Genomic DNA, 115,343 nt, shown 5'->3' with positions numbered 1-115,343 from the left:
CAATATCCGATGTGGTTGGAAGGCTTCTTGGCAGTCCGAGTGAACTCGAAGTTGGAATTGTGACTGCCTTTATAGGGGCGCCAATTTTAATATTAATTACGATGAAAGCGAAAATGCGTGCAATATGATGAATGAAACGATGAATATGATTAAAACATCAAGAATAAAAAGAAAACGTCGCTTTATGATGATGACTTCCATACTGGCCATTATATCGTTAGTACTTTGCGGTTTAATGCTCATGCTAGGCAATACCATTTATCCAGTCCAGGATGTCGTAAAGGTATTATTAGGCGAACAAGTGAAAGGAGCATCTTTTGCGGTAAATACGATTCGTTTTCCGCGAATGGTGGCAGGCTTATTTGCAGGGTTTGCATTTGGTGTAGGGGGCTATATTTTCCAAACGATGCTGCGTAACCCGCTGGCAAACCCAAATGTCATTGGGATTACAACAGGTTCAAGTGCTGCAGCTGTTTTTTGTATCATTGTCCTGAGTACAAGCACCACGTTTGTATCTATTGCAGCTGTAATAGGAGGGCTTGCAACAGCTATTTTTATTTATCTGCTGGCAAAGGGTTCTTCCTTTTCAATTGGTAGACTTATTCTGATCGGTATCGGCATTCAGGCGATGCTTACGGCCTTTATCAATTATTTAATGTTAATCGGAAATACACATGATATTCCGGCAGCTATGAGATGGCTGAGCGGGAGTTTAAATGGTGCCAAATTGATTAATTTATATCCATTAATTTTAATAGTATGTATTTGTACACCGATCTTAATGTATTTTGCGAAGCGCTTGGAAATGCTTGAGTTAGGTGAACAGGCAGCTACTTCTTTAGGGATCAATACGAACAAAACGAGACTTATTCTTATTATTACATCCGTTCTCATGATTGCATTAGCGACTGCTGCTACTGGTCCGATTGCATTTGTTTCCTTTTTAGCAGGTCCGATTGCAAAGAAAATTGTAGGTGTTGGGTTTTCAGCACTCATTCCGGCAGGTTTAATTGGGGTCATTTTAGTATTGGCAGCAGATCTTATTGGTCAGTTTGCTTTTGAAACACGTTATCCGGTTGGAGTCATAACAGGGATTCTCGGTGCACCGTACTTAATTTATTTATTAATCCGTATTAATCGAAAGGGAGATTTATGATGAAAACAATGCATTCATTCCAAACGCATAATCTTGTTGCCGGCTATGACAACAAAACGATTTTACACGGTATAAGTCTAGCTATTCCAAGCAACAAAGTCAGCATAATTATCGGTGCGAATGGTTGTGGGAAATCAACACTTTTAAAAACGATGGCGCGATTAATAAAGCCGATTTACGGTCAAGTTATGCTGGATGAGCAATCGATAAACAAAATCCCTCCGAAGCAGCTTGCACGTGTTTTAGGTTTGTTGCCACAGTCACCGATCGTACCTGAAGGAATTACGGTAGCGGATTTAGTAGGACGAGGGCGATTTCCACATCATAGTTTCTTAAAGGGCTGGTCAACTGCAGACTACGAAGCAGTGGCGGAAGCGATGGAAATAATGAACATTACCGAATTTGCCGATAGTCATATTGATGAGCTTTCTGGTGGGCAAAGACAGCGTGTATGGATCGCCATGGCACTTGCACAGCAAACTGATATTTTATTTTTAGATGAACCGACAACGTATTTAGATATTACGTATCAAGTAGAAATTTTGGATTTGCTGACAGATTTGAATCGTAAGCGCGGCACTACGATTGTAATGGTCCTGCATGATATTAACTTATCAGCACGATACGCAGACCATATATTTGCATTGCATGAAGGTAAGCTCATTTCTGAAGGAGCCCCTTCTAAAGTTATTACAAGTGAATTAATAAAACGTATTTTCGACTTGAATTGTATCGTGACACAAGATCCAGTTTCGGATTCCCCATCCGTTGTACCAATAGGGAGACATCATACGAAATCCGAAATGCTCGTTTAACTTTTTACAGAATCCGGAAGCAACTAAGCCAAGGCGAAATGAATTAAGCTAACTTTTTTTAGAAACGAAAAGAATGGAGTGTTTCGAATGAACGATATTTATGATGTAACGATTATCGGTGGAGGTCCAAGTGGATTATATAGTGCGTTCTATGCAGGGTTAAGGGAATTAAAAACGAAGATTATCGAATTTCAACCGACGTTAGGTGGAAAGCTGCACGTATATCCGGAAAAGATTATTTGGGATATTGGCGGCTTACCTGCGACACCTGCTCAAAAAGTAATTGAAAACTTAATTGAACAAGGACTAACGTTCAAGCCAACTGTATGCCTTAATACGAAAGTCGAATTCATAACAAAAAAGGACAATCTATTTGTTATTGAAACGAATACAGGGGAAAAGCATTATACAAAGAAAGTAATAGTGGCAGTTGGTGGCGGCATCATCAGTCCAATTAAATTGCATATTGAAGGTGCAGAAAAATATGAGGTGTCGAATTTACATTATACGATTCGAGGCATTCAAAGCTTTAAAGATAAGTCGCTCCTAATTTCAGGAGGTGGCAATTCCGCAATAGACTGGGCAAAGGATTTAATCGGTATTGCAAAGCAGATGATGGTCATTTACCGAGGAGATAAGTTGTCAGCTCATGAAGCGCAAATTCGTTATTTGCAGGAAAATGGTGTCCCGATTATTACGAACACACAAATTAAAACACTCGTAGCAAATGACGCCAAGACGAAAATCGAAGAAGTTGTTTTGGAAAATGTTAAAACAAATGAGCTCTCTAAAATAGTAGTAGATGACGTCCTTGTAAATCACGGCTATGATCGTGACCATTCTTTTACATTTGATACTAGCTTGGCTCCAGAAAAGGATATTGACTATGATTATTATTATGTGACAGATGGTAAAGGACTAACATCCGTTGACGGAATTTATGCGGTCGGTGATATTTCTAAATATGAGAATAAAGTGTATTTAATAACAGGTGCTTTCCAGGATGCGGTCAATGCGATTAATTCGATAAAAGTCAGTTTAGAACCGACTGCAGATCAATATGCAAAGGTTTCCTCCCATAATGAAATGTTCGAAAAACGTAATCGCGAAGTAATGAAGGGAATTTTGGTAAAGGGTTAATCTGCAATAAAATAAAGAGATTTGACGTAAAAGTTACTAATAGCTTTTGCGTTTTTTTATTACTGAAAAAATGCAACAAATCCCCTATAATGAAGGTGAGAGAAATTTAGTAATATTAGGAAATTAAAAAGGGGTGCTAACTATGGTTTTACAAAGAATCTATAATTACAAGTGGCTTCTCATTGCCCTTGTTATTTTAACAGGAAATTTAATCGTATATCAGCTTTCATTCATTGATACCCTTCCAATTGAACAGATAAATGGGATGGTTTTAGGTTCTCTAATAGATTGTGCGATCATTGCACCAGCCCTTCTTCTATTGCAAAAAGGAAAATGGTCTATTAAAAATTTTATAGCCTTTGTTGCAATGGGTATTATATTTGCAAGACTTGTTATTCCAACAGCATTTATAGAGCCTTTTCGTTATATTATGTGGTCAGCAATTGCAGTTGAAGTAGCATTGATTATTTTGGAGCTGACTATTCTTTTTATTTTTATAAAATACTTACCGAGCATTATCCGTGCAGTCAAATTAGAGCGGGAGCAGCTTATTTTTGCATTTCCTCGAATTGTAGCGGAGAAAGTAAAAGACAACTTACTTATAAAAATACTTTGCTCGGAGATACTTGTGTTTTATTACGCGTTTTGTAGCTGGAAGAAAAAAAAGCCAAGTGGATTTACACTATATAAAAATACGATGTACATCGCTTTTTTAATTATGATTTTTCATGCGGCTTTATTTGAAGCAGTCGCATTTCACTGGTTTTTTCATGATCGAGTACCATTTTTAGCTTGGGGACATACAATTCTCTCAATTTATGGTCTTTTATTTTTACTGGCTGATTTTCGTGCATTAGCGCTAAATCCAGTACAAATTGAAGATGGTAAACTATATATTTCCAATGGATTAATGAAACGAGCAAAAATTAACCTGACGAATATTGTGCAACTTCATGCAGCTGTTCAAGATGAAAATATATTTCATTTTAAAGTATTAGGAAATATAGATGAACAACCTGCATTTGTCATTGAGACAAAGGAATTGCAAATAATACATGGAATCGGCGGTTTTGAAAAAAAGGCGAAATATATTGGGATCTATGCAGATGACCCGTCAATCTTACGTATGGAAATTGAATCCGCGATGAAGTAGTGTAAAAAAATTACGTCGGGGGTATATACAAGGGAAAGTAATTATACGAGGTGAAAAGATGAATATACGAATTCTAGGTTATAAAGATGCAACGAAATACAAAGAGCTAAGATTAAAAGCTTTAAACGACTCCCCGACATCATTTTGCTCATCGTACGCACAGGAACAAATCTATACTCTGCAGGAAACCGAACATAATATTCGCCCGCAGACAGATCAATTTACGCTTGGGGCATTTGAAGGTGACCAACTAATCGGTATGGTTACATTTAAACGCGAAACAAATGCCAACCTGAATCATAAAGGGCGTTTAATGGAAATGTATGTTACCCCTGATATGAGAAATAAGGGAATTGGTAGGGCAATGGTGGAAGAGCTGTTACGTTTATTAAAAGAAAATGAAGGACTTGAGCAACTATATGTGACAATCGAAGAAACAAACATACAGGTGCTTGAACTTTGTAAATCTCTTGACTTCAATCAGTATGCGATAGAAAAACGTGCATTGAAAATGGATGGGAATTACTATGATGAATTGTGGATGGTAAAAAATTTATAACAGTAAAAAACGTAAAAGCAAATTTAATTGCTTTTACGTTTTTTCTATTATATTGACTTCCAGCAGATCTTTTTAATTGATTTCCATACTTTTACAACTATTTTTCATATAAAGTAATTTTGTTTATTTACATGTATTAAGGGAATTATAACTGTATAGCACGACAGCGTTTAAATAATCAGCAAAACCTTAATTACGTTAGTATGTGCATCTCATCTTATAATTGATGAAATTATTATAATACTGAAGGAGTGAAACCATGAAAAGCAATAAAGACATTGCATTACAAATTTTAAATGAAAACAGTATCGGTGTTATGGCAACGAATAATAACGGTGTACCGAATTCGCGCTATATGACTTTTCACTATGTAGAGTCAAAACTTTATACGGTAGCTGAAAAAAACTCGACAGTAGCGCGTGAAATTTCAGAGGATGGTGGCACACATATTTTATTAGGATATGAAAGTGAAGGGATTCTCGAAACCTTTTTGGAAATTGAAGGTAATGCTGCAACAACATTAAATGATGCGGTAAAGCAACAGTTACTTGAAAAATACCCTTCACATGCAGATGGAGATTTTGTGTTAATTCAAATAACGCCTACACGAATGAGAATTATGAATAAAAACGGTAAAAATCAAGAAGAAGTTCATTTAATCTAAGGGGGGGCCAAGTAATGGATACATTAAAAGATAAAATTCTTTCAATTATTAATAACAACAATATCGGGACAATGGCAACATTAAACGGACGTCAACCTTATGTTCGCTATATGACGTTTACGAATGAAGACTTTGTACTATATGCTACTACAACAGAGGATTCACAAAAAGTAATGGATTTAAATGAAAATCCATATACGCATATTTTATTGGGCTATACGAAAGAAGATCTGGATGCTCCATATGTAGAGATCACGGCTAAACTAAGTGAAATTAAAGATGATACACTTAAGTTGAAAATTACAAACTTTTTCAAAGATATCTTCACATCTGATGAAGGTGAAATGGTTACAATCCAATTGGATCCGATTTCAATCAAATTAATGAATGACGGAGAACCGCAAGAACTGAACTTTTAATGAAAGTATCTTGCACTAATTAAATATACAATAAAGAAGCAATGACATTAAATTGTCGTTGCTTTTTTTCTTGTTTTAAATGGTTTATTTACTAAAAGAAAAGCTGATTTATACAAAGTATGAAAGATTAAGAAAACAACAATAATTTGTAAATATTTCAGGAAACTATTTTGACATTAGTATGATAAGATTTGAAAGAATTAAATATATTATATGGGGGATTATTTATGAAACTGGGTACTAAATTAAATTTAGCCTTTTACTCAATTATTGCAATTATGATTATTACCGCTGTTGTTGTATTCATCAACTTAAACATGATTGATGAAAAACAAACAGAGGCGTTAGATAATCGTGTAGAGCAAATTCGATTAGTTGATGATATTCGGGCAAACCTTGCTTTTCAAGGATTATATGGAAGAGCACTTATATTGGAAAACACCAATAAGAACCAGGAAAATTTGCTTACATATGCAAGTAGCTTAGATGAAAATATTAACCAGCTCAAAGATTTAGCTACAACGAATACAATGAAATCTTACATAGAGGAAATCACAGTATTTAATAATCAATTTAACGAAAGTGTCGAAAAATTGCTTGCTATGCTTAAGACTGGCAATATACAAGCGAGTACAAATATCGTAAATAATGATTTGCAAAATGCGAACGTGGGGATTTTAAATGTAGCGAATGATATGATTACATTCCAGAAATCTCAGTTGGATGAAATTAAGATCGAAACCGAACAAACAATGACAACTTCAAAAATAATTGCAATGGTTTCCGTTGTGATAAGTCTTATAGTTGGCTTCCTTATGGTTTTATTTGTAAAAAGATCTATCGTAAAACCTTTGGCGACTTTAATGAACGCAGCAGAACATATTTCAGAAGGGGATTTAACACATCCTCCAATAAAAATTCAATCAAAAGATGAAATAGGTCAGCTAGGCACAATTTTTAATAAGATGAAGCTAAATCTGCAAAGCCTAATCCAATCTGTTCAAAATAATTCACAGCAGTTAACTGCTGCTGCTGAGGAGCTCTCAGCAAGTGCGGAGGAAATTACTGCAACGACAGAAGATGTGACACAGCAAATTGAGGTTACTGCAGATGCGGCACAAAATTCAGCAGTTGCTTCAAATGAAAGTGCTCGTGCAATGGAAGAAACTGCCCACGGTGTTCAGCGCATCGCGGAAGCTTCTCAAGTACTTCACAATTCATCTTTGGATGCAAGTTCGACTGCTACAAAAGGTGCTCAAATTATTGAAAGTGCTCAAGAGCAGATGGCAACAATCAATTACTCTACTTCTACTGTGAACGAACTTGTACAAAAACTATCGGCACAAACGGTTGAAATTGAAAATATGACAAAGGTTATTACGGACATTACAGATCAGACAAATCTATTATCCTTGAATGCAGCAATTGAGGCAGCACGTGCGGGAGAGCATGGGAAAGGCTTTGCAGTGGTTGCTGATGAAGTTCGTAAACTTGCAGAAAGCTCGAAGCAATCGGCAAATTCCATTGTTGGGTTAACAATGGAAATTCAGCGCGATACTTTCAATGTAGAGCAAGCTGTTTCAAGCGCACTTAACTCAGTAAATGACGGGGTGAAAATTATTGGTCACGCAGGTGAATCATTCAATGAAATTGTTGGAGCAGTTGATTTAATGACAACACAAATCGAAGAAATCTCGGCAACAGCAGAGCAACTTTCAGCAAGTTCTGAGGAAGTGACAGCTTCTGTAAATGAAATTGCAAGTGGAGCAGGTAGTGCTTCACAAAGTATGATTTCCGTTGCCGCAGCGATGGAAGAACAATCGGCAACGATGCAGGAAGTAAGTGGCATAGCTGTTTCTTTAGTAGATAGTGCAGCTGAATTACAAAATGAAATCGGGAAATTTAAAGTATAAAATATATTCCCTAGAGTAAATGAAAATAAAAAAGCTCTTATGAAGCAGGACTTTCACTGCATCATAAGAGCTTTTATTTAATTTTTTAAAAACACTGGAATGTAAGGATAGAATTACGATTTACAGTGCTGTATACCCAACCGAAACGTCCCCAACGGAATCCTAAAATTATATTAGAAGTAACGAAAGTCGGGAAAAACCAGAAGCTATTACCATTTCTTTGCCAAATAAACGTATTCCGATAAATACAGCGTCTTATCCCGCTCGAACCTTGCTGCGATTGAGTTGCAGTCAATTGCATTTGTGGTGTAATAGCAGGAGGTGGACCCATAGGCATAGGCGTGTTTCCTCCTGGTTGAGGCGGGCTACCTGGGAATGGTGTGTTTCCTCCTGGTTGAGGTGGGCCGCCTGGGAATGGTGTATTACCCCCTCCTGGTGGTGGAGGCGGACCAATCGGGAATTGACTATTACCACCTGGCTGAGGTGGTCCTCCAGGGCGAGGAGGATTCATCGGAAAAGGACTTGATGGGTTAAACGATGGCGGGAAAAATGGGCTGAATGGTTGTTGATTAGGGCTATCGTCAAATGGGTTAAATGGATTTTGAGTCAAAAATTTACCTTCCTTCTTATAGTATTCATTGCTAATCTATGTGAGAAAATGCACTACTTTCTAGGGATTTGCCTATATAATTGTTATAATTTTACAGATTGGCATTGAAAATTTGATTAATGCGAGGAATTTTAATAAAATCACGAAGAATAGGTTTTAAAGAAGGGAATTAGAAAATGAAAAAATATTTGCTCGCTCTATTTTTATTATTGCTAGCCGGCTGCAGTGATGGAGAAGGGAAACAACATACTAAATTTACAGAACAGCAGGCGGTACCATTCGAATTAGTTCATTATGAAGAGAAAATTGCTCCAATTTATGAATCACTAGTTCCTTATATTGCATATGCCAATACGCCGTCACAATTTGAAGCGCTTCAAGGACGATTTAATGTAGAAAATTTTTCAATTGATATGGACAAATATATGGCTGTATTTATCGTTACTTATTCAGATGGCTGTGGGACTTCCGTCGATGGAGTATATAATCAAAATGACTTTTTATCTGTTCAACTAATCGACGCTAAAGGTGAGTCGTGCGATGTAGAGGGAGTTCCTCACACATTTGTTTTACAAGTAGAAAAAAATGATTATAAAAAAGTACAGTTGTTTAATGGTGAAATAATCAAATCTTCAGTAGATGTAGAATAGAAAACAAAAAGGAATTTTCGGCTTTGTAAAAAAAGGCTGAAAATTCCTTTCCTTTTTAGAGGAGATAATTTGCTATCACAAAAAAAAGAATATATAATCTTCTTAAACTATAACGTGATGGTTTTGGTTGCTAGTTTAATCATACTCATCATATTCTTTCTTATATTGAGCATGCTATTGCTCAATTTGGGTACATAAAAATAGAAGAATAAAAAATTATAGCAATTCATTTTGGAGGTGAATCCCTCATCTAGAGGGAAGTAATTGGACGTAAACACCATATTAAACATCATTTTATTAATTATCTTTTTAGGTTTAACAGCTTTCTTCGTTGCAGCAGAATTCGCTGTCGTGAAAATCCGTAAGTCGCGTATTGATCAATTGATTTTAGAAGGTAATAAAAAGGCAGTCATAGCAAAAAAAGTAGCAGGTGACCTTGATTATTATTTATCTGCTTGCCAGCTTGGTATTACTATTACAGCAATCGGCTTAGGTGCTTTTACAAAGCCGTACGTAAAGGAATTAATGTATCCTATATTTAATTGGTTAAATGTTTCGGATATTGTAGCTTCTGCTGCATCTTATGTTATTGCATTGGCGATTGTAAGTTATCTGCATGTAGTAATCGGTGAAATGGCGCCAAAAACATTGGCAATTCAGTTCTCGGAGAAAGTGACATTAATGCTTGCGGGACCACTTTATTGGTTCGGTAAAGTGATGTATCCATTTATACAGGCTTTAAATGGAACGTCGCGCCTGCTTTTACGTGCAGTTGGTGTCAAATCATCAAGTGAAGATCAGGCATACTCGGAAGAAGAGCTTAAAATTATAATGGCACAAAGCTTTCAAGGCGGCCAAATTGATCAGCAAGAGCTGAAATATTTGGAAAATGTGTTTGCATTTGATGAGCGTGATGCAAAGGATATTATGGTACCACGTACAGATTTAATAACAATCGATAAAGATATGAGTGCGGAGGAAATCGTTCAAATATTAGATGAACATAACTACACACGTTATCCTGTCGTTGAAAATAATGATAAAGACCGTATTATCGGTGTCGTCAATGCCAATAAGCTTCTCAGTCATATCGTTTCTAACCGAGAAGTTCAGTTGGATCAATTTGTAAGAAAAGTTCCGTTTGTTTTAGGTGTAACAAGCATTCAGGATGCTTTATTGAAAATGCAAATGGCAAAAGTACATATGACAGTTGTCATTGATGAATATGGTGGCACATCCGGTGTACTGACTATGGAAGACGTATTGGAAGAGCTAGTAGGCGAAATCCGTGATGAGTTTGATGAAGATGAAGTAGATGAAATCCGTAAATCCGGTGAAAATGAATATACGATAAGCGGACGCGTATTACTAGTTGAACTGGAAGATCGTTTCGGCTTTGAATTTGAGGACAGTGAAGAAATCGATACGATTGGTGGATGGATTCAACATACGAGCATTGACTCGGTAAAAAATGGGGAAGAACTCCAAATTGGTGATGAAATTAAATTCGATGACCATAGCTGGACAATTTCGGATATGGACAATCTTCAAATTAAAGAAGTCATTTTAAAACAGTATAAGTTTCAACAGTAAATAAACGATATTTATTTGTCTTGGAGGTGAATCCCTCAATTTTCGGGGGAATTAATTGGACAGTATTATAATAATAAATTTAATTTTAGTTGCGATTTTTATTTTATTAACCGCCTTTTTCGTAGGTGCTGAATTCTCAATTTTAAAAGTGCGTATGTCACGTATTGATCAGCTAATTGCAGAAGGTAATAAAAAGGCGATTACAGCCAAAAAAGTTACACAGGATTTGGACTATTATTTATCCGCCTGTCAGCTTGGTATAACAATTACAGCTTTAATACTCGGTGCATTAGGTGAACCAACAGTTGAGAAAATGCTTCAGCCGGTTTTTGACCAGTTCAACATTCCGGCAGCGATTGCGACTGCACTTTCTTATGCAATTGCCTTATCGGTTGTAACATTCCTACACGTAGTACTAGGTGAATTAATGCCAAAAACGCTGGCGATTCAATATGCAGAAAAGATGACGTTAATATTGGCGCCACCACTTTATTGGTTTGGTAAAATAACAGCTCCATTTATAAAAGTACTAAATGGTTCTGCTCAGGGATTATTGAAAATATTCGGTGTGAAACCAGCTGGTCATGATACGGTATACTCAGAAGAAGAGTTGAAAATGATTGTGACACAAAGTTATGAAGGCGGAGAAATCAATAAAACCGAGCTTGCCTATTTAGAAAATATTTTCGCCTTTGATTCCCGTAAATTGCGTGAAGTTATGATTCCGCGCAGTGAAATTGTAACACTGGAAAAAAACTTTACGCTGGAGCAAATGCTAGCTGTTATCGAGGAATTTGAATTTACACGTTATCCGGTTATTGACCGAAGTAAAAATACATCGGCTTTTATCGGCTTTGTGAATTCGAAAGAAATGCTGACGGATATTGCTGCAGGACGTATTAATGATATGACTTCATATATTCGTGAAATCCCTCGCTATAAAGAAACCGTTGCGATAAAAGATGTGTTTTTAAAAATGCAGCAAACACGCAATCATATGGCGATTGTTACCGATGGAAAAGGGGTTACAATTGGGCTTGTTACGATGGAAGATATATTATCAGAAATCGTTGGAGAGATTGAAGACGAAGATGATGGTAATATAGTCTATACAAACTAAATCCCGCAACCTTAAAAACGATCATTTTGCCACTGAGCATAGTGATCGTTTTTTACATTACGGCTTTTTATATGCCATCTTTACAAACCGTTCCATCAGCCTTTTTAAACTAAACCTTTTATAATGAAAGAAAGGAGTAGATAAAAATGCAATGTGGTGCAAAATGTTTTGTAGTGGAAGTGGAGCATAATGGTGAAAAAAAGCGAATACCGGTAAAAGCCAGGTCTGCGATAAACGCTAGAAAAACGATCCGCCTTAAATATGAAGAAGCTGTAAAAATTATTTCCGTAAGGGAAGAAAAATAAATTCCACTAAAAAAAATCGATGCCCTTTTTTAAAAGAGGGTATCGATTTTGTGTTAAAGACGATTCTGTTTTTCTAGTTTAATTTGCTTCACTAAATGAATGATGAGCATTAAAATACCTACCGCACATAAAACGATGCTAATGATAAACAAGATGAGCCAGGCTTCCATACTCCAGTTTGTCGTAAAAAATATCGATCCTACTAATAACAGGACCCCTAAAAATAATATAAGGTATCCACCTTTAGACAATGACATGCCAAAAACCTCCTTCCACTACTACATCATAAAAATAACATAAATCTCGTAAAGTTATCTAATTAAAATGATAGAAATTATTTTAAGTAATTATCTAATTCTACTGTGCTAACTTGTATTTTTGAATATGATACAATTTATAAATTAAAGAAGTAGGGGGAGTAACGCAATGATCGTACAACAACTGAATCAATTTATTCAAAAGTGGATCCCCGTATTAACCCCCCTAAGCTTAATAATCGGCGTTTTTTTAGAAAATATTGGTGCGCATTTATTATTTATAGTACCCATTTTATTTGCATTAATGACGTTAATTAGCAGTTTAAGTTTGAAGTTTCGGGATATTAAGGTATTTAGACAATATCCGAAAACGATTTTATTTATGATTGGATTTTTACATATAATAATGCCTTTGTGGGCTTTCCTTTTAGCAGAACTAATTTTTGATGATCGATTATTAACGATAGGTTTTTTAATATCTGTAGCAGTACCAACAGGTGTGACGAGTGTGATTTGGGTGACGATCAGTAAAGGGAATTTGCCGCTTTGTTTAGCAATTATTTTAATCGATACTTTAATCGCACCACTTCTAATGCCACTAGTTTTATTCTTTGTGGTAGGTGAGACAATACAGCTTAATATGCTGTCACTAGTTTTTGATTTAATCTGGATGATTGTTTTACCATCATTATTAGGAATTTTTATAAATGAATGGACAAAAGGGGTATTACTCGAAAAATACGGCAGCCCTTTATCGCTCATTTCAAAGCTCTGTTTATTTGCGATTATTATGGTGAATAGCAGTGCAATTGCTCCTTATGTTAAGAATATAAATTTAGAGTTGGCGAAAGTAATAGGGATTGTGTTGTTATTGGCGGTATCCGGATATGTTTTTTCGCTCATACTCAGTCGGCTATTCTGGAAGTCTAAAGAGGATCAAGTTGCGATAGTTTTTAATGGAGGAATGAGGAACATCGCAGTAGGAGTAGTCCTAGCAACGACATACTTTCCATCAAAAGTTGCCATGCCGGTCGTGTTTGGCATGTTATTTCAACAAATACTCGCATCTATTTTCTATAAAATAATTCGAAAATAGCGGATAAAAATATCCTTATGTATATAATGTTCTTGAAATTTAGTTATTTAATAATTTTATTCGAGTTTTTTAAAGGGAAAAGCAAGTTATAGTAGTAATTTGCTGTAATTTAAGAACTTTTATCGATGTACTTCCAGAAAATACAGTTGTGTTAATTAGGGGGACAATGTATTATTGAAATATATTAAATTAACATAATAAGTGTTTTAGAAGGAGAATCTTTAGAGGATGTTTTTACTCATCACAGATAATCCTACACTCGCTTCAACATCACGAAGTAAGTTAACAACTTAGAATAGCGGAGGGAATTATGAAAAGAATGTTAGGTAAATGGAACAGCATTAACTTAGTTAGCCGTATTATCGTAGGGATAATCGTTGGGGTTGTACTAGCATTGACAATTCCAGAGGCTGTAAGTGGAATTACTATTTTAGGGACTTTATTTATTTTAGCTTTAAAAGCAGTTGCACCAATTTTAGTGTTTATCTTAGTTATTAATGCAATTGCTTCACATGTCGGTGGCAAATCAACAAATATGAAGACAGTACTTGCTTTATATGGGGTTGCTACATTAGCTGCCGGATTTGTCGCGGTTGTTGTAAGTTTTATTTTCCCGACGACATTAACATTAAAAACAGTAGCACAGGATGTAGCACCGCCAAGCGGGATTATGGAAGTGTTCGAAAAATTATTATTTAATATCGTATCAAACCCAGTTAGTGCGATTATGGAAGCAAACTACCTTGGTATCCTGGCGTGGGCTGTTATTTTAGGGGTCGCGTTGAAAGCGGCGAATGACTCAACAAAAGGTGTTATTGCTAATTTTTCGGAGGCGATTACAAAAGTCGTACAATGGATTATTAGTTTAGCTCCATTAGGGATTATGGGGATTGTGTTTGAAGCGGTCTATACGACTGGTCTTTCAGCTTTAAGCGAGTATTTCCGTTTAATTATCATATTGGTTGGAACAATGTTTTTCGTCGCACTTGTTGTGAATCCACTCATTGTATTTGCAGTGGCAAGAAGAAATCCATACCCATTAGTATTAACATCATTAAAAGAAAGTGGAATCACTGCCTTTTTCACACGTAGTTCGGCAGCGAATATTCCGGTTAATATGGCATTGGCAGAAAAACTGAATTTGGACAAAGATACTTATGCCGTATCCATACCTTTAGGCGCAACGATCAATATGGGCGGAGCAGCCATTACGATTTCAGTTTTAACGATGGCAACAGCTCATACGTTAGGAATTGAAGTAGATCTTTTCACTGCAGTCATTTTAATGGTAATGGCAGCTCTTTCTGCATCAGGTGCATCGGGTGTAGCCGGGGGATCTTTATTATTAATACCTTTAGCTTGTAGTTTACTTGGCATTTCAGATGATATTGCGATGCAAGTAGTAGCAATAGGATTTATTATTGGGGTTATTCAGGATTCGTGTGAAACAGCTCTTAATTCTTCAACAGATATCGTATTTACAGCAGCTGCTGAATATGCGAAGGAACGTAAACAAAATTAACAAAAATAAAACTATGCTGAACGGTAAAAATTGCCGTCCAGTATAGTTTTTTGTTTTAGAAGGTTAATCTCCGCCACCGCCACCACCGTCACTCACGCCATCAGAAGAGCTTGATTCAACTGCAGAGAAAATAATATCAGAGTAATACGATTCATTCGACGGTATGTCACCGATTGCTTCATTCGAAGTATAGATTTGTGTAGTGATAAGTAAGGTGTTGCATTGATTTCGATTTAGTTTCAATGTGCGGCATATTTCATTGTGGATATCATAAAGTGCCGGAAACTGATGTACTTCAAATTTTGCTAGCGCCAGCAGGGCAATTGTTGCATAGTGGCAGGATTTCAGTTTTGTTTCCGTATTTTTTATAAATAAAGTTAACTCCTTCAGCCTTGAAAATGTAAACTCGTCAAATGTACCTGTTCCAATCGTTAAAATAAGAGCGGCATTTTTAGTGGCGTCTTTCCGTTCATAACCGATAGACACGAGTTCCTTATAGTAGTGCTCAATAGTATTAGCCAAAATCCCTGTATCTTCTGGTCGCCTAGCCAGCATTGCGCAAGTGGCTGGTTTTATTGGATAATATTTCATGCTCGGTTGCTTCAGTAGATCAGCTGACAGTTTCTGAATGCGTTCCATATCATCTTCTGATGTTAAATAGGCAGACGTGATATAGCTATGTTCGCCACGTGAAAACTGCTTCGCCAAACTTTTATAAAGGTTAAGCGCTTCACCGATTTTTTCGGGCTGCTTTGCAAAGTGGACATAATATGTATTAATAACTTGTTGATTGACCCGTGCCGTATGATACCATTTCGTATGATTCTTAATTTCCTGCCGAACCGCTTCGTAATCTTCATAATGAAAGACGATATTACGAACAGTGAGCTTTAAAGCTAAATCAATGTAAAAAGATTTGGCATCAGAGCCAAAGTATAAATTAATTTTATCGATATTAGTAAAAAACAATTGTAATTGAGCATTCATAGCGATCACCTCTTACTTAATACGTACGTTTTAAAAGAAGAGAAGTTTCAAAATCAGCAACATTGTTTGACAAAATTCGTTTGCAAAATACAGCATAAATCGAAAGAGTATTGTATGATAAATAAGTGAAAAATGAAATGAAAGACCGTGAACAAATTGAGAGGAAGTAAGTTATGACCCAACAACGTTTTTTACCTATTATTGTAGGAACTGATATTAATGCATATAACATGGCGATTTCGTTCCATGAAGAATATAAAATACGTCCAATTCTAGTAGGAAAGGGTGTATTACCCTTTACCAATTTAAGTAATATACCGCGTGCGATTGAATATGATCAAAAGCTGGGCGACCCGACACAATTTGCGAAAATTTTAATTAGTGTTGCAAAAAAATATGAAAAAGAAGCAGATAAGTTAATTTTAGTCGGTACGAATGATTTATATGTTCGCTTAATTATTGAAAATCGGACTATTTTACAGGATTATTTTGTATTCAACTACATCAACGAAGATTTAATGAATGACTTGCAAATAAAGTCCAACTTCTACAAACTGTGTGAGCAGTTTGACATCGATATTCCAACAACAGTATTTTATGATTGCCAGAAGGACGGGGCTTTTGAGCAGGAAATGATGTATCCTGTTATCATCAAACCGAGCAATGGGATTGAATATAGCCGCCATCCGTTTGAAGGACAGGCAAAAGTATTTAAAGTGGAAAATAAAGAAGAAGTACAAAATGTAATCGACATGATTAAAAATAGTGGTTATAACGATGAGCTTATTATTCAGGATTATATTCCTGGTGATGATACTGCAATGTGGGATTCTGTTATTTATGTAAATACGAAAGGCGAAACACAGCTAGTGTCCTTTGCTCAAGTTGTTCTGCAGGAGCATACAAAAACTGCAATTGGAAATTATACTGCATTAATTTCCCGTTTCAATGAAGAAGTGATGAAAAAACTGCGTGGATTTTTAGAAGCAGTGGGTTATCGTGGGTACGGTAACTTTGATTTGAAATACGATGAGCGCGATGGAAAGTTTAAGGTGTTTGAAGTTAACATTCGTCAAGGTCGATCAAGCTACTATATTAATGCAATGGGTCATAATATGGCCCGCTATTTTGTAGAAGATTTAATTTACGATATACCAAAGCCATGCAGCTATTTAAAAGGGGACGTGCTCTTTTCTGTCGTACCTAAAATCGTATTGAAAAATTTTGTCCATGATGAAGAAGTGAAAAAGGATATCGAGCGCCTAATTCAGGAAAATAAACTAGTCAATCCACTATTCTACAAGCAAGACAAGCATTTAAAACGTAAATTTTACATGTTCATACGTCAAGTGAACTACTATAAAAAATATAAAGAAAACGTTTGGTAAAGTCGAAGCCCATCAACGAGCACTCTTGTTGATGGGCTTTTTTATCGGGAATTAATTACAAATAATGTTATAGTAAAAGAAAATGAAAAGAGTGAATATTCATGACAATACATACATTTACATTACATATAGATTGGCCGGGGGGGCGCAATTCAGTCGGAGAGCTTTCAACAGAGCGTCTACAAACTAAAGTTTCCATTCCTCCAGAAATGAATGGACCTGGTATTGGTACAAATCCGGATGAGATGTTGCTTGGAGCAGCGGCAACTTGCTATTTGATTACGCTTGCGGCAATGCTTGAACGAAGTCAAATAGAGGCCGAACTAACATTGGAGTCAAAGGGACTTGTTGATGTGACAAACGGCGTCTTTTCTTATAAGTCAATTCATCATTATGTATCTATAATACTGAAAAACAAAGAAGATGATCGTGGGCGGCGTATTGCAGAACGCTATGCATATAAAGCGGAGGAAACATGTATGATTAGTAAGGCGTTAAAAGGGAATGTAGATATAGAAGTACATTTAACTTTGAAATAAAGGGGCGATTATGATGGATATCGTTTCAGCAGTCATCCAACTTTTAGTTGCAGCGGTAATTATTTTTTTCATCAGCGGCCGATTAATTGGTTCGCAAGTGAGTTTAACGAAAAGAATTCTATCGGTAATAATTAGTGTTGTTTTTACAACCTTTGTATTTTGGTATACGTACTTACGGGGTTCAGACTACTACGACCAAGGTATTGTTTCCAATGTTGTTAATATCGCGACACTTTTATGGTTAGGAAGTATGCTCCTTATCTCCATGCTCTTTTATTTGCTTTTTGAGCTCTTTGATCCAATTGAATTAAATGAAAAAGGGACACCTGTTGGGAGGCGTTCGTATTTTAGAACGTTCATTACGTATTGGAGACGACAAAAACGTTTGCGCCAAGTTGTTAGTATTGCTGTGAAAAACGGGGTTACACGAACGATGAAATATGCTCGTGCCCGTGAAGATGAACGTGAGCTGGCAAAGGCATTACGAGAGACTCTTGAACAATGCGGTGGAGTATTTATAAAGTTTGGACAAGTTCTATCAACCCGAAAAGAGCTATTGTCCCCAGTTTTCATTGATGAACTTGAAAAGCTACAGCAAACCGTAAAACCTCTCTCAGAGCAGCAAGTGGACCAAATAATAAAGGAAAACTTCAATGCAGATACAACTAAAATATTTTCCTATTTCAGCAAAACGCCTTTAGCATCTGCTTCAATTGGTCAAGTACATAAAGCAATTCTAAAGGAAACAAATGAGCCGGTCGTTGTTAAATTTTTGCGTCCAGATGTAAAAAACATTATGCATGAAGATTTGTCTATCTTAATGGAGTTTGCAAGCTGGATAACATCTAAATCACAATGGGCTGAAAGTCTTGGCTTTTATGATTTAGCAAAAAGCTTTAGCTTGGCATTGAGTGAAGAAACCGATTTTAATATTGAAGCCCGCAATATGGAACAAGTCGCAAAAATTGTAGAGCGCGGAAGCATCGATGTAAAAATCCCGAAAGTATACCCGGAATGCAGTAACTCAAATGTAGTAGTGATGGAGCATGTTAAAGGGAAGTCGGTAACCGTCGCGCATAATATATTTGCTGATTTACAAATTGATCGACATGAATTTGCTCAAACGTTACTCAAAATATTTTTGGAACAGGCACTTATTTCAGGAGTTTTCCATGCAGACCCACATCCAGGCAATATTTATGTGGAGGAAACGAGTGGACGTGTAGCGATACTAGACTATGGGGCAGTAGGACGATTAGCGGCACATCAGCAGGAAGGTTTGAAGTACTTCCTCGTTGGCATACATCAAAATGATGCGGCCATTGTAGTTGATGGTATTAGTCAACTAGTTGAAAATGCTGATAGGATAAAACATCATGAGATGGAGCAGGCAATTAGTCAAATTCTATTGAAAATTAATTATGTATCGAATGTACCGACAGACGAGTTAATGTATTCAATTTTCTCGGTCGTTCGCGAATTCGGCCTACATTTCTACCCTTCTGTTAACGTGGCATTACGTGCAATTATAACTTTAGATGGTACACTTTCAATTATTTGCCCAGGTTTTAAAATATTTAGTGAAGTTAAAGACTTCTCAAATGATTATTTAAAAATGAATTTATTAAAGCCATTTAAGAAGCCGCTTGAAACAAAAGAGTACCTTGAAGAAGAACTGGCATTGTTAATACCTAATTTACGAAAAGTTCCGCGCCGTATTGATCAGTTGTTTAAAAAGGTCGAGAGTGGCAAAATCATATTACATCATGATATTTTTTCTGATAAAGCCAATTCAATGTTTGTCACACAGTTATTTTCCAGATTTGTATTACTCCTTGTCGGAATTACGTTCGGTATTATTTCTGTCGCACTTCTCGCAATCTCGCAATTTATTCATAATGCATATGCGATTTATTTAAACACAGCTGCATATTTAGGATTATTTTTATGTGCGATTTTACTCGTACGTTTATCAATTCAGGCAATCCGGGATATGAAGCGAACAAATAAAATGTAGGGACCCCTAGTGGGTCTCTTTTTTTTTTTTGAAAAAGTAGCAGTACGGGGCAATATTGTAATTTAATAAACGATTCACTTTAACGCTTTACTATAATGAAATACTAATTAGCTAGACAATCAACATGATAGCACGGAAAAATATTTTTAGAGAAAATACGTATTAAAGCTCATAAATATTGATTTGTGTACGAAAAAATGTAATTTATTTTATAAATAAGTAGAAATAAACTGTTGTTTGTACAATAATAAATTAAGAGTAATAGGATAATGAAGAAGGAAGTGGGCAAATGATTCAACTGAACGGTCAGAATTTATCGATGAAGCAATTAGCACAGATTTTATATAGTGGGAAAAAAGTTGAGATTGCTGAAGAAGCGAAAGTACGTGTTGTAAAAAGCCGTGAAGCAGTGGAACGAATTGTACAACAGGATAAAACAGTGTACGGAATCAATACTGGATTTGGTAAATTCAGCGATGTAAAAATTGCAGAGCAAGAGGTAAGCAAGCTACAGGTAAATTTAATTCGTTCACATGCATGTGGATTTGGTGAGCCTTTTTCGGAGAAGGTAGCTAAAGCAATGATGGTACTTCGGCTAAATGCTTTATTAAAAGGATTATCAGGTATTCGATTAGAAGTTTTAGAACGATTATCATATATGATTAATGAAGATGTAATACCGGTAATTCCGCAACAAGGTTCGCTTGGGGCATCGGGAGATTTAGCACCGCTTTCTCATCTAGTATTGGCCCTAATTGGTGAAGGGGATGTTTTTGTAAATGGTATATCCCAATCTTCACATGAAGTGTTTGAACAGCGGGGACTATCTAAAATTGAATTACAGGCAAAAGAAGGTCTTGCTTTAATTAACGGTACACAGGCAATGACTGCACAAGGTGTAGTCAACTATATAGAGGCAGAAAAGTTAGCCTATGCCAGTGAATGGATTGCCGCAATGACAATGGAAAGTTTGTACGGTATTATCGATGCATTTCACCCTGCTGTTCATGAAGCGCGCGGTATGAAAGAGCAAATGGATGTTGCAGCTCGTATGCGTGATTGGTTGCAAGACAGCAAGCTTATTTCACATCAAGGTGAAAAGCGTGTACAGGATCCTTATTCATTGCGGTGTATTCCACAAATTCATGGTGCAAGCTGGCAGGTGTTAAATTATGTAAAAGAAAAGTTGGAAATCGAAATGAACGCAGCAACAGACAATCCGCTCATTTTTGAGGATGGAGACGTTGTCATCTCAGGTGGTAATTTCCATGGGCAGCCGATTGCATTTGCCATGGACTTTTTAAAAATCGGTATGGCGGAATTGGCAAATGTATCGGAACGTCGAATTGAACGGTTAGTAAATCCACAATTAAACGAAGGGTTACCACCGTTTTTAAGTGCAAATCCAGGGTTGGAATCTGGAGCAATGATTTTACAGTATAGTGCGGCCAGTCTAGTTTCTGAAAATAAAACACTGGCACATCCAGCTTCTGTTGATTCTATTCCTTCATCAGCAAATCAGGAAGATCATGTATCGATGGGCACAACCGGATCCCGCCATGCACGTATGATTATTGCCAATGTACGCAATGTGCTGGCAATTGAAGCTTTTTGTGCAGCACAAGCAGTTGAATATCGCGGAGTGGATAAGATGTCTCCGAAACTGTTGGAAAAGTGGAACGAGATACGGGAAATTGCACCTGCTATGACAGAAGACCGCATTTTTAGTCGTGATATTAACCGTATTATCGAATACTTAAAACCTAATATGTAAGTTATTGTGAACGATTAACATTCTGAAGTTTGTTATAATATATTTCTACTAGCAAAAGAGGAGATTACTATGACAAAACCACATTTACTAATTATTGATGGTATGGCGCTATTGTTCCGATCGTTTTTTGCGTCGGCTGCTATGAATCAATTTATTCGACTTGATGACGGCACACCTTCTAATGGGGTACAAGGATTTGTACGTCATGTATTAACAGCACAAAATATAATGAAACCTACACATTTAGCTGTATGTTGGGATATGGGTGCACATACATTCCGCAACGACTTGTATGAAGGGTATAAAGCAAATCGTCCGGCTCCGCCTGAAGAAATGCTACCCCAATTTGATATGGCAAAAGAAGTATCGGCTATGATTGGCTGGCAAAACTTTGGTACACATGGTCTTGAAGCAGATGATTTAATTGGCTCTATGATTGAAAAATGGAAAGACGAAGCACAAATTACCGTAATCAGCGGTGATAAAGATTTACTGCAATTATTAAATCCTTCCACAACTATTGCCTTTACGAAAAAAGGCTATACTGAGTACGATGTGTATACGGAAAGCCGTTTTGTAGAGGAATATGGTATTTTACCGAAACAATTTGCTGAGGTAAAGGCATTTATGGGTGATTCAAGTGATGGCTACCCAGGTGTAAAAGGTATCGGTCCAAAAACAGCACTTCAGCTCATACAAAACCACGGCTCTATTGATGGAGTGTTAGCTGCATTACCGATATTAAAGCCAGGACAGCGTATTAAAATAAGTGAGAATGAACAGATGTTAAGGCTTTCTCATCAGCTAGCTGCAATTGATTGTTCAGCATCGATTGAATGTGATTTTGAAGCATTACGTTTGACTGACTATAAGCCGGACTTGTTCGAACTAATTGACCAAAGAGGCTATCGTCTCATTGCCAAACATGCACGGGCAATTTACAGATAAAGACGAAAAAGGGCTGTGCCGAGCGTTTGACGTTCAGCACAGCTCTTTCTTTTAATCTGAAGTAATACGTTCACCTTTAACTTTTACAAGCTCTACATCCAAATTACGGATTGTTGATTCATCAAGAGGAATTTTTCCATCTTTCTCGTATTCCTTCCAAGCCTTCACATTTTTACGATACAATACTTCCGACAACCGATATATATCCGCGTCGAATTCTAATGAAGCTTCGTATGTTTGTTCAATTTCTTTCTTTACCTGTCGAGCAATCTCTTTTTTCAGTACATCCATTTTTTGCTGATTCAGTATTTCATTTGTTTGAACGACCAATTTAACATTGATATCAAATTGCACCTTCTTTTCGGTTACTACAGGGATAATTTCTGTGTGCACCTCGTCAACGGTTGACGTTGTATATCGTTCTTCAGATTCCTCCATTTTAATCGTAACATCTGAGCGCTTTGTCTGGTCAATCAGCCACTGCACACCGTTTAAATCATCTCCTAATAGGTTCCCCTTAAAACCAGAATCCCTATGGAGAATACTAATCCCTTTAAAAGTGTAAACAGGATCTGGTCCATCTTCCTTTGACCAGTTTTCACTAATATCGACCAAAGGGATTTTTGCTTCATAACTAGGCTCATTCAATTGAATCATGAGCTCACGAAATTGAATTGGTCGTATTCGTGATGATTGGCTATAGGAGCTAAGCGGATCTGATAGTTTGGAAAGGGTAATGGATTTATTAATAATAGGTGTGATGAGCAGAACTTCGTCTAGAGGCGAATTCGTCATATAAGCCCAAGTCGTATACCTCAATTCGCGATAACGAATAAATGAATTTATGATAGGTTCAACTTTGTTCTCCTTTGCAATATTTTCAGAGAAAATAACATACTTTAAATGCCCTAAAAAAACCCGCTCATCCATCGTTTGATATAAATTAAAAAATGCTTCATCAAATGTCCGCCCTGTAGCAACCCCGACTTCAGCCTGTGTAGCATCTGGATTTGGCTGTTCACTTTTGGCTATATTGGTAAAGGCAACGATTTGTGCATAAATTTCATACTGTTCATCTTTATAATCAATTCCTAGCCCGTGAATATAGTACATGCGTTCAGCTTGGTTCGTATCCCAGCATCCTGAAAGTAACAGCAACAAAGGAAATAAGAGAAACTTTTTCATTTTGTATTATTTTCCTTTGTTTTATCTTTAACATTCAATAGATCCGGGCGCTTATTATTCGAAGTTGGCGGTGGACGGAAGAATGACATTTTTAAATTATTCCAGCTTAAATTAGCAGCAACATTTAAATACGGTACACCAAAAACACGAATATTTGCTATATAAACAAGGCATATATAGATCGATAGGAAAAATCCGAACAGCCCAAATATTGATGTAATAATTATAAACACAACACGCAACATACTGATCGTAGTAACGAAGGATTGATTGACGAGGGTAAAAGTGGCAATCGTTGAAATCGCAATGACAACAATCATAGCAGGGCTCGTAATTCCTGCCCGAATGGCTGCATCCCCTATAATTAATCCTCCAACAACACTAATTGTGCCCCCTAAAATACTTGGTAGACGCAATCCGGCTTCTCGAAATAATTCGAACATAAATAGCATTCCCAGCATTTCCAAAGCTGAAGGCAGCGGAGAGCCAGTGTTTGCTTGTACAACCGTCGCGAGCAATTGAATGGGGAGCTGCTCTTGATGAAAGGTTGTTAACGCAAGCCAAAATGCAGGAAGCAAGAGTGCGATTAAAATGCTCCCTAGTCGTAATAACCTTTCCAATGAGCTGTAGATAGGCGGATAATCATTATCCTCACCGGACTTGAGTAATACTAAAATATCGATCGGTGTGATAATTGCATATGCAACGCCGTCTACCAAAATAATATAGCGACCAGTAGTAAGAGATTGCATTGCAAAGTCTGGTCGACCTGTCGTATCATTCAGTGGAACAAGATATGAAATCTTATTAAAACGTTCAAGCAATAATTCCCCACTTAAAATGACATCTGTTTGAATTGCTGAAAGCTGCTGTTTAATTTTTTTTAATATGGATAAATCTGCAATGTCGTTAAAATATAAGATTGCTACCTTTGTTTTAGAGCGCGTTCCGATTGTCATTTTCTCCACGGATAAGGAGTTCGTTGGCAGTCGCTTACGAATAAGCGCAATATTTACACCTAAATCTTCAATAAAATTATCACGAGGTCCCTTTATAAGTACTTCTAAATTAGTCTCTTCTGGGCTTCGATTCGGCTTGTTTTCAATATTACTACATAACAAAATCTTTAAACTTTCAATATAGATAAGGATAAATCCGCTAAATACATTCGTAACGGCTTCTTGTAAATCGTCAATCTTCTGTAGCTGTGGGAGATGCAGCTTCTGCATTAAACTTTCTTCATCAAATTGATCCTTTTGATGGCATGCAACTTTTAATCTCGGTACGACTACTTCATTGAATAAATGATTGTCTGTCATTGCCTCACAAGTTATGAGCATTACATTACTTGCTGGAAAGTCTAATGTCTGAAAGCGAATATCAGCACAATTGTCGAATTGCTTTTTTAAGGTAGCTTGTTCAATCAAGGATTACCCACCTTTCGCTTTGTTTTTCGATTTACTAATATGAAAATAATAATTGAAAGCATGAAAAAGAAAATTGTGGTGCTTATTAAAAAATATTGCCCCTTCCATTTACTAAATATACTGTCATCGAGCAAAAAAAGCGGCAGTGATAAAAAGACAAAGACCGGCACAATATACTCCCATATTTTTTTCTTTTGACCTGTAAATCCTAATAGCTCAATTGCTATGAACAATATAAAGCCAATTCGGACAAAGGCTCCAGTCAGCCATTGGTAAATAGAAAAAAAATCAACATGGTTAATGAAGCTTCCAATTGAAGCAATACGCCATTCTTCATATGCCGGATAGCGCTGTTTCGCCGCTTCAACTGGTCCGAATTCCGCAATGGCCCCAATCAATGGCCCCATAGTTAAACCTAAAAGTAAAAATAGAATCAGTATTAAGTGGCTGTATTTTAATTTTGTTTTAAAATGATGCTGAATGAAGAGCAGTAAATAGATTTCTACAAAGCCTGAAGCAGGGTATAACATAGATTTAAAAACAGGCGAGAACCCGTGTTCAAGGAAAGGTCTTAACAAGGAATAGTCTTTAACTTGAATGTTTACAAAGGCAACAAAAAAGCCGAGAACTACTACCACGAATAGCACAATAACATTGACCATTGTTATTGTTAAAATGGACGATGTGGCAAGTAAAAAGCAAACAAATGTAAAGAAGAAAAAAAGTAATAAAAAGGGTGTGTTAATTAAAAAAGTTGTAGATACCCACTGTAACGTTTCATGCATCGTAAGGGCAGCCATTAAAATCAAATAAAAAACGGTGACATAAATGAGTGCTTTGCCAAACCGTGGATACCTTTTTAATAAATATTGACGAACTGATTCATCCTTTATTTTCTTTAATGTGAAAAAAGGAAGCAGTAACCAAGGAATAATTAATAGTATCGCTACAAGAACGGATATCCATGCATCTCTTCCCGCCCCATTGATTAAAGAAGGGATGATTGTAACGTGGTTTTTTAATCCGATAAAGGTCATTGTCAAAAATATAATATGTAAAAGACTAATTGATTTCATTTATATGTTCCTCGCATTTTTTATACAGTAATAACCAATTAATGTATTTTTTATTCTTGCAAAATAAAAGAGCATTAGCTAGTTGCTAATACTCTTTTGGCTCGATTTTGACAAAGCTTAATACTTTCCGGTTATCATCATATTTAAATGTTCTTATTTGACTCTCGCGATTTCGTCCGCCGTTATCATGAATCGTTAAATAAAGTTCTTCATCTTTAATTTCATAGCCAATTAACGGTACCCAATGATACTTGTAAAGAGGTTTATAATTTTTGAGGAACTGCCCGGTAAAATATACATCAAACTTCATCGCAACCGGATTACCTAAGCGTAATTGTTCAATTGCCTGGGTTAAAGTACATCCTTCAACACACCAATCATCTCCGAGTAGTCGACGTAAGTTTCTAATCATCCGCCATTTAAAAAGTCCAATTTTTGTTCCACCTAATAATTTATAAAATTCATTTACATCTTTTGTGCGGATCGTCTCATCTTCGCATAAGTAATTTAAAATAACGTGTGCAGTCGTCGGGCCGCATGCTGAGTTTTGATATTCAGGTCGGATATCCGAACTATATTGTGACCTGCCATTTACGTTTAATAATACTCGCATACTAAATACCTCCATTTTGTTATAAAGTTATCATATACCCAATTTCATAAAAAATAATCCTTAATGATTTGAAACTAAAAATAGTACTGTTCCGTCTAACGGTTAACAAATTGAAAAAAGGGGGTCGATTATATGCAGCTAGAGCAATTTGTCAGAACACATGGCGAGGAATTACTTCGGCTTTCCTATACATATGTCAAAAATAAAGAAATGGCAGAAGATATTGTGCAAGATGTGCTGTTAAAAGCATATGAGCAGCACGACAAATTTCGCGGAGATGCGAGTTATCGGACGTATCTATATCGTATGACAATTAATCGCAGCTATGATTATCTGCGCAGTTGGAGCTATAAAAATACGATTTTAACGAATAAAATCCAGGAAATTTTCCAAGTAACCAATTCCACTGAGCAACAAGTGTTCGAGCAAAACGATAATCGCCTATTAGGGGATGCAGTGCTCGATTTGCCAGTAAAATACCGTGAAATTATTATTTTGTTTTACTACAAAGAGTTGTAGATTAATGAAATTGCAGAGCTCCTATCAATTTCAGATAATACCGTAAAAACAAGACTAAAGCGCGGACGTGAAAAGCTAAGAAACAAATTAGAAGGTGGTGAATGGGATGCCGAATTCTCAAGTGAAACGAGCAATAGATGAAACAATCGGGAATGAACCGCTGATGAATGAAGCATTTGTTCAAAAGGTGCTGGATGGCAAGAAACGGAGTAAAAAGAGAATGCCCTTCTTACAACCTGCCTTCATATTCCTACTTTTTTTAGCTGTTGGAACAATACTCTATATTATTCCACAGTCAGACGAACAATTAGCGGTGGACACAGAAGAAGAGGATGTATATTTAGCAAAGCCTGAGCATTTAAAAGATATGTTTATTCAGAATCGTAAAGAGAGCAGAATCATGTTTGTGTTTAATAATGGAACACTTCATTATAAGAGTGATACACGCATCTATTTAGAAAAGCCGAAATCAGAAGATGAAAAACCCTATTCGGGGGAATTAATCGAGGAAACGTATACAAACATTCAGATCGAAACAAAAGACAATCAATATTTCATTACCGGTGATGATAGCTTTAGCTGGACATTAACCCGTACCGCTCCACGTATTTTAGTAGATGAAAAGGGTAACGAATATATCATACCTTATGCATTTGAGAATAAGCCTCAACTCAGTGATGTTCTACTAGACGATGAGATTCAATCGTTGGGTATTTATAAGATTGGTGGTATTGGGACATATGCCTATATTTTAGAAGAAGATTTAGGTGAGATTACTGAATTATTCAGTCAAGCAACAGTGTATGAAGAGTTCATTGATTTAGAGAGATCGGAATATATGATCAATATTGAATATAAAAATGGTGAGAAAGGAAGACTGGAGCTTTGGTTAAAGGAGGGAAATAAAGAAGGCTTTGTAATAAAAAATGATGTAATCAATAATACATGGACAACATTTAAAATTCCTAAAGCATTAACAGACCATTTCTATCAATTAGCCGAGAAAATCAAATTAATTGATTCCAAATAAAAAACAAAAACTACCTCAAACTTTGGGGTAGTTTTTGTCTGTTTAAGTCTAGCTACATAAACCAACTGAAGTATTTTCATACTTCGCATCATCCAGCGCTTTTACCATAAAATGCGCAACGCTTGCTCTTGGAATCGTGCTCGAGCCTTTTGGAACTGTATCAAACGCTTCTTTATAATCTGTTTTCAATGGGTCATCTTTTAATCCCATTGGACGAGCAATTGTATAGACAACGCCTTTTGATTTGTAATAGTTTAATGCAGCGCGGTGATCTGCCAATGGATTGGCCAACATTTTCATCATCATTTTTCCCATTATACCAGGGATCTCACCATCTACACCTGCTGAAGCACAGTAAACTAAACGCTTCACGCCTGCTTTTTCCATTCCGTCTGCTATGTTTTTACCCATTGTTTCAAGCTCATTTGATTTTTTCATGCCTGTGCTTGAGCCTAAGCATGAAATAACTGCTTCATGACCAACAATCGCATCGGCCACTTGCTGAGCGTTAAATGCATCCCCTTGGATAATGTTGACACCAGCTGTTTTTAATTTTTCGGGTGTACGGACAAAAGCTGTAACACTATGTCCGGCTGCAACAGCCATTTCAACAAAATGCTGCCCAACGCCACCAGTAGCACCAAATACTATAATTTTCATGATTAATGTCCTCCTTTTAATGCTGTTCTTTGAATCTTAACGCCTTTCCACATAAATGTAAAAATAATCGTTAAAATTAAAATAATCAATCCTGCAATAAATGGATATAAAATATCTATATCATATAATGCACCTGCAAGAAGAGGACCCATAATATTTCCAATACTCATATAAGCATTATTCATACCCATCGCAAATCCTTGCTCATTACCCGCCATTTTTGAAATTAATGTCGTTAAAACAGGACGCAAAATAGATGTCGCCAGGAAAATCAATAACGAAATTGCAAAGAACATTGTGTAGCTTCCTGCAATAATAGAAAGGAAAAACCCAGAAGCTGTAACAATTAAAAATAACTTCAGTACATTTACTTCCCCAATTGATTTTACAAGTCGATCAACAACGAATAGTTGCATAATAACACCGATTAATCCAGTTGAAGTAATCATAAAGGCAATCTCTTGTGGGGTTGCACCAAATTTATCATCCACATACAGACCAAGAACGGTTTCGTATGACATTAAGCCGAAGCTCATAATAAGTGTAATAACTAATGGAATGAAGAAAGGTTTTTTTACGGATAAAATTATATCTTTAATCATCGATTGATTGTTATCGATAAGCTGAGGAGTTGCAGTTTCTACAACCTCTTCCAAGCTTTCTTTAAGCGTAAAGTATGATACTACAAATGCTAAAAGACCGACGATTGCGGATACTAGAAGTGGTGTTTTTAAACCGAAATCCGCCAAAAACCCTCCGATACCAGGACCAATAACTATACCAAGAGACATCGAAGCAGAGATAAAGCTATTTCCCTTTGCACGCTGATCCATCGTTGTAATATCTGCAACATAAGCATAAATTGCCGGAATTAAAAATGCACACCCAATTCCACCAATTGCGCGTGATAAATAAAGGAGCCAAATAGAATCGGCGAAGTAAAAAAGAAACATCGAGATTGCTAATGTTAGTAGTCCGATATTAATAAGCGGGCGACGACCATATTTATCTGCCCATTTTCCTCCAATTGGCGATACTAAAAATTGTGCAAATGCAAAAATGGCAATAATTAGTCCTGCAGCCGTTCCGCCTTGCCCAAGTTCTTTCAAATAAGAGGGGATAATCGGAATAATAATTCCAAAGCTCCCAACAGCAATAAACATGTTAAGCATAAGTAACGCCAATTTTTTTCTTTGATCTGAAGTCATAAAAATTCCTTTCTTACTATTAAATTGTGCCCGGCGAATTAAAAAAATCCATAAAAAAATACGTGAAATCCGCCGAGGCATATTTTCTACCAACTCACGTTGAATAAGAAAATTTTCACGTACTCAATTGTAATCGGAAAACTACATTCTGACTAGGTATTTACTTAAAAATAAGATGAACCAAAAGCATGTAAACTTTTGGATTCATCTTAAAAGAACTACTAAGCTTGTGCGTTTAAAAACTCTTCAACTTGTGCCGGTGATTTAGCATTAGCACTATGCAAGTGAGCTAACTTTTCACCATCTTTGAAGATTAGTAGTGATGGGATCCCCATTACTTGATATTTCTCTGCTAAGTCCGGGAAGTTGTCACGGTTAATTGAATACCAATCATATTGATTATATTCTGCAATAATAGGATTGATGAACATATCCATACGTGTGCAATCCGGGCACCAGCCGGCAAAGAATTTAATGATTACCGGTTTTTCTTTACTTGTTAGTTCTGTAAATTGTTCAATTGTTGTAATTTCTTGCATATTAATCACGCTCCTTATAGCACATTGTACACGAAACAAGTAGATTACGAAAAGTAATTTAACTTAAGATACGTTCTTACTCTCAATAAAAATATAAGAATAATAATTTTATTTAAAATTGTGAGAAAATTATTGCGTAAATTATCAAAATAATCTACACTAAGAACAGAAAAGCTGTTTGAAGTTTTTTTTTCATTTCAAAATGAATGACTGTTCATTCAAGGGAGAAGGGGGAAGTGCTCGTGTCTTACAAAATTCAAAAAGTAGCGGTTTTAGGTTCAGGGGTGATGGGGTCAGGTATTGCAGCTCATTTAGCAAATATCGGGATTCCTACTTTATTATTGGACATCGCACCACGTGAACTTACAAAAGATGAAGAGGCAAAAGGTTTAACACTTGATTCAAAAGCTGTAAAAAATCGTTTTGCTAATTCAGCGATGCAAAAATTACTAAAGCAAAAACCAGCACCACTTTCAGCGAAAAAAAATCTAGCATTAATTACACCGGGGAACTTTGAAGATGATTTAGAGAAACTGAAAGATGTGGACTGGATTATCGAAGTTATCGTAGAAAAATTAGATATTAAAAAAGGATTATTTGAAAAGATTGACGCTGTGCGTAAGCCGGGGACAATCATTTCATCAAATACATCAGGGGTAAGCATTAACACAATGGCAGAAGGGCGCTCAGAAGATTTCCAAGAACACTTCCTTGGGACACATTTCTTTAACCCGCCACGTTATTTGAAATTATTGGAGGTTATTCCGGCAAATACTACAAAGCCGGAAGTTGTAAACTTCATGAAATCGTTCGGTGAGGATGTATTAGGTAAAGGTGTTGTAATTGCAAAAGACACACCAAACTTCATTGCCAACCGTATCGGTACATACGGTCTAATCGTTACGATGAATGAAATGGTAGCGCGCAATTATTCAGTAGGAGAAGTAGATTCAGTGACTGGTCCTATAATCGGACGTCCGAAATCTGCGACATTCCGTACATTGGATGTAGTAGGTCTTGATACATTTGCACATGTTGCAAAAAATGTATATGACCAAACGACAGGTGCTGAGCAAGCAGTATTTGAAGAGTCACCAATTTTAAAGAAAATGGTTTCAAATGGTTGGTTAGGCGCAAAATCCGGCCAAGGCTTCTTCAAAAAAGAAGGAAAAGAAATTTTACAATTAAATTTATCTACATTTGAATATGAGCCAAATAAAAAGCTTGTTGCACCATCTCTTGAAATGGCAAAGCAGGCAAAAGGACCAGGCGGCAAATTAAAAGTATTAATTTATGCGAAAGACCGCGTAGGGGAATTATTGTGGAATTCATTTGCACCAACATTACTTTACTCAGCACAGTTAATGGGCGAGATTGCAGATGATATCGTAGCAATCGATAATGCGATGAAGTGGGGCTTCGGCTGGGCACAAGGTCCATTTGAAATGTGGGATGCAATCGGAGTTGAAAAATCTGTAGCAAAAATGAAAGAAGAAGGTCGTGAAATTCCAGAGTTCGTGAGCGGATTACTCGATAAAGGCTTCTCTACATTCTATACAGAAATCGATGGCGATTTAGCATACTACAACGGTACGGAGTATGTAAAAGTACCAGTAAATGAAAAGGCAATTGATTTAAAACGCTACAAGAAAAAGCATGGCGTTATTAAATCAAATTCAGGTGCAAGTTTAATAGATTTAGGCGATGGAATTGCATTACTGGAATTCCACTCAAAATCAAACGCAATTGGCTTGGACATTGTACAGATGATTAACTTTTCGGTTGATGAAGTTGAGAAGAACTTTAAAGGTCTTGTTATCGGTAACCAAGGTAAAAACTTCTGTGTAGGAGCAAACCTTGCAATGATTTTAATGGAAGCACAAGACGATAATATTTTTGAACTTGATTTTGTTATTAAATCATTCCAGCAGGCAATGCGCCGTATTAAATACTCAACAAAACCAGTTGTTGCGGCACCATTCCAAATGGCATTAGGCGGTGGTGCAGAAGTATGTTTACCAGCTGCACACATTCAAGCATCTGCAGAAACATATATGGGTCTTGTAGAAGTCGGTGTTGGGTTGATCCCAGGCGGCGGTGGTAACTTAGGCCTTTATGAAAAATTCATTAAGGGCTTACCTCAAGGTGTAGAAGTAGACTACCAGCATATTGCTAATAAAGTATTTGAAACAATTGCAATGGCAAAAGTTTCGACATCTGGGGAAGAAGCGCGTGAAAACAATTTCCTAAACTTCGCAGATGGAATTTCTGTTAACCCGGATCATTTAATCTATGATGCGAAACAAGCAGCACTAGCATTAGCTGAAGCGGGCTATACACCTCCTGTGAAAAGAAAAGTAAAAGTAGTCGGTGCGCCAGGTTATGCAACGTTACTATTAGGTGCACAAGGAATGTTCGATTCTGGCTACATTACAGAACACGATCTGAAAATCGCTAAAAAGTTGGCATATGTCATAGCAGGCGGCAAAGTACCATACGGAACTGAAGTGTCAGAAGAGTATTTATTAAACTTGGAAAAACAAGCGTTCCTAGAACTAGTAGCAGACCAAAAATCACAAATGCGTATGCAACACATGCTAGTAAAAGGAAAGCCGTTACGTAACTAATATTTGGACTATTAAAAATCACTTTGATTTGGAATATAGGCAAGGACACCTCTGGGATAAACGTTTGTATGAGACAGCTGTATCATACTACGCTTCCGGAAGTGTTCGCCGAAATGAAATCAACGGTATGTTGAGAATATGTCGCTGGCAGGCAGATTACGAGTTTACTTGCTAGCTAATCACAAGGGGGAAACATCATTATGCGTGAAGCCGTTATCGTTGCAGGAGCACGAACACCGATTGGTCGTGCGAAAAAAGGAACTTTGGCAAATACTAGACCCGATGACTTTGGTGCAGTAGTAGTAAAAGAAACGTTAAAACGTGCGGGCTATGAAGGTCCAATAGACGATTTAATTATGGGATGTGCAATGCCTGAAGCAGAGCAAGGAATGAACGTTGCCCGCTTAGTAGGAGCATTGGCAGGTCTTCCAGATACAACACCAGCATTAACAGTAAATCGCTTCTGTTCATCAGGATTACAAACAATTGCGTATGCAGCTGAGCGTATTATGCTTGGTCATTCAAAGGCAATCGTTGCAGGCGGTACGGAATCAATGAGTATGATTCCGATGACAGGCAATACTGTGCGCTTAAATCCTAAGTTAGCTGAAGATGCACCGCAATATTATATCGGGATGGGGCATACAGCTGAGGAAGTGGCAAATCGCTACAATGTAACTCGCGAAGACCAGGATGCTTTTGCTGTACGCTCACATGAGTTAGCTGAAAAAGCAATTAAAGAAGGTAAATTCAAAGATGAAATCGTACCGGTAGAAGTTACAGAGTACTATGTCGATGAAAACAATCAACTAAAAGAAAAGACAATAATTTTTGATACAGATGAAGGGGTTCGTCCAGGTACTTCAGTTGAAACGCTTGCAAAACTACGTCCGGCTTTCAATGTAAAAGGTTCTGTAACAGCGGGGAATGCTTCCCAAACTTCTGACGGTGCAGCAGCAGTATTAGTAATGGATCGTGAAGAAGCAGAAAAACAAGGAATGAAGCCACTTGCTAAGTTTTTAGGTTTCGCTGTTGGCGGAGTTCCACCTGAAGTAATGGGTATCGGACCAATCGTAGCAGTACCAAAAGCATTGGAAATTGCAGGAATAACTCAAGATCAAGTAGATCTGTGGGAAATTAACGAAGCTTTCGCATCGCAATCAATTCAAGTAGTACGTGAATTAGGTATCGATATTGATAAAGTGAATGTTAACGGTGGTGCCATTGCATTAGGTCATCCGCTTGGAGCAACAGGTGCAATCCTAACAGTAAAACTGATTAACGAACTAAAACGTCGCGGCGGAAAATATGGTGTTGTAACGATGTGTATTGGCGGCGGTATGGGTGCAGCAGGGGTATTTGAAGTATTGTAATTCACAAAGGAAACTAGGGAGGAATTTATTATGGTACAAACAACAAACATTATTAAAGGTGGCGGCTTCTTAATCGAAGACGTGGATATTAATCGAGTAATTACGCCAGAAGATTTCACAGACGAGCAAAAAATGATTGCTCAAACAACTTCTGAATATGTAACAAACGAAGTATTACCAGTTGTTGAAAACTTAGAGCATCACGAATTCGACCACTCAGTACGTTTATTAAAAACAGCGGGTGAACTAGGTTTACTTGCAGCTGACGTACCAGAAGAATACGAAGGCCTAGGCTTAGACAAAATTTCTTCGGCATTAATCGCAGAAAAAATGTCTCCAGCAGGCGGGTTCTCAATTACTCACGGTGCACATGTTGGTATCGGTTCATTACCAATCGTATTATTCGGTAACCATGAGCAAAAAACTCAATATTTACCGAAGTTAGCTTCAGGTGAGTTAATTGCGGCATATGCATTAACAGAGCCAGGTTCAGGTTCTGACGCATTAGGTGCAAAAACAACTGCCAAATTAAATGAAGCAGGTACACACTATGTATTAAATGGTGAAAAACAATGGATTACAAATGCAGGCTTTGCAGATGTATTCGTTGTATACGCTAAAATCGATGGCGATAAATTTACAGCGTTCATCGTTGAGCGTTCATACCCTGGAGTTTCTGTTGGTCCGGAAGAAAAGAAAATGGGGATTAAATCTTCTTCAACTCGTACGTTAATTTTAGAAGATGCAGAAGTACCGGTAGAAAACTTACTAGGTGAAGTAGGACGCGGTCATATTATCGCATTCAACATCTTAAATATTGGCCGTTATAAATTAGGGGTAGGTACTGTAGGTGCATCTAAACGTGCATTTGAATTAGCAGTAGCTTATACAAACCAACGTCAACAATTCAAAACTAAATTATCAGATTTCAACTTAACAAAAGAAAAGATTGCATCAATGGCTTCTCACATTTATGCATCAGAATCTTTAAATTATCGTACAGTTGGTTACTTTGAAGATCGTTTGAACCAGTTATCAGACGAAGAACAAAAAGACGGTAAAGCAATTGCTGGAGCGATCGCTGAATATGCAATTGAGTGCTCGATTGCGAAAGTGTTCGGTTCTGAAACATTGGATTTCGTAGCAGATGAAGCGGTTCAATTACACGGTGGCTACGGCTTTATGGCTGAGTACGAAGTAGAGCGCATTTATCGTGACTCTCGTATTAACCGTATTTTCGAAGGTACAAATGAAATTAACCGTATGATCGTGCCAGGCACATTCATGAAAAAAGCGCTAAAAGGTGAATTACCACTATTACAAGTAGCGCAGGAATTACAAAATGAACTACTAATGCTTATGCCGGAAGAAATCGGTACTGAAGCATTAGAGCAAGAAAAATATTTAGTGAAAAATGCGAAGAAAATCGCTGTACTTGCAGCTGGTGCTGCAGCACAACGCTACGGTGCAAAACTAGATGCAGAGCAAGAAATTCTTGTGAACATTGCTAACATCGCGAACCAATTATATGCAATGGAATCAGCAGTAATCCGTACACAAAAAGCAATTGAGCGTGACGGAGAAGAAAAAGCGGCACAAAAAATTCTTTACACACAAATTTTCTGCCAGGAAGCATTTGCAGAAATCGAAAAGGAAGCAAAAGAAACATTAATCGCTTCAGTTGAAGGTGATGATGCACGTATGATCTTATCGGCATTACGTAAATTAACGCGCAACAACCCTTACAACTTAATTCCGAAAAAACGTGAAGCAGCAGCGAAATTAATCGATGCTGAAAAATATGTAGTATAATAGATAGAATGAAATCGGATGCAGGGCCCGCATCCGATTTTTTCATATTTTAATATAAATCGTAAGGGTTCTAATAAGAGATGAACTTCTTCTAAAAAGTCTTTAAGAGCTTCGAATAAATGAAAGAATTCTTCTAAAAAGTATTCGAAATGTTCTAATATCATCATAAATCTTCTAATATTAAATTAATTAAGAATATAACCCCCGCAATGCAATTCCAATTTTGATTTGTTTTTCTATATCCGTTACAATAAGGGAAAATGAATGGTAAAGAGGAGTTCTTTTATGACAGTGAAATTTATCCAATATCCAAAATGTACAACATGTAAAAAAGCACAGAAATGGCTAGATGAAAACGGTATTCAATATGAAAATATTAATATCGTTGAAGAAACGCCTTCTAAAGAGCAACTTAAAGCGTATTATGAAGCTAGTGGGTTGCCTTTAAAGAAGTTCTTTAATACTTCAGGTATGAAATATCGTGAACTGGAACTGAAAGACAAATTGCCTTCGATGTCTGATGATGAGCAATTAGAGCTATTAGCCTCAGATGGTATGTTAATCAAGCGTCCAATTGTGACAGATGGCAAAAAATTAACATTAGGTTTTAAGGAGTCTGACTTCTCAGAATCGTGGAAATAAACCGGTAATCACGTTGTATTTCCGAACGAAATATGGCAAAATGAAGTTGAATGTACTACATAATAACTGGAGGTTTTTTAATGAGCACACCTAAAGAGTTACTTTATTCAAAAGAGCATGAGTGGGTTAAAGTTGAAGACGGCAAAGCAACAATCGGAATTACAGATTTTGCACAAGCTGAATTAGGGGACATCGTGTTTGTGGAGTTACCGGAAGTAGGCGATGAAGTTTCAAAGGATCAGCCATTCGGTAGTGTAGAATCTGTTAAAACTGTTTCGGAACTTTATGCTCCAATCTCAGGTAAAGTTGTTGCGATTAACGAAGAACTTTTAGACAACCCAGAATACGTAAATGAATCTCCTTACGGTACTGCTTGGATGATTACGGTTGAAGTAACGAACGACGAAGAAGTTAAAGAATTAATGGATGCAGATGCTTATACTGCATTAATTGAACAATAAATGTTTCAACACCAAAGCCTATTAGTTAAAGGTTTTGGTGTTTTTTTGCTATTGTATAGATAGCCGTAATTGATGAAAGGAAGCGTATCTCTATGGGAAAATGCATTGTAGTTGAAGGACGGGCCGATAAAATGAGGTTAATTCCTTTATTGGCTGAAGAAGTCACGATAATTTGTACTAATGGAACAATAAGTGAAGTCAATTTAATCGAATTACTAGAAGACTATGAGCATTATGAAATTGTGACAATGTTTGATGCAGACAAAAATGGTGAAAAGTTAAGAAAACTAATGAACCGGGCATTTCCTGAAGTAACTCAGCTAATCATACCTCGAGAATATGTAGAGGTAGAAAAAACTCCCAAACAAATTTTACGGAACTTATTAATACAAGCAAAATTTTTAATAAAAGAAGGATGACTTAAATATGGAACAATGGTCAAGAGAGCAGTGGGAACAAAATATACAACAACATGATCAAACCGCATTTTTTCTGTACACCCCAATGTGCGGTACTTGTGAACTTTCCGAAAGAATGCTGAAAGTAGTTGAGAAATTACTACCAGATTTACCACTAGGTATGGCAAATATCAATTATATTGAGGGCTTGGCCAACGATTTAAAAATCGAAAGCGTACCTTGTTTAATTGTTTCTGACAATGGAAAAGTGTCAAAAAAGTTATATGCATTTAAATCCGTACCATTTTTGTATGAAATATTAAAAAAATAATTGACGTCTTCTCTTTAGCATGATAAAGTAACAGACATAATAATAAAACTTAATAACGTTGCTCTTATAAAGAGAGGTGGAGGGAAGTGCCCTATGAAGCCCGGCAACCAGCATTTTATGCAAAGGTGCCAATTCACACAAAGTTTAAACTTTGAAAGATGAGAGAACGGTTTACCGTATAAATTTTTATGTGAAACCTTTCTACTTGTCGTGAGTAGGAAGGTTTTTTTGGTGTAATTTTATTTTCGAAGATGCGAAAAAAACACCAAAAATATTATATTGAAATTACAGGTAGGTTATTTCAAGAGAAGGGGTACAACGCATGATTGATATACAAAATATCACGAAAGTATATAACACAAAAAACGGTGAGCTTACAGCGGTAGACAATGTTAGCTTATCGATTGAAAAAGGAGAAATATACGGTATTATCGGCTACAGTGGTGCTGGTAAAAGTACAATGATCCGACTATTAAATGGTTTGGAAAAACCTTCAACAGGTTCAGTTATTGTAGGTGGTCAGGATATTTCTAAAGCATCAGGGGCAAAGCTAAGAGAAGCACGCCAAAAAATAAGTATGATATTTCAGCACTTTAATTTACTTTGGTCGCGCACAGTTGAAGAAAATATTGCATTTCCACTTGAAATCGCAGGTGTTTCAAAATCTCAGCGTGCCAAGCGAGTCGAAGAGCTGATTGAACTAGTAGGCCTAAAAGGAAGAGGAAAAGCCTATCCATCTCAACTTTCAGGTGGTCAAAAACAACGTGTCGGCATAGCCCGCGCATTAGCAAACAACCCGGAAGTTCTCCTATGTGATGAAGCCACTTCAGCACTTGATCCAGAGACGACAGATTCTATTTTAGAGCTATTACTGGATATTAATAAAAAGATCGGTTTAACAATTGTACTGATTACACATGAAATGCATGTTATTCGCAAAATCTGTAACCGTGTGGCTGTTATGGAAGCAGGAAAAGTAGTGGAACAGGGAGATGTTCTACAGGTTTTCCAACACCCACAAGCGCCGATTACTAAAAATTTCGTTTCGCAAGCTTCTGGGGAAACACAGGAAATGCAGGCGTCACTAGAGCAAATTTTAGCGAATTATCCAGCAGGAAAAATTGCCAAATTAACATTTGCAGAGGCAACGACAGAACAGCCGGTAATATCGCAGATGATTAAGCAATTTGACATAGTCGTTAATATCGTTCACGGGAAAATATCCAATACAACAGCCGGTTCATTCGGTACGCTATTTATTCATATCGATGGTGAGCAACACGAAGTAGAGAAGGCATTAAACTTCTTAACAATGCAGGAAATTCAAACGGAGGTGATTGAGCATGCTTAATCAATTATTTCCGAACGTTGACTGGGGTAAAATGCTCGACGCAACATATGAAACTGTTTATATGACAGCTGTAGCGACGGTCATTACATTCATCCTCGGAATTCTAATAGGAATTGTATTGTTTTTAACAAGTGACAACCAATTGTGGGCAAATAAAGTCGTTCACTTTTTGACTGGGTCGCTCGTAAATATTTTCCGTTCGATTCCATTTATCGTATTAATTATTTTATTAATACCGTTTACAAAGTTTTTACTTGGAACGATTCGTGGTGCCAATGCAGCATTACCAGCACTTATTATCGGTGCGGCACCATTTTATGCACGCATGGTATTAATCGCACTAAGAGAAATTGATAAAGGTGTTATCGAAGCAGCCCGTTCAATGGGAGCTAAAACATCAACTATTATTTGGAAAGTGTTAATTCCGGAAAGCTTACCTGCATTAATTTCCGGTATAACAGTAACAGCAGTAGCATTAGTAGGCTATACAGCAATGGCTGGTATTATCGGTGCAGGCGGCCTAGGGAATTTAGCGTTCCTTGATGGATTCCAACGTAACCGAACTGATGTCACGCTTATGGCGACAGTTTTAATTTTAGTTGTAGTATTTATCATTCAATATATTGGTGACTTTATTACAGTAAAAGTGGACAAACGATAGTTCGTGACTTACAGGTCATAATTATATAAGCCAAAGTTTTTTGAGCAATAATAAACGCAATCTTGAAAGAGTGCGCGTTTATACATTTAATTTACAGAATATACAAATTGTTCGGTTAATAATGGCTAAAAATTACAAATAGAGAATAGGGGTAAAACAGATGAAAAAATTATTATCAGGCATTATTTTAGGAGCTTCAGTATTAGCATTAGCAGCATGTGGTGGAGATGAAGATACATTAAAAGTAGGCGCGTCAAATACGCCGCACGCGGTAATCTTAGAAAAAGTAAAACCAATTTTAGAGGAGCAAGGCATTGAGCTAGAGATTGCTACATACACAGATTATGTCCTTCCAAACCAAGATTTAGAAAACGGTGATATCGACGCTAACTACTTCCAACATATCCCGTATTTCGAAGCTCAAAAAGCAGATTTCGATTATGACTTTGCAAATGCAGGCGGTATTCACATCGAGCCAATCGGTGTTTACTCTAAAAAATATAAATCTTTAGAAGAGCTTCCTGAAGGGGCGACAATTTTACTGTCAAACTCTGTAGCAGACCACGGACGTATGCTTTCATTGCTTGAAGCACAAGGTTTAATTACATTAGCAGATGGTATTGATAAAACAAAAGCAGAAACAAAAGACATTGTAGATAATCCGAAAAACTTTGTATTTGATGCAAACACTGCAGCAGAACTATTAGTGCAAATGTATGAAAATGAAGAAGGCGATGCAGTGTTAATTAACTCGAACTTCGCAATTGATAATGGAATTAACCCATTGGAAGATTCAATCGCAATCGAGTCAAGTGAATCACCATATGTAAACATTATTGCTGTGAATTCTGGTGAAGAGGATTCTAAAGAAATTAAAGCATTAGTAGAAGCGTTACGTTCAAAAGAAATTCAAGACTTTATCCTTGAAGAATGGGGAGGCTCTGTAGTACCTGTTTCAGGTGAATAAAACACCTAGAGTTGCTTAATTGGGCAGTCATTGCAAAGAGATTAGCTGAGAGGATTCTCAACCAGGGCACTGAAAAACCTTCGTTTTTTTAGGACGGTTTCGTTTTTCAACACAAAAGAGGCATTTTTCATTCGATTTTGAATGAAAAATGCCTCTTTTCTTCGTCTCTTTTTATTCCTTTTCGCTCATTAGCTTCAGTATTCGTTTCAGATTGACCACAAAGATGGTTGTGGCTCCTTGAATTTCCATGCCAAATAACCCCGTCGATTTTGCTGTTTTAAAGCCGTGGGGATTCTTTAATTCATTATTTTTTGCTTCAATTTTATACCGATTTTTAGCGAGTGCTTTAAATTCCTCTGTTTCTTGGAACGCTGCTTGTTCTTGATGGGTAGTCGATTGAATTGTGACACTATATGTTTTACTTTTTGCACCTTCAGTATAACAGCCCTCTCGCATCGGACAAACTTTACATTTCTTAATATCGAAATAAAACGTTAAACTTTGATTCGTGCTTTTCTTACCTGTCCGTCTTCTGTTCAATGCCATGTGCCCTGCTGGACAAACAAACATCCCTGCATCTTTATTGAAATCAAATTCAAATTTTCGTTGTCCACGCCCATTAGTAATGAGGGGATGTAGCTTCGAAACTAACTGAAGTTTTTCTGATTTCATATACGCTAAATTATCTTTTCCTGAATAAGCTGTATCTCCAATAACCGTTTCAATTTCCATACCTGTTTCTCGACTTTTCTCGACTAATTCTTGAAGATAATGACCATCGCTTTTTTCACCTGTCGTCACAACCGCTGCTGTAATAATTCGTTCATCGCTCATCGCAATATGTGTTTTATAACCAAAGAAAGACGTATCTGCTGATTTATGACCAAGGCGTGCATCCGGATCATTTGAATAGCTTAGATGGGCTTCATAATCATCAATCACTTCTTTTAAAACATTTAATTTTTCTTTCACCGCCGGGATTTGTGCAATCTTTGACTGCGTTTCCACTACTTCAACTACTTGACGACAGTAATCTAATTCTTCTGTGACCTCATTTGACGTAGGCTTCTCAGGGAATTTTCCAACCATGTTTTCGTCGAGTTGATACACGGCTTTTCTCACATTTTTCGACTTTTCTTGTAAAAATTCTTTTGGCGATTTTTGATTATAACGAGCTTTTGTATGAGTTGCGTCAACGATAACCATTTTACTGAGTAGAAGTCCTTTTTCTAAGGCAATTTCAACGGTTTTCTGAATCAGTAAATCTAATAGATTCATATCTTGAAGACGAAGTCGACGGAATTTTGTCAGCGAACTTGAATCAATGACATCTTCTTCTGGGGTCATGTCTAAAAAATATTTAAAGGACATGTCGTATTTCGAACGCTCGACAAGGTCGGCATCCGACAGGTCGTGAATCGCTTTTAAGAGTAAATATTTAAACATGCGAATCGGTGGAATTGCGTTACGGCCATTATCTAAACAGTATTTTGACTGAAGTTCTTCTACGATAAATGAAAAATCCACGAGTTCATTGATTTGTCGAAGCATATTGTCTTTTGGAATGATTAAATCGTACAACGCCATATAAGGACTTAAATTCAATGTTTCTTGTTTAGAAATCATGGTCGCACCACCTTTTATTAGTCCTTCAATTATACAGGAAATTTGGGAGATTATACGAGGGGAAAACCCTTTTAGTGACGAGAGTAGTACCAGTTGATTGGAATGGAGGCGGCGACTTCTGCGGGAACAGCACGAGCGGAAGCACCCGGACTGAGCGGAGCGAGGGAGAAGGCTGGAGCCGTGCCCGCGAAACGCGTCCGCCGGAATGGAAATCAACGGCATCGAAGAAAAAGAGAGTACTGGAACGAATTTTCGTTCCTGTACTCTCTAACTTGTGGCTAAGGGACTTTTTCAGTGACCTCTTCTCAACTAATCTCTTTTTTTATTGGAATCTTGTTAAACGTGAGTAAAATTTAGACACAAAATCTACAAATACTTTTTCAGATGGGGCGAGGTCACGGGTAGATGGTGCAATTATGCCGACAGTTCGTCTTATGGATGGGATTGCAATAGGTACTTTTACTGTCATGCGAGGTGTGGAATCGTATAAAGAGCTTTCTGGTAATAGCGTTACACCAATTCCAGCTGCTACAAGCCCCTTCAAAGCATCCATATCTTCTCCTTCAGAAGTAATTGTTGGCATGAAACCTACAGAGCGACAAGCGTCGACTGCTACTTTATTTAATATATAACCTTCTGGAAAAAGGACAAATTGATCATTTCTTAAATCGACTAAATTAATTTTATCTCTTTTAGCCAATGGGTGTGTTGCGGGTAGTAATGCATGAATACTTTCGCTAAATAAAACCGTCGTATTAATTGATTCGTCTTTAGGGGGTAAAGGGCCGAGTAACGCTAAATTAAGTTCCCGATTTTTAACGGCTTCGATTAAATATTTATAAGAGCCTTGGCGTAAATGGAAAGCGATATCCGGATATTCTTTTTTGAATGCGGAAATGACTGATGGTAATACATAGCTTGCTAGACTAGTTGGAAAACCAACTTTAATTACCCCTTTTGCCGGGTCTAGGTATTCTTCCACTTGTTTAGCAGCAAAATCAATTGCCTTTAGTGCGGTAATACTGTGTTCCAAAAAAGTTTTACCAATTGGTGTCAGTTTGACGTTACGTCCAATACGCTCGAAAAGTGCCGCTCCAAGCTCTTCTTCCAAATTGGCAATTTGCCTGCTGATTGCAGACTGGGCAACATGTAGATGCTCTGCTGCCTCTGAAATATGTTCTCGTTCTGCTACCTCGACAAAGTAACGTAATTGTCTTAATTCCACTAATTCCACCCCATTCATCTAAAAAATAGATTGTTTATATCCAAACTATATATTGTTTATATTATTTCGAAAACTTTAAAATGTAAATACGTTATTGAAAGAATGAGGGGGAATTAATATGAGTTTTCACCAGTTGCCAGGAGCACAAGGTTTATATAATCCACAGTTTGAACATGACGCGTGTGGTATCGGAATGTACGCTAACATAAAAGGAAAACCATCACATACGATTGTAAAAAAAGGTTTAGAAATGTTATGTCGTTTAGAACACCGTGCTGGACGTGGAGGGGACGGTAAAACAGGTGACGGAGCAGGGTTAATGGTACAAATTCCACACGACTTCTTTAAATTAAATTGTCCGGAAATTAATTTACCTGAAAAAGGAGCATACGGTGTAGGGCAAATTTTCTTTACGAACGATGAAATCGAACGTCAGAAAATTGAACAAAAAATGAACGAATTAATTCAGCAAGAGGGCCAGGAACTTATCGGCTGGCGAACTGCTCCCATCAATAAAGAAAATTTAAGTGAAATTGCAAAATCTACTGCACCGTTTGTACGACAAGTATTTATAAAAGCTCATTCACAAAATCAGCAAATATTTGAACGGAAATTATATGTTATTCGTAAACAATTGGAACATTGGGCGGTAGAGCAAGGCTTTGAGCTATATATCCCTAGTCTTTCAAGTCAGACAATGGTTTTTAAAGGTTTACTAGCTCCAGAGGAAGTAAGCGAATTTTATATTGACTTACAAAATGAAAGCTTTGTTTCTGCTTTAGCGCTTGTCCATTCACGATATTCGACTAATACATTCCCATCATGGAAACGTGCGCATCCAAATCGTTACATCATTCATAATGGTGAGATTAACACATTGCGTGGGAATATTAACTGGATGCGAGCACGTGAGCAACAATTTGTATCACAGGTTTTTGGAGAGGATTTACAGAAGCTGTTACCAATTATCGATGCAACAGGCTCAGATTCTTCTATGCTTGATAATGCGTTCGAATTTTTAGTTTTAGCAGGACGGTCACCCGCAGAGGCAGCGATGATGATGATTCCTGAGCCGTGGACGGAAAATCCGCGCATTGAAGAAGACCGTAAAGCATTTTATCAATATCATGCCAGCTTAATGGAACCTTGGGATGGTCCGACAGCCATTTGTTTCACAGATGGTAAACAAATTGGAGCGATATTAGATCGAAATGGCTTACGTCCAGGAAGACTATATGTAACAAAAGATGATCATGTTATTTTCTCTTCTGAAACTGGGGTTGTGGATTATGCAGAAGAAGATATTTTATATAAAGACCGTTTAAGCCCTGGGCGTATGTTGTTAATCGACTTAGAGCAGGGGAAAATCATTTCGGATGAAGAACTGAAATCTCAAATGGCAGCAGCGAAACCGTATGCTACTTGGTTAAAGGAAAACATGATAGAGCTTAAAGCGAAAGATGAAAAAATTGTTGAATTAAATGACATCACTTTACGTCAAAAGATTCATGGCTATACTTTTGAAGATGTTCAAAAATATATTGTACCGCTTGCTAAAGAAGGAAAAGATCCGCTTGGTTCGATGGGGAATGATTCACCGCTAGCTGTATTATCAGATCGACCACAATCATTATTCAACTATTTTAAACAGCTCTTTGCACAAGTTACCAATCCGCCAATTGATTCCATTCGAGAGCATGTAGTAACTTCTACGATGACTCTATTAGGTGCGGAAGGAGATTTATTGCATCCGAACGAACAAAATGCAAAGCGTATTTTCCTAGAAACACCAGTGCTATCGACTGCAGAGTACGAACTGCTTTTAAACAATGAAGAAGAAGCATTTAAAGTAACTGAAATCTCGCTTAAATTTACGGAAAATTTAGAAAGCGAGCTCAATCGTATAAAAACAGAAGCAGAAGCGGCAATTTTCGGTGGGCGAACAATTATTGTGTTATCGGATTATGTGGAAGATGCGAAACAATTAACAATACCAGTATTGTTAGCAGCTAGTACTATCCACCAATATTTGATTCGCATCGGGCTTCGAACAAAAGCAAGTATTGTAGTAAATAGTGCGGAAGTTCGCGAAGTGCATCATTTTGCAGCATTGATTGGATTCGGTGTTGATGCGATCCATCCGTATTTAGCGTATGCAACAATTGAAGAAGCTATTGAAAATGGACACTTAACAATTCCGTTTGATAAAGCAATGCAAAAGTTCCGAAAAGGCGCGGCAGAAGGTGTCGTAAAAGTAATGTCCAAAATGGGTATTTCAACGGTGCAATCATATCGCGGTGCTCAAATTTTTGAAGCAGTAGGAATCTCAAAAGCTGTAATTGATGAATATTTTACAGGAACTGCTTCCCAAATCGATGGTATTGATTTGGCAACAATTGGTGAAGAGGCTAAACGCCGTCATGAAGCAGCACTGCAATCCATGACAGATCAGCTGCAATCAGGTTCTGATTTCCAATGGCGAGCAGATGGTGAACATCATGCGTTTAATCCAAAAACAATTCATACGCTGCAATGGGCAACAAGAAAAAATGATTACGGTCTATATCGTATGTATGCAGAAATGGCTAATGAAGAGCGAATCGGCTTTTTACGTAACTTATTTGACTTTAAAAAAGCAGAACGTCGACTTCCGATTGAAGAAGTGGAATCTGTTGATTCGATAGTTAAAAGGTTCAAATCGGGTGCGATGTCATATGGTTCACTATCAAAAGAGGCACATGAAACGTTAGCAATTGCGATGAATCGTTTAGGGGCACGCTCGAATTCTGGAGAAGGCGGAGAGGATCCAGCGCGTTACAAACTAGATGCAAATGGCGATAACCGTCGTTCAAGCATTAAACAAATTGCATCGGGACGTTTTGGAGTGAAATCACATTACTTAGTAAACGCTGATGAACTTCAAATCAAAATGGCGCAAGGTGCAAAACCAGGAGAAGGCGGTCAGTTGCCTGGTAATAAAGTTTATCCTTGGGTAGCAGAAGTACGCGGATCGACGCCAGGGGTAGGATTAATTTCTCCACCACCTCATCATGATATTTATTCAATTGAAGATATGGCAGAGCTTATTCACGATCTGAAAAACGCTAACCGCTACGCTAGAATCTCAGTGAAGCTTGTAGCAAAAGCAGGTGTTGGTACAATAGCGGCCGGTGTGGCAAAGGGTGCAGCGGACGTTATTGTAATTTCAGGCTATGACGGAGGAACAGGTGCTTCGCCAAAAACTTCGATTAAACATACAGGTTTGCCGTGGGAGCTAGGTCTGGCTGAAGCACATCAGACATTAATGCTAAACGGCTTAAGAGATCGTGTAACGTTAGAAACAGACGGTAAGCTAATGACAGGTAAGGACGTTGTAATGGCGGCACTGCTAGGTGCAGAAGAATACGGCTTTGCAACAGCACCATTAATCGTATTAGGCTGTGTGATGATGCGTGCTTGTCATCTGGATACTTGTCCAGTAGGAGTAGCAACACAAAATCCGGAACTGCGTGCTAAATTTATGGGGAATGCAGATCATGTTGTAAACTATATGCGCTTTGTAGCAGAGGAAATGCGTGAATACATGAGTATTTTAGGTTTCCGAACTGTAGAAGAAATGGTTGGACGTACTGATGTTCTTCAAATTTCTGAACGTACGGCAAAACATTGGAAAGCAAGTCAATTGGATTTATCCGCATTGTTGCATCAAATGCAAGGTACGCGTACAAAGCAGCAACAACAAAATCATCAAATTGAAGAAAGCTTTGATATACGTGAATTATTGCCAAAGGTCACAAAGGCGATTGAAGAAAAAGAGCGCATAGAATTAAGTTATCCAATTAAAAATACAGACCGAGTAATGGGTACAATTGTCGGTAGTGAAATATCAAGAAAATATGGTGAAGCTGGGCTGCCTTTAAATACTATTAATTTAACATTTACAGGGCATGCTGGCCAAAGTTTCGGTGCCTTTACTCCACGTGGTATGGCGATGAGAGTAGTAGGAGATGTCAACGACTACTTTGGAAAAGGTCTATCGGGAGGTAAAGTAGTAGCAATTGCTCCAATTAAAGGGGAACAAGAGAAAAACGTCATTGCAGGGAATGTTTGCTTATATGGTGCAACAAGCGGGCAGGCATTCATTAACGGGCAAGCAGGACATCGCTTCGGTGTTCGTAATTCCGGTGCACAAATCGTGGTTGAAGGAATAGGCGACCATGGTTGCGAGTATATGACTGGCGGCAAGATTATCGTATTGGGTGATGTAGGCCAAAACTTTGGTGCTGGGATGTCAGGAGGTATAGGCTACATTTTACCGAGTGACGAGGAGAAATTTAAAGCGCAGTGCAATATGGAAATGATTCAATTCGAAAAACTTTCAGATGCTACTGAAATCGAATCGGTTCGTCAACTCATTATTCAGCATTTAGAGGAGACAGACAGCTCTTATGCACTTGATGTTTTAGCGAAGTGGGAACAATTCGTTCCTCTATTTGTAAAAGTTGTGCCGGTGGATTATAAAGAAATGCTGGAAAAAATCGATGAGTATAAATTAAATGGATTAACATATGACAATGCCGCAATGCAAGCCTTTGTGGAAGTAACAGGAAGTCAAAAAAAGCTTGTGAGTTCGAAATAACAGGAGGGTTCTAGCATGGGGAAAGCAACTGGATTTATGGAATTTAAGCGTGAAAAAGTACAGGAACAAGCACCACTAGAGCGCATCTCGAGTTGGAGCGAATATGCAAGCAAACTACCAGATGAAAAGCTTCAAACTCAAGGGGCTCGTTGTATGGATTGTGGTACGCCATTTTGCCATATGGGAATTGAAATTCGAGGTACGGCTGCAGGGTGTCCGATTTTTAATGTCATCCCGGAGTGGAATGATTTAGTTTATAAAGGGCAATGGAGAGAAGCACTGGATCGTCTTCATATGACGAATAACTTCCCGGAGTTTACAGGGCGAGTTTGCCCTGCTCCATGTGAAGGCTCGTGTACATTAGCCATTACAGACCCGGCCGTTGCGATTAAATCGATAGAGCGTACTATTATTGATAAAGGTTTTGAGAATGGCTGGATTACACCGCGTATTCCAAAGGTACGCTCTGATTTTAAAGTGGCAATTGTTGGATCTGGTCCGGCTGGCTTGGCTGCAGCAGATCAGCTTAATCAGCTAGGGCATTCTGTAACGGTATTTGAACGTTCGGATCGTTTCGGTGGACTTTTAATGTACGGTATTCCAAACATGAAACTTGAAAAAGAAGTAATTGAGCGCCGTATTGACTTGTTGGCATCGGAAGGCATTTGCTTCGTAGCAAATACAGAAGTTGGGAAAGATATTACGAAAGAGCAATTACAGGCCGACTATGATGCTGTAATTTTATGTACAGGTGCACAAAAGCAGCGTTCGCTTCATATGGAAGGCAGCGATGCTGGTAACATCCACTTAGCAATGGATTATTTAACAGATGTAACGAAAAGTTTATTGGATTCAAATTTTGCGGATAATAAAGCACTGAATGTAGAAGGTAAGGACGTTATCGTTATCGGTGGCGGAGATACAGGTGCAGACTGTGTAGCAACTGCACTGCGCCAAAATTGCCGCTCAGTTTACCAATTCGGGAAACATCCTCAACAGGCGAAAGTTCGTACAGATGATACAATGTGGCCGAAAGACCCGAATATTTACACGTTGGACTATGCTTACGCAGAAGCAGACGCCAAATTTGGTCGTGACCCACGTGAATATTGCATTCAAACAACAAGAATTGTTAAAGATGCAGCTGGAAATGTAAAAGAACTTCATACAATTCAAATGGAGAAGATTTTAGGAGAAGATGGTTTCCATTACTTTAAAGAGCTGCCGGGAACAGAGAAAGTGTGGCCGGCACAGCATGTATTTGTAGCAATAGGTTTTGAAGGGGCAGAAAAGGAAACGCCAGAACATTTCGGTGTGGAATTTACGAATAACCGGATTCGCGCATCAATTAAAGATTACGAAACGAATCTACCGGGAGTATTTGCTGCCGGTGATGCCCGCCGCGGTCAAAGTCTTGTTGTTTGGGCGATTAAAGAAGGGCGCGGTGTTGCTGCAAGTGTTGATTATTATTTAAATGAATTAGTAGTAACAAGTTAATATAATTCTATCAACACCATTTTCTTTTAAGAGAATGGTGTTTTAATTTATTATATAAAGGGTATGGTAGCGCCTTGTAATAAGTGAAATTGATTCTCAATTAGTGTTTAGCTATTGAAAAAATATAAAGCATAATTATTACTGTTTAAATAGTAGAAACAAACTGCACTAAAGCGTTTTAATAGATTGATAAGTATTTTTTAATTAAAATCATTCTAAACTATTTGCAACACACATTCATTTCGGGTAAGATTGGTTATGAACTTAATTTAGCATACAAAAAGTATGCAAATGAATATTTGGAGGTAATTTAATGGCAACTTTAGAAATTAAAGATCTTCACGTTGAAATCGACGGAAAAGAGATTTTAAAAGGTGTAAACTTAACAATCAACACAAACGAAATCCATGCAATCATGGGTCCGAACGGTACAGGTAAATCTACATTAGCTTCAGCAATTATGGGGCACCCAAAATATGAAGTAACTTCAGGTGAAATCATCCTTGATGGCGAAAACGTATTGGAAATGGAAGTTGATGAGCGCGCACAAGCAGGTTTATTCCTTGCTATGCAATATCCATCAGAAATTCCTGGTGTAACAAATGCGGACTTCTTACGTTCAGCAATTAACGCGCGTCGTGAAGAAGGACAAGAAATTTCATTAATGAAATTCATCCGTGAATTAGATAAAACAATGGAATTTTTAGAAATGCCAGAAGAAATGTCACAACGTTACTTAAACGAAGGCTTCTCTGGCGGTGAGAAAAAACGTAACGAAATTCTGCAAATGATGATGATCAAACCAACATTCGGTATTTTAGATGAAATCGATTCTGGTTTAGATATCGATGCATTAAAAGTAGTTTCAAAAGGTATTAACGAAATGCGCGGCGAAGGTTTCGGCTGCTTAATGATCACTCACTATCAACGTTTATTAAACTACATCACACCTGACCATGTTCACGTAATGATGCAAGGTAAAGTCGTGAAATCTGGTGGTGCTGAATTAGCTCAACGTTTAGAAGCAGAAGGTTATGAGTGGATTAAAGCTGAACTAGGTATTCAAGATACTGAAGCAGTAACAGAAGAAGCATAATTAAGGAGGACGACAAAGATGACGGTTGAAACAAAATTAGCGTTATCAGTAGAAGAAGTACGCTCGTTCTCGCAAAATAACGCTGAACCAGCAGCATTTACTGATTTCCGTGTAAATGCAATGGAAAAAGCTGCTGAGCTTGACTTACCAAAACCAGACAGAACGAATATTAAAAAGTGGAACTTCATTGATTTCGCAAACCATACAGTAGAAAGCGCACCATTCACTTCATTGGAAGAACTGCCTGCAGAAGTGAAGTCAGTCGTAGATACTGAAACACAAGAAAATTTATATATCCAACGCAACAATACACCAGCGTTTGTAAAATTATCGGAAGAACTAAAAAACAAAGGTGTTATTTTCACAGATATTCAAACAGCAATCCGTGACCATAAAGATTTAGTAGAAAAATACTTTATGACAACTGCTGTAAAAGTGGACGAGCACAAACTAACTGCCTACCATGCAGCACTAGTTAACGGTGGTATTTTCGTTTATGTTCCACGTAATGTTGTAATCGAAGAACCGCTTCAAGTTGTATTTTTAAATGACAATGCAGAAGCTTCATTATTTAACCACGTATTAATAGTGGCAGAAGAATCTTCAGCTGTAACTTATGTTGAAACTTATATTTCTACATTTGATGAAGCACATGGTCAAGTAAACGTTGTAACGGAAGTAATCGCAAAAGATAATGCACAAGTTACATTCGGTGCAGTAGATAACTTGGCACATGGTTATACTGCTTATGTAAATCGCCGTGGACATGCACTGCGCGATGCAAAAATTGACTGGGCATTAGGTTTAATGACGAACTCAGACACAATTTATGAAAATACAACAAATTTAATTGGCGATAACTCTACTTCAGATTTCAAAATGGTAACTGTAGGTAGCGGAGATCAAAAACTTAACTTTACAACTTTAATCCGTCAATGGGGTAAAAATTCCGACGGTCAAATTTTAAAACACGGTGTAATGAAAGATAAGGCACAATCAATATTTAACGGTATTGGTCACATTATGCATGGTGGTACGAAAGCAAATGCAGAGCAGGAATCTCGTGTATTAATGCTTTCTGAAGGAGCACGCGGTGATGCAAACCCGATTCTTTTAATCGATGAAGACGATGTAACAGCAGGACACGCAGCATCTGTTGGACGTGTTGACCCAACGCAACTTTACTACTTAATGAGCCGCGGTATTTCTAAACAAGAAGCAGAGCGCCTTGTAATTCATGGATTCCTTGCGCCAGTTGTTGCTCAATTGCCAATCGAAGGCGTTAAAAAACAGCTGACGGAGGTTATCGAAAGGAAAGTTCGATAATGATACCAAAAGAAATAAAAAGTTATTTTCCGATATTAAACCAGGAAGTTAATGGACATCCATTAGTTTATTTAGACAGTGCGGCTACATCTCAAAAGCCAATTCAAGTAATTGAAGCAGTGTCGAATTATTATAACTTGGATAATTCGAATGTTCACCGTGGTGTGCATACACTTGGAAACCGTGCAACAGATTCTTATGAAGGTGCACGTAAAAAAGTTCGTAAGTTCATTAATGCCAGTTCAACACAGGAAGTTATTTTTACGCGTGGTACTACTACAGCCCTTAATACAGTAGCCTCAGGTTATGGTCGTCAAAATGTTAAAGAAGGTGATGAAATTGTCATTACGTACATGGAACACCATTCAAACATTATTCCATGGCAACAGCTAGCAAAAGAAAAAGGGGCCGTATTAAAATATCTTAACCTTGAACCAGATGGTACAATTTCACTGGAAAAAGTACGTGAAATCATTACACCAAAAACAAAAATTGTTTCAATGATGTATGTTTCAAACGTATTAGGTACGATTAACCCGATTAAAGAGATTGCACGTATTGCACATGAAAATGGTGCTATTATGGTAGCTGATTTAGCACAGGCAGCACCGCATTTAAAGATAGATGTACAAGATTTAGATGTGGACTTTGCAGGTTTTTCAGGTCATAAAATGTGTGCTCCTACTGGAATTGGGGTACTATATGGAAAAAAAGCGCTTCTTGAAGGAATGGAACCAGTAGAGTTTGGTGGCGAAATGATTGATTTCGTAGGTTTAGAAGAATCGACTTGGAAAGAGTTACCGTGGAAATTCGAAGGTGGTACACCGATTATTGCAGGAGCAATTGGTCTGGGTGCTGCAATCGACTTCTTAGAAGAAATTGGTTTAGACAACATCGCAGCACACGAACATAAATTAGCAGGCTATGCGATGGATCAATTAGATACAATTGATGGTCTACAGATTTTTGGTCCACGTGACCCGATGAAACGTTGCGGACTAGTTACATTTAATCTTGACGATGTCCATCCCCATGATGTGGCGACAGTGCTTGATATGAGTGGTATTGCAGTTCGTGCGGGACATCATTGCGCCCAACCTTTAATGAAATGGCTTCAAGTATCTGCAACAGCACGAGCAAGCTTCTACATGTACAATGATGAAGAAGATGTTGATCGTTTAGTTGCAGGATTGCGCTCAGCGAAGGAGTATTTTGGCGATGTCTTTTAATAATTTAGATCAACTATATCGTTCCGTAATTATGGATCACTATAAAAACCCTCGTAACAAAGGGGCACTTGAAGAAAACAGTGTGACAATCGATATGAATAACCCAACTTGTGGTGACCGTATCCATTTAACACTGAAGCTAAACGATGGTATCGTAGAAGATGCGAAGTTTGATGGAGAAGGATGTTCAATCTCTATGTCTTCCGCATCAATGATGACACAAATCGTAAAAGGGAAAAAATTAGATGAAGCTTTAGAATTAGCAGACATTTTCTCGAAAATGATGCTTGGCGAAGACTTCGATGATGAAAAATATGATCTTGGGGATGTGGAAGCACTCCAAGGTGTTGCTAAATTCCCGGCACGTATTAAATGCGCTACATTAGCTTGGAAAGCGATGGAAAAAGGCGTAAATAACGAAAATAAATAATTTAAGTAGGCTAAAGTGCTTGTACAGCATTTTAGCACTTCTCATATTTATCCAGGTCAAAGCGCTAGCTGTTCGGACGTTTCGACCCCCACAGCTAAACGAGCGCTTGGACACTTTTAGTTAATGAACGGAGGAGACAACATGGCTAAAAAAATGCCTGAAATCGGCGATTACAAGTATGGCTTCCATGATAAGGACGTATCAATTTTCCGTTCTGAACGTGGACTTACAGCAGATATCGTTCGTGAAATCTCAAGTATGAAGGAAGAGCCACAGTGGATGCTTGACTACCGCTTAAAAGCTCTTGAAAAATTTTATGAAATGCCAATGCCTCAATGGGGCGGTGACCTAGCGTCATTAAACTTCGATGAAATTACGTATTACGTAAAACCATCTGAAGCTACAGAACGTTCTTGGGATGAAGTACCTGAAGAAATCAAAGCAACATTTGATAAATTAGGTATCCCAGAAGCTGAACAAAAATATCTTGCAGGTGTATCTGCTCAGTATGAATCTGAAGTAGTTTACCATAACATGAAGCAAGACCTTACAGATATGGGGATTATCTTCAAAGATACAGACTCAGCGTTAAAAGAAAACGAAGAAATCTTCAAAAAACACTGGGGTACAGTAATCCCTTATACAGATAACAAATTCGCAGCATTAAACTCTGCAGTTTGGTCTGGTGGTTCATTTATTTATATGCCTAAAGGCGTTAAATTAGACACACCATTACAAGCATATTTCCGTATTAACTCTGAAAACATGGGTCAATTCGAACGTACGCTAATCATCGTAGACGAAGATGCATCTGTACACTACGTAGAAGGTTGTACAGCGCCTGTTTACACAACAAACTCTCTACACTCGGCTGTAGTAGAAATCATCGTTAAAAAGAACGCTTACTGCCGTTACACAACGATTCAAAACTGGGCAAACAACGTATATAACCTTGTTACAAAACGTACAGTTGTTGAAGAGAACGGTACGATGGAATGGATCGACGGTAACATCGGTTCTAAATTAACAATGAAATACCCTGCTTGTATCCTTAAAGGTGAAGGCGCACGTGGCATGACACTTTCAATTGCTATTGCAGGTAAAGGTCAACACCAACACGCTGGAGCTAAAATGATTCACTTGGCACCAAACACATCTTCAACAATCGTATCTAAATCGATTGCTAAGCAAGGTGGTAAAGTAACTTATTTAGGCCAAGTTAGATTCGGTAAAAACGCTACAGGTGCTCGTTCAAACATCGAGTGTGACACGTTGATTATGGATAACCAATCAACTTCTGATACAATTCCATACAACGAAATCTTAAATGATAACGTATCTTTAGAGCACGAAGCGAAAGTTTCTAAAGTATCTGAAGAACAATTATTCTACCTAATGAGCCGTGGTATTTCTGAAGAAGAAGCGACAGAAATGATCGTAATGGGCTTCATCGAGCCATTCACAAAAGAATTACCAATGGAATATGCAGTAGAAATGAACCGCCTAATCAAGTTCGAGATGGAAGGTTCTATCGGATAATACAATGTAAGCATTTGCCTCCTAACCAATTGGGGGTAAATGCTTTTTTTTTTTTTTTGAAATTTAGATAGAGAAATTCATTGAATTAGTAATAAAATTCGAAATCGCATTACTAAAAGTAAAATTGTGTTGAATTCGTGAAGAAAAAAGTGCTTTTACGAGAATTTATAAATTTAATACTTGGCTGCCGTTTACAATAATTGTATTAGATGGAATAATGGAATTGTAGATTATATATAAAGGGAGCGAGCTATAATGGAAAACTTATTCTGGCCAATTACTTTAGGAGTACCTGCTGTAGTATTAGTCGTAGCAGTAGCTGTTATATTTTGGGCATTAGGACAAAAAAAGAACAACAAACTTTGGAAAAACGAAGAGCACGAAGGTATAATCAAATAATTTAAAAATGCTTCAAACGGATAATACTTATCGTTTGAAGCATTTTTCTATTTGAGGTTGGAGATAAAGTTTTCAATTTCCTCCTGTGTTTTACGGTCTTTGCTCACAAAACGCCCAAGTTCAATTCCGTTTTCATAAGCTAAAAAACTAGGAATCCCGATAATACCTAAATCGATGCATAGATCTAAAAACTTATCGCGGTCAACTTTAACGAATTTGTAATTTGAAAACTTTTCAACTACTTCCGGCATAAACGGATCGATAAACCGACAATCGCCACACCAGTCAGCTGTAAATTCAAAAACGACGGCCGAGCTACTTTTAAATTGCTCAAATTCCTCGATTGATTGTAAAATATGCATAAACTGAACCTCCCTTTTCTACTATTATGGTAGGAATTAAATCATTTTGCAATGTATCAATATATATATGATCAATATGTTGTACAATACAATAAATTAAAGAGGTGAATTGAAATGATTTCAATTGGCTTAACTGGTTGGGGCGATCACCCAGATGTCTATAGTAAAGTGACGGCAGCAAAAGATAAATTATTTGATTATAGTGGGCATTTTCCGGTTGTAGAGTTGGACACCTCCTTTTATGCTATACCGTCTGTAGAGAATGTAGAAAAATGGTGCAAAGATACACCTGATAATTTTAAATTCGTTATTAAGGCATATCAAGGAATGACAGGTCATCTACGGGACGAATTACCGTTCGAAACGAAAAATGAAATGTTTAATGCATTTAGAAAATGTGCCGATACATTTAAAAGGCATGGAAAGCTGGCGATGGTGCTTGTACAGTTTCCACCATGGTTTGATTGTCAAAGAAAAAATGTACAATATATTCGCTATATAAAACAACAACTAATAGATTATCCAATTGCGATTGAGTTTCGCAATCAAACTTGGTTTAGTCCCCAAACGAAAGAAAAGACACTTCAGTTTTTAAAAGAACATCAATTTATCCATACTGTTTGTGATGAACCGCAAGCGGGAAGTGGTTCAGTACCTTTTGTACCTGTTGCTACAGACAATAAAGTGCTTCTTAGAATACATGGTCGAAATGTACATGGCTGGCGTAATATTGGGCACGGGGAAAATTGGAGAAAAGTTCGATTTTTGTATGATTACAATGAGGAAGAATTGCAGAAACTTGCGGAAGACATAAAAGATTTAGAGGCACAGTCAGAGCATGTTTATGTTTTATTTAATAATAATTCCGGTGGACATGCAGCAAAAAATGCAAAACGGATGCAACAAATCTTACAGATTGAATTTGGTGGTCTTGCACCAAAACAGCTAGGATTTTTTGAAGAGTAAAAGAGAGCGGGGTAGCAAAAGTGCGAGAAATAATTCATTTTTTTCATACGAATGATTTGCATAGTCATTTTACGTATTGGAAGCGCAGTCAATCGTTTATACAGATGCAACGCAAAATGCTGTCCGATCGAGGGGAAACAAGCTTTTTAGTGGACTTAGGCGATCATCTAGACCGTTCTAATTTGTATACAGAAGCAACATTGGGCAAAGGCAATATTAAAATGCTGAATGAGGCGCAATATGATGTTATAACAATAGGGAATAATGAAGGAATCACACTTCCTTACAATGTCCTTTATCATTTATACGATGATGCTGAATTTGAAGTAGTGGTCGGCAATCTTTACTCGCAATTTGAAGAGAATCCAAGGTGGATGAAGCCTTATACTATTTTAACAACAAGGTATGGCACGAAAATTGCAGTAATTGCGGCGACAGCTCAGTTTGACCTATTTTATAAGGAACTTGGTTGGGAAGTGACAACACCTCGTGCAGAGCTTATAAAATTGGCTTTTGAATTAAAAAAACAAGCAGATATCATTATCTGTATGTCCCATTTAGGAATTACAGAAGATGAGTTGTTAGCACAGGAATGTCCGATTATTGATGTAATATTTGGCTCGCATACACATCATGTATTTGAACAGGGGCGCCTAGAAAATAATGTCCTTTTAACAGGGGGCGGTAAATTTGGTCAATATACGGGGCAGTTAGAGATAGAGTATGACCATGCTACACGGACATTAACCGAAAAGAAGGATCGTCTGTATGAAAATGCTCTTTTACCTGAAGTTGAAAATGAAGGGGAATGGTTAATCCAATTACAAAAGGAAGCTAAGCTCCTACTGGATGAACCTGTATTTACATTAACAAAATCGTATAATAAAGAATGGTTTCACCGCTCCCAATTATCCGATTTATTTGCAGAATGTATGTACGATTATACAGGAGCAGATTGTGTCATGTTTAATGCAGGAATTTTCGTTGACAAATTGCGAAAAGGACTAATTTCTACATATGATATTCACAAAATTCTGCCTCATCCGATAAATATATGTGTCATTCAAATAACTGGTAGTGAATTAAAAGAAATATTCCTTCAATCTGAAAATGAAGAGTGGTCTCGCCTTGAATTAAAAGGACTAGGCTTTAGAGGAATTATCTTCGGGAAAATATTGAATTATGGCATTGAAATTACAAAGCAACGAGAATTGTTCATTAATGGTCATCTCATGGAACCTGATAAGGTATATCGATTAGCTACGTTGGATTTATTTACGTTTGGCTATTTTTTTCCTAGTTTTAAATATGCGAAGAAGGAGTATTACTTACCGGATTTTATAAGAGATGTATTTAAAAACTACTGTATGAAGAAATTTCAGTGAAAAATTATATATTTCTCCCCCATTAAACGTGATATGAAATGTACGTAATATTAGATTGGAGAAATTAAACAAATGCGATTAATATCGATTAATGTTTTGAGAGAAGGTATGGTAGTAGGGAGGACTATATGGAATGAAGCCGGACATCCACTCCTCCATAAAGATGTAACTGTAACAAAACGGATTGTTGAAAGGCTGCGACAACTTAATGTTCAATACTTATATATAGATGACAGCCTTTCAAAAGGAATAGAAATAGAGGAAACAGTTGAACCGAAGAAGCGTATTGAAGCAGTAAAAAATATGACAAAAGCATTTGAACATGTAAAACAGGCCAAACCAAATCAAGCCTCGTTTGTACTCGATCAGCAATCTAAAGTAATCGGCTTAATAGTAGATGATATTATGAATTCTATTATTAATAGTGATGATGTATTAATGGTGCTGACAGATGCCTATTTATATGATGAATACATTTATCAGCACTCCTTTCAAGTAGCAATGTATTCGATAGCCATTGCAAAAGAGATGGGTTACTCTTATGAAGATATTCGATTGATCGGAATTGGGGCACTTTTGCATGATGTTGGGAAATTGCTTATTCCTATTGAAATACTATTAAAGCCAGGTAAATTAACGGATAGTGAGTATGAAGAGATAAAGCGTCACGCTCAATATGGTTTTGACATATTGCGTAACCTGCACAGCCTGTCTTTACTTGTAGCGCATTGTGCATTTCAACATCATGAGCGAATTGATGGGAGTGGATACCCACGAGGGATTGTGGATCATGAAATGCATCCATTTGCGAAGATAATAGCAGTTGCAGACGTATTTGATGCATTGACATCTAATAGAGTGTATCGAGACAAAATGCTGCCGACAGAAGCAATTGCCATCATCGTTAAAGATGATGGAATTAAATTTGATACAAGGGTTGTGGAAGCTTTTAAAAGAAGCATAATCCATTATGCGAATGGAACCATTGTATTGCTGACAGATGGACGACGTGGAATTGTATCTAAACAAAACTTAATCGACGTAACACGCCCATGGATACGGGTTTTCGAAGAAGATGATAAGTTGTTGGGTGCTACATATGAAATATGCTTGAGTGATTACCCGGAAATCTACATAAAAAATATTGAAACAGAATTTGCTGTATATGTTGAATAAAAAATCCTCCTTCTCATATTTTAAGAGAAGGAGGATTTATTTGCGTTTTCGTAAAAGGAAGTGGAGGTCAAACTCAAAACCAAAGTCAAAGTCCTATGGCAGAAAAAAAGGTAGAATGCATAATATTGTTACGATAGTTGTCGTAAGTATTGTTGCAATGGTTTGTATTAGTATATATGTATTAAATGAAAGATTAATGCCGACATATTTGCAATATGCGGAAGTACAAACATATAAAGTCGCCTCGTATGTCGTAAGTAAAGCGATCAATTCAAGAACGTCAAGTGTTCTCGATGTGAATGATATTATTGTAGATTTACCGACACAATCAACAGATATGATAACGACAAAATTTAATACAGAAATTATTAACCAAGTGCGGGCAGAAACAACGGCACTAGTAAAGGAATATTTAGAGCAAGCAGAAAATGGTGATTTATCACATTTACCGAATTTGGAAAATGTAGAATATGACGTGGGAAAGATGGAAGCTGGAGACGGAATTGTATTTTTTGTGCCATTAGGGCAGGCTCTTAATGTTCCTATCATAGGAAATTTAGGGCCGAAAATACCGATACGTTTTCATATTATTGGGAATGTACATAGCAATGTTGAAAACACTGTTAGTGAATTTGGAATAAATAATGCTATTGTAGAAGTGAATTTATTTATTGAAGTAAACGTTCAAATTATCGTGCCATTTGCAAGCAAATCTGCATCCGTAGAGCAGAAAATCCCAGTTGCCATCGGTTTAGTTCGAGGAACCGTTCCTCATATTTACAGCGCGGGTGAAGGCGCACAACCTTCTATAGAAGTACCTATCCCTTACGATTAACCTTAATTTTGAAAAATTGCAATTATAAGAATAGTGTGTTGTTGGAAAGTATTTAATATGGTACTCTGACAACATAACAATGTAGTAGTTGAGTGAGGGGAGTAAGTGAAATGACATCTTGTAAACCAACTAATCTGAAGGAAGAACATGTACGTAAGCCGGAATGGTTAAAAATTAAGCTGAATACGAATGATGAATATAAGGCACTAAAAAAGTTAATGCGGGACAACAATTTGCATACTGTATGTGAAGAAGCACGCTGTCCGAATATTCATGAGTGCTGGGGTGAGCGCCGTACAGCTACAATGATGATTCTTGGCTCTGTATGTACACGTGCCTGTCGCTTCTGTGCAGTTAAAACCGGATTACCAAATGAATTAGATTTGGCAGAACCAGAGCGCGTAGCAGATTCAGTTGCATTAATGAACTTAAAACACGTAGTAATTACGATGGTAGCCCGGGATGATTTAAAAGATGGAGGTGCTGAAGTTTTGGCGGAAACGGTCCGCGCGATTCGTCGTAAAAGTCCATTAACTTCAGTGGAAGTGCTGCCTTCTGATTTAGGTGGTCGAGAAGAAAGTCTACGCTTACTTATGGATGCTAAACCCGATATATTAAATCACAATATTGAAACGGTACGTAGCTTAACACCACGTGTACGTGCGAAGGCAACCTATGATCGGTCATTGGAATTTTTACGTAAAGCAAAAGAGATGCAGCCAAATATACCGACAAAGTCATCATTAATGATCGGCTTAGGGGAGACAATTGAAGAAATTTATGAAGTAATGGATGACCTGCGTGCAAACAACGTAGATATTATGACGATTGGGCAATATTTACAGCCGACAAAAAAACATTTGCCTGTAAAGAAGTATTACTCTCCAATCGAATTTGGCAAGCTACGTAAAATTGCTATGGAAAAAGGCTTCAGTCATTGTGAAGCAGGTCCGTTAGTCCGCAGTAGCTACCATGCAGACGAGCAAGTAAATGCTGCTGCAAACCATAAAGTAGAGATCTGATGAGTTTGCTGTCTTTTTGAAATTTTATAGTGAATATTGCTTTCATGGCCAATATTCATTAACATGGAAATAAGATAGGTGGTGTCTAGTTTGATTATTGCGGAAGGTTATACTTATGAATTGATTGAAAATGTGCGGGAAGGGTTTCAGGAAGAAGCATTTCTGACACGTTATTCAGATATTTTAACGAAATATGATTATATTGTTGGTGACTGGGGTTATGGGCAGTTACGTTTAAAAGGTTTTTTTGATGATAAAAATCAAAAATCAACATTTGACACAAAAATCAGTACAATCCAAGATTATTTATACGAATATTGTAATTTCGGCTGTGCATATTTTATTGTTCAAAAAACCGGTCGCGCAACAGAAGTGAAAAAAGAGCAAGAAACAGAACCAATTGTAGATGAAAAGGTTGCGGAAGTAACTGAATAAATGAAAAACGAGGAGACGTTTTAATACGTTTCCTCGTTTTTTTAGCTTAATAGCTCACGTAAATATTCACGCAAATCTTCAGTATCAGCTTCAGTACGGTTATAAACATGCTCTAAATAACCTGGTTCCTCTACATCATCAGCACCGATAATAGCAAATCTTCCAAACTGAATATCTAGCACGAGAACCTTCCCAAAAAAGCGACTGCTTTGTAAAATCGCTAAATCATAACGTTGCGATTTACCGGCAAAACTAACAAAGCGCGTTTTTGTGTCTTCTACATCATCATATAAGAAAAATCGTTCCATTTTGTTTTGAACCCCTTCCATCTCTAAAGAATATGGTACTATATAAGGGAAAACACTATCAACTTTTATTGATTGAATGGAGGCTTTATCTATGTACTTCGTAGATAGAAATAAAATTACAAACAACTTATCACATTTAGATGAATTAATATCAATTTTTGAATCAACGGACAACTGGTTAGGCGATGAAATTCATAAACTTGCTTTACAGCGTATTGGCCATAATGTGATGGAAGCGATGATGGACGTTGGGAACCTTGTAATCGATGGCTTCATTATGCGTGATCCAGGCAGCTATGAAGACATTATTGATATCTTCGTTGATGAAAAAGTAATTACGCCTGAAATGGATGCACCACTAAAAGCAGTAGTGGGATTACGTAAAATGATTGTCCGTGAATTTATCGCAGTAGATAATGAAGAAATATTAACGGTGTTAACTTCAAATTTAAGTGCGTTAAAAAAATTCTCAAGTAAAGTTGAAGATTATTTATTAAATGAGTTAGGTCCAGTTTCAGCATTTTTACCTGAGGACCATGCATAATGCTGGCTTATAAAGCGTACTGCTTTGATTTGGATGGAACAGTTTACCGCGGTAAACTGGGCATCGAATCTGCAGTGCAATTTATCCATCATCTTCAAACACAGGGAATTGAGCCTTATTATTTAACGAATAACTCTTCAAAAACGCGGGAAACATTACAGCAACTGCTAAAAAGTGTAGGTATTGAAGCACCACTTCATCATATATATTCGAGTTCATTAGCAACAGCAAAGTACGTTGCAACCATCTGCAAAAATAATAAGGTGAATGTAGTTGGGGAAGCAGGTATTCGTACAGCTTTGCTTGAAGAAGGATTAGAAATAACGGAGGAACAAAGCGATGTACTTGTAATGGGCATTGACCGCCAAATAAGTTATGAAAAGCTTGTTAAGGCAAGTGCCTATGTCCAAAATGGTGCAAAGTTAATCGGGACAAATGAAGATATCAAATTTCCAAATGAAAATGGTTTTGCACCTGGCAATGGTTCGTTTGTTCATTTAGTTGCTAATGTGGCTGGGGTAACACCGCTATTTATCGGAAAACCTTCACCAGTAATGCTGCAAATCATTGCGGACGAGCATCGATTTAAGAAAGAAGAAATGGTTATGATAGGCGACAATTATGACACCGATATTTTATGTGGCATACATTTTGGTTGTGACACAATTCATGTCAATACGGGTGTAACGCCTACAGAAATTGTAAAAAAACAGGCTCAGCTACCCACTTATTGTGTAGAGAATTTAATTGAGCTTTTAAAATAACGAAAAGAAATCCGGTGTGGGTTGTTTACCACATCGGATTTTCTTCGATATATTCATAAATGCGCTTTGTCAGTTCTTCTGGTGTATCTGCCTCGACTAAATCACCATTTACAACCGCATAAAAGCATTGTGCACATTTTGTACAATAGCTTAAGCAACCATATTCCAAAACATCTATATCAGGGTCTTGTTCTAATTGTTCATATGTTTGTTGTGCACCATTGGCTAAGTTACTAATACAAAATTCGACTAATGGATTTAACATATCGTCACCTCACTATTAGTCATGCTACTTTGTTTTTTTATTAACGTCAATTGCTCTGGTTCATAATATATTGCTATGTGAATTAATTCACAAAAACTAATTTAATATATTGTGAAATTTATCACAAACAGTTATAATGTTTATGGAAAGTTTGTGAACAAAACTATTCTTCGTACAGTAAGCGTTCTATTTCGTACTGAATGAAGGTAGAGCTTCTGACAGGCGTTGGAGATTTATATAAATTTTTTTGGGGTAAACTAGAAAAAAACAGACACAATTACGCGTAGGTGTAATTGATTAATTACAGAATATGAGGGAAATTGCTATGCAGAAATTAGTATTATTAGGTGGCGGATATGGAAATATGCGAATTTTGCTTCGTTTATTACCAGGCTTACCGGCAGATGTAGAAATTACATTGGTGGATCGTACACCTTTCCATAGTTTGAAAACAGAATTTTACGCACTTGCAGCGGGTACTTCTACAGATAAAGAAATTCGTGTTGCGTTTCCGGAGCATGAGCGGTTAAATCGTGTGTATGGTGAAGTTGTTCGTATTGATCGTGAAGATAAAAAAGTATATTTGGAAGATGGACAGGAACTGGCATATGACCAGCTTGTTATCGGTTTAGGCTGTGTTGATAAATATCATGGTGTTCCAGGCGCTGATGAATTCACATATAGTATTCAAACTATCGCAAAATCACGCAAAACATTTGAAAAGGTTTGCGGTTTAGCTCCTGGCTCAACTGTAGCAATTATCGGTGCAGGACTTTCAGGAATTGAGCTTGCAAGTGAATTACGCGAAAGTCGCTCAGATTTAAAAATTAAATTATTTGACCGTTCGCACCGTATTTTACGAGACTTCCCAGAAAAGTTAAGTGAATACATTAAATCATGGTTCGAAAAACATAATGTTGAAGTAATTGCTGAATCTAATATTACACGTGTAGAAGAAGGACGTCTTTACAATCACGATGAAGTTATTGAAGCGGATGTAATTGTTTGGACTGCAGGTGTACAACCTGTAAAAATCGTTCGTGAATTGGATGTAGAAAAAGATAAATTTAATCGCCCAATCATTACAGACCATTACCATGTAGTTGGCGATGAGGATGTATACGTAGTAGGAGATTGTGCTTCTTCTCACTTACCTCCAACAGCCCAATTAGCCGAGGAACAAGGTGAGCGTATTGTAAAAGTACTAAAAATGCGCTGGAAAGGCGAGCCACTACCGGAAAAGCTTTCAGAAATCAAAATGAAGGGCTTTATGGGCTCTCTGGGTAAGAAGCAAGGCTTTGTTCATTTAGCTGATACAACGGTAACAGGACGTATTGCACGCCTTATGAAGTCAGGTCTGCTTTGGTATTATAAACGTCAAAACGATAATTAATAAAAATGCCTCTCTAGCAAAATTCTGCTAAAGAGGCATTTACTTACTCTGCGATTGGCTCAAAGCCTGCTGCTTCAAGTGCTGCAAATACAGGTTTAATTTGTACATAACCTTCTCCGACAACTTTATCATTCACTAAAACCAGTGGATAGAAAAATTCATCTTCATGTATGCGATTCGCATAATCTTGATCACGCTCATTATCAATTGTACCTTCAATGTCGATATAACGGATCGTAAACGGGTGTTCAGGATATTTACGTGAGATTGCAGCTTGAAGCCATTCGTATGTATCTTTAGAGGATGGTGCGTTTACACAGCTCGCACAAATGATATTGGCACCGAAAACTTCAATAATTGGCTGAGATTGTGACATGGGAATTCCAACCTTTCGTAACTCAGTAATGGATTTTTTCGCTACTTCACATTATAATGATTTTAATGAAGGGAGTCGAGCAAAATGACAGAAACAGAACAATATGCACAAGTACAGGAAGTTTTAGATAAATTACGCCCGTTTTTATTACGCGATGGCGGAGACTGTGAATTAGTTGATATTGAAGAAGGTATCGTAAAGCTGCGTTTACTAGGCGCATGCGGTAGCTGCCCAAGTTCTACAATTACGTTAAAAGCAGGTATCGAACGTGCACTATTAGAAGAAGTGCCGGGTATTGTTGAAGTAGAGCAGGTATTCTAATTAATGGTATTACCCTTAAGATTTAGGAGTATTCCATTTTGCGGGAAATAGCAAAATAAAGCATGAGCTGCCTTAAATTTAACTTTAAGGCAGCTCTATTTTTTATAGGGGCATTTTTTCACGTTCTTCTCGGACCAATTCCCATTGCTCCTTGGCCATCTCTACAAGTTTTGCTTCGCCACCTACACGCTGACTTTCGATGACGCGTGAGAAGAAGCGAGTTGCATTTTGATAGTCGTTGATGCGACGTGATAATTCAGCAATCATATACATAATACGTACAGTAGACATTTGTGTACCTGAAAAATCTTCTGTCGAGAAGCTTTCCATATAAAAATCACGCGCCATTTTAAGAAAGCGTTGTTCTTGCCCTGTATTTTTAAGGGAGCGGTATAACCATGCAAGTCGTAGGGTCAAACCAGAAATAATAACAAATTTTTCTTTTTTAATAGTTGCACATAATAAAGCAAGTTTATATGCCTGGATGGCATCGAAAACCGTACGCTCACTTTTAAAGTTATGAGGTATCCAATTATTGGTGATTTGAATTGTGATTTTTTCTTTAACTCCAGGGGCAAAATATTTATTGAAGTCATCTGTAAAGGAAAATCCACAATGCTGACAAACGAATACATTATAGTATAATGCGTTGACTTGATTATCTGCATATATTGGTTGGAAATCAGATTCCGTATGGTCCACTTTTATGGATTTTGATCGCACCTTTAATGTAGGGAATTTTTTTTTGCAGTTTAAGCATTCAACATCTTTTTCATAGTATGGGGAAATTATCATAGGTCTCATACCTCTCGCATAAATAATAACTATATTATAGCAAGGAAAGTTAAGGACTAGTGATAAAATAACTGAATAATTATGAATTTTTTAGGTATTATATCCTCCCAAAAAAAAGATGGAGTAGTAAAATATTCAGATTAAGCAGTTTTGTTGTCAGATATGATTTACAATTGATATGATAAGTAAAGAAGGTAGGTGACTGAAATGGCAAGTGAAAAACAAGTAATCATATTAACAGAAGCGGCATCATTTCAAGTCAAAGAAATGATGGTCCACAATGAAGAAGAAAATGCGAGCTTACGTGTAGCTGTAAAAGGCGGGGGCTGCAGTGGTCTTTCATATGGGATGGCATTTGAGCAAACAGTTAATGAAGACGACTATATCGACAACCAACACGGTATCCAAATAATTGTATCAAAAGAAGATGCGGGTATTTTACAAGATACAAAAATTGATTTTAAACAATCTTTAATGGGCGGCGGTTTCACAATCGACAACCCGAACGCACTTGCTTCTTGCGGATGCGGCACAAGCTTTAAAGCAGCAGCACGTCCGGCAGAAGAGCAGCCATGTGAATAATAATGAAAATAACGAAGTCTTTAGCGATAATGCTAAAGACTTTTTTAAATTCGTATAAATCCTATAATATAACTATGTTTTGATGTATACTTTTGTATTATTATAAGGATTGAATTATTATAATATTAAAAACATACTGCAAGGGGGCAATGAGGTGAGTGTATTAGAGTTACTGGATAAGCTAGATCAAATTGAAATATTATATGAGCCGATCTATAGTGCAGATGGCCATCGCATAATCGCATACGAAGTAATTGGTCAAGTGGAAAGCGAAAATGATGTAATTAATATAGAAAAATTCACATACGAAAAAGATGTACCTTCCGATATTAGAGCAGAAATTGAGCAATTATTTGTCCGGAAATCTTTAAAGGCGGTTACGGATTTAATTGATGATTTTGGTATATATATACCGTGTAACCCGGAACTGCTTATGCTTGATTTTGGTGAAAGCTACTTTTCAATGCTAAAGGAATTAGTTGTAGAATCAAATTTACCGAATATTACTCTTGTAATGACTGAGCACAAATTTGCTGGGGAAATGAATCAACTACAACATCTCATCCGCTATATTAAGACATATGGTATTAAAATTGCATTTGCAGATGTCGGAGCTCAAACACAGCTTGAAAATATATTACTGTTGGAGCCGTCTATTCTAAAACTCAATGTTGGACAGCTGAATTACAACTTGTGGGGGGCACAAAATCACGTCTTTTCCACAATACGTACACTCGCTGTAAAGATGGGCACGCAGTTATTAATTGAAAACATTGAAACAGTATATCAATTACAGCATGGATGGAAAAATGGAGCACGTTATTATAAAGGACCTTATTTACAACTTCCCCAAAAGGAACTTCATGCGCGGGATTCATTAAAAGAGCGTTTCCGTAATGAATGTGAACAATTTATTGCTACAGAGAAGAAACAGCTTCTACATAAATATGATGAAATGAAGCGTCTGGAGCGAGTAATTTGTACAGTTGTTGAACAGTTAAATCCTACGGGCACGCAATATGAAAAATTATTGGAATTAGCTAAAGCCTTAGAGGATTGTGCGTTCCGACTATATATTTGCGATAATAATGGTTTCCAGACGTCACCGAATATCCGTTGGAATGATGGTGAATGGGAAATGCATAAAGAAACGATAGGGAAAAATTGGAGCTGGCGACCATATTTCTTATTGAATATCATCAAAATGACTAAGGATCTTAAGGGAGAGTTATCCTCTGTCTACAGCGACATAGAAACAGGTGAGTTGACTCGTACCTATTCAATGGCTATTGCCAATGAAGAATTTTTATTTATTGATATTAAGTATGATTATTTATATGAGCATAATATCGTTAATTAATAGAGTACTATTTACTAATTTGTTTGAAATAACCAATAAAAAACGCTACTATTAAAATTAGTAATTTCGTAAAAAAATAGCACATCCTAGCTTACAGCAAAGAGAAACATACTAAAACTTGCTAGGACATTAAAATTAAGGGGGTTTTGATTGATGAAAAGACCGACAATTTTAGTATTAGGTGCAGGTTATGGTGGATTAACTACTATTGTTAATCTACAAAAGCTTGTCAATGCAAATGAAGCAGAAATCATTTTAGTAAACAAAAATGACTACCATTATGAAACGACATGGTTGCATGAAGTTGGGGCAGGTACGATTTCTCCAGACAAAGCGCGCTATCCTATTTCAAAAGTAATTAATCATAACGTAACCTTTGTAAAAGCAAATGTTGAAAGTATTGATGTCAATACAAAAATGGTTGGTACTTCTGCCGGTGATTTTTCGTACGATTATCTAGTCATTGGATTAGGGTTTGAAGGTGAGACATTCGGTATACCTGGATTGAAAGAGCATGCTTTATCATTAACAAATATTAATACAGCACGCCAAGTCCGCGAGCATATCGAATATCAGTTTGCTTCATGGACTTTGGATGAAGTAAAAGATGACAGCAAATTAACAATTATCGTCGGTGGAGCAGGCTTTACAGGAATCGAATTTTTAGGAGAACTGGGTAACCGCATCCCTGAGCTTTGTAAAGAATTTGATATACCTCAAGAAAAAGTACGTTTACTCTGTGTCGAGGCAGCATCGACAGTATTACCAGGATTTGATCCGGAATTAGTCGATTATGCGAAAGCACAATTATCAAAAAAAGGCGTAGAGTTTTCGATTGGTACACCAATTGTTGAAGCAACAGCAGAAGGTGTTAAAATTAGAAAAGATGAAGAGGATTTTGAATTTATTAAAGCAGGGACTGTCGTATGGGCAGCAGGAATACGCGGAAATGCTTTAGTGGAATCAAGTGGCCTCGAGTCCAATCGGGCGCGTATTGCAGTTCGTGAAGATATGCGCGCACCAGGCTTTGATGATGTATTTATCGTAGGGGATTGTGCATTTCTACTAAATGAAGAGGCGGGGCGTCCTTATCCGCCAACTGCGCAGATTGCGATGCAGCAAGGTGTTACCATTGCAAAAAATATAAAGCATTTAATTAATGAAGAGCCGACAGAAGTATTTGTATACGATGATAAAGGTGCTGTATGTTCGCTAGGGCATGAAGATGCTATTGGTACTGCATTTGATCGTAAATTTACTGGTAAGCCGGCCTCTGCATTAAAAAAAGTAGTTGATGACCGTGCCCTGTATTTAGTTGGTGGTGTAGGTTTAACACTGAAAAAAGGAAAATTTAAATTTTTATAATCTAACTTCAAACTTGCAAACGAGTGTGCAACACTTCTTTTGCAAGTTTTTTTATCAGCATAGCAAAGGGGGATTTCTATTATGAAAAAGGATAGAGGGAAAGTATGGCTTGGAGTTGCTGCCATTGTTGAAAACCAAGCGGGGGAATGGCTGCTCGTAAAAAAGACTTATGGTGGACTTAAAGGGGTTTGGTCACTGCCAGCTGGCTTTGTACAGGAAGCAGAAACGGTAACAGCTGCAACTACGCGTGAAGTTTTGGAGGAGACAGGTATCATTTGCAAAGTAAAGGGGTTGGCAGGATTTCGATCAGGTGTGATATTAAATGATATTAGCGATAATATGGCTATTTTTCATTGCGAGCCAATCGATAATAATCAACAGTTCGTATTGCAGGAAAAAGAAATTGTCGAAGCCTGCTGGATGGCACCAACAGATATCGTACAGCATGAATTATCTTCCGTCATGTTGAGGGAAATGGCGCATCAGCAAGTTATTAGTCATATTCATCCAATCATAGAAGGTATTAATCCAGGGGATGTATTCGGCTATAGCGAATATCATTTATATTTCAAGAAATAATTACTACTAAACTAAAAAACAATTTACTTTATGGAGAAGTATTGACAATTTTAATCTCCTATTCATTATTATGGATGTTGAATTGAAAGTACCCACTATATCATGTAAAATTATGAGAGATTATTGGGGGTATACATAACATGAATGATGTTTCATTAGTACAGTTAATCATTTCGATCGTTTTATTTTTTGTCATGTTTTTCGGAATCGGATTTTTATTGAATATGTTATTGCGTATGACATGGTTAATGGCCATTGTTTATCCGATTGTCGTAGTCTTTATTATTGATGAAGTTAGCTTTTTGGATTATATCTTTAAACCTAGTATGGCATTTTCTGCACTAGTAGATAAAGTTCAGGCATTACAGCTCGTAGATATTTTAATTTTAGCGGGTGGCTTCGGGGGTGCAATAGTAGCTGGATTTGTTATGATTGCTCTTCGAAAGGCCGGTTATCGAATGTTTTAAAAATAAAAATGGATCTGTTAAAGGTAATCTAATCTTTTAACAGATCCATTTTTTATATACCTTGACCACTATACCACACTACTGCAAGCACTATTCCTGCAAGTCCCCCGATAAATACTTCGCTTTTTTTATGACCTAATAACGTTTTTAAATCCTCTACTTTTTCCTGTTCATTCATTTCAGGCCAACGCTTGATTTCATCGAAAAATAACTGAAGGTCATGTCGGATTTCGTTTAAAACTGCTGCATGTTGTCCAGCTTGAAAACGTACATGACTCGCATCATACATTACAATGCCAGCTAACATTGCAGCAACAGCAAAAGTTACAGAATCAAAACCTGCCTCTATACCAACTGCAGTGGCGATGCTCGTTACAGCAGCAGAGTGGGAACTCGGCATCCCCCCTGTAGAAGTTAATAAGCTCCAGTCGAACTTTCTAGTAACAATAAAATTTATCGGAACCTTTAATATTTGTGCAAAAACAATTGCGAAAATCCCGAGCCAAAGTGGCGTATTTTGCAGAAGTTCGATAATTACACCCACTTTCTCATAATTGCTGTAATTATACCATTTTTCCTATGATGGATTAAAATTAAACTCACAGAAAAATAAAAAAATTGTTTCTTTCGTTACCCGAATTAACTGATTTTGTATATAATAAAACTATACATTAGGAGGTTTTAAAAATATGAATATTGAAGTGATGGCAAAAACATTTGAAACACAAACTTCGGAAACATTAATTATCGGTGTTCAAAAGCACCGTGAGCAAATGAAAAATTGGTCATCTTTTAGTGATTTCTTTGGAGAGACAATTGATACATGGCTTCATACTGGAGAAATTTCAACAGAGTCTAAAACAATTACGAAATTGCCGTTTTCAGGAAACCATTCATCACTTAAGCGTATTTATTTTGTTGGTCTAGGTGAGCGTAAACATATGACTGCTGATGAACTACGTGAAGCATTTGCAACAGTAGGTAAAGAATTAAAGAATGCAAAAGTAAGTGATGTTGCAATTTGGGTAGAATCATTTACTACGGATCAATTAGAAGAAACAGAAGTCGCATATTTAGCTGGAGAAGGGTTAAATTTAGGCTACTATACAACACTAAGCTATAAGACATCTTCAAATGAACCAAACACATACTTAGATCAGGTTCAATTTGTAACAGAGGCCAAGATAGAAGATGTTGTAGAAAACTTCGAGGTTGGAAAAGTATATGCAGATGCTGTAAATGAAGCGCGTACTTTGATTAACTTACCGCCGAATTTACTTACAGCAACAGATTTAGCTGATTATGCAACAGAGCTTGCTAATATTTATGATTTAGAAGTGGAAATTTTAAATAAAGCACAGCTTGAGGAATTAGGTATGGGCGGTATTTTATCTGTCAACAAAGGATCTGTAGAAGAGCCACGTTTAATTACGATTAAATACCAAGGCAAACCAGAGTGGGAAGATGTAATCGGTTTTGTCGGCAAAGGTGTTACATACGACACGGGCGGTTATTCTTTAAAACCTCGTGATGGTATGGTTGGTATGAAAGGTGATATGGGTGGTGCTGCAGCCGTACTTGGTGCGATGCGCATTATTGGTGAAACTCGACCGAAGCAAAATGTAGTGGCAGTCATTGGCTCTACAGATAATATGGTGTCTGGTGAAGCATTTAAACCAGATGATGTAATAACAATGTACAATGGAAAAACGGTGGAAGTACTCAATACAGATGCTGAAGGTCGTTTAGTACTGGCAGATGCTATGACATATGCTAAACAGCAAGGCGCCAACTACTTAATCGATGTGGCAACTTTAACAGGCGGAGTAATTGTTGCACTTGGAAAAGATAAAACTGGTGCTTTAACAAATAACGAGGAATTTTTCGAAGAGTTTATGGAGGCGGCGATTGAAACAGGCGAGTTTGTTTGGCGTTTACCATTAACAGAAAGCGATAAAAAGCGTATTCGAAAGTCAGAAGTCGCGGATTTAAACAACTCACCAGGTCGTGATGGACATATGATTTTCGGTGGCGGCTTTGTTGGAGAATTTGCTGAAGGAACGCCATGGATTCACCTTGATATCGCAGGTACATCGGATGCAGGTGCACCACATGCTTTAGGGCCAAAAGGTGGAACAGGTGTCATGGTGCGTACATTAGCAACATTAGTAGAGCTACGCGATAATTAATATATTTGAGAAGATGTCTTGTAAGTATAAAACTTATGGGACATCTTTTTATTTTTAGGCAATTGACCAATGGCTCTATAAATTATGAATACACTATTTATAAGGGAGGAGGACATAAACATGGTTAATCGTAACCCATATTTTAATTCAGGGTTTGTATATCCATTTGGTGTTCCGTTTTTAGGTAGTTTTCTAGGAGGCTTTTTAGGGGGGTCACTTAATAACAATTACTCACCTAATTACCCACCATACGGGCCATATCCACCAAATTATCCGCCGAATTACTACTATCCACCTTATAATTACCCACCATACCGACGACGTTATTGGTAAATAGGAGATAATTATAGGTAAAGACATACTTGCTCGTAACAGTATTGTTAGCTATGATGTAAGAATGAAATATTACGATTTTTGAGGAAAATTAATTTATGAAAAACCCATATTTATATGGATACTTACCATTAATAACAATCATTTTATTTAGTTTTTCATTCAGTATGTTTGCTATATCTGAATCTTTACAATTACTTCACGCAATTGGTGTATACAACGGTATGCGTGAGTTTTTATCGGATTTAGAATTGCGTTTCGTACTACTAATAGTATTTGCATTATTATTTTTTATGCTATTTTCAGCATTGAAGCTTATTGGTGAAACGATTCATGAGCTTGGAATGTTATTTTTCTCAAAAGATAAAGAGGGGCAAACAATTCATGCAGCGCGTGGAGGATATGTTATCTTCTTTTTCGGAGCATTTACTTCTATCATCGGATTTCAATCGTTACTTATTTTAGTCATTGTTTTTTTAATAACAGTATTTTGTTATTTTATTTACAATGTCTATAAAGTGAGTCAGTATATGTCCATTACAGGTGTGATTGGGTTAATTTTCTTTGAAATAATTACTTGGTCAATAGTAGTGGTGTTAGTCATCTATGCGATTGTGAAGCTTTACAATGGAATACTTGCGGGCTTGCCATTTGCATAAAATAAAAAAAGCTTGTTAACATTTTAGCGGGGGAGGTGCGCTATACATTAGTTAACAAGCTTTTTTATTATGTTTTGCTATTTTTACATACTTAATCTGTTATTGCATTAAATATGGAAAAATGAATTTTAGAACTTTCAATTGACTCCATTGAGCGAGGTCTATCATAGCCCACCCATATAGCCGTTGTATAATCATTCGTTAGCCCTGCTATCCAGTAATCTTTAAATGCATTTGTCGTACCTGTTTTTGCCCCGATATACTTTGAAGAACTATAAAGACCTCGTGCTGTACCACTTGTTACAGTCGCATTTAATAAATCACGCATTGTTTTAGTTGTTGTTGCAGACCAAATTTCCTCACGATCACGAGACCAGCTAAATAGTACGTTTCCTGTTAAGTCTGTTACTTTTCGGATACTACGTACAGGCGAGTAGAAGCCATCGATAAAACTAGAATAGGCATCGGCCATTTCTAGTGATGTTACCCCATAAGTTAATCCACCCAATGCCGCAGCAAAAGTCCGATCTTTATCCACTATTGATTGAAAGCCGAATCGATCTATATAAGAAAAAGCTGTATCGACTCCAACGGTATTAAATATGCGGAGTGCACTTGTGTTAATACTATTTTTGAAAGCTGTTTCAATAGTTACATTGTTATACCAAATACGGCCGTAATTTTCTGGACAAAAGTTGCCAATACAATAAGGACCACCATTTATAATCGAGTATTTCGTTCCAGTAGTCGTTTCAAAATAAGGTGCAAATACACTAATTGGCTTAAATGCAGAGCCTGGCTGTCTAGGTGCTTGGTAAGCGCGGTGTAAATCGTGCTTTTTATAATCTTTGCCTCCAAAAATACTGACAACTTCACGTGTTTCGTTGTCAATAACAGTCGCACTTGCCTGTAAATCAGAATTAGGTAAAATCCGATTGATAGCGATTTCATCTTGTCGCTGTTTTTCCGGTTGGAGTGCTGTATATACGTTAATACCTTGACGTAAAATCAAATCAATTTTCTTTTGGAGTTCTAGTTGCAAGAATTCCTTTTCCATTTTATCCGAAGTCTTATCAATAAGTTCACGATAGCCAGTTTGATCAGCGATAAGCCACTTGAGCTCCTGCAAAACGAAAGTGCTGTAACTAGGATACTGCTGTGTCTTTTGTTTTACTTCCAATTGGATGCTTTCTTCTTTATAGGCACTCGCTTCTGTTGCAGTAATAGCACCATGCTCCATGAGCTTATCGATTAATCTTTCTTGGCGATTTTTTGTGTTTTCAAAATGTTGAATAGGATCGTATAAGGTCGGGCTATTAGGGATTGCTGCGATAAAGGCCATCTCAGCAACCGAAAGCTTCGTTAATGGGCGATTAAAATAATAAGTTGCCGCAGCCCCGATTCCATAAACTTGATTGCTAAAATACATTTCGTTTAAATACATTTCAAAAATCTCATCTTTTGAATAAGTCTTTTCTATTTCATAAGCATAAAAAAGCTCCATTAATTTACGTTCGTACGTTTTGTCTGTAGACAAATAGCGCATTCTTACTAACTGTTGCGTAATGGTAGAACCACCCTGCTGAATGGACTGTTCGGACGTATTAGCTATAAAAGCCCGAGCAATGGCACTTACGTCAAAACCAATATGATTGTAAAAGTTTTCATCTTCACTATATATGAATAGCTGTTTTACTATTTCAGGTATTTCATTTAAGGGAAGGGGCTGTGACCATTCTATATATTCTTCGCTGAAAATCACTTTATTTGCATCATATAAATTGACGGGTAATGTTGAGACAACTTCAGAAAGCTCGATGGATTCCGCGATTAGTTGTTCATATTGCCTGGCTTCTCCTATTTCTACCCATACTTCACTACCGATTAATAGGAGTAAGGGGATGCTACATAAAATGACTATGTAGCCAAATATTTGTTTCATCTTTTAATCGGCCCCCATATGTTGTTTTCTAAAAAAGAATACCATAATCATATGGATTTAAGCATGGTTTTTTAAGAGCTCCTTCATATTTTGCTCAGGGAGCTTCTTTAAAATGGACATGACAATAAACGCGATTAAAAATAATAAGCTGGTCGAATAGAATACCGAATGAATACCACCGATACTAGCAACTACTCCACCTAGTACTGGTCCCAATATATTTCCAAGGAAACGGAAGCTTTGGTTATAGCCCATAATTTCCCCTTGCACCTCAACCGGAGCTTCCCTGCGAATAAGGGCAGAAGTGATTGGAATAAGCCCACCCGAAACAATTCCGAATAAAAAGCGCAATCCAATTAACTGCCATAACTCTGTTACAAATGCTTGGGGAATGATGATAATTACAGCAACGATTAATAAATAAGATAATATTCTTTCATAGCCGTAATGGTCACTCAATTTCCCCCAAAACCTGGCAAAGCATATGTTTCCTAGTCCTGCTGCACTAAAAGTAATACCCGCAAGCATTGCGACTTCCTGCGAAGGGGTAAGTTCTGAAACATAAAGCGACAGCAAAGGTTGAATACTGAAGTTTCCGATTTGGATTAATGTCGTTACTAGCATGACATTTATAATTAATCGATGATGGAAAATCGCCCAGATTACATTCTTGCTGGCATAAATGGCATTTTTCGTTTTCCGTATAATGGTCGGTTCATGAATTCCTACAATAATAATTATTGCCGCGATTCCAATCGCAACTGCAGTAATGATAAATGTATATTTAAAGCCAAATGTATCGGCCATTATTCCACCTAAAACAGGACCAAACAATGTCCCGCCGACGCTCCCCATTTGCAGAGTGCCCAAGGTTTTTCCAGCCACTTCTTTTGGTGTATGTCTACTTATAAAGGCGATAGAGGTTGGTATAAAGCCGGTAACGACACCCATAGCTAATCTTAATACGAAAAACTGCTCAACACTTTGGACGTAACCCATTAGAAAAATACTCGTTGCTACACCAAAGCAGTTGATAATCATAATTGGTTTGTATCCATACTTGTCCGCTATTCTTCCCCAAATAGGTGACATTAAAAATGCTGTGACAAATGTTGCCGCAAAGATTAAACCAGCCCACGTTTGAACATAGTCGTCTGAAAAATCCCCTAACGTATCAATATATAAAGACAAAAACGGCATAATCATCGTAGCGGCCGCTGCAACTATAAAGTTTGCTACTAAAATGATGATGAAATTATGTCTCATATTTTTCAAATTAATCACATTCTTCCATAATATTTGTAATATAGTATAACTTATTTCGGAATGCGAAGGAAGTCCCTCACATGTTATTAGCTTAAAATAACAGAGTTATGGTAAACTGAAACTTGGTAGATAAGGGGAAGTTCGGTTCTATTACCTATACCCAACCATTCCATAATTTATTTAAAGGAGAGACAAAAATGTTTCCACAATTAACGAAAGAATTAAATCCAGGCGAAGTAATGGTAGAAATGAAAACAACGATGGGCTCAATCAAAATTAAATTATTCCCGGAGCACGCACCAAAAACAGTTGAAAACTTTTTAGGTCACGCGAAATCAGGTTATTATAACGGTATTATTTTCCACCGTGTTATTCCAAAGTTCATGATTCAAGGTGGCGACCCTACTGGTACAGGTATGGGCGGAGAGTCAATTTGGGGCGGTACATTCGAAGATGAGTGTGTTCCTGAATTATTAAATATCCGTGGTGCTTTATCTATGGCCAATGCTGGTCCAGGCACAAACGGTTCTCAATTCTTTATCGTCCAAGCACCTCAAGTTGAAGTATCTATGCTAAAACAAATGGAAGTACGCGGTTGGTCTAAAGAAGATGTAGAAGTATACAAGAAAAACGGTGGTACGCCTTGGTTAGACGGTAAACATACTGTATTCGGACAAGTAGTGGAAGGTATGGATGTTGTTGACAATATTACGAACGTTGACCGAAATATGCACGATAAACCAAAAGAAGATGTTAAGATTGAGTCAATTACTGTAATTGACTAATTATTAAAGGAAGTGTGAGCACGTGAACCAATTTTTAATGAATTTCTCTGGTGGCTTTTTGTATTTTCCGGAAGACAAATCACTATATCTTCCCGCTGCAATTGAATTCGCTATTTTACTGATTATTGTTTTTGCTACATTCCGTTTTATCCGTCGTATCGCTGCTCGCCAAGCTGCACAAGCAAAAGTTTTAGAAGAACGCGCATTAAAGGAACGTAATGAGCGTATGGCTAAAGAACAGGCATTGGAACAGTTACAAAAACAATAATCGAAATGTAGAAGGGGCTATCCGAAAAGAATTTTCCGGATAACCCCTTTTTGTTATTTAAATGTTTGCAAAGCCTTTTTGATGCCCTCAACACCAACTTTTAACGTATCAAATGGACATGCAACATTAATTCGTAAAAAGCCTCGACCAGCTTCCGTATATTTCGTACCAGGATCTAAGGCAACTTGTCCAATTGTTAGAAGTCGATTCATTAGTTCTTTCTCTTCAATGCCAGTTGCGCGGTAATCGATCCACATTAAATAGGTTGCATCAGGAATTTTTACATTAATTCCTTCAATTGCATTTAATTCTTTTGCAACATACTCCATATTACTTTTCAAGTAAAGAAGCAATTCATCTAACCATTGGCCACCATCATTATAGACAGCTTTTACAGCGGTGCTTGCAAAAGTATTTAAGCCAAGATTTCCATGTGCCTGTGAATTTTTTCCGAGAGCTGTAAATAATTCTTTATTTGGCGCAACAATCATTGCAGCATGAATACCTGCTATATTAAATGTTTTAGTAGGCGCAATACAAGTAATGATTTTTGCTTCAGCAGCATTTGGCAATGTAAAAATAGGTGTATAGGCTTTCTGGATTAAAATGTCTGCATGAATTTCATCGGATAATAAATACACGTCATATTGAATACATAAAGCGACAAGCTGTTCAAGTTCTTTACGACCCCAAACAATGCCTGCTGGATTATGGGGGTTACATAGAATAAACATTTTAACGCCAGTTCGGAAAACTTCTTCTAGTGTCTCAAAATTAATTGTGTAAATGCCATTTTCTTCTGTTAAGTCGCAAGTCACGACTTCCCGCATCTGATCTTTTGGGACATTGAAGAATGGTGGATATGCCGGAGTAGACATGGCAATTTTGTCTCCAACTTCTGTGAATGTCTCGATTATCGTAGCAATTGCTGGTACTACACCAGGTTGAAATAGAATGGTAGATGGGTCAATGTTCCACTGATGACGTGTTTCATACCATTTAACGATTGCATCCTTTACTTCATCACTCGCAAATGTATAGCCAAATATAGGATGCTCCAATCGTTCTTTTATAGCCTGTGTCATAGCAGGGGGAGGGGGAAAGTCCATATCAGCTACCCACATTGGTAGAATATTCGAAGTATCCTCTAAATTGTATACGGCACTCATCATATCCCATTTAATTGAATCGGAATTACGACGAGCATGAATTTCGTTAAAAATAGACATTATAATCCTCTTTTCTATAGAAATTATTTTTACTTATGTTATTATACTAACTATTATAAGAGAGTAATAGGGTGAGGGAAATGGATAATATTGAAATGAATCAAAAGTGTGTTCATATATTACAAAATTGGGATCCATTCGGATTTGGTATTCATAGCTATGATACGGAGACAGCTGATGTTGTAGCCGCATTACAAGGAATAGATGATCCAACAGAGCTAGGGAAAGTAATTCAGAAAGTTTATGAATATTCATTTGAACAATGGATTCCTTTTGAGCGCTGTGTAGCTATTGCGTATAAATTACTTGCAGTAAAATTTGAAGCCAAATGCATCATTTAAAAAAGCGAGCGACCTTTAACTAAGGCCGCTCGCTTTTATATTTAAGCCATCCATTAAATTAGATACTGGTACTTCCAAAATCGTCGATAATAATAATATTGTTTGCGTCGAAGGAATTTGGTCACCTTTTTCATAGGCTGTCAGCTTTTCAATGCCTACTTGTGTCTTTTTTGAAAGATCTTCAATGGATAAGCTTTTTTCTAGACGCAATATTTTTAACTGTTCATGAAGCTTTAATTTCACTTGGTGCACATCCTTCCAATATATTCTTTTTACTAATTATAATATGTATAACTACTTATGAAATCCCCTGTTTATGACAAAAATAAAAACTTGTTCAAAATTTCAATTTGAACAAGTTTTTAAAATTAACTAAAGAACACTTTGTTAATAAAGATGGCTACGATGGATATTGGTGCTAAATAGCGTACGATGAATAGCCAAATGGTATATATAATTGGCGATGCCTGTATTTCCTCACGGGAGATTTTCTTAGAATAATGGTATCCGGCAAAAATCGAAGTTAAAAGGGCACCAATTGGCATTAGTATTGCACTTGTTACATAATCCACAAAGTCAAAAATAGAACGGTCAAAAATTGAAACGTCTGACAAAATACCAAATGATAAAGCACTTGGAATACCAACGATAAAGATAATGGCCGCTAATAAAGAAGATGCCTTTTTACGTTGTGCAGTTTTTCCTCGTATGCCTATTGAAACAACTACTTCTAATAAGGCTATTGAAGAAGTGACAGTGGCAAAGAGCAATAAGATGAAAAAGACAAGCAGCAAAAAACTACCGAACGGCAATTGTTCAAACACTGCAGGAATCATAATGAAGACTAAGCCAGGACCTTCTGTAGGAGAAAAGCCAAGTGCAAAAACGGCCGGGAAAATTACAAGACCCGCCAATAATGATATCGCAATGTTCAACGTAGCAACATTTATAGCTGAAGTTACAATTTTCTCTTTTCTGGATAAATAAGAGGCATAAGTGATCATTGCAGCGACGCCAATACTTAGTGAAAAGAAGGCCTGTCCTAAAGCTAAAATTAATGTTTCACCATTAAAATAGGACCAATCGGGAATAAACATGAATTTTACACCTTCAAATGCTCCTTCTAATGTAATTGAACGGATAAATAGCAAGATGAAGAAAATGAACAATAATGGCATCATCCATTTACTCGCCGATTCGATGCCGTTTTTAATGCCAGCTTGGACGATAACTAAAGTTAAAATCATAAAGCATGCCTGTGCAAATAGGACTTCCATTGGATTTGAAATAATATCCGTAAATAATGCGCCAAAGTCATTCCCTTGACCGGTAAGGGAAAACGTAGTTGCTCTGACAATATAGCTCAATATCCAGCCACCAACGACACTGTAAAACGATAGGATGAGTCCACAAGCAACTAGCCCGATCCATCCAATCATAAACCAAGGTTTTCCTGGTGCCTGCTCTTTAAAAGAGGTAATGGGATCTTTTTGACCTCTTCGTCCAATCATAAACTCAGCAATTAAAATTGGTAACCCGATTAAAACTGTACATAATACAAATAATAAAATAAAAACACTACCACCATTTGTTCCCGCCATATAAGGGAACTTCCAAATAGCTCCAAGACCGACTGCGCTACCTGCAGCAGCTAATATAAATCCAATCTTAGATGTAAATTGATCTCTAGATGACAAAAGACAACCTCCTTATGTGTATGCAAATAAACATTTTACAATAATATTCGCAAATTTTGCAAAAAAGATTTAATGAAATGATAAATACCATGCAACAAACAATAAAATAATTTTAATTATTGGGTTTTTATTATAATTATTGATAGAAAAACGCTAGATTAATACGATTCTTTGTTACTGTAAGCTTCATATGTTATAATTTAACATGACATTTACGTATATACGAAAAGAAGGTAGGAACAAAGTATGGCAAAAAAAATTGAAGTGGGTGACGTGTTAACCGGTAAAGTAACAGGAATACAACCATACGGAGCTTTTGTTGCTTTAGATGAATTTACGCAAGGGCTTGTGCATATTTCTGAAATCACATATGGCTTTGTGAAAGATGTAAGTGAATTTTTATCCGTTGGTGATGAAATACAAGTAAAGGTTTTAGATGTAGATACAGATCAAAAAAAAATAAGCTTATCTATTCGTGAACTTCAAGAAGTACCCTTTCATAGGAAAAGGGATATGCAACCTCGCCGTTCTTTACAAGATCGGGTAGATGAAGTAGATGCAGATGGTTTTCAAATTTTAAAGGAAAAATTAAAGGACTGGATTGAACAATCCGGACATTAAACAGCACACCTCGTTATATAAATAGATAATGAGGTGTGTTTTTATTTGAGGAAAATAGGTTAATTAAGTATAAACATGGTTTAAAAAGTATTTTTTTTCATAAATTATTATAGAAATAATAAAAGTGCATAAAATGTGACGAAATATTTAACAAACTCCGAATGAAGTATGTTACAATGTTGGCGGAAAGACACAAATACAATAATTTTAAAGAGGCGAATAATATAATGGCTGAAAATTTAAACTTATTCACATCTACTCAAGAAGTAATTCATGAGGCATTAAATAAACTAGGCTATGATGAGGCAATGTATGAATTACTAAAGGAACCTGTTCGTATGTTAACAGTACGAATTCCTGTGAAAATGGACGATGGTACGACTAAAGTATTCACAGGTTACCGTGCACAACATAATGATGCAGTTGGTCCTACAAAGGGCGGAGTTCGTTTCCACCCGATGGTTTCAGAGGAAGAAGTGAAAGCGCTTTCTATGTGGATGACATTGAAATGTGGAATTGTCGACCTTCCTTATGGTGGAGGTAAAGGCGGCGTTATTTGCGATCCTCGTGAAATGTCAATGGGAGAAATCGAACGCTTGAGTCGTGGTTATGTACGTGCTATTAGCCAAGTAGTAGGTCCTACTAAAGACATTCCAGCTCCAGACGTGTTCACAAATGCTCAAATTATGGCTTGGATGATGGATGAGTATAGCCGTATGGATGAATTTAACTCGCCAGGATTTATCACAGGTAAACCAATTGTACTTGGAGGCTCACAAGGGCGCGATCGTGCGACTGCTGAAGGTGTAACAATTGTAATCGAGGAAGCAGCAAAAAAACGCGGGATTGAAATTAAAGGTGCACGTGTTGTTATCCAAGGCTTCGGGAATGCTGGGAGTTTCTTAGCGAAATTCATGAGCGATTTAGGGGCAAAGGTAATTGGAATTTCAGATGCGCACGGTGCATTACATGATCCTAATGGTTTGGATATTGACTATTTATTGGACCGACGTGATTCGTTTGGTACTGTAACAACACTATTTGAGAACACTATTTCAAATAAGGAACTATTGGAATTAGACTGCGATATTTTAGTGCCGGCTGCAATTGAAAATCAAATTACAGCAGACAATGCACATCATATTAAAGCGAACATCGTTGTAGAAGCGGCAAATGGTCCAACGACTGCAGAAGCTACTAAGATTCTAACAGACCGTGGTATCCTGCTAGTACCGGATGTATTAGCCTCTGCTGGCGGTGTAACAGTATCTTACTTTGAATGGGTTCAAAATAATATGGGTTATTATTGGACTGAAGAAGAGGTCCGTGAGAAATTATATGCAAAAATGGTTACAGCGTTTGATAACGTATATACAACAGCGCAAAACCGCAATATTAATATGCGTTTAGCGGCTTACATGGTAGGGGTACGCCGTACTGCCGAGGCTTCTCGCTTCCGTGGATGGGTATAATCGTTATAAAATTAAGTCTCACTCCCATTGTGGAGTGAGGCTTTTTTCAAAAATAGGGGGAATTATTGGTGAACAACTTTTCATTTTACAATCCGGTAAAAATACACTTTGGTGAGGGAAGTATCGAAAACTTACGTATGGAACTTCCACAATACGGGAAAAACATTTTAATTGTATATGGCGGCGGAAGTATTAAAGCTAATGGTGTTTACGATTCAATCATGTCAATTTTAAATGATTTGGATATGAATGTATTTGAATTATCTGGTGTTGAACCGAATCCACGTGTAGAAACGGCAAGAAAAGGAATTGAAATTTGTAAGCAACATAATGTTGATATCGTTTTGGCAGTAGGTGGCGGTTCGGTTATTGACTGCTCGAAATTAATTGCGGCAGGAGCCAAAGTCGAAGAAGATGCATGGGATATTGTAACGAAGAAAGTATTGGCATTAGAAGCATTACCTTTGGCAACTGTTTTAACGTTAGCGGCAACAGCATCAGAAATGAATTCAGGATCGGTTATTACTAATTTAGAGACAAAAGAAAAGTACGGATGGGGCAGCCCTGCTGTGTTCCCTAAGTTTTCAATTTTAGATCCTTCATATACATTTACGGTACCAGCAAATCAAACAGTAAATGGTGTTGTGGATACGATGTCACATATCCTTGAGCAATATTTTAACAATGCGACAAACACACCGATTACAGATGAAATGAGTGAAGGGATTTTACGTACCTTAATTGATGTTGCTCCTAAAGCTTTAGAGGATCCATTCAATTATGAACACCGTGAAACATTGATGCTTGCAGGAACGATTGGCTTAAATGGCTTCTTATCACTAGGTTCGCGTGGTGACTGGGCAACACATAATATTGAACATGCTGTTTCAGCTTATTATGATATCGCGCATGCAAGTGGCTTAGCGATAATTTTCCCTAACTGGATGAAGCATAATTTACACATCAATCCCGCACGATTTGCAAAGTTGGCTATCAACGTATTCAATATTGATGCAACAGATAAAACTGATGAGCAGGTTGCGTTGGAAGGAATCGAGGCATTATCAGCATTTTGGACATCTATTGGTGCACCAAACCGCTTAGCTGATTTTGAGATCGATGCAAGTCATTTTGAAGGAATGGTTGAGCATTGCCTAGTATATGGTCCATTCGGAAACTTCAATAAGCTTGAAGCAGAGGACGTACGAAAAATTTTGGAAATGTCTTTATAACATTATAAAAGGGAAGCTGGTCTGCTATTGGACCAGCTTCCCTTTATTATGAAGATTAATTAAATCATCCCTTTTTCCGTTTCGGGCTTTGTGACAGTATGTTTCCATGCACGTTCTCCATCATCTTCATCGAAGGCCATTGTCACCTTTGTAACACCTTTTTGGTTTAATAACAGGGTAGTTAAATGATCACGTACATCATCTAAATATGCGAGCGAAAGACTTGGATCTGTTTCTGCAATTAATTCCACATGCAAAAATTCCCCCTCTTTAATAACTTCCAGTCGTGCAATATCCTTTACGTGAGGATCTTCCATTACTAAGTTACCGATATGAACAAGCATTTCCTCATCTGTTTCACCGATAGCTCCACGTGCATTATCCAAAAATACACGACCTACTACATAAAACATCATTAAACCAATGATAATAGATACAATTCCTTCTAATCGGTAGAAGCCTGTAAAGTAGGCGATGACAATTGCTAAAAAAGCAAGAAGGTTTCCTGATGTTGCCACTAAGTCTTCCATCCAAACAAGCTTTGTAGCAGGCTTTGCACGTTTCAAATACTTAGCAGACTGAATGATTGCAATCCCTTTACGCTCGACACTCACTTCATGCAATACTTCTTTTGCGGCCTTGTTTAAAACGAATAATTCCAATACGAACCCGATTGTTAATACACCAAGTGCAATAGCTACGCCTGAAGATTCTGTAGCAGGATGCCTGAAGTGATGCCAACCTTCTTTAATGGTCTCATAAGAAAGAATAGCAACAATTAAAACAGCTCCTAAGCACACTAAGTTAACAATACGCCCGTATCCGTTGGGGAATCTTGGAGTTGGAGCTTTTTTCGACAGCGCGGAACCGATAAATACGAAAAATTGGTTTGCAGCATCCCCAAATGAGTGCATCATTTCTGCGAACATGGCGACATTGCCAGTGAAGAAGAACGCAACCCCTTTTATAATGCCTAAAAATGAATTGACAAAAGCGGCGATTAAGGATGGCTTATTACCACCTTTTATTAACTTAAATAATTCTCCCATGCGTTTTCCTCCATTTAATCTAAGTATTCAATTTTAATATTTTGAACAAATTTAAGCTTTCTTAGTCGGTTATATAACTCAATTGTATGATTTGTTTCAATAGTTGAAAATCGAATATCAATTTCATGCAATATTTTTTCAGTATTAGATACATCTCGAATGCTTACATTTTCAACGTACATATCATATTTTTTCATATACTCCATCAAATCATTTATATTATCTGCCTGTTCAGTAATAACCATTAATGAAACTTCCCGCATCCTTAATCTTTTAGGGCCAAATTTCATAAGTAAAGGCGCGAGAAGCTCGATTCCTAATACAACGATCAGTACTGTAATAAAGGCTTCAATATAAAAGTTTGCACCAACAGCAATACCAATTGCTGCCGCACCCCAAATCATAGCTGCTGTTGTAAGACCTGTGATACTATCATTACCTTTCCGTAAAATAACACCCGCACCTAAAAAACCTATCCCGCTAACAATTTGAGCAGCTAATCGGAGAGGATCCATTGTAATGTTAATGTCATCTCGAGCAGGTGTTGAATAGGCAGTCTCGATTGATATAATTGTTAGTAAGCAACTAAATGTAGCAATAACTAAACTTGTCTTTAAACCGACTGGCTTCTTTTTTAATTCCCTCTCTATTCCAATAATTAAACTTAGTGTTGCCGCAATTAATAATTTTAATAAAACTTCCAAAGTAAAATTATCAGTAGTTAACCATTCCATGACGCGTTTATCTCCTTTCTATAGAATATATCGAAAAAAGATCTTTTATAAGGTATAGTTTGTAAGGTTAGTGATCGTAAATATATCGGATGCTAAACTATTTATATAGAAAGAAGGCATGTTTGTGGAAAGACCACCAATTCATCCGTATATCCCAATTATGATAGGTGTGATTTCTGTTTCCCTTTCTGCAATCTTTGTAAAACTGGCTAGTGCAGATTCGGGTGTTATTGCATTTTATCGTATGTTGTTTTCAATTATAATTATGCTACCGTGGTTTTTAATGAAATATAGCCACGAAATCAAAATGCTAACAAAACGGGATTGGTTCTTTTCTTCGATAGCAGGAATTTTTTTAGCATTTCATTTTATCCTGTGGTTTGAGTCACTAAACTACACTTCCGTTGCAAGCTCTACTGTGTTGGTTACAATGCAGCCATTATTCGCTTTTATCGGTACCTACCTGTTTTTTAAAGAGAGAATTACATTAAAGACGCTTGTGGCAGGTGCTATAGCAATTTTAGGGAGTGTTCTGATTAGTTGGGGAGACTTCCGAATTAGTGGTTCAGCACTTTATGGTGATATTTTAGCTTTAATTGCCTGTGCATTAGTAACCGGATATTTATTGTTTGGTCAAGATGTTAGAAAGAGACTGTCACTTGTAACTTATACAATGGTCGTTTATTCAGTAAGTACGATTACACTATTCTTTTATATTATTGTAAAAGGAGAATCATTCGGTCCATACCCGGCGATTGATTGGATGTGGTTTTTATTGTTGGCGATTATTCCTAATTTATTAGGGCATAATCTTTTTAACTGGTCTTTAAAGTGGGTGAGTACAAACGTGATTTCTATTGCAATTTTGTTTGAACCTGTGGGAGCAGCAATATTGGCACTATTTATCTTTAATGAGTATTTGACAGCCTATCAATTAGTAGGTGGTTTAATCGTGATTTTTGGGATAATGTTATTTGTGGTTGATGTGAAAAAGATTTTTAGAAAAAAAGCTTGATTTTATACATCCTTTTAAGGTATATTATTAATTGTCCTTAAGAGGATGGTTACTTTAAAAAAATATTTCACAATAATTATTGACATCAGAATTTAAATGAAATATAATAATTCAAGTCGGTAAGTCACCGAGAAATATATCGTAAATGTTATTGACATAATAACTTTAAGATGGTAATCTTGAGAAGTTCCTTTTTGGAGCTATATGAACCTTGAAAACTGAACAAGCAACGTTGATGAAACAAGCTTCTTAAATGAAGCAAACAATAGATTTCAACTTTTAATTAAGTTGAATCGCTAGCAAAGCAAATGAGCTTTCAAACTACTTTTATGGAGAGTTTGATCCTGGCTCAGGACGAACGCTGGCGGCGTGCCTAATACATGCAAGTCGAGCGGACGAATTTTTGGTGCTTGCACCGAATTTTCGTTAGCGGCGGACGGGTGAGTAACACGTGGGTAACCTACCTTATAGATTGGGATAACTCCGGGAAACCGGGGCTAATACCGAATAATACTTTTAAACACATGTTTGGAAGTTGAAAGACGGTTTTGCTGTCACTATAAGATGGACCCGCGGCGCATTAGCTAGTTGGTGAGGTAACGGCTCACCAAGGCAACGATGCGTAGCCGACCTGAGAGGGTGATCGGCCACACTGGGACTGAGACACGGCCCAGACTCCTACGGGAGGCAGCAGTAGGGAATCTTCCACAATGGACGAAAGTCTGATGGAGCAACGCCGCGTGAGTGAAGAAGGATTTCGGTTCGTAAAACTCTGTTGCAAGGGAAGAACAAGTAGCGTAGTAACTGGCGCTACCTTGACGGTACCTTGTTAGAAAGCCACGGCTAACTACGTGCCAGCAGCCGCGGTAATACGTAGGTGGCAAGCGTTGTCCGGAATTATTGGGCGTAAAGCGCGCGCAGGTGGTTCCTTAAGTCTGATGTGAAAGCCCCCGGCTCAACCGGGGAGGGTCATTGGAAACTGGGGAACTTGAGTGCAGAAGAGGATAGTGGAATTCCAAGTGTAGCGGTGAAATGCGTAGAGATTTGGAGGAACACCAGTGGCGAAGGCGACTGTCTGGTCTGTAACTGACACTGAGGCGCGAAAGCGTGGGGAGCAAACAGGATTAGATACCCTGGTAGTCCACGCCGTAAACGATGAGTGCTAAGTGTTGGGGGGTTTCCGCCCCTCAGTGCTGCAGCTAACGCATTAAGCACTCCGCCTGGGGAGTACGGTCGCAAGACTGAAACTCAAAGGAATTGACGGGGGCCCGCACAAGCGGTGGAGCATGTGGTTTAATTCGAAGCAACGCGAAGAACCTTACCAGGTCTTGACATCCCGGTGACCACTATGGAGACATAGTTTCCCCTTCGGGGGCAACGGTGACAGGTGGTGCATGGTTGTCGTCAGCTCGTGTCGTGAGATGTTGGGTTAAGTCCCGCAACGAGCGCAACCCTTATTCTTAGTTGCCATCATTCAGTTGGGCACTCTAAGGAGACTGCCGGTGATAAACCGGAGGAAGGTGGGGATGACGTCAAATCATCATGCCCCTTATGACCTGGGCTACACACGTGCTACAATGGACGATACAAACGGTTGCCAACCCGCGAGGGGGAGCTAATCCGATAAAATCGTTCTCAGTTCGGATTGTAGGCTGCAACTCGCCTACATGAAGCCGGAATCGCTAGTAATCGCGGATCAGCATGCCGCGGTGAATACGTTCCCGGGCCTTGTACACACCGCCCGTCACACCACGAGAGTTTGTAACACCCGAAGTCGGTGAGGTAACCTTTATGGAGCCAGCCGCCGAAGGTGGGATAGATGATTGGGGTGAAGTCGTAACAAGGTAGCCGTATCGGAAGGTGCGGCTGGATCACCTCCTTTCTAAGGATTATTTCGGAATCATTCCCTCGGGGAATGAAACATTAACGTTTGCTGTTCAGTTTTGAAGGTTCATTCTTAATTGAATGAGATACTTCAAAACTTCGTTCTTTGAAAACTGGATAAAACGACATTGAAAGCAATAAAACAAATTTCTATTTTATAGAAATGTAACAAGTCAAGCAATTGACGTGTAAACTTAAATCTTGGATTTTATCCAAGTGTTAACTTTTGGTTAAGTTAATAAGGGCGCACGGTGGATGCCTTGGCACTAGGAGTCGATGAAGGACGGCACTAACACCGATATGCCTCGGGGAGCTGTAAGTAAGCTTTGATCCGGGGATTTCCGAATGGGGGAACCCACTATCTTTAATCGGATAGTATCTACACGTGAATACATAGCGTGATGAGGACAGACGCAGGGAACTGAAACATCTAAGTACCTGCAGGAACAGAAAGAAAATTCGATTCCCTGAGTAGCGGCGAGCGAAACGGGAAGAGCCCAAACCAAAGAGCTTGCTCTTTGGGGTTGTAGGACACTCTATACGGAGTTACAAAAGAATGAGTTAGACGAAGCGACTTGGAAAGGTCCGCGAAACAAGGTAAAAGCCCTGTAGTCAAAAGTTCATTCCCTCCAGAGTGTATCCTGAGTACGGCGGAACACGTGAAATTCCGTCGGAATCCGGGAGGACCATCTCCCAAGGCTAAATACTACCTAGTGACCGATAGTGAACCAGTACCGTGAGGGAAAGGTGAAAAGCACCCCGGAAGGGGAGTGAAATAGATCCTGAAACCGTGTGCCTACAAGTAGTTAGAGCCCGTTAATGGGTGATAGCGTGCCTTTTGTAGAATGAACCGGCGAGTTACGATTACGTGCGAGGTTAAGTTGAGAAGACGGAGCCGCAGCGAAAGCGAGTCTGAATAGGGCGAATTAGTACGTGGTCGTAGACCCGAAACCAGGTGATCTACCCATGTCCAGGGTGAAGGTGAGGTAACACTCACTGGAGGCCCGAACCCACGCACGTTGAAAAGTGCGGGGATGAGGTGTGGGTAGCGGAGAAATTCCAATCGAACCTGGAGATAGCTGGTTCTCTCCGAAATAGCTTTAGGGCTAGCCTCGTGATTGAGAATACCGGAGGTAGAGCACTGTTTGGACTAGGGGGGCATCTCGCTTTACCGAATTCAGACAAACTCCGAATGCCGGATATTTATACACGGGAGTCAGACTGCGAGTGATAAGATCCGTAGTCAAGAGGGAAACAGCCCAGACCACCAGCTAAGGTCCCCAAGTAATCGTTAAGTGGAAAAGGATGTGGCGTTGCTTAGACAACCAGGATGTTGGCTTAGAAGCAGCCATCATTTAAAGAGTGCGTAATAGCTCACTGGTCGAGTGACGCTGCGCCGAAAATGTATCGGGGCTAAACGATTCACCGAAGCTGTGGATGCATACTTTGAGTATGCGTGGTAGGAGAGCGTTCTAATAGCGTTGAAGTCAGACCGGAAGGACTGGTGGAGCGATTAGAAGTGAGAATGCCGGTATGAGTAGCGAAACATGGGTGAGAATCCCATGCACCGTATGACTAAGGTTTCCTGAGGAAGGCTCGTCCGCTCAGGGTTAGTCGGGACCTAAGCCGAGGCCGATAGGCGTAGGCGATGGACAACAGGTTGATATTCCTGTACCACCTCCTCACCGTTTGAGAAATGGGGGGACGCAGTAGGATAGGGTAAGCACGCCGTTGGTTGCGCGTGTTCAAGCAGTAAGGCGTGTATGTAGGCAAATCCGCATACTTTAACGTTGAGCTGTGATGACGAGCTCTTATGAGCGAAGTTCCTGATTTCACACTGCCAAGAAAAGCCTCTATCGAGGTGAGAGGTGCCCGTACCGCAAACCGACACAGGTAGTCGAGGAGAGAATCCTAAGGTGTGCGAGAGAACTCTCGTTAAGGAACTCGGCAAAATGACCCCGTAACTTCGGGAGAAGGGGTGCTTCTTTGGGTGCATAGCCTAGAGAAGCCGCAGTGAATAGGCCCAGGCGACTGTTTAGCAAAAACACAGGTCTCTGCAAAACCGTAAGGTGACGTATAGGGGCTGACGCCTGCCCGGTGCTGGAAGGTTAAGAGGAGCGGTTAGCGCAAGCGAAGCTGTGAATTGAAGCCCCAGTAAACGGCGGCCGTAACTATAACGGTCCTAAGGTAGCGAAATTCCTTGTCGGGTAAGTTCCGACCCGCACGAAAGGCGTAACGATCTGGGCACTGTCTCAACGAGAGACTCGGTGAAATTATAGTACCTGTGAAGATGCAGGTTACCCGCGACAGGACGGAAAGACCCCGTGGAGCTTTACTGTAGCCTGATATTGAATTTTGGTACAACTTGTACAGGATAGGTAGGAGCCAGAGATCCCGGAGCGCCAGCTTCGGAGGAGGCGTCGGTGGGATACTACCCTGGTTGTATTGAACTTCTAACCCATGCCCCTTAGCGGGGTAGGAGACAGTGTCAGGCGGACAGTTTGACTGGGGCGGTCGCCTCCTAAAGAGTAACGGAGGCGCCCAAAGGTTCCCTCAGAATGGTTGGAAATCATTCGAAGAGTGTAAAGGCATAAGGGAGCTTGACTGCGAGACCTACAAGTCGAGCAGGGTCGAAAGACGGGCTTAGTGATCCGGTGGTTCCGCATGGAAGGGCCATCGCTCAACGGATAAAAGCTACCCCGGGGATAACAGGCTTATCTCCCCCAAGAGTCCACATCGACGGGGAGGTTTGGCACCTCGATGTCGGCTCATCGCATCCTGGGGCTGTAGTCGGTCCCAAGGGTTGGGCTGTTCGCCCATTAAAGCGGTACGCGAGCTGGGTTCAGAACGTCGTGAGACAGTTCGGTCCCTATCCGTCGTGGGCGTAGGAAATTTGAGAGGAGCTGTCCTTAGTACGAGAGGACCGGGATGGACACACCGCTGGTGTACCAGTTGTCTTGCCAAAGGCATCGCTGGGTAGCTATGTGTGGACGGGATAAGTGCTGAAAGCATCTAAGCATGAAGCCCCCCTCAAGATGAGATTTCCCATTACGCAAGTAAGTAAGACCCCTGAAAGACGATCAGGTAGATAGGTTCGAGGTGGAAGTGCGGTGACGCATGTAGCTGACGAATACTAATCGGTCGAGGACTTAACCACATTTTATTGCACAACTCAATGAAACGTTTATCCAGTTTTGAAAGAATGATTCTTTCAAAGGGTTCCAAGACATAAGCTGTATTGGAAGCCGAAAATAGTGAAGTGATGATGGCAAAGAGGTCACACCCGTTCCCATACCGAACACGGAAGTTAAGCTCTTTAGCGCCGATGGTAGTTGGGGGCTTCCCCCTGTGAGAGTAGGACGTCGCTTCGCAAAAATATGGAGGATTAGCTCAGCTGGGAGAGCATCTGCCTTACAAGCAGAGGGTCGGCGGTTCGAGCCCGTCATCCTCCACCATTTCTAAATGCCGGTGTAGCTCAGTTGGTAGAGCAACTGACTTGTAATCAGTAGGTCGAGGGTTCGACTCCTTTCGCCGGCACCATTTAGAGAGCCATTAGCTCAGTTGGTAGAGCATCTGACTTTTAATCAGAGGGTCGAAGGTTCGAGTCCTTCATGGCTCACCAGTTTTATATTGTCTGCTGCGGGTGTGGCGGAATTGGCAGACGCACTAGACTTAGGATCTAGCGCCGCAAGGCGTGGGGGTTCGACTCCCTTCACCCGCACCATTTTAATTTCAAATACTGTCAGAGTAAAAATATCTTATGCATTTTGCGGAAGTAGTTCAGTGGTAGAACACCACCTTGCCAAGGTGGGGGTCGCGAGTTCGAACCTCGTCTTCCGCTCCAAAAATGCCGGGGTGGCGGAACTGGCAGACGCACAGGACTTAAAATCCTGCGGTGAGTGATCACCGTGCCGGTTCGATTCCGGCCCTCGGCACCATCTTTACTATATAATTTGCGCCCGTAGCTCAATTGGATAGAGCGTCTGACTACGGATCAGAAGGTTGTGGGTTCGACTCCTGCCGGGCGCGCCAAATTTCGGAATGTAGCTCAGCTTGGTAGAGCACTTGGTTTGGGACCAAGGGGTCGTAGGTTCGAATCCTGTCATTCCGACCATTATTTAAGGGGCCTTAGCTCAGCTGGGAGAGCGCCTGCCTTGCACGCAGGAGGTCAGCGGTTCGATCCCGCTAGGCTCCACCATAAATATGTAACCAATAAAGATCCTGGCGGTGTAGCTCAGCTGGCTAGAGCATTCGGTTCATACCCGAAAGGTCGTGGGTTCGACTCCCTCCGCCGCTATCTTAAGGACCTTTAGCTCAGTTGGTTAGAGCAGACGGCTCATAACCGTCCGGTCACAGGTTCGAGTCCTGTAAGGTCCACCAGTTAAATCAATAGTAATTATGGAGGTATACCCAAGTCTGGCTGAAGGGATCGGTCTTGAAAACCGACAGGCGGGTAACACCGCGCGGGGGTTCGAATCCCTCTACCTCCTCCATTTATTTACTGGGTAGCTAAAGCAGGGTTAAAGAAAATAGTATTATCGCGGGGTGGAGCAGTGGTAGCTCGTCGGGCTCATAACCCGAAGGTCACAGGTTCAAGTCCTGTCCCCGCAACCAAATGGTCCCGTGGTGTAGCGGTTAACATGCCTGCCTGTCACGCAGGAGATCGCCGGTTCGATCCCGGTCGGGACCGCCATTTGTGGGTTTGTAGCTCAGTTGGTAGAGCATTAGATTGAAGCTCTAAGTGTCGGCGGTTCGATTCCGTCCAAACCCACCATTTATGCGGGTGTAGTTTAGTGGTAAAACCTCAGCCTTCCAAGCTGATGTTGTCGGTTCGATTCCGATCACCCGCTCCAGTTTTTAAAATAAGGGCCTATAGCTCAGCTGGTTAGAGCGCACGCCTGATAAGCGTGAGGTCGATGGTTCGAGTCCATTTAGGCCCACCAAATAATTCATTATTCCGAAGTAGCTCAGTTGGTAGAGCATCCGGCTGTTAACCGGCAGGTCGCAGGTTCGAGTCCTGCCTTCGGAGCCATTTTATATTCATGGGGACATACTCAAGAGGCTGAAGAGGCGCCCCTGCTAAGGGTGTAGGTCGCGTAAGCGGCGCGAGGGTTCAAATCCCTCTGTCTCCGCCATGGGCCCGTTGGTCAAGTGGTTAAGACACCGCCCTTTCACGGCGGTAACACGGGTTCGAATCCCGTACGGGTCATACATAAGAAGAGAAAAACGCTAAGTACCTAGAAAAGTACTTAGCGTTTTTTATATACTTTAATAATATGGTTCTATAATATTAAGAAGAGACAAATGAATAAAAGTGTGTTTTAATTTGGCAAGCAATAAAGCATAGTACAAATCCCGTGAAATAACTGCTTATTTGAATTAACAATGTCCTAGAAAGCTTTTATTGTATACTTATAGGTAAACCTTTCAACAATGAGATTGATGTAGTCTCCTTCGTTCTAATACAGAAATAATACCATTGGAGCTTTTCTAAAAGCGAGGATATAAAGACTAAGTAATTAAAGTAATAGAGGGATTAGATAACAAATCTACTCATTTTATATTACATTAATTAAATTTATTTTTTGAAATATATAGTTAAAAGTACATGAAATACCATATAAATTTAAATGTTATTATTCAGAAATAATATTCATAATATACAAATATGATTTATATTTATAAAAAATGAAAACAACTATTGAAAAAATGGAGAAAAAATATTAAAATTTCGTTATGCTAAGTAATCGGTTTTATTAGAAATTGAGACAAGTTATTGTAAACATAGAAAAAAATATTATTTTTGAAAAAATTTTTAAAAAGAGTATTGCATTATTTCGAGAATACTGATATTATAAATCTTGTCCTTAAGAGAAAGGATAAACATTACATAAACTAAAAGATGAATATCCCATGGAGGATTAGCTCAGCTGGGAGAGCACCTGCCTTACAAGCAGGGGGTCGGCGGTTCGAGCCCGTCATCCTCCACCATTTCTAAATGCCGGTGTAGCTCAGTTGGTAGAGCAACTGACTTGTAATCAGTAGGTCGAGGGTTCGACTCCTTTCGCCGGCACCATTTAGAGAGCCATTAGCTCAGTTGGTAGAGCATCTGACTTTTAATCAGAGGGTCGAAGGTTCGAGTCCTTCATGGCTCACCAGTTTTATATTGTCTGCTGCGGGTGTGGCGGAATTGGCAGACGCACTAGACTTAGGATCTAGCGCCGCAAGGCGTGGGGGTTCGACTCCCTTCACCCGCACCATTTTAATTTCAAATACTGTCAGAGTAAAAATATCTTATGCATTTTGCGGAAGTAGTTCAGTGGTAGAACACCACCTTGCCAAGGTGGGGGTCGCGAGTTCGAACCTCGTCTTCCGCTCCAAAAATGCCGGGGTGGCGGAACTGGCAGACGCACAGGACTTAAAATCCTGCGGTGAGTGATCACCGTGCCGGTTCGATTCCGGCCCTCGGCACCATCTTTACTATATAATTTGCGCCCGTAGCTCAATTGGATAGAGCGTCTGACTACGGATCAGAAGGTTGTGGGTTCGACTCCTGCCGGGCGCGCCAAATTTCGGAATGTAGCTCAGCTTGGTAGAGCACTTGGTTTGGGACCAAGGGGTCGTAGGTTCGAATCCTGTCATTCCGACCATTATTTAAGGGGCCTTAGCTCAGCTGGGAGAGCGCCTGCCTTGCACGCAGGAGGTCAGCGGTTCGATCCCGCTAGGCTCCACCATAAATATGTAACCAATAAAGATCCTGGCGGTGTAGCTCAGCTGGCTAGAGCATTCGGTTCATACCCGAAAGGTCGTGGGTTCGACTCCCTCCGCCGCTATCTTAAGGACCTTTAGCTCAGTTGGTTAGAGCAGACGGCTCATAACCGTCCGGTCACAGGTTCGAGTCCTGTAAGGTCCACCAGTTAAATCAATAGTAATTATGGAGGTATACCCAAGTCTGGCTGAAGGGATCGGTCTTGAAAACCGACAGGCGGGTAACACCGCGCGGGGGTTCGAATCCCTCTACCTCCTCCATTTATTTACTGGGTAGCTAAAGCAGGGTTAAAGAAAATAGTATTATCGCGGGGTGGAGCAGTGGTAGCTCGTCGGGCTCATAACCCGAAGGTCACAGGTTCAAGTCCTGTCCCCGCAACCAAATGGTCCCGTGGTGTAGCGGTTAACATGCCTGCCTGTCACGCAGGAGATCGCCGGTTCGATCCCGGTCGGGACCGCCATTTGTGGGTTTGTAGCTCAGTTGGTAGAGCATTAGATTGAAGCTCTAAGTGTCGGCGGTTCGATTCCGTCCAAACCCACCATTTATGCGGGTGTAGTTTAGTGGTAAAACCTCAGCCTTCCAAGCTGATGTTGTCGGTTCGATTCCGATCACCCGCTCCAGTTTTTAAATAAGGGCCTATAGCTCAGCTGGTTAGAGCGCACGCCTGATAAGCGTGAGGTCGATGGTTCGAGTCCATTTAGGCCCACCAAATAATTCATTATTCCGAAGTAGCTCAGTTGGTAGAGCATCCGGCTGTTAACCGGCAGGTCGCAGGTTCGAGTCCTGCCTTCGGAGCCATTTTATATTCATGGGGACATACTCAAGAGGCTGAAGAGGCGCCCCTGCTAAGGGTGTAGGTCGCGTAAGCGGCGCGAGGGTTCAAATCCCTCTGTCTCCGCCATGGGCCCGTTGGTCAAGTGGTTAAGACACCGCCCTTTCACGGCGGTAACACGGGTTCGAATCCCGTACGGGTCATACATAAGAAGAGGAAAAGCTAAGTACTTAGAAAAGTACTTAGCTTTTTTGTATATAAGGAGATGACAATTTGACAGAGCTTTTAAAAATGTTTGATAAAGACTATAAAGAAATAGGTGTTGAACATCGTGAAATAATTCATGAAAGAGGATATTGGCATGAAGTATTCCATTGTTGGGTTATTGAAAAAATTAATGCAGAGTGGCATATTTACTTTCAACTGAGAAGTAAATATAAAAAGGATTACCCATGCCAATACGATATTACTGCTGCTGGTCATTTACTTTCTACAGAAACTGTAGAAGATGGAGTGCGAGAGCTTGAAGAGGAAATAGGTATTACTGCTAAGTTTTCACAATTAAAATCATTCGGAGTAATTCCATATAGTATCGAAAATGAATTAATAAAAGATAATGAATTTGCCAATATTTTTGTTTTTGAGTTGGTAGGAGGATTTGAGCAGTTTTCCATTCAACGTGAAGAAGTTGATGGAATGTATCGTGCTAAATGGGAACATTTTATGCAATTGGCTCAAGAAGCAGTGAAGGAAGTTGAAGTGACAGGATATCGCTATGAAAATGATGTTAAATGTTTTGAAGTGAAAAATATTAGTTTAAAACAAATGTCTACATTACCGAGAATGTACTTGAGTGAGTTAATTTCTAGAATGAAAAATTTTATGGAAGCACCCTAAATGATTAGGAATGCTTCCTTTTTTTTATAGTGCAATATCGATTGATTTTGAAAAATCATCCTTTCACCAATTATATTTGAAAATAAAAATTCAATTTATAACAAATTTCAATTGACCTTTACGTTACGTCATCCTTTATAGTACTAAATAAGAGGTGATGGCATGCTAGTAAATGAGTTGGCAAAGTTATCTGGTGTAAGTGCACGAACATTAAGGTACTATGATGAAATTGACTTGTTAAAGCCTTCAGCGGTCGAGCAAAATGGTTATAGAAAATATAATCAATCTGATATTGATCGACTTCAACAAATTCTATTTTATCGGGAGCTAGATTTTAAGCTAGAGGAGATTAAAAATTTATTAAACGATCCAAATTTTGAAGTAAAAGAAGTGTTAAAAAAACAATACGGGCTTATACAAAAAAAAAGAAATTATCTCGATAATTTACTTGAGACAATAAATCAAACAATCAATATGTTGGAAGGGGATATTAAAATGACAAATGAAGAGAAGTTTAAAGTGTTCAAAAATAAATTAGTGGAAGAAAACGAACAAAACTATGGGCAGGAAATTCGTGAAAAATATGGTGAGGAACAAGTTGAAGCAAGCTACGGCAAACTGAAAAATATGTCAGAAGAACAATACGAAGCTATGCAGCAGTTAGAGAAGCAGTTGTTTGAACGTTTAAAAGAAGCGATGGAACAAGGAGATACTACTTCAGCAATTGCTATGGAGGTTGCAGAGCTTCATAAACGTTGGTTAAGCTTTTCTTGGGCAAAATATACGAAAGAAGCGCATCTAGGATTAGCACAAATGTATATATACGATGAGCGCTTTATTTCGTATTATGATCAACAGGTTGGTAAAGGTGCTACTCTATTTTTGCATGATGCAATTAGTGCATATACAGCGATTAAATAAGTAGAGATGTTTTAGAAATCCTCATTTAGGTAATATTTAATTACCAGATAAAAGGGGGATTTAATATGAATAGCGATCAATTACAACAATTACGTCACACATTAGAGGATGAGCTTGCGACATTAGAGCAGTTTATCAATGAAGAACTGCCTGTTGAGGAAACAGAGTTATCCGCGATTGATAATCATCCAGCTGATGCAGCTACGGATTTGACAACAGTTATAACGGAACTTACGTTAAATGAATTGAAGGAAGAAGAAATCGAGAGAATTAAAACCGCATTAACTGCAATGGATGAGGGTACATATGGAAAATGTGCTGTATGTGGTGAAAACATTCCGTTTGGACGTTTAGAAGCGATTCCTACAGCTTTAACATGTGTTGATCATGCAGAAAAAGAAAATGTGGAATAATAAAAGAGGCATGTTGATGACAACATGCCTCTTTACTTTTAAAGAAAATATGAAAACAATAAACCAATCGCCAAAAGGAAACCAAAAATAGTGTTCGTTTGTGCAGTAAACTTCATAGCAGGCATTACTTCTAAAGGCTTTTCTTTAGCACGGAATAGTTTAATGGAATCGATTGGCTTTTTCGCACTTAATAATACAAGTAAAGCCCATGGTGTTAAATGCCCAAGAAAAACGAGACCTACTATCCAAATATAAGATACAACAAAAAATGCAGCAAGTATCGTTACGGCGTTATGACGGCCGACCAATATAGCCATCGTTTTGCGACCGCCTTCAGTATCTCCTACTATGTCACGGATGTTATTGGAAAGCATAATTGCTCCCACTAAAATCATACTAGGAACTGAGATTAATACTGCATCGAGTGTTACTTCCCCTGTTTGAATATAGAAGGCGATTAAAATAATACCCATCCCCATAACAGCTCCGGAAACTAACTCCCCAAAAGGTGAATAGGCAATCGGATATGGACCACCTGTATACAAGTAGCCAATAAGCATGCAAACAAGACCAACAGCTACTAACCACCACGAAGTCATCGCACATATGTATATGCCTAGAAGCATCGCCACTCCATAAAAGCTTAGCGCAATCATCATAATTGTCTTCGGTGCTACACCGTGCCGGACAATTGTACCCCCAATGCCGACTGAATTTTCGTTATCCAGTCCAAGCTTATAATCATAATATTCATTGAACATATTTGTAGCTGCCTGAATGAGCATACTAGCTATAAGCATTGCAAAAAACAATCCAAAATGAATTGTTTCATGGTCTATTGCAAGTGCCATTGAAGTACCTAGTAATACTGGTACAAATGAAGCTGTTAATGTATGGGGACGCGTTAAATGCCACCAAACTTTAAACCCTTTGTCCGCTTCAACGACTTTTGTCATAAAAAAACGCTCCTTACCAAATACAATTATCTAAACTATTGTAAAGCAATTACAACAAAAAGAACAGAGTGAAGCATGAATACATGTAACGATTGCTTGAAAAATGGTATGATAGGAGAGGTATTATTTAGAGAACGAACGCAAATAAATTGAGCAAATTATAAAAATTTTAGCACGTATTAAAAAACGTGGTAATTGCATCATACTTAGTGAATTTGCAACATGACGGAGGGAATTTTCATGCAACACAAGTGGTACAACGCCACTGAAATCGAAGTAGGCTTAAATTCAAAACAAATTTTTTATATAGAAACAATCGAAGTAAGTCGTTTATCCGCTTTAGCGTTTTTTGCAGCGGGTGAAAAGAAATATAAAGGAAAACGCAATTACTGGCAAAATCGTGAAAAAACTTTCACTTTGGTCGGTTTAGGTCATGCATACACAATAGAAAATAATGCATCTGACTCCCGTTTTGATTTAGTTGAGCAACATTGGAAAAAGCTAACTAGTCAAATTGTGCAAGAAGATCAGCACCTACAGCCTATTCTTTTTGGTGGTTTCACATTTGACCCACAAAATGAAGTATCAGCAGAATGGACAAACTTCCCGCAAAGCTATTTTACAGTAGCAACCCATCAGTTAGTCATTCGAAATGATAAAGCGTATGTAACAATTAACTATATTACAGATGAAGCAAATAGCGCCAAGACTTTTGAGACATTGCGTAAAGAGCGTGATGAGCTAATTCATGCGGCACAAGTAAAGGAAGTTAAAACATATGCAAAGCCGACGATGACCAGCTATATGGAGCCATTTAAGGAAGACTATTTAAATTCCATTCACAAAGTGACAAGTTTAATAAAAGATAACGAAGCGCAGAAGGTAGTAATTGCGCGTTCTTTAGCATTGCAATTTAAGGAAGCGATTACATCGCCGCAAATTTTATCGCATGTTGTTCATGAGCAACCGGAAAGTTATCTATTTGGCTTAGAGCACGGTGATTTATTATTTTATGGTGCATCTCCAGAACGTTTAGTAAAAGTAGAAAATGGACGAGCTTATTCTTCTTGTGTTGCGGGTTCAATAAAGCGTGGATTAACTGCAGAAGCTGATGAAGCATTGGGACAAAGCCTACTAAATGATATGAAAAACCTTGGTGAACATCATTATGTCGTTGAAATGATTACTGACATATTTGAAAAAAATTGTACTGATGTTAAAGTGCCTCATGGACCGAAGCTTTTGAAAATCAGAGATATTCAGCATTTATATACTCCTGTTGAAGGGAATTTAAATAAAGACGCAACGATTTTACAGCTAGTGAAACATTTACATCCAACTCCAGCATTAGGGGGTGTGCCTCGCGAACAGGCAATGAAAATGATCCGCGCGTACGAGCCGATGAATCGAGGGCTTTATGCAGCACCTATTGGTTGGATTGATGCAGATGGAAATGGGGAATTCGCTGTAGCAATTCGTTCTGCTGCTTTAGTACAGGATAAGGCATACTTATATGCAGGCGGTGGGATTGTAGCAGATTCAGAAGCGCAATCGGAATATGAAGAGACGCTCGTGAAATTCCGTCCGATGCTACGGGCGCTTGGAGGTAAATTACATGAATGAGCGTGAAATATTATCAAATTATGTATATCAAATTGTATCGGCTTTAGTAGCATCTGGTGTAGAGAAAGTCGTTATTAGTCCTGGCTCTCGCTCTACTCCGCTTGCATATGCATTTGCTTCAACAAAGGAGTTGGAGATGCATCGACAAGTGGATGAGCGCGCAGCTGCTTTTTATGCACTTGGTTTAGCTAAAGCTACGGCAAAACCTGTTGTATTACTATGTACATCAGGTACGGCAGCTGCAAACTACTACCCAGCAATTGTCGAAGCGAAATATGCAAGGGTGCCTTTAATCATTTTAACAGCTGATCGTCCACATGAATTAAGAGAAGTGGGTGCACCACAAACGATCAATCAAGTACGACTTTACGGCGAAAACGTAAAGTGGTCAGCTGAATTCCCGATTCCAGACAATGCGCCGCAAACGTTGCCATTTATTGAGCGTCATACTGTCCGCGCGGTAAATATTGCAACAACTGCACCATTTGGACCGGTACATTTGAATATTCCATTCCGTGAACCATTAATGATCGATTTTAAAGATATGCTGCCGAAGTCCAGTTATATAAAAAGCTATACAAATGAGCTGATACCTTCAAAGCAAGCGATCGCTGAGTTGACACATATTTTGGAACGAACAACAAATGGAATGATAATTATAGGTGAATTGCCATTAGGAACAGATACCAATCATGTATGGAACTTTATTCGTGAGGTAAAGTGGCCGGTAATGATTGAAAGCTTATCGAATCTACGCACAGAAGTACCTGAGGATTGCCAAGTGTATGCAATTTCTACATATGATGCCTTGATGAAAAATGAGCGTTTCAAACAAAATGTCCGTCCGCAAACGGTTATTCGTTTCGGAGCACAGCCAGTATCGAAATTCTTAATGCAATTTATCGTCCAAGCAAATCCGCAAAGCTACATTATTATCGATGAGGACCCAATGTATAGAGACTCTACACATATGTCCACGCACTTTATCCATGCGCTTCCAGGGGAGTGGCTAAGTGAAATTGAGCTACAACATTCTGTAGCTGAAATCGAATATGTTCAGTTTTGGAAAATGGCCGATTTACTCGCATCGGATGTTATAGAAAAATATAGTGATTATGCTGACGATGAAGGGGCAATGGTTCAATCACTGTTTGCAAATATTGAAGAAGAAGCTGACATATTCGTAAGCAGCAGTATGCCGATTCGTGATATAGATACTTTTTTACTTTCAACTAATCGATCAGTTCAAATATTCGCAAACAGAGGGGCCAATGGAATTGATGGGGTGACATCTACTGCACTTGGCTTTAGCAATGGTCGTAAAATGCGTAAAACATATTTACTGATTGGAGATTTAGCGTTCCTACATGATACAAATGCATTCATTGCAAGCCGTTATCAGAACTGTGATCTCACAGTCATCGTAATGAACAATGATGGCGGTGGAATATTCTCATATTTACCCCAGTCAAAAGTAGAAGCACACTATGAGGATTTATTCGGTACACCGACTGAGTTAACATTCGAGCAGGTTGCTAGCATGTACGATATGGAATACGAAAAAGCAAAAACAAAAGCTGAACTTATCAATACATTGGCAACAAATAAACAAGCCTCTTTAAAACTAATTGAGGTGTTTACTGATCGCGAAGAAAATGTAAAGCAGCATCGTCTATTGTGGACACGTATTAACGAGGTGATTGAACAGTGGCTCGATTCGCTGTAAAAGATTTAGATGTGTATGTGGAACAATGGAATGAGGATGCTAAACAAACAATCGTTCTATTGCATGGTTTTACCGGGAGTACTAAAACATGGCATAGAGTGATAGCAAAGTTGCCAACAAACATTCGCTGTATTGCGGTAGATTTAATTGGTCATGGACAAACAGCTGCGCCATTAACAGAAAAGCAATATTCCATGACATTTCAGATCGAGCTACTGAACGAAATATTTCGTACCTTGAATCTTAAAAATTTCGTGTTATTAGGTTATTCGATGGGAGGACGTGTGGCTTTAAGTTATGCAGTCCGGTTTCCTTCCCAATTGACTCATCTAATATTGGAAAGTGCTTCTCCTGGTTTAGTGGAAGAACAGCAGCGAAAAGCGCGAAAAATGGCTGACGAACAACTTGCAGAGAAAATTGTAGCAAATGGGGTAGAATCTTTCGTAAATAAATGGGAAGACATTCCTCTTTTTGCCTCGCAAAAGCTTTTGCCTGCGGAGGTGCAGCAGGAGATAAGAAAAGAGCGAGTACAACAGCGTGAAATCGGGCTTGCAAATAGTTTGCGTGGTATGGGAACAGGAGTAATGCCAGAACTTTGGGGAAAGCCTCTCACTACATTACCGATGCCTGTTACTCTAATAACAGGCGCTTTAGATGAAAAATTTGTACAATTAAACGATGAAATGCAAAAACAAATCGTAAAAGCTAATCACATCATAATTCCAGCAGTTGGACACGCAATTCATGTGGAAAATCCAACAAAGTTTGCTACAATAGTAAAGGAAACGATTTCATAATCAATTTAGGAGGCAATATATATGACAAAGCAACGTCTATGGACATCTTTACATACTTATGAAGATATTAAGTATGAATTCTATAACGGTATCGCAAAAATTACGATTAACCGTCCGGAAGTTCGTAATGCATTCCGTCCAAAAACAACAGCGGAACTAATTGACGCATTTACACGTGCACGCGATAACGAAAAAGTTGGCGTAATTATCCTAACAGGTGAAGGCGAGCATGCATTCTGCTCAGGCGGTGACCAAAAAGTACGCGGCCACGGTGGTTATGTAGGTGATGATAATATTCCTCGCTTAAATGTTTTGGATTTACAAACGTTAATTCGTAAAATTCCTAAACCAGTCGTAGCAATGGTTGCTGGTTATGCAATTGGTGGCGGTCACGTATTACACGTAGTATGTGATTTAACAATTGCTGCTGAAAATGCACGCTTCGGTCAAACAGGTCCTAAAGTAGGCTCATTCGATGCTGGTTACGGTTCAGGTTACTTAGCGCGTATCGTAGGACATAAAAAAGCTCGTGAAATTTGGTACTTATGCCGTCAATACGATGCACAAGAAGCACTTGATATGGGCTTAGTTAACACGGTTGTGCCATATGAGCAGTTAGAAGATGAAACGGTTAAATGGTGTGAAGAGATGCTTGAAATGTCTCCAACAGCATTACGCTTCTTAAAAGCTGCTATGAATGCAGATACAGACGGTTTAGCTGGTATCCAGCAACTTGCTGGTGATGCTACACTTCTTTACTACACTACAGATGAAGCTAAAGAAGGTCGCGATGCATTTAAAGAGAAACGTAAACCAGACTTCGGTCAATTCCCTCGTTTCCCTTGATTTGTTCATATAATAATTCAAAAGGGATGTCCGAAAATGGACATCCCTTTTCTTTACGATAGGAGGAAAAATGGATGCAGCCAAACTGGATCAAACAACGTGCCTATTTAACACCAAATCGCGTTGCACTTAGCTATGGTGATCAAGAATGGACCTTTAATGAGCTCTATCTACAGTCTGTTCGGTTAGCTTATAAATTGAATACACTTCATTTAACGAATGGGAAACGGGTTGCCATTTTAGCTCCATCTACACCAGCTTTAGTTGAACTGCTATATGCTTGTATGCAGGCACAGTGTGAAGTGGTTTTACTGAACGGCAGGTTAGCGAAGCAAGAACTTGCATATCAAATTGAGGATGCAGAAGTTGATGCGATTCTAGTTGCCAATGAAGACATTGCTAAGCTTCCTGATGATGACCGTATCATTATGTTTTCTAAGCTTTATCAAACGTCTGAATCAGAATTTAACATTTCAACACATTGGGATGAAGATTTCGCCCTCACAATCATGTATACATCTGGTACAACAGGCTTTCCGAAAGGAGTCTGTCAAACGGTTTCAAATCATAGTTCAAGCGCAATTAGTTCTGCACTAAATATAGGTATTTCAGAGAAGGATACATGGCTTTGTACTGTTCCGATTTTTCATATAAGTGGTTTTTCAATTTTAGTCCGGTCATTACTATACGGGATGAAAATACGTTTATATGAAAAATTCGATGCTAAAAAATGTGCACAGGAAATTATTAAAGGTACAGTGACGAAAATGTCAGTCGTAGCAGTTATGTTGGAAAATATATTGTCTGAAATGGAACGCATTGATCAAAAAGCTCATCCCGTATTTTCTACGATGTTAGCAGGTGGTGGTCCGGTGCCAATCGGTTATTTACAACGAGCAGAAAAATTAAATTTGCGTGTAGCACAAACATACGGAATGACTGAAACCGCATCCCAAACCGCTACTTTAGCAAATGAAGATGCAATGACACATATCGGTTCTGCAGGAAAACCATTGTTCTTTAATGACATAAAGATTGACGCTAAAGATGGAGAGTCTATTGGAGAAATATTAATACGCGGACCACATGTCACGCCAAAATATATTGGTCAGTTCAAACATAAACCAACAACAATTGATGGCTGGCTACATACAGGGGATGTTGGCTATTTGGATGAAGAAGGCTATTTGTATGTAGTGGACCGTCGAAGTGATTTGATTATCTCAGGTGGCGAAAATATATATCCTGCCGAAATCGAAAATGTTTTACTCGCACATCCTAACGTAAAGGAAGCAGGGGTTTGCGGGATGGATCATGACATATGGGGACAGGTGCCTGTAGCATTTATCGTATTGAAAGAAAAAATATCTGAACAGAATATAATAGATTTTTGTGAGATGAATTTAGCGAATTATAAAGTACCTAAACAAGTTCATTTTGTTGCTAACTTACCTCGAAGCGGATCCAACAAGCTATTAAGAAGAAATTTGCTTCAATTACTGGATGATATATGAGGGCACTAAAAAAATGGTCCCAGCATTTTAACCAATTGCTGGGACCATTTATATTATTTTGATAATGCTTGTTTTAATACTTCAATATTCTTTCGCATTAATGAGAAGTAATCTTCGTTATTTTGAACATCTTCTTTTGTAAGCACGCTCAAATTATGCAAAGTTAACGTTTTTGCGTTCACTTCTTTTTGAATCACTTCAGTTAAGTTTGAGGAAACATTTTGCTCAAAGAAAATATATTCAATGCCTTCTTTATTAGCTAAGTCCACAATTGTCGTCAATTCTTTTTGTGATGGTTCACTTTGCGAATTTAAACCTGCAACGGGTACTTGATTAAATCCATAATGTCCGGCAATATAGCCAAACGCTGCATGTGAGACGAAGAACGTTTTTTTAGTAGTAGCACTAGCCATTTCTTCAAATTCAGAATGCAGTGTATCTAAATCTGTTACTAATTGTTCGTAGTTTTCATTGAAAGTTGCTTCATGTTCAGGTAAAGCCTTAGTTAACTCTTCTTTAATCGTTAAGGCTAACTGTTGCGAAATAATAGGGGATAGCCAAACATGTGCATCATGATCGGTATGAGCATGATCTTTATCACCTTCATCTTCTTCATCATGGTCATGATTATGACCGTGATCATCGTGTTCTGTAGTAGCTTCTGCATGTGTATGACCAGTCGAAATATGCAATTGCTCTTCTGTTACACCATCAGCAGTTGCAACTAATTTTACATCTTCGTTTTCCAATGTCTTTTTGGCTTTTTCAACAAAGCCTTCTAGCCCAAGTCCGATAAAGAAAAATAAATCCGAATCTGCTAAAGCCATCATATCCTTTTGCGTTGGTTCAAATGAGTGCTCGTTTGCACCTGCAGGATAAATAGAAGCCACCTCTACAAATTCGCCGCCAATACGTTCTGTTAAGTATTGCAATGGATAAACTGTCGTATAGATGGATAGAGTATCATTATTCGATTGAGTATTGTCTGTTTCGGCAGGTGATTCATTATCTTTGCTGCAAGCAGTTAATAACAGAATAAATGTAAGCATTGAAATAATAGAAAGCCATTTTTTCATTATAGTAAATCTCCTTAAATAGTAACAATTACGATTTGTGTTTTTGAACATTTTCAATCATACAATATTAAAAGAAAAAAAACAATATAAAAAGCCTTCGAATATTATTTTCTTTTCGAAGGCCATTTTTCAGGTACCGGATCAAAACCTCCCGGATGAAGTGGCTGACATTTTAAAATACGTATTATGGTCATGATTAGTCCTTTAAAAGCGCCATGTTTCTGAACTGCTTCAATACCATAGCTCGAACAAGTCGGATGGAATCGGCACGATGGGGGCTTCATAGGAGAAATATATTTTTGATAAACTCGTATTAGCCCAATAAATATCCTTTTCATAACTATTTTTGCTCTCCATTTTTAAAGGTATTGGTTGGTTTTGCATCAATCGTTTGCTTTAATGATACTTTGTTTTTTCGAGCAAGTAAAATTATGGAGAACGCAAAAATCCCCATAATGGTAATGATGATAATTAATACGATTGGTAAGCTCATTTTTTCACCTCAACTAATTTAACCGGCACAGTAAATTTACACCCTAACCGGTTCATTCCTTACTATTGTACATGAAAAAGCGCGGCTAAATTTGAATAATCGTCGAATTTATAAGGTTTTAACAAGTGGAGGAACGGTTATAATATAATTAGTAGTGGAAAATCCTTATCTTTTCACTGTAATTCAGGATTAAAATTTCTTTTTGAAGTTTTAAATATAAAATTATGAGGTGAAGGTTTATGGCGAAGAAACAATTAAACACACATTTAAACGATTTAGTAGCAACATGGTCGGTAATGTACACAAAGTTACATAACTACCACTGGTATGTAAATGGACCGTCTTTCTTTACATTACACACAAAATTTGAAGAGTTATACAATGAAGTAACACTTAATCTAGATGAAATTGCCGAACGTATTTTAACAAAGGGCGGCAAGCCTGTGGCAACATTAAAAGAGCATTTAGATATCTCTTTAATTAAAGAAGCGTCTGGTAAAGAAGAAACGCAGGAAATGGTATCTATTTTAATTGAGGACTTTAACACGATTATGGATGCATTGGAAAAAGCGATGGAAGCAGCATCTGAAGAAGGCGATGACCGTACAGAAGATATGCTGAATGCGCAATACCAAAGCTTAGAGAAACATACTTGGATGTTAAATGCATATTTAGGTAACTAGTTTTGAAGAAGCGACTCCAATATTGGGGTCGTTTTTATGTATAAATCATTTTCCTATAGCTCACCTTAAGTATGAGGTGAGTAAATTGGAAAAAAATAATGTATATGTATCTGTCGCTAATTTAACATGTAATTTGCATCCGGGATCATCCTATGAATTTGTATTGAAAATGGATCCGCATAAAGCACGTGTATTTGCAAAGCTCTTCGATCAAATGCAGTCACTCGAAGCATCGAATGCCTTTCGAGCGCATATGCCCTTCATCCCTTATCATTTAGATAGATTGAATCATGAAATAGACCATCGTTTGAAAAAGGTCTATGCACTTATACATGAATTTGGAGATGAAGATGCGAAAAAATTTGTAGAGCAATTGCCATATTTTAATCATTAACTACCCGCTTTTATTGAATGAGAGACATCTGTTCGCTAAACTAGTAATAGGAGTTGAGCGAAAATGTTTAGATTTATTGATGAGAATGGATTACCGGTAGATTTAAGATTTGATGAAGGACCTTTTGAAATAGAGCCTAAGCATGTCCTGGCTCTTGTACAATACGAGGGGAAATGGTTGTGCACAATACATCATCGACGTGGCGTAGAGTTTCCTGGAGGAAAGCAGGAGCCCGGTGAAACATTAGTGCAGGCAGCTATCCGAGAAGTATATGAGGAAGCCAATGTAATAATAGATGATGTTAAATGGTTTGCCTACTATATTGTTCATGATACTATTCCATTTTGTAAGGCAGTTTTTACAGCAAAAGTAAAAGATATCGAACCCTTTGTAGGAGACTTTGAAACAGAAGGCATTTTATGGTTAACGGAAGAGGAACTTTGGCAACAGCCAAATTTAAGCTTTTATATGCGAGATGCAGGTATGAAAAAGATGCTGCAGGAAGTGAATAATTATGAACGCAAATGGTGAAATTTTATCAATGCATCAATATCCCTCTCCGAATCCGCATGTCCGTTTAGATGAAGTGACATATTGGTCTCAAGGATTGCGTGTAAAGGGGTTGCTGGCGCGTCCTAAAGTACAGGGGCAGTATGAAGCCCTTTTATATTTACGTGGTGGACTACAATCAATCGGTATGGTTAGACCTGCCCGTATCGCCCAGTTTGCAATGCATGGATTTATCGTGTTTGCACCCTATTATCGTGGAAATCGTGGGGGAGAAGGAAAAGACGAATTTGCGGGGCAAGATCGGTATGATGCAGTTTTTGGTGTAGATGTACTGAAACAGTTTAACCGTGTTAAACAGGTGAATTTGTTTGGGTTTTCTCGAGGAGGCTTAATGGCGTTGTGGACAGCAATATTACGTGATGATGTAAAATCTGTCGTAACATGGGCTGGTGTCTCAGATGCAACAGCGACCTATTGGGATCGAATCGACATGCGTCGTGGATTAAAAAGAATAGTGGGAGGAACTCCTAATAAAGTACCAGAAAACTATGAAAGCCGTACGCCTTTATACAATATTGAAAACGTTCAATCACCAGTATTAATTATACATGGGGCAGAAGATCAACATGTTAATATTGAACATGCCTATCAATTGGAGCGTTATTTGAAAGATAAAGGCAAACAAGTTGAGACATGGTATTCATCTAGGCTGAAACATCATTACCCGCCAAATCTGAATAGAGAAACAGTAAAAAAAATTAGTGAATGGATGAAACAACAGTAAATCCAAAAAAGGGATGTAGCGTGGAAATACGCTACATCCCTTTTACTATGATATATTTTTAAGTTTGACGTCGTAGTATTAGTGCAGACTATATCGTCAAACAATATGTCGAGCTAAACATTAGTAATTTATACTAATGGACCGCCTTTTTTCACGATAGCTTCATCAACATCAGCGAATTTTGTGAAGTTGTTTTTAAATAGCTCTGCAAGTTCAGTAGCCTTTTTATCGTATGCAGCAGTATCAGCCCATGCAGCACGTGGATTTAATACGCTAGAAGGTACTCCTTCAATAGCTACAGGAATATTTAAACCAAATACTCCATCTTGTGTTGTTTCAACATTGTCTAATTCACCGTTAATGGCAGCGCGTACCATTGTACGAGTATAAGCAAGTTTCATACGACTACCTACACCGTATTCTCCTCCTGTCCAACCTGTGTTCACTAAGAACACTTGTGAACCATGCTCGTCAATTTTCTTACCTAATTGATCTGCATAGACTGTTGCAGGAAGTGGAAGGAATGGTGAACCGAAGCATGTAGAGAAAACTGGCTCTGGCTCAGTGACACCACGCTCTGTACCTGCTAATTTTGAAGTGAAGCCACTTAAGAAGTGGTACATCGCTTGCTCCTTCGTTAATTTTGAAATAGGAGGTAGTACGCCAAACGCGTCCGCTGTTAAGAAGACAATTGTGTTTGGGTGACCTGCTACTGATGGTAATACGATGTTATCAATATAATCGATTGGGTATGCAACACGAGTATTTTCTGTTAAAGATCCATCGTCGTAGTCACAAATGCGTGATTCTGAATCAACCGCTACATTTTCCAATACAGAACCGAAACGGATTGCATTGTAAATTTCCGGCTCATTTTCAGCAGAGAGGTTAATTGTTTTTGCATAGCATCCACCCTCAATGTTGAAAACACCATTATCAGACCAACCGTGTTCATCATCCCCGATTAATTTGCGGTCGCAATCAGCTGATAAAGTTGTTTTACCAGTACCTGATAAACCGAAGAACAGGGCAACGTCGCCTTTTTCGCCAACGTTAGCTGAGCAGTGCATTGGGAAAATACCTTGTTCAGGCAACAAATAGTTCATAATCCCGAAAATTGATTTTTTCATTTCGCCAGCATATTCAGTACCACCGATTAAGATGATTTTCTTTTCAATTGATGTTATAATAAATGTTTCCGAACCAGTTCCATCTACTTCAGGATCTGCTTTAAAGTTTGGAGCAGAAACAATTGTAAAGTCAGCAACATGTGCAGCTAATTCTTCTGCTGTAGGACGGATGAATAATTGATGACAGAATAGGTTATGCCAAGCATATTCGTTAATTACTTTAATCGATAATTGAGAGTCTTTGTCAGCACCCGCAAAACCGTTGAATACAAATAATTCATCGCGTTCTTTTAGGTAGTTTACAACTTTGACATAAAGCTTATCAAATACTTCTGAAGAGATAGGACGGTTAACTTTACCCCAATCAATTTTATCTTTAGAGTTTTCCTCTTCAACGATATATTTATCTTTAGGTGATCGACCAGTATATTTACCTGTTTCAGCACGTAATGCGCCATCAACAGTTAACATTGCTTCTCCACGTGATGTAGCTTTTTCAACTAATTGTGGAACAGATAATTGAGTTTTGATGTTTTCCCCGTTTAAAAGTTCTTTCAGCTCGTTAGCAATTTCTACCGAATTCATCTATTAAATACCATCCTTTTTTATAGTATTCCCTTATAGTAGGGGAGTTGTTATTAATTCAAAAATAGTATAACACATTGAAGGATATAATCTATACTAATTATGAATTATTTTTTTGTGGAATTTTTAACTGTTTAAAATCAGACAAAATTTATTGACAGCACTTATTTTTTTATGTAGGATGTGTAATTGAACGGATACTCTTATCCCGAGCTGGTGGAGGGGCAGGCCCTATGAAACCCGGCAACCTGCGTATATTTTATACGTGTTGGTGCCAACCTGATGCAAGGGCAAAATTTCCCTTGAACGATAAGAGTGAAAGGTAACGAAACGTAATATCCTTTCCTCACGTGTGATGAACACGGTTATGAGTGAAAGGATTTTTTTATTTGAATTTACAATTTCGTATTGAGCGAAAATTATATAGTTACAGCCTTTCAGACCCTCGTGTTAAAGCAAATAAAGCTTGACGTTAATAATGCTATTATGCCACGGTGTAAGACGCAATATAACGGACATGGGTAATGAGTACCGTATCAATAAAAACAATTGCCAAAGTGAATTAGGAGGAAATGACATGAAAAATCGTCGACTGTTTACATCAGAAAGTGTAACGGAAGGACATCCAGATAAAATTTGCGATCAAATTTCGGATGCCATTTTAGACGCAATTTTAGCAGCAGATCCAAATGCACGTGTAGCTTGTGAAACTACGGTAACAACAGGCTTAGTATTAGTATCTGGTGAAATTACAACTTCTACTTATGTAGATATGAAAGGTATTATCCGTGATACGGTAGCAGAGATTGGCTATACGCGTGGGAAATATGGTTTTGACGCAGAGAACTTAGCTGTACTTGTTGCAGTTGGTGAACAATCACCGGATATTGCACAAGGTGTAGATCAGGCTTTAGAAGCGCGTGAAGGTTCTATGACAGAAGATCAATTAGAAGCAATCGGTGCTGGAGACCAAGGTTTAATGTTCGGCTACGCATGTAATGAAACACCGGAACTTATGCCGATGCCTATTTCTTTAGCTCATAAATTAGCTCGTCGTTTAACAGAAGTGCGTAAATCAGGGGAATTAGAATATTTACGTCCGGATGGTAAAACACAAGTAACAATCGAATACGATGAAAACAATGAGCCTGTTCGTGTGGATACAATCGTTATTTCAACACAGCATGATGAAGAAGCGACATTGGAGCAAATTCAAACGGATATTAAAGAACATGTTATTAAACCAGTAGTTCCTTCTGAGTTATTAGATGAAGCAACTAAATATTTCATTAATCCAACAGGTCGATTCGTAATTGGTGGTCCAAAAGGAGATGCTGGTCTAACAGGTCGTAAAATTATCGTAGATACGTACGGTGGTTACGCACGTCACGGTGGTGGTGCATTCTCTGGTAAGGATGCAACGAAAGTGGACCGTTCAGCAGCATATGCAGCTCGTTATGTCGCAAAAAACATCGTTGCTGCAGGCTTAGCGGATCGTGCTGAAGTTCAATTGGCTTATGCAATCGGTGTTGCACAACCAGTATCAATTGCGGTAGATACATTCGGAACTGGTAAAGTAGAATCTTCCAAAATCGTAGAATGGGTTCGAGAGCTATTTGATTTACGCCCAGCAGGAATTATTAAAATGTTGGATTTACGCCGTCCAATCTATAAACAAACAGCAGCATATGGACACTTCGGTCGTACTGACATCAATGTACCATGGGAAAATACAGATAAAGCGGCAGAACTTAAAGAAAAAGCCGGAATTTAAAGAAAGAAGGAGCGTTCATTTAAATGGACGGCTCCTTTTCTATTATAATGAAAAATAATACTTCCTTCCTTTATATTGTAAGTAATTGGATTGATAGCGGAATGTTACTTCTGCAATGATTTATAATATTGTCCCTTCGCTACGTATTCATTA

General features: G+C 38.2%; 109 protein-coding genes, 40 tRNA genes, 3 rRNA genes, 1 pseudogene and 2 riboswitches (2 of these 155 running past the window's edge). Of the genes and pseudogenes, 122 read left to right on the top strand and 31 right to left on the bottom strand.

Annotated features, from left to right (window positions below; all coding sequences use genetic code 11):
• The 9 genes from NYE67_RS15530 to NYE67_RS15490 all read left to right on the top strand — a co-directional run.
• Positions 1–128, top strand: partial view of a FecCD family ABC transporter permease gene (locus tag NYE67_RS15530; protein ID WP_340730414.1) — the 3' end only. 907 nt of this gene lie to the left of the window's left edge; 128 of the gene's 1,035 nt are visible here — the last part of the coding sequence; its start codon lies off the left edge, out of view; it ends in the stop codon at positions 126–128.
• Entirely contained in the window at positions 125–1,156 is a 1,032-nt protein-coding gene (locus NYE67_RS15525; RefSeq protein ID WP_340730413.1) for a FecCD family ABC transporter permease, read from the top strand. The genes NYE67_RS15530 and NYE67_RS15525 overlap by 4 nt, the downstream gene beginning before the upstream one ends.
• Positions 1,156–1,971, top strand: a complete 816-nt coding sequence (locus tag NYE67_RS15520) for an ABC transporter ATP-binding protein (RefSeq protein ID WP_340730412.1) — start codon at positions 1,156–1,158, stop codon at positions 1,969–1,971. Before NYE67_RS15525 ends, NYE67_RS15520 begins: the two co-directional genes overlap by 1 nt.
• A gap of 87 nt (positions 1,972–2,058) precedes the next feature.
• Positions 2,059–3,111, top strand: a complete 1,053-nt coding sequence (locus tag NYE67_RS15515) for an NAD(P)/FAD-dependent oxidoreductase (RefSeq protein ID WP_340730411.1) — start codon at positions 2,059–2,061, stop codon at positions 3,109–3,111.
• A gap of 142 nt (positions 3,112–3,253) precedes the next feature.
• Positions 3,254–4,264: a hypothetical protein gene (locus tag NYE67_RS15510; RefSeq protein ID WP_340730410.1), complete on the top strand. Its 1,011-nt coding sequence runs from the start codon at positions 3,254–3,256 to the stop codon at positions 4,262–4,264.
• Positions 4,265–4,322: 58 nt separating this feature from the next.
• The gene (locus NYE67_RS15505; RefSeq protein WP_340730409.1) at positions 4,323–4,823 is read left to right on the top strand and encodes a GNAT family N-acetyltransferase; all 501 of its coding nucleotides are present in this window, start codon (positions 4,323–4,325) and stop codon (positions 4,821–4,823) included.
• A gap of 259 nt (positions 4,824–5,082) precedes the next feature.
• Complete coding sequence (locus NYE67_RS15500) at positions 5,083–5,487, top strand: pyridoxamine 5'-phosphate oxidase family protein (protein ID WP_340730408.1); 405 nt, start codon at positions 5,083–5,085, stop codon at positions 5,485–5,487.
• 14 nt (positions 5,488–5,501) lie between these two features.
• A complete protein-coding gene (locus tag NYE67_RS15495; RefSeq protein ID WP_340730407.1) occupies positions 5,502–5,906 on the top strand; it encodes a pyridoxamine 5'-phosphate oxidase family protein in 405 nt (134 codons plus the stop codon).
• Positions 5,907–6,133: 227 nt separating this feature from the next.
• Positions 6,134–7,819: a methyl-accepting chemotaxis protein gene (locus NYE67_RS15490; protein WP_340730406.1), complete on the top strand. Its 1,686-nt coding sequence runs from the start codon at positions 6,134–6,136 to the stop codon at positions 7,817–7,819.
• 85 nt (positions 7,820–7,904) lie between these two features.
• Here NYE67_RS15490 and NYE67_RS15485 read toward each other — a convergent pair whose 3' ends face one another.
• A complete protein-coding gene (locus NYE67_RS15485; RefSeq protein ID WP_340730405.1) occupies positions 7,905–8,429 on the bottom strand; it encodes a hypothetical protein in 525 nt (174 codons plus the stop codon).
• A gap of 176 nt (positions 8,430–8,605) precedes the next feature.
• Between NYE67_RS15485 and NYE67_RS15480 the strand changes: the two genes are divergently transcribed.
• From NYE67_RS15480 to NYE67_RS15465, 4 genes are all read left to right on the top strand, one after another.
• The gene (locus NYE67_RS15480; RefSeq protein WP_340730404.1) at positions 8,606–9,079 is read left to right on the top strand and encodes a Fe-S oxidoreductase; all 474 of its coding nucleotides are present in this window, start codon (positions 8,606–8,608) and stop codon (positions 9,077–9,079) included.
• Positions 9,080–9,343: 264 nt separating this feature from the next.
• Positions 9,344–10,672, top strand: coding sequence for a hemolysin family protein (locus tag NYE67_RS15475; RefSeq protein ID WP_191699802.1), 1,329 nt, complete (start codon positions 9,344–9,346; stop codon positions 10,670–10,672).
• 55 nt (positions 10,673–10,727) lie between these two features.
• Positions 10,728–11,792 carry a hemolysin family protein gene (locus NYE67_RS15470; RefSeq protein WP_191699803.1) on the top strand — a complete coding sequence of 355 codons (1,065 nt, stop codon included), beginning with the start codon at positions 10,728–10,730 and terminating at the stop codon, positions 11,790–11,792.
• Positions 11,793–11,938: 146 nt separating this feature from the next.
• Positions 11,939–12,097: a hypothetical protein gene (locus NYE67_RS15465; RefSeq protein ID WP_191699804.1), complete on the top strand. Its 159-nt coding sequence runs from the start codon at positions 11,939–11,941 to the stop codon at positions 12,095–12,097.
• Positions 12,098–12,150: 53 nt separating this feature from the next.
• On the opposite strand, the gene NYE67_RS15460 is transcribed toward NYE67_RS15465, so the two are convergent.
• Positions 12,151–12,354, bottom strand: coding sequence for a hypothetical protein (locus tag NYE67_RS15460; protein WP_191699805.1), 204 nt, complete (start codon positions 12,352–12,354; stop codon positions 12,151–12,153).
• 169 nt (positions 12,355–12,523) lie between these two features.
• Here NYE67_RS15460 and NYE67_RS15455 point away from each other — a divergent pair, with 169 nt between their 5' ends.
• Positions 12,524–13,450: a bile acid:sodium symporter family protein gene (locus tag NYE67_RS15455; protein ID WP_225231204.1), complete on the top strand. Its 927-nt coding sequence runs from the start codon at positions 12,524–12,526 to the stop codon at positions 13,448–13,450.
• A gap of 310 nt (positions 13,451–13,760) precedes the next feature.
• Positions 13,761–14,972: a serine/threonine transporter SstT gene (gene sstT / locus NYE67_RS15450; protein ID WP_191699806.1), complete on the top strand. Its 1,212-nt coding sequence runs from the start codon at positions 13,761–13,763 to the stop codon at positions 14,970–14,972.
• Between the two features lie 63 nt (positions 14,973–15,035).
• On the opposite strand, the gene NYE67_RS15445 is transcribed toward sstT, so the two are convergent.
• On the bottom strand, positions 15,036–15,959 hold the full coding sequence (locus NYE67_RS15445; protein ID WP_340730403.1) for a DUF4003 family protein: 924 nt from the start codon (positions 15,957–15,959) through the stop codon (positions 15,036–15,038).
• Positions 15,960–16,132: 173 nt separating this feature from the next.
• On the opposite strand from NYE67_RS15445, the gene NYE67_RS15440 reads away from it, so the two are divergent.
• The 5 genes from NYE67_RS15440 to NYE67_RS15420 all read left to right on the top strand — a co-directional run bounded on the left by NYE67_RS15440 (position 16,133) and on the right by NYE67_RS15420 (position 22,625).
• Positions 16,133–17,347 (top strand): carboxylate--amine ligase, encoded by a 1,215-nt coding sequence (locus NYE67_RS15440; RefSeq protein ID WP_340730402.1) that lies wholly within the window; start codon positions 16,133–16,135, stop codon positions 17,345–17,347.
• 101 nt (positions 17,348–17,448) lie between these two features.
• Entirely contained in the window at positions 17,449–17,886 is a 438-nt protein-coding gene (locus NYE67_RS15435; RefSeq protein ID WP_340730401.1) for an SACOL1771 family peroxiredoxin, read from the top strand.
• A 13-nt stretch (positions 17,887–17,899) separates the two neighbouring features.
• On the top strand, positions 17,900–19,903 hold the full coding sequence (locus NYE67_RS15430) for an ABC1 kinase family protein (RefSeq protein ID WP_340730400.1): 2,004 nt from the start codon (positions 17,900–17,902) through the stop codon (positions 19,901–19,903).
• 289 nt (positions 19,904–20,192) lie between these two features.
• Positions 20,193–21,677 (top strand): histidine ammonia-lyase, encoded by a 1,485-nt coding sequence (hutH, locus tag NYE67_RS15425; protein ID WP_340730399.1) that lies wholly within the window; start codon positions 20,193–20,195, stop codon positions 21,675–21,677.
• Positions 21,678–21,746: 69 nt separating this feature from the next.
• Positions 21,747–22,625: a 5'-3' exonuclease gene (locus NYE67_RS15420; protein WP_340730398.1), complete on the top strand. Its 879-nt coding sequence runs from the start codon at positions 21,747–21,749 to the stop codon at positions 22,623–22,625.
• Between the two features lie 51 nt (positions 22,626–22,676).
• On the opposite strand, the gene NYE67_RS15415 is transcribed toward NYE67_RS15420, so the two are convergent.
• From NYE67_RS15415 to NYE67_RS15400, 4 genes are all read right to left on the bottom strand, one after another.
• Entirely contained in the window at positions 22,677–23,810 is a 1,134-nt protein-coding gene (locus NYE67_RS15415) for a Ger(x)C family spore germination protein (protein ID WP_340730397.1), read from the bottom strand.
• The gene (locus NYE67_RS15410) at positions 23,807–25,237 is read right to left on the bottom strand and encodes a spore germination protein (protein ID WP_340730396.1); all 1,431 of its coding nucleotides are present in this window, start codon (positions 25,235–25,237) and stop codon (positions 23,807–23,809) included. The genes NYE67_RS15415 and NYE67_RS15410 overlap by 4 nt, the downstream gene beginning before the upstream one ends.
• Entirely contained in the window at positions 25,234–26,313 is a 1,080-nt protein-coding gene (locus tag NYE67_RS15405) for an endospore germination permease (RefSeq protein ID WP_340730395.1), read from the bottom strand. Before NYE67_RS15405 ends, NYE67_RS15410 begins: the two co-directional genes overlap by 4 nt.
• An 85-nt stretch (positions 26,314–26,398) precedes the next feature.
• Positions 26,399–26,926 (bottom strand): C39 family peptidase, encoded by a 528-nt coding sequence (locus tag NYE67_RS15400; protein ID WP_340730394.1) that lies wholly within the window; start codon positions 26,924–26,926, stop codon positions 26,399–26,401.
• A 132-nt stretch (positions 26,927–27,058) separates the two neighbouring features.
• Here NYE67_RS15400 and NYE67_RS15395 point away from each other — a divergent pair, with 132 nt between their 5' ends.
• The 3 genes from NYE67_RS15395 to NYE67_RS15385 are packed head-to-tail and all read left to right on the top strand — an operon-like array spanning position 27,059 to position 28,475.
• Positions 27,059–27,445: a sigma-70 family RNA polymerase sigma factor gene (locus NYE67_RS15395; RefSeq protein WP_340730393.1), complete on the top strand. Its 387-nt coding sequence runs from the start codon at positions 27,059–27,061 to the stop codon at positions 27,443–27,445.
• A complete protein-coding gene (locus NYE67_RS15390; protein ID WP_340730919.1) occupies positions 27,446–27,586 on the top strand; it encodes an RNA polymerase sigma factor in 141 nt (46 codons plus the stop codon).
• Positions 27,552–28,475: a hypothetical protein gene (locus tag NYE67_RS15385; RefSeq protein ID WP_340730392.1), complete on the top strand. Its 924-nt coding sequence runs from the start codon at positions 27,552–27,554 to the stop codon at positions 28,473–28,475. Before NYE67_RS15390 ends, NYE67_RS15385 begins: the two co-directional genes overlap by 35 nt.
• 48 nt (positions 28,476–28,523) lie before the next feature.
• On the opposite strand, the gene NYE67_RS15380 is transcribed toward NYE67_RS15385, so the two are convergent.
• The 3 genes from NYE67_RS15380 to NYE67_RS15370 all read right to left on the bottom strand — a co-directional run bounded on the left by NYE67_RS15380 (position 28,524) and on the right by NYE67_RS15370 (position 30,882).
• Positions 28,524–29,135 (bottom strand): NAD(P)-dependent oxidoreductase, encoded by a 612-nt coding sequence (locus NYE67_RS15380; protein ID WP_340730391.1) that lies wholly within the window; start codon positions 29,133–29,135, stop codon positions 28,524–28,526.
• A 2-nt stretch (positions 29,136–29,137) separates the two neighbouring features.
• Entirely contained in the window at positions 29,138–30,343 is a 1,206-nt protein-coding gene (locus tag NYE67_RS15375) for an MFS transporter (RefSeq protein WP_340730390.1), read from the bottom strand.
• A gap of 221 nt (positions 30,344–30,564) precedes the next feature.
• Positions 30,565–30,882 carry a thioredoxin family protein gene (locus tag NYE67_RS15370; RefSeq protein ID WP_339213626.1) on the bottom strand — a complete coding sequence of 106 codons (318 nt, stop codon included), beginning with the start codon at positions 30,880–30,882 and terminating at the stop codon, positions 30,565–30,567.
• A gap of 242 nt (positions 30,883–31,124) precedes the next feature.
• Here NYE67_RS15370 and NYE67_RS15365 point away from each other — a divergent pair, with 242 nt between their 5' ends.
• From NYE67_RS15365 to NYE67_RS15320, 10 genes are all read left to right on the top strand, one after another.
• On the top strand, positions 31,125–33,509 hold the full coding sequence (locus NYE67_RS15365; protein WP_340730389.1) for a 3-hydroxyacyl-CoA dehydrogenase/enoyl-CoA hydratase family protein: 2,385 nt from the start codon (positions 31,125–31,127) through the stop codon (positions 33,507–33,509).
• 200 nt (positions 33,510–33,709) lie between these two features.
• On the top strand, positions 33,710–34,882 hold the full coding sequence (locus tag NYE67_RS15360) for an acetyl-CoA C-acetyltransferase (RefSeq protein ID WP_191699822.1): 1,173 nt from the start codon (positions 33,710–33,712) through the stop codon (positions 34,880–34,882).
• A 30-nt stretch (positions 34,883–34,912) separates the two neighbouring features.
• Positions 34,913–36,694: an acyl-CoA dehydrogenase family protein gene (locus NYE67_RS15355; protein ID WP_340730388.1), complete on the top strand. Its 1,782-nt coding sequence runs from the start codon at positions 34,913–34,915 to the stop codon at positions 36,692–36,694.
• 285 nt (positions 36,695–36,979) lie between these two features.
• On the top strand, positions 36,980–37,336 hold the full coding sequence (locus NYE67_RS15350; protein ID WP_191699824.1) for an arsenate reductase family protein: 357 nt from the start codon (positions 36,980–36,982) through the stop codon (positions 37,334–37,336).
• A gap of 80 nt (positions 37,337–37,416) precedes the next feature.
• The gene (gene gcvH, locus NYE67_RS15345) at positions 37,417–37,797 is read left to right on the top strand and encodes a glycine cleavage system protein GcvH (protein ID WP_191699825.1); all 381 of its coding nucleotides are present in this window, start codon (positions 37,417–37,419) and stop codon (positions 37,795–37,797) included.
• 92 nt (positions 37,798–37,889) lie between these two features.
• Positions 37,890–38,216, top strand: coding sequence for a toprim domain-containing protein (locus NYE67_RS15340; RefSeq protein ID WP_340730387.1), 327 nt, complete (start codon positions 37,890–37,892; stop codon positions 38,214–38,216).
• A gap of 7 nt (positions 38,217–38,223) precedes the next feature.
• Entirely contained in the window at positions 38,224–38,526 is a 303-nt protein-coding gene (locus NYE67_RS15335) for a thioredoxin family protein (protein WP_191699827.1), read from the top strand.
• A 61-nt stretch (positions 38,527–38,587) separates the two neighbouring features.
• A riboswitch (SAM riboswitch) is annotated at positions 38,588–38,691 on the top strand.
• 157 nt (positions 38,692–38,848) lie between these two features.
• Positions 38,849–39,877 (top strand): methionine ABC transporter ATP-binding protein, encoded by a 1,029-nt coding sequence (locus NYE67_RS15330; protein ID WP_191699828.1) that lies wholly within the window; start codon positions 38,849–38,851, stop codon positions 39,875–39,877.
• Positions 39,870–40,538 carry a methionine ABC transporter permease gene (locus NYE67_RS15325; RefSeq protein WP_191699829.1) on the top strand — a complete coding sequence of 223 codons (669 nt, stop codon included), beginning with the start codon at positions 39,870–39,872 and terminating at the stop codon, positions 40,536–40,538. The genes NYE67_RS15330 and NYE67_RS15325 overlap by 8 nt, the downstream gene beginning before the upstream one ends.
• 160 nt (positions 40,539–40,698) lie before the next feature.
• Entirely contained in the window at positions 40,699–41,505 is an 807-nt protein-coding gene (locus tag NYE67_RS15320; protein WP_340730386.1) for a MetQ/NlpA family ABC transporter substrate-binding protein, read from the top strand.
• A 171-nt stretch (positions 41,506–41,676) separates the two neighbouring features.
• Here the strand turns inward: NYE67_RS15320 and NYE67_RS15315 are convergent, their stop codons facing one another.
• Positions 41,677–43,131 carry an IS1182 family transposase gene (locus NYE67_RS15315; protein WP_340729205.1) on the bottom strand — a complete coding sequence of 485 codons (1,455 nt, stop codon included), beginning with the start codon at positions 43,129–43,131 and terminating at the stop codon, positions 41,677–41,679.
• A 322-nt stretch (positions 43,132–43,453) separates the two neighbouring features.
• Complete coding sequence (locus NYE67_RS15310; RefSeq protein ID WP_340730385.1) at positions 43,454–44,356, bottom strand: LysR family transcriptional regulator; 903 nt, start codon at positions 44,354–44,356, stop codon at positions 43,454–43,456.
• A 118-nt stretch (positions 44,357–44,474) separates the two neighbouring features.
• Here NYE67_RS15310 and gltB point away from each other — a divergent pair, with 118 nt between their 5' ends.
• The 8 genes from gltB to NYE67_RS15270 all read left to right on the top strand — a co-directional run bounded on the left by gltB (position 44,475) and on the right by NYE67_RS15270 (position 56,511).
• On the top strand, positions 44,475–48,995 hold the full coding sequence (gltB, locus tag NYE67_RS15305) for a glutamate synthase large subunit (RefSeq protein WP_340730384.1): 4,521 nt from the start codon (positions 44,475–44,477) through the stop codon (positions 48,993–48,995).
• A 15-nt stretch (positions 48,996–49,010) separates the two neighbouring features.
• A complete protein-coding gene (gene gltD / locus NYE67_RS15300; protein ID WP_340730383.1) occupies positions 49,011–50,492 on the top strand; it encodes a glutamate synthase small subunit in 1,482 nt (493 codons plus the stop codon).
• Between the two features lie 313 nt (positions 50,493–50,805).
• Entirely contained in the window at positions 50,806–51,588 is a 783-nt protein-coding gene (sufC, locus tag NYE67_RS15295) for a Fe-S cluster assembly ATPase SufC (protein WP_191699834.1), read from the top strand.
• Between the two features lie 18 nt (positions 51,589–51,606).
• The gene (gene sufD / locus NYE67_RS15290; RefSeq protein ID WP_340730382.1) at positions 51,607–52,914 is read left to right on the top strand and encodes a Fe-S cluster assembly protein SufD; all 1,308 of its coding nucleotides are present in this window, start codon (positions 51,607–51,609) and stop codon (positions 52,912–52,914) included.
• Positions 52,914–54,143, top strand: a complete 1,230-nt coding sequence (locus NYE67_RS15285) for a cysteine desulfurase (protein ID WP_340730381.1) — start codon at positions 52,914–52,916, stop codon at positions 54,141–54,143. The genes sufD and NYE67_RS15285 overlap by 1 nt, the downstream gene beginning before the upstream one ends.
• Complete coding sequence (gene sufU, locus NYE67_RS15280) at positions 54,133–54,573, top strand: Fe-S cluster assembly sulfur transfer protein SufU (RefSeq protein WP_191699837.1); 441 nt, start codon at positions 54,133–54,135, stop codon at positions 54,571–54,573. Before NYE67_RS15285 ends, sufU begins: the two co-directional genes overlap by 11 nt.
• A gap of 141 nt (positions 54,574–54,714) precedes the next feature.
• The gene (gene sufB / locus NYE67_RS15275) at positions 54,715–56,112 is read left to right on the top strand and encodes a Fe-S cluster assembly protein SufB (RefSeq protein WP_191699838.1); all 1,398 of its coding nucleotides are present in this window, start codon (positions 54,715–54,717) and stop codon (positions 56,110–56,112) included.
• A 255-nt stretch (positions 56,113–56,367) separates the two neighbouring features.
• The gene (locus NYE67_RS15270) at positions 56,368–56,511 is read left to right on the top strand and encodes a hypothetical protein (RefSeq protein ID WP_191699839.1); all 144 of its coding nucleotides are present in this window, start codon (positions 56,368–56,370) and stop codon (positions 56,509–56,511) included.
• Between the two features lie 47 nt (positions 56,512–56,558).
• Here NYE67_RS15270 and NYE67_RS15265 read toward each other — a convergent pair whose 3' ends face one another.
• Positions 56,559–56,873, bottom strand: a complete 315-nt coding sequence (locus NYE67_RS15265) for a thioredoxin family protein (RefSeq protein ID WP_339213603.1) — start codon at positions 56,871–56,873, stop codon at positions 56,559–56,561.
• Positions 56,874–56,987: 114 nt separating this feature from the next.
• Between NYE67_RS15265 and NYE67_RS15260 the strand changes: the two genes are divergently transcribed.
• From NYE67_RS15260 to NYE67_RS15235, 6 genes are all read left to right on the top strand, one after another.
• Positions 56,988–57,839 carry a DUF72 domain-containing protein gene (locus NYE67_RS15260; protein ID WP_340730380.1) on the top strand — a complete coding sequence of 284 codons (852 nt, stop codon included), beginning with the start codon at positions 56,988–56,990 and terminating at the stop codon, positions 57,837–57,839.
• 20 nt (positions 57,840–57,859) lie between these two features.
• Complete coding sequence (locus tag NYE67_RS15255; protein ID WP_340730379.1) at positions 57,860–59,224, top strand: bifunctional metallophosphatase/5'-nucleotidase; 1,365 nt, start codon at positions 57,860–57,862, stop codon at positions 59,222–59,224.
• A gap of 72 nt (positions 59,225–59,296) precedes the next feature.
• Positions 59,297–60,400, top strand: a complete 1,104-nt coding sequence (locus NYE67_RS15250; protein ID WP_340730378.1) for an HD-GYP domain-containing protein — start codon at positions 59,297–59,299, stop codon at positions 60,398–60,400.
• Between the two features lie 40 nt (positions 60,401–60,440).
• Entirely contained in the window at positions 60,441–61,235 is a 795-nt protein-coding gene (gene yunB, locus NYE67_RS15245) for a sporulation protein YunB (RefSeq protein WP_445683376.1), read from the top strand.
• A 110-nt stretch (positions 61,236–61,345) separates the two neighbouring features.
• Complete coding sequence (gene lipA, locus NYE67_RS15240; RefSeq protein ID WP_191699844.1) at positions 61,346–62,257, top strand: lipoyl synthase; 912 nt, start codon at positions 61,346–61,348, stop codon at positions 62,255–62,257.
• A 90-nt stretch (positions 62,258–62,347) separates the two neighbouring features.
• Complete coding sequence (locus tag NYE67_RS15235; RefSeq protein WP_191699845.1) at positions 62,348–62,692, top strand: YutD family protein; 345 nt, start codon at positions 62,348–62,350, stop codon at positions 62,690–62,692.
• A gap of 41 nt (positions 62,693–62,733) precedes the next feature.
• Here the strand turns inward: NYE67_RS15235 and NYE67_RS15230 are convergent, their stop codons facing one another.
• Entirely contained in the window at positions 62,734–63,000 is a 267-nt protein-coding gene (locus NYE67_RS15230; protein WP_191699846.1) for a DUF3055 domain-containing protein, read from the bottom strand.
• A 91-nt stretch (positions 63,001–63,091) separates the two neighbouring features.
• Between NYE67_RS15230 and NYE67_RS15225 the strand changes: the two genes are divergently transcribed.
• Together NYE67_RS15225 and NYE67_RS15220 are read left to right on the top strand one after the other, a co-directional pair.
• On the top strand, positions 63,092–63,544 hold the full coding sequence (locus tag NYE67_RS15225) for a DUF86 domain-containing protein (RefSeq protein ID WP_340730377.1): 453 nt from the start codon (positions 63,092–63,094) through the stop codon (positions 63,542–63,544).
• Positions 63,544–64,308, top strand: a complete 765-nt coding sequence (locus NYE67_RS15220) for a TIGR01457 family HAD-type hydrolase (RefSeq protein WP_340730376.1) — start codon at positions 63,544–63,546, stop codon at positions 64,306–64,308. The genes NYE67_RS15225 and NYE67_RS15220 overlap by 1 nt, the downstream gene beginning before the upstream one ends.
• Before the next feature lie 25 nt (positions 64,309–64,333).
• Here NYE67_RS15220 and NYE67_RS15215 read toward each other — a convergent pair whose 3' ends face one another.
• A complete protein-coding gene (locus NYE67_RS15215; RefSeq protein WP_191699849.1) occupies positions 64,334–64,573 on the bottom strand; it encodes a YuzB family protein in 240 nt (79 codons plus the stop codon).
• Positions 64,574–64,898: 325 nt separating this feature from the next.
• On the opposite strand from NYE67_RS15215, the gene NYE67_RS15210 reads away from it, so the two are divergent.
• Entirely contained in the window at positions 64,899–65,966 is a 1,068-nt protein-coding gene (locus tag NYE67_RS15210; RefSeq protein WP_191699850.1) for an NAD(P)/FAD-dependent oxidoreductase, read from the top strand.
• A gap of 43 nt (positions 65,967–66,009) precedes the next feature.
• On the opposite strand, the gene NYE67_RS15205 is transcribed toward NYE67_RS15210, so the two are convergent.
• Positions 66,010–66,342, bottom strand: coding sequence for a YuzD family protein (locus NYE67_RS15205; RefSeq protein ID WP_340730375.1), 333 nt, complete (start codon positions 66,340–66,342; stop codon positions 66,010–66,012).
• Here NYE67_RS15205 and NYE67_RS15200 point away from each other — a divergent pair.
• Positions 66,341–66,663, top strand: a pseudogene (locus tag NYE67_RS15200) (NifU family protein). The gene NYE67_RS15205 and the pseudogene NYE67_RS15200 sit on opposite strands and share 2 nt — an antisense overlap.
• A gap of 102 nt (positions 66,664–66,765) precedes the next feature.
• Here NYE67_RS15200 and NYE67_RS15195 read toward each other — a convergent pair.
• Complete coding sequence (locus NYE67_RS15195) at positions 66,766–67,458, bottom strand: DUF2225 domain-containing protein (RefSeq protein WP_340730374.1); 693 nt, start codon at positions 67,456–67,458, stop codon at positions 66,766–66,768.
• A 207-nt stretch (positions 67,459–67,665) separates the two neighbouring features.
• Here NYE67_RS15195 and NYE67_RS15190 point away from each other — a divergent pair, with 207 nt between their 5' ends.
• From NYE67_RS15190 to NYE67_RS15170, 5 genes are all read left to right on the top strand, one after another.
• The gene (locus NYE67_RS15190) at positions 67,666–68,040 is read left to right on the top strand and encodes a HesB/IscA family protein (protein WP_340730373.1); all 375 of its coding nucleotides are present in this window, start codon (positions 67,666–67,668) and stop codon (positions 68,038–68,040) included.
• A gap of 154 nt (positions 68,041–68,194) precedes the next feature.
• A complete protein-coding gene (locus NYE67_RS15185; RefSeq protein ID WP_340730372.1) occupies positions 68,195–69,400 on the top strand; it encodes an EAL-associated domain-containing protein in 1,206 nt (401 codons plus the stop codon).
• Between the two features lie 153 nt (positions 69,401–69,553).
• Positions 69,554–70,765 carry an NAD(P)/FAD-dependent oxidoreductase gene (locus NYE67_RS15180; protein ID WP_340730371.1) on the top strand — a complete coding sequence of 404 codons (1,212 nt, stop codon included), beginning with the start codon at positions 69,554–69,556 and terminating at the stop codon, positions 70,763–70,765.
• A gap of 81 nt (positions 70,766–70,846) precedes the next feature.
• The gene (locus NYE67_RS15175) at positions 70,847–71,344 is read left to right on the top strand and encodes an NUDIX hydrolase (protein WP_340730370.1); all 498 of its coding nucleotides are present in this window, start codon (positions 70,847–70,849) and stop codon (positions 71,342–71,344) included.
• A 140-nt stretch (positions 71,345–71,484) separates the two neighbouring features.
• Positions 71,485–71,811, top strand: a complete 327-nt coding sequence (locus NYE67_RS15170; protein WP_340730369.1) for a YuiB family protein — start codon at positions 71,485–71,487, stop codon at positions 71,809–71,811.
• Between the two features lie 52 nt (positions 71,812–71,863).
• Here the strand turns inward: NYE67_RS15170 and NYE67_RS15165 are convergent, their stop codons facing one another.
• Positions 71,864–72,355, bottom strand: a complete 492-nt coding sequence (locus NYE67_RS15165; protein WP_340730368.1) for a divergent PAP2 family protein — start codon at positions 72,353–72,355, stop codon at positions 71,864–71,866.
• A 145-nt stretch (positions 72,356–72,500) separates the two neighbouring features.
• Between NYE67_RS15165 and NYE67_RS15160 the strand changes: the two genes are divergently transcribed.
• The 3 genes from NYE67_RS15160 (at position 72,501) to NYE67_RS15150 (ending at position 74,992) form a co-directional block, all read left to right on the top strand.
• On the top strand, positions 72,501–74,000 hold the full coding sequence (locus tag NYE67_RS15160; RefSeq protein WP_340730367.1) for a leucyl aminopeptidase: 1,500 nt from the start codon (positions 72,501–72,503) through the stop codon (positions 73,998–74,000).
• A 120-nt stretch (positions 74,001–74,120) separates the two neighbouring features.
• Positions 74,121–74,333, top strand: coding sequence for a hypothetical protein (locus NYE67_RS15155; RefSeq protein ID WP_191699859.1), 213 nt, complete (start codon positions 74,121–74,123; stop codon positions 74,331–74,333).
• 98 nt (positions 74,334–74,431) lie between these two features.
• Positions 74,432–74,992 carry a YufK family protein gene (locus tag NYE67_RS15150; protein WP_339213563.1) on the top strand — a complete coding sequence of 187 codons (561 nt, stop codon included), beginning with the start codon at positions 74,432–74,434 and terminating at the stop codon, positions 74,990–74,992.
• A 91-nt stretch (positions 74,993–75,083) separates the two neighbouring features.
• Here NYE67_RS15150 and NYE67_RS15145 read toward each other — a convergent pair whose 3' ends face one another.
• Together NYE67_RS15145 and NYE67_RS15140 are read right to left on the bottom strand one after the other, a co-directional pair.
• Positions 75,084–76,934 carry a transglycosylase domain-containing protein gene (locus NYE67_RS15145; RefSeq protein ID WP_340730366.1) on the bottom strand — a complete coding sequence of 617 codons (1,851 nt, stop codon included), beginning with the start codon at positions 76,932–76,934 and terminating at the stop codon, positions 75,084–75,086.
• A gap of 57 nt (positions 76,935–76,991) precedes the next feature.
• Positions 76,992–78,209, bottom strand: a complete 1,218-nt coding sequence (locus tag NYE67_RS15140; protein WP_340730365.1) for an MFS transporter — start codon at positions 78,207–78,209, stop codon at positions 76,992–76,994.
• A 188-nt stretch (positions 78,210–78,397) separates the two neighbouring features.
• Between NYE67_RS15140 and NYE67_RS15135 the strand changes: the two genes are divergently transcribed.
• Positions 78,398–78,985 carry a peptidylprolyl isomerase gene (locus NYE67_RS15135; protein WP_191699863.1) on the top strand — a complete coding sequence of 196 codons (588 nt, stop codon included), beginning with the start codon at positions 78,398–78,400 and terminating at the stop codon, positions 78,983–78,985.
• A gap of 22 nt (positions 78,986–79,007) precedes the next feature.
• The gene (locus tag NYE67_RS15130) at positions 79,008–79,253 is read left to right on the top strand and encodes a hypothetical protein (protein ID WP_318245195.1); all 246 of its coding nucleotides are present in this window, start codon (positions 79,008–79,010) and stop codon (positions 79,251–79,253) included.
• Between the two features lie 53 nt (positions 79,254–79,306).
• On the opposite strand, the gene NYE67_RS15125 is transcribed toward NYE67_RS15130, so the two are convergent.
• Positions 79,307–80,482, bottom strand: a complete 1,176-nt coding sequence (locus NYE67_RS15125; RefSeq protein ID WP_340730364.1) for a MalY/PatB family protein — start codon at positions 80,480–80,482, stop codon at positions 79,307–79,309.
• Between the two features lie 80 nt (positions 80,483–80,562).
• Here NYE67_RS15125 and NYE67_RS15120 point away from each other — a divergent pair, with 80 nt between their 5' ends.
• Positions 80,563–80,823, top strand: coding sequence for a DUF1871 family protein (locus NYE67_RS15120; protein WP_191699865.1), 261 nt, complete (start codon positions 80,563–80,565; stop codon positions 80,821–80,823).
• 15 nt (positions 80,824–80,838) lie between these two features.
• Here the strand turns inward: NYE67_RS15120 and NYE67_RS15115 are convergent, their stop codons facing one another.
• Positions 80,839–81,066 (bottom strand): helix-turn-helix transcriptional regulator, encoded by a 228-nt coding sequence (locus tag NYE67_RS15115; protein WP_191699866.1) that lies wholly within the window; start codon positions 81,064–81,066, stop codon positions 80,839–80,841.
• A 125-nt stretch (positions 81,067–81,191) separates the two neighbouring features.
• Positions 81,192–82,520, bottom strand: coding sequence for a sodium-dependent transporter (locus NYE67_RS15110; protein WP_340730363.1), 1,329 nt, complete (start codon positions 82,518–82,520; stop codon positions 81,192–81,194).
• Positions 82,521–82,766: 246 nt separating this feature from the next.
• Here NYE67_RS15110 and yugI point away from each other — a divergent pair, with 246 nt between their 5' ends.
• The 3 genes from yugI (at position 82,767) to NYE67_RS15095 (ending at position 85,845) form a co-directional block, all read left to right on the top strand.
• Entirely contained in the window at positions 82,767–83,141 is a 375-nt protein-coding gene (gene yugI, locus NYE67_RS15105; protein WP_191699868.1) for a S1 domain-containing post-transcriptional regulator GSP13, read from the top strand.
• Positions 83,142–83,368: 227 nt separating this feature from the next.
• Positions 83,369–84,613: a Glu/Leu/Phe/Val family dehydrogenase gene (locus NYE67_RS15100; protein ID WP_191703864.1), complete on the top strand. Its 1,245-nt coding sequence runs from the start codon at positions 83,369–83,371 to the stop codon at positions 84,611–84,613.
• A gap of 68 nt (positions 84,614–84,681) precedes the next feature.
• Positions 84,682–85,845 carry an iron-containing alcohol dehydrogenase gene (locus NYE67_RS15095; protein WP_340730362.1) on the top strand — a complete coding sequence of 388 codons (1,164 nt, stop codon included), beginning with the start codon at positions 84,682–84,684 and terminating at the stop codon, positions 85,843–85,845.
• Positions 85,846–85,904: 59 nt separating this feature from the next.
• Here NYE67_RS15095 and NYE67_RS15090 read toward each other — a convergent pair whose 3' ends face one another.
• Both NYE67_RS15090 and NYE67_RS15085 read right to left on the bottom strand, forming a co-directional pair.
• On the bottom strand, positions 85,905–86,894 hold the full coding sequence (locus NYE67_RS15090; protein ID WP_340730361.1) for a cation diffusion facilitator family transporter: 990 nt from the start codon (positions 86,892–86,894) through the stop codon (positions 85,905–85,907).
• Between the two features lie 14 nt (positions 86,895–86,908).
• Positions 86,909–87,628 carry an MgtC/SapB family protein gene (locus NYE67_RS15085; RefSeq protein ID WP_340730360.1) on the bottom strand — a complete coding sequence of 240 codons (720 nt, stop codon included), beginning with the start codon at positions 87,626–87,628 and terminating at the stop codon, positions 86,909–86,911.
• A 124-nt stretch (positions 87,629–87,752) separates the two neighbouring features.
• Between NYE67_RS15085 and NYE67_RS15080 the strand changes: the two genes are divergently transcribed.
• The 47 genes from NYE67_RS15080 (at position 87,753) to NYE67_RS14850 (ending at position 100,299) form a co-directional block, all read left to right on the top strand.
• Positions 87,753–88,643 carry a DMT family transporter gene (locus NYE67_RS15080; protein WP_340730359.1) on the top strand — a complete coding sequence of 297 codons (891 nt, stop codon included), beginning with the start codon at positions 87,753–87,755 and terminating at the stop codon, positions 88,641–88,643.
• A 326-nt stretch (positions 88,644–88,969) separates the two neighbouring features.
• Positions 88,970–90,525 (top strand): 16S ribosomal RNA (locus NYE67_RS15075).
• Between the two features lie 230 nt (positions 90,526–90,755).
• A 23S ribosomal RNA gene (locus NYE67_RS15070) occupies positions 90,756–93,684 on the top strand.
• A gap of 98 nt (positions 93,685–93,782) precedes the next feature.
• Positions 93,783–93,898, top strand: a 5S ribosomal RNA gene (gene rrf, locus NYE67_RS15065).
• Together the 16S, 23S and 5S rRNA genes with 20 tRNA genes alongside form the textbook arrangement of a ribosomal RNA operon.
• Before the next feature lie 8 nt (positions 93,899–93,906).
• Positions 93,907–93,982 (top strand) — tRNA-Val (locus tag NYE67_RS15060).
• 9 nt (positions 93,983–93,991) lie between these two features.
• Positions 93,992–94,067: transfer RNA gene (locus tag NYE67_RS15055), tRNA-Thr, on the top strand.
• Between the two features lie 6 nt (positions 94,068–94,073).
• A tRNA-Lys gene (locus NYE67_RS15050) sits at positions 94,074–94,149 on the top strand.
• A 17-nt stretch (positions 94,150–94,166) separates the two neighbouring features.
• Positions 94,167–94,251, top strand: a tRNA-Leu gene (locus NYE67_RS15045).
• Between the two features lie 45 nt (positions 94,252–94,296).
• Positions 94,297–94,371, top strand: a tRNA-Gly gene (locus tag NYE67_RS15040).
• Positions 94,372–94,376: 5 nt separating this feature from the next.
• Positions 94,377–94,465, top strand: a tRNA-Leu gene (locus tag NYE67_RS15035).
• 17 nt (positions 94,466–94,482) lie between these two features.
• Positions 94,483–94,559, top strand: a tRNA-Arg gene (locus tag NYE67_RS15030).
• A gap of 5 nt (positions 94,560–94,564) precedes the next feature.
• Positions 94,565–94,641, top strand: a tRNA-Pro gene (locus tag NYE67_RS15025).
• 8 nt (positions 94,642–94,649) lie between these two features.
• Positions 94,650–94,725 (top strand) — tRNA-Ala (locus tag NYE67_RS15020).
• Between the two features lie 25 nt (positions 94,726–94,750).
• Positions 94,751–94,824: transfer RNA gene (locus NYE67_RS15015), tRNA-Met, on the top strand.
• A gap of 6 nt (positions 94,825–94,830) precedes the next feature.
• A tRNA-Ile gene (locus NYE67_RS15010) sits at positions 94,831–94,907 on the top strand.
• Positions 94,908–94,927: 20 nt separating this feature from the next.
• Positions 94,928–95,020, top strand: a tRNA-Ser gene (locus NYE67_RS15005).
• Positions 95,021–95,066: 46 nt separating this feature from the next.
• Positions 95,067–95,141 (top strand) — tRNA-Met (locus tag NYE67_RS15000).
• Positions 95,142–95,144: 3 nt separating this feature from the next.
• Positions 95,145–95,220, top strand: a tRNA-Asp gene (locus NYE67_RS14995).
• A gap of 5 nt (positions 95,221–95,225) precedes the next feature.
• Positions 95,226–95,301: transfer RNA gene (locus NYE67_RS14990), tRNA-Phe, on the top strand.
• A 5-nt stretch (positions 95,302–95,306) separates the two neighbouring features.
• Positions 95,307–95,380: transfer RNA gene (locus NYE67_RS14985), tRNA-Gly, on the top strand.
• Positions 95,381–95,393: 13 nt separating this feature from the next.
• A tRNA-Ile gene (locus tag NYE67_RS14980) sits at positions 95,394–95,470 on the top strand.
• 13 nt (positions 95,471–95,483) lie between these two features.
• Positions 95,484–95,559 (top strand) — tRNA-Asn (locus NYE67_RS14975).
• A gap of 12 nt (positions 95,560–95,571) precedes the next feature.
• Positions 95,572–95,662, top strand: a tRNA-Ser gene (locus NYE67_RS14970).
• Positions 95,663–95,664: 2 nt separating this feature from the next.
• Positions 95,665–95,736 (top strand) — tRNA-Glu (locus NYE67_RS14965).
• A 706-nt stretch (positions 95,737–96,442) separates the two neighbouring features.
• Positions 96,443–96,518, top strand: a tRNA-Val gene (locus NYE67_RS14960).
• A 9-nt stretch (positions 96,519–96,527) separates the two neighbouring features.
• Positions 96,528–96,603 (top strand) — tRNA-Thr (locus NYE67_RS14955).
• 6 nt (positions 96,604–96,609) lie between these two features.
• Positions 96,610–96,685 (top strand) — tRNA-Lys (locus NYE67_RS14950).
• A 17-nt stretch (positions 96,686–96,702) separates the two neighbouring features.
• Positions 96,703–96,787: transfer RNA gene (locus tag NYE67_RS14945), tRNA-Leu, on the top strand.
• 45 nt (positions 96,788–96,832) lie between these two features.
• Positions 96,833–96,907, top strand: a tRNA-Gly gene (locus tag NYE67_RS14940).
• Between the two features lie 5 nt (positions 96,908–96,912).
• Positions 96,913–97,001: transfer RNA gene (locus NYE67_RS14935), tRNA-Leu, on the top strand.
• Between the two features lie 17 nt (positions 97,002–97,018).
• Positions 97,019–97,095, top strand: a tRNA-Arg gene (locus NYE67_RS14930).
• A 5-nt stretch (positions 97,096–97,100) separates the two neighbouring features.
• Positions 97,101–97,177: transfer RNA gene (locus tag NYE67_RS14925), tRNA-Pro, on the top strand.
• Between the two features lie 8 nt (positions 97,178–97,185).
• A tRNA-Ala gene (locus NYE67_RS14920) sits at positions 97,186–97,261 on the top strand.
• Positions 97,262–97,286: 25 nt separating this feature from the next.
• Positions 97,287–97,360, top strand: a tRNA-Met gene (locus tag NYE67_RS14915).
• A gap of 6 nt (positions 97,361–97,366) precedes the next feature.
• Positions 97,367–97,443, top strand: a tRNA-Ile gene (locus NYE67_RS14910).
• A 20-nt stretch (positions 97,444–97,463) separates the two neighbouring features.
• Positions 97,464–97,556: transfer RNA gene (locus tag NYE67_RS14905), tRNA-Ser, on the top strand.
• A 46-nt stretch (positions 97,557–97,602) separates the two neighbouring features.
• Positions 97,603–97,677: transfer RNA gene (locus NYE67_RS14900), tRNA-Met, on the top strand.
• Between the two features lie 3 nt (positions 97,678–97,680).
• Positions 97,681–97,756: transfer RNA gene (locus tag NYE67_RS14895), tRNA-Asp, on the top strand.
• A gap of 5 nt (positions 97,757–97,761) precedes the next feature.
• Positions 97,762–97,837: transfer RNA gene (locus NYE67_RS14890), tRNA-Phe, on the top strand.
• 5 nt (positions 97,838–97,842) lie between these two features.
• Positions 97,843–97,916, top strand: a tRNA-Gly gene (locus tag NYE67_RS14885).
• 12 nt (positions 97,917–97,928) lie between these two features.
• Positions 97,929–98,005: transfer RNA gene (locus NYE67_RS14880), tRNA-Ile, on the top strand.
• Positions 98,006–98,018: 13 nt separating this feature from the next.
• Positions 98,019–98,094, top strand: a tRNA-Asn gene (locus tag NYE67_RS14875).
• A gap of 12 nt (positions 98,095–98,106) precedes the next feature.
• Positions 98,107–98,197 (top strand) — tRNA-Ser (locus tag NYE67_RS14870).
• 2 nt (positions 98,198–98,199) lie between these two features.
• A tRNA-Glu gene (locus tag NYE67_RS14865) sits at positions 98,200–98,271 on the top strand.
• 70 nt (positions 98,272–98,341) lie between these two features.
• Positions 98,342–98,965, top strand: a complete 624-nt coding sequence (locus tag NYE67_RS14860) for an NUDIX hydrolase (protein WP_340728743.1) — start codon at positions 98,342–98,344, stop codon at positions 98,963–98,965.
• A 162-nt stretch (positions 98,966–99,127) separates the two neighbouring features.
• Positions 99,128–99,886, top strand: a complete 759-nt coding sequence (locus NYE67_RS14855) for a MerR family transcriptional regulator (RefSeq protein WP_340730358.1) — start codon at positions 99,128–99,130, stop codon at positions 99,884–99,886.
• A 65-nt stretch (positions 99,887–99,951) separates the two neighbouring features.
• Positions 99,952–100,299, top strand: coding sequence for a TraR/DksA C4-type zinc finger protein (locus NYE67_RS14850; protein ID WP_340728741.1), 348 nt, complete (start codon positions 99,952–99,954; stop codon positions 100,297–100,299).
• Between the two features lie 38 nt (positions 100,300–100,337).
• Here NYE67_RS14850 and NYE67_RS14845 read toward each other — a convergent pair whose 3' ends face one another.
• Positions 100,338–101,255: a 1,4-dihydroxy-2-naphthoate polyprenyltransferase gene (locus NYE67_RS14845; RefSeq protein ID WP_340730357.1), complete on the bottom strand. Its 918-nt coding sequence runs from the start codon at positions 101,253–101,255 to the stop codon at positions 100,338–100,340.
• A 240-nt stretch (positions 101,256–101,495) separates the two neighbouring features.
• Here NYE67_RS14845 and NYE67_RS14840 point away from each other — a divergent pair, with 240 nt between their 5' ends.
• The 5 genes from NYE67_RS14840 (at position 101,496) to NYE67_RS14820 (ending at position 107,761) form a co-directional block, all read left to right on the top strand.
• Positions 101,496–102,878 carry an isochorismate synthase gene (locus NYE67_RS14840; protein ID WP_340728740.1) on the top strand — a complete coding sequence of 461 codons (1,383 nt, stop codon included), beginning with the start codon at positions 101,496–101,498 and terminating at the stop codon, positions 102,876–102,878.
• Complete coding sequence (menD, locus tag NYE67_RS14835) at positions 102,871–104,604, top strand: 2-succinyl-5-enolpyruvyl-6-hydroxy-3-cyclohexene-1-carboxylic-acid synthase (RefSeq protein WP_340728739.1); 1,734 nt, start codon at positions 102,871–102,873, stop codon at positions 104,602–104,604. The genes NYE67_RS14840 and menD overlap by 8 nt, the downstream gene beginning before the upstream one ends.
• The gene (gene menH / locus NYE67_RS14830) at positions 104,586–105,401 is read left to right on the top strand and encodes a 2-succinyl-6-hydroxy-2,4-cyclohexadiene-1-carboxylate synthase (protein WP_340728738.1); all 816 of its coding nucleotides are present in this window, start codon (positions 104,586–104,588) and stop codon (positions 105,399–105,401) included. The genes menD and menH overlap by 19 nt, the downstream gene beginning before the upstream one ends.
• Positions 105,402–105,422: 21 nt before the next feature.
• Positions 105,423–106,247: a 1,4-dihydroxy-2-naphthoyl-CoA synthase gene (gene menB / locus NYE67_RS14825; protein ID WP_191705226.1), complete on the top strand. Its 825-nt coding sequence runs from the start codon at positions 105,423–105,425 to the stop codon at positions 106,245–106,247.
• A 74-nt stretch (positions 106,248–106,321) separates the two neighbouring features.
• On the top strand, positions 106,322–107,761 hold the full coding sequence (locus tag NYE67_RS14820) for an o-succinylbenzoate--CoA ligase (protein ID WP_340728737.1): 1,440 nt from the start codon (positions 106,322–106,324) through the stop codon (positions 107,759–107,761).
• Between the two features lie 53 nt (positions 107,762–107,814).
• Here the strand turns inward: NYE67_RS14820 and NYE67_RS14815 are convergent, their stop codons facing one another.
• From NYE67_RS14815 to NYE67_RS14805, 3 genes are all read right to left on the bottom strand, one after another.
• Positions 107,815–108,837, bottom strand: coding sequence for a metal ABC transporter solute-binding protein, Zn/Mn family (locus tag NYE67_RS14815; protein WP_340730356.1), 1,023 nt, complete (start codon positions 108,835–108,837; stop codon positions 107,815–107,817).
• 104 nt (positions 108,838–108,941) lie between these two features.
• Positions 108,942–109,175 (bottom strand): membrane protein insertion efficiency factor YidD, encoded by a 234-nt coding sequence (gene yidD / locus NYE67_RS14810; RefSeq protein WP_191700655.1) that lies wholly within the window; start codon positions 109,173–109,175, stop codon positions 108,942–108,944.
• A gap of 2 nt (positions 109,176–109,177) precedes the next feature.
• A complete protein-coding gene (locus NYE67_RS14805) occupies positions 109,178–109,330 on the bottom strand; it encodes a hypothetical protein (RefSeq protein WP_191700654.1) in 153 nt (50 codons plus the stop codon).
• A 239-nt stretch (positions 109,331–109,569) separates the two neighbouring features.
• On the opposite strand from NYE67_RS14805, the gene NYE67_RS14800 reads away from it, so the two are divergent.
• The 4 genes from NYE67_RS14800 to NYE67_RS14785 all read left to right on the top strand — a co-directional run bounded on the left by NYE67_RS14800 (position 109,570) and on the right by NYE67_RS14785 (position 111,701).
• Positions 109,570–110,013, top strand: a complete 444-nt coding sequence (locus NYE67_RS14800; protein ID WP_191700653.1) for a Dps family protein — start codon at positions 109,570–109,572, stop codon at positions 110,011–110,013.
• 76 nt (positions 110,014–110,089) lie between these two features.
• Positions 110,090–110,407, top strand: a complete 318-nt coding sequence (locus tag NYE67_RS14795; protein WP_318245216.1) for a transposase — start codon at positions 110,090–110,092, stop codon at positions 110,405–110,407.
• Positions 110,408–110,470: 63 nt separating this feature from the next.
• A complete protein-coding gene (locus NYE67_RS14790) occupies positions 110,471–110,938 on the top strand; it encodes an NUDIX hydrolase (RefSeq protein ID WP_339213528.1) in 468 nt (155 codons plus the stop codon).
• Positions 110,922–111,701 (top strand): alpha/beta hydrolase family protein, encoded by a 780-nt coding sequence (locus tag NYE67_RS14785; RefSeq protein ID WP_340730355.1) that lies wholly within the window; start codon positions 110,922–110,924, stop codon positions 111,699–111,701. Before NYE67_RS14790 ends, NYE67_RS14785 begins: the two co-directional genes overlap by 17 nt.
• A gap of 128 nt (positions 111,702–111,829) precedes the next feature.
• Here NYE67_RS14785 and pckA read toward each other — a convergent pair whose 3' ends face one another.
• The gene (gene pckA, locus NYE67_RS14780) at positions 111,830–113,416 is read right to left on the bottom strand and encodes a phosphoenolpyruvate carboxykinase (ATP) (RefSeq protein WP_191700649.1); all 1,587 of its coding nucleotides are present in this window, start codon (positions 113,414–113,416) and stop codon (positions 111,830–111,832) included.
• 200 nt (positions 113,417–113,616) lie between these two features.
• A riboswitch (SAM riboswitch) is annotated at positions 113,617–113,732 on the top strand.
• A 261-nt stretch (positions 113,733–113,993) separates the two neighbouring features.
• Here pckA and metK point away from each other — a divergent pair.
• Positions 113,994–115,190 carry a methionine adenosyltransferase gene (gene metK, locus NYE67_RS14775; protein ID WP_340728734.1) on the top strand — a complete coding sequence of 399 codons (1,197 nt, stop codon included), beginning with the start codon at positions 113,994–113,996 and terminating at the stop codon, positions 115,188–115,190.
• A gap of 104 nt (positions 115,191–115,294) precedes the next feature.
• Here the strand turns inward: metK and NYE67_RS14770 are convergent, their stop codons facing one another.
• Positions 115,295–115,343 carry the final stretch of a gamma carbonic anhydrase gene (locus NYE67_RS14770; protein ID WP_191700647.1) on the bottom strand. It continues 464 nt past the right edge of the window, so the window shows 49 of its 513 coding nt (coding positions 465–513); its start codon lies beyond the right edge, outside the window; it ends in the stop codon at positions 115,295–115,297.

Source organism: Solibacillus sp. FSL W8-0474 (assembly GCF_038004065.1).
GTDB classification, from domain to species: domain Bacteria; phylum Bacillota; class Bacilli; order Bacillales_A; family Planococcaceae; genus Solibacillus; species Solibacillus faecavium.
This window is presented reverse-complemented; position numbering and strand designations above follow the sequence as displayed.

Bases quoted from the DNA above. Each gene is read 5' to 3' on its own strand.
- NYE67_RS15525 (WP_340730413.1), top strand. From the start codon at position 125: ATGATGAATGAAACGATGAATATGATTAAAACATCAAGAATAAAAAGA.
- NYE67_RS15520 (WP_340730412.1), top strand. From the start codon at position 1,156: ATGAAAACAATGCATTCATTCCAAACGCATAATCTTGTTGCCGGCTAT.
- NYE67_RS15515 (WP_340730411.1), top strand. From the start codon at position 2,059: ATGAACGATATTTATGATGTAACGATTATCGGTGGAGGTCCAAGTGGA.
- NYE67_RS15510 (WP_340730410.1), top strand. From the start codon at position 3,254: ATGGTTTTACAAAGAATCTATAATTACAAGTGGCTTCTCATTGCCCTT.
- NYE67_RS15505 (WP_340730409.1), top strand. From the start codon at position 4,323: ATGAATATACGAATTCTAGGTTATAAAGATGCAACGAAATACAAAGAG.
- NYE67_RS15500 (WP_340730408.1), top strand. From the start codon at position 5,083: ATGAAAAGCAATAAAGACATTGCATTACAAATTTTAAATGAAAACAGT.
- NYE67_RS15495 (WP_340730407.1), top strand. From the start codon at position 5,502: ATGGATACATTAAAAGATAAAATTCTTTCAATTATTAATAACAACAAT.
- NYE67_RS15490 (WP_340730406.1), top strand. From the start codon at position 6,134: ATGAAACTGGGTACTAAATTAAATTTAGCCTTTTACTCAATTATTGCA.
- NYE67_RS15480 (WP_340730404.1), top strand. From the start codon at position 8,606: ATGAAAAAATATTTGCTCGCTCTATTTTTATTATTGCTAGCCGGCTGC.
- NYE67_RS15465 (WP_191699804.1), top strand. From the start codon at position 11,939: ATGCAATGTGGTGCAAAATGTTTTGTAGTGGAAGTGGAGCATAATGGT.
- NYE67_RS15460 (WP_191699805.1), bottom strand. From the start codon at position 12,354: ATGTCATTGTCTAAAGGTGGATACCTTATATTATTTTTAGGGGTCCTG.
- NYE67_RS15455 (WP_225231204.1), top strand. From the start codon at position 12,524: ATGATCGTACAACAACTGAATCAATTTATTCAAAAGTGGATCCCCGTA.
- sstT (WP_191699806.1), top strand. From the start codon at position 13,761: ATGAAAAGAATGTTAGGTAAATGGAACAGCATTAACTTAGTTAGCCGT.
- NYE67_RS15445 (WP_340730403.1), bottom strand. From the start codon at position 15,959: ATGAATGCTCAATTACAATTGTTTTTTACTAATATCGATAAAATTAAT.
- NYE67_RS15440 (WP_340730402.1), top strand. From the start codon at position 16,133: ATGACCCAACAACGTTTTTTACCTATTATTGTAGGAACTGATATTAAT.
- NYE67_RS15435 (WP_340730401.1), top strand. From the start codon at position 17,449: ATGACAATACATACATTTACATTACATATAGATTGGCCGGGGGGGCGC.
- NYE67_RS15430 (WP_340730400.1), top strand. From the start codon at position 17,900: ATGGATATCGTTTCAGCAGTCATCCAACTTTTAGTTGCAGCGGTAATT.
- hutH (WP_340730399.1), top strand. From the start codon at position 20,193: ATGATTCAACTGAACGGTCAGAATTTATCGATGAAGCAATTAGCACAG.
- NYE67_RS15420 (WP_340730398.1), top strand. From the start codon at position 21,747: ATGACAAAACCACATTTACTAATTATTGATGGTATGGCGCTATTGTTC.
- NYE67_RS15415 (WP_340730397.1), bottom strand. From the start codon at position 23,810: ATGAAAAAGTTTCTCTTATTTCCTTTGTTGCTGTTACTTTCAGGATGC.
- NYE67_RS15405 (WP_340730395.1), bottom strand. From the start codon at position 26,313: ATGAAATCAATTAGTCTTTTACATATTATATTTTTGACAATGACCTTT.
- NYE67_RS15400 (WP_340730394.1), bottom strand. From the start codon at position 26,926: ATGCGAGTATTATTAAACGTAAATGGCAGGTCACAATATAGTTCGGAT.
- NYE67_RS15395 (WP_340730393.1), top strand. From the start codon at position 27,059: ATGCAGCTAGAGCAATTTGTCAGAACACATGGCGAGGAATTACTTCGG.
- NYE67_RS15385 (WP_340730392.1), top strand. From the start codon at position 27,552: ATGCCGAATTCTCAAGTGAAACGAGCAATAGATGAAACAATCGGGAAT.
- NYE67_RS15380 (WP_340730391.1), bottom strand. From the start codon at position 29,135: ATGAAAATTATAGTATTTGGTGCTACTGGTGGCGTTGGGCAGCATTTT.
- NYE67_RS15375 (WP_340730390.1), bottom strand. From the start codon at position 30,343: ATGACTTCAGATCAAAGAAAAAAATTGGCGTTACTTATGCTTAACATG.
- NYE67_RS15370 (WP_339213626.1), bottom strand. From the start codon at position 30,882: ATGCAAGAAATTACAACAATTGAACAATTTACAGAACTAACAAGTAAA.
- NYE67_RS15360 (WP_191699822.1), top strand. From the start codon at position 33,710: ATGCGTGAAGCCGTTATCGTTGCAGGAGCACGAACACCGATTGGTCGT.
- NYE67_RS15355 (WP_340730388.1), top strand. From the start codon at position 34,913: ATGGTACAAACAACAAACATTATTAAAGGTGGCGGCTTCTTAATCGAA.
- NYE67_RS15350 (WP_191699824.1), top strand. From the start codon at position 36,980: ATGACAGTGAAATTTATCCAATATCCAAAATGTACAACATGTAAAAAA.
- gcvH (WP_191699825.1), top strand. From the start codon at position 37,417: ATGAGCACACCTAAAGAGTTACTTTATTCAAAAGAGCATGAGTGGGTT.
- NYE67_RS15340 (WP_340730387.1), top strand. From the start codon at position 37,890: ATGGGAAAATGCATTGTAGTTGAAGGACGGGCCGATAAAATGAGGTTA.
- NYE67_RS15335 (WP_191699827.1), top strand. From the start codon at position 38,224: ATGGAACAATGGTCAAGAGAGCAGTGGGAACAAAATATACAACAACAT.
- NYE67_RS15330 (WP_191699828.1), top strand. From the start codon at position 38,849: ATGATTGATATACAAAATATCACGAAAGTATATAACACAAAAAACGGT.
- NYE67_RS15325 (WP_191699829.1), top strand. From the start codon at position 39,870: ATGCTTAATCAATTATTTCCGAACGTTGACTGGGGTAAAATGCTCGAC.
- NYE67_RS15320 (WP_340730386.1), top strand. From the start codon at position 40,699: ATGAAAAAATTATTATCAGGCATTATTTTAGGAGCTTCAGTATTAGCA.
- NYE67_RS15315 (WP_340729205.1), bottom strand. From the start codon at position 43,131: ATGATTTCTAAACAAGAAACATTGAATTTAAGTCCTTATATGGCGTTG.
- gltB (WP_340730384.1), top strand. From the start codon at position 44,475: ATGAGTTTTCACCAGTTGCCAGGAGCACAAGGTTTATATAATCCACAG.
- gltD (WP_340730383.1), top strand. From the start codon at position 49,011: ATGGGGAAAGCAACTGGATTTATGGAATTTAAGCGTGAAAAAGTACAG.
- sufC (WP_191699834.1), top strand. From the start codon at position 50,806: ATGGCAACTTTAGAAATTAAAGATCTTCACGTTGAAATCGACGGAAAA.
- sufD (WP_340730382.1), top strand. From the start codon at position 51,607: ATGACGGTTGAAACAAAATTAGCGTTATCAGTAGAAGAAGTACGCTCG.
- NYE67_RS15285 (WP_340730381.1), top strand. From the start codon at position 52,914: ATGATACCAAAAGAAATAAAAAGTTATTTTCCGATATTAAACCAGGAA.
- sufU (WP_191699837.1), top strand. From the start codon at position 54,133: ATGTCTTTTAATAATTTAGATCAACTATATCGTTCCGTAATTATGGAT.
- sufB (WP_191699838.1), top strand. From the start codon at position 54,715: ATGGCTAAAAAAATGCCTGAAATCGGCGATTACAAGTATGGCTTCCAT.
- NYE67_RS15270 (WP_191699839.1), top strand. From the start codon at position 56,368: ATGGAAAACTTATTCTGGCCAATTACTTTAGGAGTACCTGCTGTAGTA.
- NYE67_RS15265 (WP_339213603.1), bottom strand. From the start codon at position 56,873: ATGCATATTTTACAATCAATCGAGGAATTTGAGCAATTTAAAAGTAGC.
- NYE67_RS15260 (WP_340730380.1), top strand. From the start codon at position 56,988: ATGATTTCAATTGGCTTAACTGGTTGGGGCGATCACCCAGATGTCTAT.
- NYE67_RS15250 (WP_340730378.1), top strand. From the start codon at position 59,297: ATGCGATTAATATCGATTAATGTTTTGAGAGAAGGTATGGTAGTAGGG.
- lipA (WP_191699844.1), top strand. From the start codon at position 61,346: ATGACATCTTGTAAACCAACTAATCTGAAGGAAGAACATGTACGTAAG.
- NYE67_RS15230 (WP_191699846.1), bottom strand. From the start codon at position 63,000: ATGGAACGATTTTTCTTATATGATGATGTAGAAGACACAAAAACGCGC.
- NYE67_RS15225 (WP_340730377.1), top strand. From the start codon at position 63,092: ATGTACTTCGTAGATAGAAATAAAATTACAAACAACTTATCACATTTA.
- NYE67_RS15220 (WP_340730376.1), top strand. From the start codon at position 63,544: ATGCTGGCTTATAAAGCGTACTGCTTTGATTTGGATGGAACAGTTTAC.
- NYE67_RS15215 (WP_191699849.1), bottom strand. From the start codon at position 64,573: ATGTTAAATCCATTAGTCGAATTTTGTATTAGTAACTTAGCCAATGGT.
- NYE67_RS15210 (WP_191699850.1), top strand. From the start codon at position 64,899: ATGCAGAAATTAGTATTATTAGGTGGCGGATATGGAAATATGCGAATT.
- NYE67_RS15205 (WP_340730375.1), bottom strand. From the start codon at position 66,342: ATGTCACAATCTCAGCCAATTATTGAAGTTTTCGGTGCCAATATCATT.
- NYE67_RS15195 (WP_340730374.1), bottom strand. From the start codon at position 67,458: ATGATAATTTCCCCATACTATGAAAAAGATGTTGAATGCTTAAACTGC.
- NYE67_RS15190 (WP_340730373.1), top strand. From the start codon at position 67,666: ATGGCAAGTGAAAAACAAGTAATCATATTAACAGAAGCGGCATCATTT.
- NYE67_RS15180 (WP_340730371.1), top strand. From the start codon at position 69,554: ATGAAAAGACCGACAATTTTAGTATTAGGTGCAGGTTATGGTGGATTA.
- NYE67_RS15175 (WP_340730370.1), top strand. From the start codon at position 70,847: ATGAAAAAGGATAGAGGGAAAGTATGGCTTGGAGTTGCTGCCATTGTT.
- NYE67_RS15170 (WP_340730369.1), top strand. From the start codon at position 71,485: ATGAATGATGTTTCATTAGTACAGTTAATCATTTCGATCGTTTTATTT.
- NYE67_RS15160 (WP_340730367.1), top strand. From the start codon at position 72,501: ATGAATATTGAAGTGATGGCAAAAACATTTGAAACACAAACTTCGGAA.
- NYE67_RS15155 (WP_191699859.1), top strand. From the start codon at position 74,121: ATGGTTAATCGTAACCCATATTTTAATTCAGGGTTTGTATATCCATTT.
- NYE67_RS15150 (WP_339213563.1), top strand. From the start codon at position 74,432: ATGAAAAACCCATATTTATATGGATACTTACCATTAATAACAATCATT.
- NYE67_RS15145 (WP_340730366.1), bottom strand. From the start codon at position 76,934: ATGAAACAAATATTTGGCTACATAGTCATTTTATGTAGCATCCCCTTA.
- NYE67_RS15135 (WP_191699863.1), top strand. From the start codon at position 78,398: ATGTTTCCACAATTAACGAAAGAATTAAATCCAGGCGAAGTAATGGTA.
- NYE67_RS15125 (WP_340730364.1), bottom strand. From the start codon at position 80,482: ATGTCTATTTTTAACGAAATTCATGCTCGTCGTAATTCCGATTCAATT.
- NYE67_RS15120 (WP_191699865.1), top strand. From the start codon at position 80,563: ATGGATAATATTGAAATGAATCAAAAGTGTGTTCATATATTACAAAAT.
- yugI (WP_191699868.1), top strand. From the start codon at position 82,767: ATGGCAAAAAAAATTGAAGTGGGTGACGTGTTAACCGGTAAAGTAACA.
- NYE67_RS15100 (WP_191703864.1), top strand. From the start codon at position 83,369: ATGGCTGAAAATTTAAACTTATTCACATCTACTCAAGAAGTAATTCAT.
- NYE67_RS15090 (WP_340730361.1), bottom strand. From the start codon at position 86,894: ATGGGAGAATTATTTAAGTTAATAAAAGGTGGTAATAAGCCATCCTTA.
- NYE67_RS15085 (WP_340730360.1), bottom strand. From the start codon at position 87,628: ATGGAATGGTTAACTACTGATAATTTTACTTTGGAAGTTTTATTAAAA.
- NYE67_RS14855 (WP_340730358.1), top strand. From the start codon at position 99,128: ATGCTAGTAAATGAGTTGGCAAAGTTATCTGGTGTAAGTGCACGAACA.
- NYE67_RS14850 (WP_340728741.1), top strand. From the start codon at position 99,952: ATGAATAGCGATCAATTACAACAATTACGTCACACATTAGAGGATGAG.
- NYE67_RS14845 (WP_340730357.1), bottom strand. From the start codon at position 101,255: ATGACAAAAGTCGTTGAAGCGGACAAAGGGTTTAAAGTTTGGTGGCAT.
- NYE67_RS14840 (WP_340728740.1), top strand. From the start codon at position 101,496: ATGCAACACAAGTGGTACAACGCCACTGAAATCGAAGTAGGCTTAAAT.
- menD (WP_340728739.1), top strand. From the start codon at position 102,871: ATGAATGAGCGTGAAATATTATCAAATTATGTATATCAAATTGTATCG.
- menB (WP_191705226.1), top strand. From the start codon at position 105,423: ATGACAAAGCAACGTCTATGGACATCTTTACATACTTATGAAGATATT.
- NYE67_RS14820 (WP_340728737.1), top strand. From the start codon at position 106,322: ATGCAGCCAAACTGGATCAAACAACGTGCCTATTTAACACCAAATCGC.
- NYE67_RS14815 (WP_340730356.1), bottom strand. From the start codon at position 108,837: ATGAAAAAATGGCTTTCTATTATTTCAATGCTTACATTTATTCTGTTA.
- yidD (WP_191700655.1), bottom strand. From the start codon at position 109,175: ATGAAAAGGATATTTATTGGGCTAATACGAGTTTATCAAAAATATATT.
- NYE67_RS14805 (WP_191700654.1), bottom strand. From the start codon at position 109,330: ATGAGCTTACCAATCGTATTAATTATCATCATTACCATTATGGGGATT.
- NYE67_RS14800 (WP_191700653.1), top strand. From the start codon at position 109,570: ATGGCGAAGAAACAATTAAACACACATTTAAACGATTTAGTAGCAACA.
- NYE67_RS14790 (WP_339213528.1), top strand. From the start codon at position 110,471: ATGTTTAGATTTATTGATGAGAATGGATTACCGGTAGATTTAAGATTT.
- NYE67_RS14785 (WP_340730355.1), top strand. From the start codon at position 110,922: ATGAACGCAAATGGTGAAATTTTATCAATGCATCAATATCCCTCTCCG.
- pckA (WP_191700649.1), bottom strand. From the start codon at position 113,416: ATGAATTCGGTAGAAATTGCTAACGAGCTGAAAGAACTTTTAAACGGG.
- metK (WP_340728734.1), top strand. From the start codon at position 113,994: ATGAAAAATCGTCGACTGTTTACATCAGAAAGTGTAACGGAAGGACAT.